This window comes from Solwaraspora sp. WMMD791 (genome assembly GCF_029581195.1).
Classification (GTDB): domain Bacteria; phylum Actinomycetota; class Actinomycetes; order Mycobacteriales; family Micromonosporaceae; genus Micromonospora_E.
On sequence record NZ_CP120737.1, the window covers coordinates 2537338 to 2652436 of the forward strand.

Here is a 115099-nt window from a genome sequence, read left to right on the forward strand (position 1 = left end):
GCGCAGTTCGTCGACGCTGCCCGGACGGTGGACCTGGCGCGCGGCGAAGGTGACGTTGCCCGCCCAGTTGGTGACCGCTGCGGCCATCGGCCCGACCCCCTCTCCCCGACCCCGCTCACCGTACCCTGGATGCGATCCGTCCTCGGGGCGGTCCGGTCGGTAGATCGGTGACCACGCCGGTCGAGCACGGAGGTGGCGTCATGCGCGTGGCGGTGTTCAGCACGAAACCGTACGACACGCGGTTTCTGACCGAGGCGAACGCGGCGGCCGGGCACGACCTGGTGTTTCTGGAGCCGAGGCTGTCCCCGGAGACCGCGCCGTTGGCCATCGGCGCCGACGCGGTCTGTGCCTTCGTCAACGACGACCTCAGCGCGCCGGTACTGGAGACGCTGGCGCACGGCGGGGTCCGGCTGATCGCGTTGCGCTCGGCCGGGTTCAACCACGTCGATCTGGCGACCGCGCGGCGGCTCGGGCTCACCGTCACCCGGGTGCCGGGCTATTCGCCGTACGCGGTCGCGGAGCACTGCGCCGGGCTGATCCTGGCGCTCAACAGGAAGATCCACCGGGCGTACAACCGGGTACGGGAGCACAACTTCGCCCTCAACGGACTGCTCGGCTTCGACCTGCACGGGCGGACCGTCGGCGTGGTCGGGACCGGCAAGATCGGCGTCCGGTTCATCCGGATCATGGCTGGTTTCGGCTGCCGGGTGATCGCCGCCGACCCGTACCCGTCGGACGAGGCGGTCGCGGCCGGAGCCAGCTACGTGCCGTTGTCGACCCTGCTCGCCGAATCGGACATCGTCACCCTGCACTGTCCACTCACACCCGAGACGCACCACCTGATCGACGAGGAACGGATCGCGCAGATGCGCGACGGCGTGATGCTGATCAACACCAGCCGGGGCGCGCTGGTGGACACCGCCGCCGTCATCCGGGGGCTGAAGAGCGGCAAGATCGGCTATCTGGGGCTGGACGTGTACGAGGAGGAAGCCGACCTGTTCTTCGAGGACCTGTCCGACCAGATGCTGCGCGACGACCTGTTCTCCCGGCTGGTGACCTTCCCGAACGTGCTGATCACCGGTCATCAGGCGTTCTTCACCGAGGAGGCGTTGCACAACATCGCCGCGACCACGATCGCCAGCATCACCGCGTTCGAGCGGGAGGGTTCCGCTGCCCGGATCGCCCCCGACGCGCTGGTGCGGTGAGCTGGTCCGACGCACCTTCCACCGCGCTGAATCCGCCGTACGGTTGCGCCACCACCCGGGTCGCTTGCTAACTTGCCCCGTTGTTCGTCCGACAAGCCCGGCAGCGCCTACCGGGCGGTGTCGGCAGTCGCGGGGGGCGTCGTGTCCGTAGAGGAAGAACTGCCGGACCGTCCGGTCGCCGGGCGCACCAGCGCCACCGGCAGAGCAGCCGGAGCCGGCGCAGGCGCAGCTGGCACCGGAGCAGCCAGCGGCGGCGCCGACCGGGCTACCGGGCGCGGCGGCCGGGGCCGGGACGGCCCGACCCGGCGGACGCCGACGGCTGCTGCTGTGCTCCGCCGGGACGCTGGTCGCCGTGGCGGCGGCCCTGCTGTGGTGGGTTCCCCGCCACGACCCGCCCACCGCCGCACCGCCGCCGGACCCACTGTCGGCGGTCGCGCCGCAGATCTCCGCTGCGGACGTCACCCCGCCCGACTCCACCGGATCGGCGGCACCGACGGCGAAGGCGACACCGGTGTCGCCGTCACCCGGTCCGACGGGGTCGACACCACCGGAGCGCTCGGCCACGCCCGCCGCCGTACCGCCGTCGTCCGTACCGCCGTCCGCGTCGACCGATCCCGTGCCCCGGGCCGGACGCCCTAATCCGGACGAGCGCAACCTGGCGCTGCGACGGCCCGTCTCGGCGTCCAGCGCGGAGGCACCACATTTCGGGCCCTCCGCCGCCGTCGACGGCGACCTCGGCAGCCGGTGGAGCAGCGCGTTCCGCGACCCGCAGTGGATTGAGGTGGACCTTGGAGCGCTGTGGCGGATCCGCAGTGTCACGCTGCACTGGGAGCACGCGTACGCCGTCGCGTACCGGGTGGAGACCTCGGCCGACGGCCGGCACTGGTCGACCGGGTACGCGACGCGTACCGGCACCGGCGGCACCGTCCATCTCGAACTTCCCGGGACCGACGCCCGCTACGTACGGATGTCCGGCACGAAACGCAACGGCCAGTACGGCTACTCGCTGCTGGAGATCGAGGTCCGCTGACCTCGACCCGGTCCACTGACGGCGTCGTCGCTCGGCCCCGTCCGCTACCGCCGTCGTCGCCGGTCAGCGGCGGAACACCCAGCCACGCAGCAGCAGGAAGCGCGCCACGGTAGCCGCGAGGTTCGCCGCCACCAGCACCGCCACCTCGACGGCACGGCCCGCGGCGGGCGCGGCGGCGTCGAGCACCGCCAGTGAGCCGCTGGTCAGCGCCAGCCCGAAGACGAACACCGCCAGGCCCTGCAGGTGGTGCCGGCCGACGCTGCCCCGGCCACTGACGCCGAAGGTGAACCGGCGGTTCGCAGCCGTGTTGCCGACCGCGGTGATCAGCAGGGCCAGCAGGTTCGCCGACTGTGCCGGCAGACCGGCCCGCAGCGCCGCGAAGATCACGACGTACGCCAGGGTGCTCGCCACCCCGACCCCGGCGAACCGGATCAGCTGGCCGGCGAGCCCGGCACCGGCCGGGCGGCCCAGTTCGCGGCGGACCTCGGCCAGCGGCAGGGACCCGGTGGCCAGATCCCGTCCCACCCGCGCCATCCCCTTGAGGTCGGCGATCGCGGTCGAGACGATGTCGACCCGGCTGTCCGGGTCGTCGATCCAGTCCACCGGGACCTCGTGGATGCGCAGACCGGCGCGTTCGGCCAGGACCAGCAGTTCGGTGTCGAAGAACCAGCCGGTGTCGCGGACCAACGGCAGCAACCGGTCGGCGACGTCCTTGCGGATCGCCTTGAACCCGCACTGCGCGTCGGAGAACCGGGCGGCCAGGGCTCCCCGCAGCAGCAGGTTGTAGCCCCGGGAGATGATCTCCCGCTTCGCTCCCCGGACCACCCGGGAGCTGCGGGACAGCCGGCTGCCGATGGCCAGGTCCGAGTGGCCGGAGATCAGCGGCGCGACCAACGGCAGCAGTGCGGCGAGGTCGGTGGACAGGTCGACGTCCATGTAGGCGAGGACCGGGGCGGGCGAGGCGGACCAGACGGCGGCGAGGGCCCGGCCCCGGCCCTTCTGCGGCAGGTGCGTCACGACGACCCGGGGCAGGTCGTCGGCGAGGGCGGCGGCGACCTGGGCGGTACGGTCGGTGCTCGCGTTGTCCGCGATGGTGATCCGGAAGGGGTACGGGAACGTCTCGACGAGGTGCTGGTGCAGCCGTCGCACGCAGGGCTCAAGGTCGCGTTCCTCGTTGTGGACCGGAATCGTGACGTCGAGCACGGGCGGCGGACCGGTACGGGATCCGGCCTCGTCGGAGCGTGGTCGCGGACCGGTCAGCGCGGTGCCGTCGGCGGGAAGCATCGTGGTGGACATGCCTCGACGGTGCGGCGGCGGGCTGGGCGGGCGTTCGGACCGGCCTGTGTCCCCGCTGTGCGGTTGGCGACGGTCAGGTGAACGCGTCCGGGCCGGGAACGGGTGACCAGCTGGACGACGCGACGCCGCCCCGGCGGTCGCGGCTGCTGCGCCGTGACCGCCGGGGCGGCGTCGCCGGTGTCGTTGAGTCGGTCGCCGGTGTCGCTCAGCCGGCGGTGAGGTCGTACACGGTCACGCCACCGATCTCGGTCGCGGTGAAGGTCTGCGTCACCCAGGTCGCGATCTGGTCGGCGGTGTCGCTGCCCGAGTCGCTGCGTGGCAGCGATCCGGCGATGAAGTAGTGGATCGCGCCGTCGGCGACGTACTGCTGGAACTCGGCCAAGGTCGGTGACGGGTCGCTGCCGTTGAAACCACCGAGCGCCATCACCGGCTCCTCGGTGGCCAACTGGTAGCCGGCGGCGTTGTTGGCGCCGACCGCCGCGGCGACCCAGGTGTACGCGTCGGCGTCGGTACGCAGCGCGACCACGAGCTCCTCGGGGGCGGTGGCGGCGTTCAGCAGTCCGCCCATGCCCCCGCCGGGTCCGGCCGTACCGCCGGTCGGGCCGCCCATGGTGCCGCCCATGGTGCCGTCCGGCTGGCCACCGGCGGGGCCACCGTCGCCGGCCCGGCCGACGCCGCCGGGTCCGCCCCCGCCGTCGGGTCCGCCCCCGCCGTCGCGGCCGCCGGCCCCACCCGGCCGACCCATCCCGCCCGGCCCGGCCATCCCACTGGTGACGGCCGGTCCCGCGCTGGGAATCGATCCGGTGTGGGCGGTCGCGGCGGTCTGTACCGCGTACCCGGTCGGTCCGGCCAGCACCGCGATCAGCGCCGCACCGGCCGCGACCAGCCCGAACCGACCCGCCGACCGACCCGCCAGCAGCAGCCCCACCACCGCGCCGGTGCCGAGCACCGCGACCGCGACACGCAGCCAGGGCTGCCAGTCGGCGCTGCGGCTCAGCAGCGTCCACGACCAGGCCGCGCTGACCGCCACCGTCGCGGCGAGCAGCGCGCGGGCCCACAGCCGGTGGCGCCGCTGCCACAGGGTGGTCGCGCCCATGCCGACCACCGCGCCGACCGCTGGCGCGAGGGCCACCGTGTAGTACGCGTGGTAGATGCCGGCCATCAGGCTGAACACCAGGCCGGTGGTGAGCAGCCATCCTCCCCAGAGGAGGAATCCGGCCCGTACCCGGTCGGTGCGCGGGGCCCGTGCACGCAGCGCGAACCCGGCGACCAGCAGGATCAGCGCCGCCGGCAGCAGCCAGGCGATCTGTCCGCCGTTGTCGGCATCGAACAGGCGGGTGAGGCCGGTCTGCCCCCAGCCGCCACCACCACCGACCGAACCGACCTGCTCCCCGGTGATCCGGCCGAGTCCGTTGTAGCCGAGGGTCAGCTCCAGGATGCTGTCGGACTGGGATCCGCCGATGTACGGGCGGTAGCGTGCCGGGACGAGTTCGACGATCGCGATCCACCAGCCGGCGGCACCGACGATGGCGACACCGCCGAGCAGCAGGTGCACGATTCGGCGACGGACCGGGGCCGGCGCGGCGATCAGGTACACCAACGCGAAGGCCGGTACGACCAGAAGCGCCTGCAGCATCTTGGTGAGGAAGGCGAACCCGATCGCGGTACCGGCCAGCAGCATCCACCGGGCGCTGGCGGTCTCCACCGCCCGGACGGTGGCGTACGCGGCGGCGACCAGCAGCAGCACGAGCAGCGCGTCCGGGTTGTTGAACCGGAACATCAGTACGGCGACCGGGGTGACGGCCAGCACGAGGCCGGCGATCAGGCCGGCGGCCGGGCCGTACCAGCGCCGGACGGTGGCGTGGAGCAGACCGACCGCAGCGACGCCGGCCAGCGCCTGCGGCAGCAGGACCGACCATGAGCTGAGCCCGAACACGCGTACCGACAACGCCATCAGCCACAGCGACGCCGGGGGCTTGTCGACGGTGATCGAGTTGGCGGCGTCGGAGGATCCGAAGAAGAACGCCAGCCAGCTCTGTGACCCGGCCTGGGCCGCCGCCGAGTAGTAGGCGTTGGCCCAGCCGGAGACGTCCAGCCCGGTCAGGTAGAGCGCGGCGGTGGCCAGGAGGAGACCGCCCAGTGCCGGCCGGGCCCAGCGCGGATCGCCGGGCGGACCGTGGATCAGGCGTCGCCACCGGGTGGCCGGCTGGTCGGCGTACGGCTGGTCGGCGTACGGCGCTCCCGGCCCGGCGCCCAGGTCCGGACCGGGTGGTCCGTCCTGGCTCGGCGGTCCTGCCGGTACGGGAGCAGACAGTGTCGAGGTCATAGGTGAAGGTTCGGCTGGCCAGCTCGCCAGGCCGTGTGCGGCGGCTGTGCACCGGCTGTGAACCTGCGGGCCGCTTGTGGCGGATTGCCACTTGGTTTCATCACATGTCGTCTGAATTGCGGCAATGTTACGAGAAGTCAGTGCACTCGCCCTTGACACTGTCGCCGGGCAGTCCCTATGGTCGGCTTAGTTGTACATGGTTGTCCATGAACAAGAGGGCCAGGGATGAAGATAGCAGTGGTCGGCAGCTACGGCGCCGGACTCACCATGCGGGTGCCCCGGTTGCCGGTCGCCGGGGAGACCCTCTCCGGCGGTGAGTTCAGTTCCGGACACGGCGGCAAGGGCTCCAACCAGGCGGTCGCCGCCGCCCGGCTCGGCGCACGGGTCAGCCTGCTGAGCGCGGTCGGACCCGACCAGTTCGGCACCGCCGCCCGACAGTTGTGGGCCGAGGAGGGTGTGGACGCCACGGGGGTGCGCACCGCCGACGCCGCCACGATGGTCGGCGTCATCCTGGTCGACGCCCACGGCGAGAACCGGATCGTCATCGCTCCCGGCGCCCTCGACCAGCTCACCCCGGCCGACGTCGACAGGTTCGCCGACCGGATCACCGACGCCGACATCGTCGTCGTGTCACTGGAGATCCCACTGCCGGTGGCGACCGCCGCGCTGCGCCTGGCGCACGCCAACGGCGTACGGACCCTGCTCAACCCGGCACCCGCCGTCGAACTGCCGGACGAGGCCTGGGGGTGGATCGACGTACTCACCCCGAACGCCAGCGAGGCCCAGGTGCTGACCGGCCACCAGCCGGACGCCGACCCGCACCCCGACGACCTCGTCGACCTCATCCGCACCCGGTACGCCGGGGCGCTGGTGCTCACCCTCGGCGCCGCCGGTGCCGTCGTCGACCACGACGGGCGGCGCGCCGTCGTCGACCCGGTCACCGTCCCCCGGGTCGTCGACACCACCGGTGCCGGCGACGCCTTCACCGGCGCGCTCGCCGTCGGCCTGGCCCGCGGCGACACCCTCACCGACGCGGCCCGGTACGCCGCCGCCGCTGGCGCCCACGCCGTCGGCATCGCCGAGGTCGTCCCCGCACTCGCCTACCCCGACGACGTCGTGGCCCTGCTCAGGAGACGAGAGTGATGACCCAAACGACCACCCCGGCGCCCCCGGTCGCCGTACCGGCCGCCCCACCCACCAGCCGGTCACCGCTACGCCGATTCCTGCACGCCCGCGAGGCGAGCACCTTCGGCGCGTTGATCGTCCTGTTCGCCCTCGGTGCGTTCCTGGCACCCGGGTTCCTCGGCACCAACAACTTCCTCACCGTCGGCCAGCAGATCGCCCAGATCGGCATCATGGCCGTCGGCGTCACCTTCGTCATCATCAACGCCGAGATCGACCTGTCGGTCGGCTCGATCTACGGGCTCGGCGCCATCGTCTGCGGACTACTGATGACATCGGACGTCGCCTGGCCGCTGGCCGCCCTGGGCGGGGTCGCGGCCGGGGCGCTCGCCGGCCTGCTCAACGGCCTGATGACCGTCGGGTTCGGCATCCCGTCGTTCATCGTCACCCTGGGCACCCTGAGCGTCTACCGTGGTGTCACGCTGCTGCTCAGCGGCGGCGCGCCGATCTCCCTGTCCGCCCGGGAACCGGGCGTCGCCGAGTTCAACCTGCTCGGCCAGGGCCGGTTGTTCGGGCTGCTGCCGATGCAGCTGGTCATCTTCGCGACCGTCGCCGTCGTCTTCGCCATCGTGCTGTCGCGCTCCCGCTACGGTTTCAACACCTACGCGGTCGGCGGCAGCGTCGAAGCCGCGCGGCTCTGCGGCATCCGTACCGGCCGGGTCAAGGTCGTCGCGTTCACCATCTCCGGCACCCTGGCCGCCCTCGCCGGCGTACTCGGACTGTCGTTCCTGTCGTACGTGCAGGGCGTCACCGGCACCGGGATGGAGCTGACCGCCATCTCTGCGGTGATCATCGGTGGCGCCGCGCTGTTCGGCGGATCCGGCACCATGCTCGGCACCGTCATCGGCGTCGCCTTCATCGGCGTCCTGCAGAACATCCTCAACCTGCGGGGCATCTCGTCGTTCTGGCAGACCGTGGCCACCGGCGCGGTCATCATCCTCGCCGTCGCCGCCGACACCGCGCTGCGCAAGCGATCCGGCCGACGCTGACCCCGGTCCTGCTTCCCACCCATCCACCCCGACACACCAGCAAGGAGCCTTCGACATGCGGTTCTCCCTCCGGCGACGCACCGCCGTCGCCGCCGTACTCGGCGCGAGCCTGCTCGCCGCCACCGCCTGCGGTGCGGTCACCCCGGCCTCCGACTCCGACTCCGCCTCCGGCGCCGGCGGCTTCCAACTCGCCGACTACATCCAGGAGGCGGTCGACAACGGCGACCAACTGAAGATCCGGCTCAGCTACCACGATCCCTCGCTGGCGTTCGCCGTACCGATCCGCGAGGGCATGCAGCGGGCCGCGGCCGAACTCGGCGTCGAGGCCGAGATGATCGGACCTGCCGGAGGCAGCGCCGCCGACCAGGTCGCCGAGCTGCAGACGCTGATCAACCAGCGGCAGATCCACGGCCTGGCCGTCTCCTCGGCCAGCAACGACGCGCTGATGCCGGTCATCGCCCAGGCCTACGACGCGGGCATCCCGATCATCTCGTTCAACACCAACAACCCCGACTCGCAGCAGATGGGCTTCGTCGGACAGGACCTGGTCGCCTCCGGCGCGGCGCTGGCCGAGGAGCTGCTCGGCGTCCTCGACGGCCAGACCGGCAAGGTCGTCGTCGTCTCCGTCGACGCCGGTGCCGGCTGGTCCAACGACCGCTTCTCCGGCTTCCAGTCGGCCCTGGAGGCATCCGGGTTGGACATCGTCGGACCGGTGAACACCGGCAACGAGCCGAGCGCGGCGTACAACACGATCGAGTCGACGATGGCGGCACAGAGCGACGCGATCGCGCTGGTCTCCCTCGACTGCTGCAGCTTCACCGCCGGTGCGACCTGGCTGCAGCAGTCCGGTAACGCCGGGAAGATCCACTCGGTCGGCTTCGACGTCCAGCCGCAGACCGTCGAGTACCTCAAGGCCGGCGTGGTCGACCTGACCATCAGCCAGGCCCCGGCCGAGCAGGGCTACCAGGCCGTCAAGCTGCTCACCGACTTCCTCACCGACGGCACCGCGATCAGCGACGTCGACACCGGTGTGCTGGTCGTCACCCCGGACAACGTCGACGACGTTCCGGTGGAGGGCTGAGTCGATGACCGGCCCGGCCACGATCAGCACCCCGACGGCCACCGCCGTCGCGGTGACCGGTCTGTCGAAGCACTTCGGACCAGTCCGTGCGCTGCACGACGTGACGATGGACGTCGCCGCCGGAAGCCTCACCGCCGTGATGGGCGAGAACGGTGCCGGCAAGTCGACGCTCATGAAGATCCTGGCCGGGCTGGACTCCCCCACCAGCGGGACCGTGCAGGTCGCTGGCGAGCAGGTCACCCGGTTCGACCCGGCCAACCTGCTCAGCCGGCACCGGGTGGCCCTGGTACCGCAGGAACTGGCCCTGGCCACCGACCGGACCGTCGCCGAGAACATCCTGCTCGGCGCGGAACCCGGCTCCCGGGTGTTCCCGCACCGGCGCCGCATGGACGACCGGGCCGCCGCGCTGCTCGACCGGCTCGGCGTACGGCTGGATCCCCGCCGGCGCGTCGGCGACCTCGACGCGGCCACCGGTCAGCTGGTGGTCATCGCCCGGTCGTTGGCCCGCGACGCCCGTCTGGTGATCCTCGACGAGCCGACGTCGATCCTGTCGCCGGCCGAGTCCGAGCGACTGTTCGGGGTCATCCGGCAGCTGCGCGACGACGGCGTCACCATGCTGTACGTCTCACACCGGATGCCCGAGGTGTTCGCCCTGTCGCAGCACATCCACGTGCTGCGCGACGGCCGGCACGTCGGGCACTGGCCGACCGCCGATGTGACCCCCGACCAGGTGGTGGCGGCGATGGTCGGCCGGGAGCTCGCCGGCGAACTCGACCGCGGCGGGCGACGCGCCGCCGCGGCCGGCACCACAGCCCGGCTGCGGATGCGCGGCGTCACCGGCACCGGGTTCACCGATGTCGACCTCGACGTCGCGCCCGGCGAGGTCGTCGGCATCGCCGGGCTGCCCGACAGCGGGCGGGTCGAGCTGCTGCGCGGCATCTTCGGCGCCGATCCGGTCAGCGGCGGAGACCTGCAGCTCGACGGCACGGCGTTCACCGCGCGCAGCCCTCGCGACGCGATCCGCGCCCGAGTGGCGTACCTGCCCGGCGAACGTCGCCACCAGGGCGTCCTGCCGACGATGAGCGTCGCCGACAACATCAACATCCTGACGCTCGGCCGCCGGCAACGGCTCGGCCTGCTGCCACGGCGTGCCCTGCGGCGCGACGCCGACACCCGGGTCCGCCAACTGCGGGTCAAGACCGCCGACTCCGGGCAGGGCATCATGCAGCTGTCCGGCGGCAACCAGCAGAAGGCGCTGCTCGCCCGCTGGCTGGCCATCGAACCCCGGCTGATGCTGCTCGACGAACCCACCCGGGGCGTCGACGTCGGCGCCAAGGCGGAGATCTACCGGCTGTTCCGCGACCTTGCCGCCGACGGGGTCGGCATCGTCGTCTCCTCGTCGGACCTGCCCGAACTGCTCACCGTCAGCGACCGGATCGCGGTGCTGGCCGCCGGCCGGCTCGTCGGGGTCCTCGACGCCGACGACGCCACCGAGGAGAAGGTCATGGCGCTGGCCACCGGCGCCCACACCATGCCGGAGGGCACCCACACCAAGAAGGAGAAGCCATGAAACGTCGAGGCATCCTCAACGCCGAACTGTCCGGGGCGCTCGCCACGCTCGGTCACACCGACCTGCTGCTGGTCGTCGACGCCGGGTTCCCGGTCCCCCGGACGGCGCACCGCGTCGACCTGGCCATCGCCGAGGACCTGCCCCGGCTGACCACGGTGCTCGACCTCATCGCCGACGAACTCGTCGTCGAAGGCGTGGTGTACGCCGAGGACGTCGCCGCCCACAACGCCCCGCTGGCGGACTGGCTGGCCCGGCGCTTTCCCGGCGTACCGACGACCACCCGGGCCCATGCCGACCTGCTCGGCGAGCTCGCCCAGCAGGCAAAGGTGATCGTACGGACCGGCGCGTTCAACCCGTGGGGCAACGTCGGCCTCGTCTGCGGGGTCGACGTACCCCGCTGGTTCGACGAGCCCGGCGTCGTCGTCCCCGACTACTACCGGGACCGGATGTAGCCGCCCCACCGCGCGCAGGCGTGCCGCACCGCCCGCCGTGCTCCGCCGTCAGTCGCACCGCCGCCAGTCGCACCAGATGAACCTTGGAGAGATCGTGATTCCTGCACCCCGCGCCGACATCGGGACGACCCCCGCAGCGTTGGCGCCCTACATCCAGCACACCCTGATCGAGGTCGGCACCACCCACGACCAGATCGTCGCCCACGCCGAGGAGACCGTCCGGTACGGCTTCAGCGCGGCGATGGTGGCCGGCTCGTGGGTCGCCGAAACCGCCGAGGTGCTGCGCGGCACCGGCGTCGAGGTCGCCTCGGCGTTGGACTTCCCCACCGTCGGCGTCACCACCAGCACCGGCAAGGCCGCCGAGGCGGAGAGCCTGGTCCGGGCCGGTGCCCAGCAGATCGACATCGGCGTGCAGATCGGCTGGCTGAAAAGCGGCCGGTACGACGCGTTCCGCGACGACATCGCCGGGGTGGTCCGCGCCGCCGGGGTGCCCATCAAGGTGATGCTGGAACTGCCGCTGCTCACCCCGCAGGAACGCGACATCGCGGTCGAACTCTCCATCGAGGCGGGCGCGGCCTACCTGAAGAACGCCAGTAGCGGAGCTGTCGAGGTCGCCAACCCTGACAGCGTCGCCTACCTGGTGGCCCGGGCCCCGCAGGGCGTACTGGTGAAGGCGTCCGGCGGGATCAAGTCCTACGCTCAGGCCGTGGCGCTGCTCGACGCCGGGGCGGTGCTGTTGGGCACCAGCGCCGGGGTGGCTATCGTCACTGACCAGACCACCGCCGCGACGACCAGTTACTGACCCGCCGATCCTGTGTCCTGTGCGGACTCCTGACCGGTGTCCGCACAGGACGGCACCATGACGATGAGGCGCCATGTCCGACCAGTTCAGCACCGCCGCACCGGCGGAGCGGCTCGACCGCGACGCCCCGGCACCGCTGCACGCCCAGGTGTCGGAGCAGATCCGTGCCCGGATCGTGTCCGGCGAGTGGCCGCCGCACTACCGGCTACGCAGCGAACCGGAGCTGGCCGTCGACCTCGGCATCTCCCGTGGCACCCTGCGCCGTGCCCTCGCCACGCTGATCCGTGACGGGCTGCTGGTGCAGGTACGGGGGCGCGGCACCTACGTCACCTCCACCGCGATCGAGCCGTCGATCGCGCAGAAACTCACCACCCTCTCCGAGGACTTCGCCCGGCAGGGGGTCACCGTCTCCACCCAGGTCCGCTCACATCAGGTGATGGCCGCCCCGTCGCCGGTCGCCGCGCTGCTCGACCTGCGCCCCGGGCAGTCGGTGCTACGGCTGGAACGGCTACGCGCCACCGCAGACGGGCCGGTCGCCTGGCTGGTCAACTACGTACGGCTCGACCTGGCACCCGGCATCGAAGACGCCGATCTCGCCGACCAGTCACTGTTCGGGCTCCTGGAGAACGAGTACCGGTTGAAGATCAGCACTGGCCGGCGTACCTTCACCGCGACCGCAGCGGCCGGCGAGGTCGCGGGGGCGCTCGGCGTACCCGACGGGTTTCCGCTGCTCTACCTGGAGCAGATCACCTACCTTGACGACGGACGGCCGATCGAGTACTCCGATGTCTGGATTCACAGCGAGCGGATGCGGGTCACCTCGCTGCTGTCCCGACGCTGACCCTCGGATTCTCGCGCCGACCGGTCGTCGGTTCCCCGAATCCGACCACCCACACCGGTTATCTGACCACCGTCGCGGAGACTCTCTTCCTGTCCGACGATGCTCCGCCCACCGCCCCTGGCAGCGCAGCCCGGACCGGATGGGACGCCGAGCGCACCGAGAGTCAGGAGTGACGCCATGGGATACCTCACCATGTCCGACGGCACCCAGCTCTACTACAAGGACTGGGGCTCCGGCCCGGCAGTCGTCTTCTCCCACGGGTGGCCGCTGAACGCCGACGCCTGGGACGGACAGCTGCTCTTCCTCGCCCAACAGGGGTTCCGGGTCATCGCCCACGACCGGCGCGGCCACGGCCGGTCCAGCCAGTCGCCGGACGGCAACGAGATGAACACGTACGCCGACGACCTGGCCACCCTCATCGAGGCACTCGGCATCACCGACGCGACCCTGGTGGGCCACTCCACCGGCGGCGGCGAGGTCGCACGCTACATCGGCCGCTACGGCACCGACCGGATCTCCAAGGCGGTGCTGATCTCCGCCGTACCGCCGATCATGGCGCAGACGCCGGACAACCCGGATGGGCTGCCACTGGCGGTGTTCGAGGAGATGCGGGCCGCGTTGGCCGCCGACCGTTCGCAGTTCTATCAGGACCTGGCGGTGAAGTTCTTCGGCGCAGACCGGTCCGGGGCGACGGTGTCCAAGGGCGTGCTGGACCAGTTCTGGGCCTGGAGCATGCAGGCCGGCCTGTGGAACGTGTACCAGTGCGTCGCGGCCTTCTCGGAAACGGACTTCCGTGACGATCTGGCCGCCTTCGACATTCCCACGCTGGTGATCCAGGGCGACGACGACCAGATCGTGCCGATCCGCAACGCGTCGATGAAGACCGCCCAGATGGTGCCGGGCGCGCAGGAGGCGTACTACCCGGGTGCCCCGCACGGCATCACCGCCACCCACCAGGAACAGGTCAACCAGGATCTGCTCACCTTCCTGAAGAGCTGATCCGCGGCGGCGCGCCGGGGACGAACGGTCGGCTCCGGCAGGTACGGGTGGTCCGTCGGCGACGGACCACCCGTACTTCCGTGAATCGCCGCGTCCGCAGGCGCGCCAGTCGCGCTCGCGGACGCGATCGATGCGGTACGCCCGACAGAGCGGGCACCGGATAGGATTTCTCCGCCGGGGCGGTAGCTCAGCCGGTCAGAGCAGGGGACTCATAATCCCTCGGTCGCGGGTTCGAGCCCCGCCCGCCCCACCACCAGGCAAAAGCGATACCACCGCTGCCGATAGTGTCGCAGGCGAGAGCACCGGCCCACTCGAGCAACAGGGGTCAGGCGGTGCGGAAGTCGGAGGCGACCGTCCCGCCGGCCGTCGAGCGCCGGGGCGGACGCCGCAGCCGGGGGGCACCGGCTAGACCGCGCTCCGCGCTGCCCGTTGCCGGGGTGAGGTCGTCGGGGTGATCACCTTGACGTCGTTCGCGGCGAGGGCGTCGCGCAGGTCGGCGGAGGGCGCGCTGTCGGTGATCAGGTAGTCCGCGCTGCTCAGCTCCGAAACCTGGGCGAACAGCCGGCGGCCGAACTTGGAGGAGTCGGCGAGGATCGCCACCCGCCCCGCTCGCGAAATCATCTCCTGCATCATCGCGGCTTCGGCGAGGTTGCTCGTCGTGAAGCCGGCGTCCGCGTCGACGGCACCGACCCCGATCAGCGCCAGGTCACAGCTGATGTCCAGTTCGGCGCCGCCGTTGGACCGGAAGCTGACCGGCCCGATGGTGGCGAGCGTGAGGGTGCGCACCGCGCCACCGAAGACATAGATGTCACGGATCGCGGTGGGTGGCAGTGCGCCGGGAACCAGCAGGTTGTTCGTCGCCACCGTGAGGTCGCGGTGCTGACCCAGGTTGCGGGCGACCGCCAGGGTGGTGGTGCCACCGTTGATCATGATGGTCGAGCTGTCCTGAACCAGAGCCGCGGCCAGGACCGCGATCTTCTCCTTCTCCTGCTCCTGCAGGGCGAGTCGCTGGTCGACGGCGCGATCGGTACGGGACACCGTGGAGAGACTGACGGCTCCACCGTAGGTACGTACGAGTACTCCGTCGGCGCTGAGCTGGTCGAGGTCGCGCCGGACGGTGTCGATCGAGACGCCGAAGCGTTCGGCCAGTTCAGCCACTGTCACCTGGCCGGTGTCGGCGACGTACGCGGCCAGCTGAGCCTTGCGCCCGGCGGGCAGGTGGCGCTGCCGCTCGTCCCTGTCGACGTTCATGCTTCCCCCTTGTCAATGCGGCAGTATGCCACAACCGCGCGTCGGTCGCGCACCTAGGCGCAACGAGCAGCACTGACCTGCAGCCTGCCGCAAGGCCAACCGCAGAACACCGCACATCGCCCCGACCAGCCGCAAGGAGCATCGCGGAGCTGACCTGCACCCCACCCAGACGCAGCGTTCTGCCGTGCTACGCGTTTTTCTGCCGTTCTACTCTTGTCCTTGCCCGTAACACGTTGCTAACGTGACGCCAACCTGGCAGGTGATCGAGAGCCTTGGATATAGAAGGAGTTCGCCATGTTGTTTCGGGCTACCCGACTGAGACGAGTGATTGGGACGGTCACGGCGGCGGCGACGGTCGCGTTCGTGGCGGCGTGCGGCACGGACGATGCTGCGGCTGACGGCACGGTGACGCTCGAGTTCGCCCAGTGGTGGGGCGCCGAACTGCCGGCCGGGGAATTCGACAAGATCATCAACGACTTCACCGCACAGAACCCGAACATCAAGATCGAACTGCTGAGTGCGCCGTACGCCTCGACCAAGCAGCAGTTGCTCACCGGCGCGGCCTCGAAGACCCTGCCCGACGTGGTCGGCCTCGACGGCGCCTGGGTCAACGACTTCGCCCGCCAGGGCGCGATCACCGACCTGTCCCAGCTGATGGCCGACGCCGACTACGACGACAGCCAGCTCGCCAGCCAGATCCAGATCGACGGTAAGACCTACATGATCCCGGTGGTCAACTTCGTCTACCCGCTCTTCGTCAACAAGGACCTGCTCGCCAAGGCCGGCGTCGCCAGCGTGCCGACCACCCGCACCGAGTTCCTCGAAGCAGCCGAGAAGATCAGCGCCAGCGGCGGCGACGTCAAGGGCTGGGCACTGCCGCTCGACACCGCCGTGCCGAACGGGGTCCAGAACGACGTGATGTCCTGGCTCTGGGCGTCCGGCGGCAGCATGCTCACCGACGACGGCAAGCCGAACCTGACCAGTCCGCAGGTGAAGAGCACGGTCGAGTTCGTCAAGAGCCTCAACGACGCCGACGCCATCGCCCCCGGTGCGCTCACCATGAAGGAGCAGGACAAGGTCGAGAAGTTCAGCAACGGCCAGATCGGGATGATGATCGACTCGCTCGCGCACATCAACCTGATCAGGGAGAACCAGCCGGACCTGGACTTCGAGGTGGTGGCGCTGCCCGCTGAGGACGGCTACACCGGCGAGCGGGGGATCCCCTACGCGTCCTGGGGAATCGGGATCTCCGAGTCCACCGAGCACAAGGCCGAGGCGTTCAAGTTCGTGTCGTACCTGATGAGCCAGGAGACCAACGCCTCGCTCAGCACGATCGCGAACGGCTTCCCGGGCAACAAGGATGCCGAACCCGACTTCAGCAACAGCGACCCGCTGTTCCGGGCCGCCTTCGACATCTACCAGCAGGGCTACCCGGCGAACGAGTTCGTCGGCCTGCCGAAGTCCGAGGACCTGATGCGCAGCTTCGCCGAGCAGCTGCAGCTTGTGTTGACCGACCAGTCGAGCGTCGACGACGCCCTGACCGCAGCACAGGAGAACTGGTCCTCGGTCATCGAGTAGCCGTCCGGGCGCCGCGCCGGCAGGACCGGCGCGGCGCCCCACCAAGGAGACAGCCCATGACTCTGACCGCACCGCGGACCTCGACGCGCGCCGCGCCGGCCACCGCCGGCAGGTCCCGATCCGGCCTGGCGCGGCGCCTGGTCCCGTACGGCTATCTGTCCCCCACGGTGGCGCTGATCGTGGTCCTGATGGTGGTCCCCATCGTCATGGTGGTCAGCTACTCGTTACAGGACAACGTGATCGTCCAGGAGAACTCGGTCTTCGTCGGGTTCGCCAACTACACCACGGTGCTCACCGACCCGAACTTCCTGGCCGCGCTGCGTAACACCGCGGTCTTCATCTCCGTCAGCACCATGGCCCACCTGGTTCTCGGCCTCGCCTTCGCGATGATGCTCAACACGCAGTTGCTCAGCGGGGTCACCAAGGCGATCTTCCGGATCATCTACATCCTGCCGTGGCTGTTCACCATCGCGGTGATCGCCGTGATCTGGCGGCTGCTGCTGGACCCGGCCGGCGTGGTCAACTACATGCTGCAGACCCTGGGGCTCGTCCAGCAGGGCCTGAACTGGTTCGGCGACCCGACCATCGCGCTGTGGGCGGTGACCTTCGTCAACATCTGGTCCGGCTACCCGTTCTTCATGATCAGTCTGCTCGCCGCGCTGCAGGGCATCCCCGCCGACCTCTACGAGGCCGCCGCCGTCGACGGCACGACCTGGTGGCAGCGGTTCGTCCACGTCACGCTGCCCCAGCTCCGGCCGGTGATCATCAGCATGGCGGTGCTCGATCTGATCTGGACCTCGCACCAGTTCGCGCTGATCTGGATGACCACCGGCGGCGGGCCGCTGAACTCCACCGAGATGCTCAGCACCTTCACCTACAAGCAGGCCTTCAGCGAGTACGAGTTCGCGACGGCCGCCGCAGCCGCCGTCATCGTCCTACTGCTCACAACCGTGCTGGCCTTCTTCTACGTACGCTCACAGAGGGAACGGTGAGGCGCATGGCCACCGTCAGGACCCGACGCCTCCTCGCGAAGGTCGGCGTCGTCACCGGGCTGGTCGTCGGCGGGCTCTTCGCCGGCCTGCCGGTCCTGTGGATGCTGTCCACCTCGTTCAAGCGCAACGGCGAGGTCTTCGCAAGCCCTCCGCGGCTTCTCACCGAGGGCTTCTCGCTCGACGCCTACCGCGCGATCCTGGGCAACGGCGCCCAACTGCGGTTCTTTCTCAACAGCTACGTCGTCGCCTTCGCGGTGACCATCCTGACGCTGCTGGTGGCCGTGCTCGCCGGGTACGCCTTCAGCCGCTTCCGGTTCCCGTTCCAGAAGACCATCAACGCCGTGATCATCAGCGTCCAGGCGGTGCCGCCGATCACGCTCGTCATCCCGTACTTCGGGCTCATCGTCGCGCTCGGCCTGTACGACACCTACGCCGGCCTGATCCTCACCCACATGGTGTTCACCCTGCCGTACGCGATCATCATGATCACCGCGTACCTGAACACGCTGCCGAAGGAACTGGACGAGTCCGTCAAGGTCGACGGGGGCAGCGGCTGGACCGCGCTGTGGCGAATCCTCGTGCCGGTCTCGGTGCCCGGCCTGATCGCGGTCGGCGTCTACACCTTCATGATCTCGTGGAACGAGTACCTGTTCGCACTCACGCTGACCCGCACCGACGACATGCGCACCGTCCCCATCGGCATCCAACTGCTCATGGGCCAGCACTCGTACGAGTGGAACCAGATGATGGCGATGAGCATCCTCGGGTCCATTCCCGTTCTCATCCTCTTCCTTGTCTTCCAGCGGCGGTTCATCGGTGGGCTCACCGCCGGCGCCGTGAAGACCTGACCCCCGGCAACCAACATCCACTAAGGAGAAAGTCGGACATGCTGACGACCGGCAAGGCGATTCTCGACGTCGCCAACGCGCACAGCTTCGCCGTGCCAGCCTTCAACATCAGCGACTGGGCGATGTTCAAGGGCATCGTGGAGATCAGTGAGGAGATGAACGCCCCGCTGATCGTGGGGATCCACCCGGACGAGGTCCGGCACATCGGCCGCGAGATGATCACCGGCATCGCCGAGCGGTCACACCACTCGAGCGTCCCGATCGCCATCCACTGGGACCATGGCGCCACCTACGAGCAGATTCTCCAGGCGATCCAGTACGGATTCACCTCCGTGATGATCGACGGGTCGCTGCTGCCGTTCGAGGAGAACATCGCGATCACCCGGAAGGTCACCGACTCCGCGCACGTTCTCGGGGTGTCCGTGGAGGGCGAGCTCGGCACGATCGGTGGGAACGACAGCTACGCCGAGGCAGGCGCCGCCGAGATCATCTACACGGATCCCGACGACGCTGTCACGTTCGTCGAGCAGACCGGGGTGGACAGCCTCGCCGTCGCGATCGGCACCTTCCACGGGCTCTACCCGGCCCATCTCAAGCCCGAACTGAAGCTCGACCTGCTCAAGGAGATCAAGAGTCGGGTGCAGATCCCACTGGTGCTGCACGGTGGATCCGGCAATCCGGACGACGAGATCCGCGAGGCGTCCCGGATAGGCATCAACAAAATCAACATCTCCACCGACATCAAGGTCGCCTACCACAGCAAGATGCGTGAGGTGCTGGGCAACGACCCCAAGACCCGCGAGCCCAACGCCATCCAGCCCGCCTGCATCGAAGCCATGAAGGTGGTCGCCGCCCAGAAGATCGAACTGTTCGGCGCGGCCGGTAGGGCCTCGCTCTACTGACATGACGGACGCGTCCCGTATCGTCCTCGGCCTCGGCGGTTGCGTCGACTACGAGGTGAAACTGACCGCCGAGGTCATGCAGCAGTTGGTCAGCACGTACGGCATCGCCGCCGCGGAGCTCGCGTCGCCGGCGACCGTCGCCAACGAGCGGGACCTGGTGGTGTCGATTCTCGGCTACGTAGCCCGTGGGGGTGGCGGCGAGCACTACGTCGCCGCCGCCCCGGCGTTGGAGAGCTTCGCCAGCCGTCTGCCGCGCCGGGTGGCGCTGGGCGGTACCTCCGTACGGGCCGGGATCCTGATGAGCCGGCTGGGCGTGCCGTCGACGCTGCACCTGGTCACCGTCAACGACACCGTACGCCGGCTGTTGCCGCCCGACAGCGACCACTTCGCCGCCGACGGCGAGGACACCCTCTATCCGCACCTGATCGTCCAGTACGACCAGGGGCTACGGATCCGCGCCGGCGACATCGACATCACCGCGCCGTTTCCGAACCGGCTGATCTACGTCAACGACCCCGCCAACGGCGCCATGGCGCTCAGCGATGAGCTCGGTGACCGGCTCAGCCGGGCCGACCTGTTCCTGATCTCAGGCTTCAACGCCATGCGCTCGGCGGCGCAACTCGACCTGCGGCTCACCGAACTGCGCGGGCACCTACGGCGGCGACCACCTGGTGCGGTGACCTACTTCGAGGACGCCGCCTACCACGAGCCCGCGTTCAGCCGCCGGGTCCTGGCCGCGCTGCGGGACACGATCGACGTGTACGGATTGAACGAAGACGAGTTGCAGTCGTACCTCGGACACCCCGTCGATCTGCTCTCGGCGACGGAGGTCGCCGACGCGCTCACGACGGTCCACGCGCTCGTGCCCGCACCGACGGTGGTCCTGCACACGAAGTACTGGGCCATCGCCCTCGGCCCGTGCGCGTCGAGGTACGCCGACGCCCTCGACACCGGCACCGTGATGGCCGCCGTCCGCTACCGCCACGGCGACGACTTCACCGACTCCGACATCGGCCGTCTGCGTCGGCGACCGCGCCGGCCCGAGTCCGTGGAGTTCGCCGCCGCACTGCGTGCCCGACTGGGCGAGACGGTGCACTGCGTACCCGCCTTCGCGCTCGACGTGGCGCACCCCACCACGGTCGGGCTGGGCGACACGTTCGTCGGCGGTTTCCTTGCCGCGCTCGCCTGGCAGCGGATCCGACCGGCCGGCGACGCGACTCCCTTCCTCGACCAGATTGTCGATCCATGACCCTTCAGGTGCTGCCGGCCAACCAGCCGGAGACGTTCTACCGGGGTGCTGGCCGGATCGCCGGTTTCCGCAACGTGCCCGCCATGCCCGACCGCCCGGAGGACTGGGTGGGCTCGGTGACCACCCGGTTCGGGCTGGGCCCGTCCGGCCTGTCCACGCTGTCCGACGGCCGGCTGCTCGCCGACGCGATCGCCGCCGACCCGCACTGGTGGCTCGGCCCGCAGCGCACCGACCCCGGCGTACTCGTGAAACTGCTCGACGCGGGCCAGCGTCTGCCGCTGCACGTCCACCCCGACCGCCGCTTCGCCACCACACACCTGGCGTCACCGTACGGCAAGACCGAGGCCTGGGTGATCGTGTCGGCCCGCCCCGACGCGTACGTCCACCTCGGCTTCGCCCGTGACGTGTCGGCCGATGAACTTGCCGGCTGGGTGACGGGCCAGCAGACCGGGCAGATGCTGGCCGCGACCAACCGGATTCCGGTGTCGGCCGGCGACGCGATCCTCTGCCCCGCCGGCCTTCCGCACGCGATCGGCGACGGCATCCTGCTGGTCGAGGTTCAGGAGCCGACCGATTTCTCGGTACTGCTCGAGTACGAGGAGTTCGGCCTGGCCGACGGTCATCTGGGCCTCGGCTACGACCTGGCACTGCGGTGCGTGGATCGGAGCAGGTGGACGCCGCAGCGTCTGGACCAGCTACGGGGCGGCCGACAACTGCTGCCCGAGGCTGCCGACGAGTTCTTCACCGCGCACCGGCTGTCCGGCGGCGACCGCCTGAGGCAGGGATTCAGCGTCCTGGTCGCGGTGGCCGGCGAGGGCAGCATCGCCGGCGAGTGGGACGACCTGCCGCTACGGCGGGGAGACACCCTGCTGGTTCCGTACGCCGCCGGACCGCTCCGGCTGGACGGTACGGTCGGGGTGATCCGCCTGGCACCGCCCGAGCGTTGACCGATCTGCCCGACCCCGCTACCCGCCGCGTTTCCAGCGCCGGTGACGGCACCTGCCAGTCCTGAGTGCACCAGGTGATGCGTCGCGTGGGTGGGTGATCCTGAGACAGCTGTCTCAGGATCACCCACCCACGTGACGGACCGGGCGTGGACAGGGTCAAATGTCTGGGCCACCAGCGCAACGGCACGACCGACGCCGCACCACGGGTGCCGCCAGCGTCGGCCGGACCCAGCGCGACCAAGGAGACGACATGCCGCTGATCGGACACGGCCCGGCGGTACCGATCGACAACCGCCTCCGGGTGCCACCGGACACCCGTTGGCGCGACGCCGGCTGGCTGGCCGCGGCAGCAGACGTCGAGCAGCACCGGATCGAGGGGCGCTGCCCGGCGTGCGACCTCGACGGCTGCGAGGTGCTCACCGCCGCCGAACTGATCGTGGCGACGGCCGCCGACCCGGCGATGCTTCCCCACCACTGAATCCGTCACATTCCGCAATCTCTTATTGACGATTCGCAGTCGATTTCGGTTTACCTTTTTCCCGGCCTCGACGAGCCTGCGACGGCCGTCTCACGATCAACGTCGTCCCTGGTCAACGGCCCACAAGCGCGGATAACGTCGGATTCACCTGAGGGCACCTCAGGATCTCCACCATCACCGGGGGCCACGTTTCGGCACCGCCGAAATGACAACGGCACAGGTTCCCTGACCGCTGCGGCCAATTCGCCGGCCCGCGGCCAATTCGCCGAGCTGTGACCAACGGTACGAACGACCCACCAATGAGGAGGACAGGTGTATCCGTCGTCGGCCACACCCCGCTCGATTCCACCACGAACAGCCCGGCGATCCGCCGGTGGCACAGTCCGGCCGGACCGCGCTCGGCGCCGGATCCGTGCCCTGCTCGTCACCGCCGCAGCCGGAGCCCTCGCGGTGGCCGGGCTCACCGCGATCCCGAACGCCAGCGCCGCGGACAATCCCTTCGAACGGGGTCCGGCCCCCAGCGCGGCCAGCATCGCCGCAGCCCGGGGTCCGTTCGCCACCTCCCAGGTCACCGTGTCGTCGCGCAGCGCCGACGGCTTCGGCGGCGGCACGATCTACTTCCCCACCAGCACCAGCAGCGGCACCTTCGGTGCCGTGGCGATCGCTCCCGGATTCACGGCCAGCCGTTCCAGCATGGCGTGGCTCGGACCGAGGCTCGCCTCGCAGGGGTTCGTCGTCTTCAACATCGACACGATCACCCGTTCCGACCAGCCCGCAAGTCGGGGGCGGCAGCTCCTGGCGGCACTGGACTTCCTGGTGGAGCGCAGCACCGTCCGCGACCGGGTGGACCCGGACAGGCTGGCTGTGATCGGCCACTCCATGGGCGGCGGTGGCGCGCTCGAGGCGGCTCAGGCCCGCCCGACGTTGCAAGCGGCGATCCCGATGACTCCGTGGAATCTCACCAAGAACTGGTCCGAACTCCAGGTGCCCACACTGATCATCGGGGCCGAGAACGACAGCATCGCATCAGTACGTACCCATTCGAAGCCGTTCTTCGACAGCTTTCCGTCGGACCTCGACAAGGCGTACCTCGAATTGAACAACGCGAGCCACTTCGCACCCAACATCTCCAACACCACCATCGCGTCGTTCAGCATCTCGTGGCTGAAGCGCTTCGTGGACGACGACCTGCGGTACGAGCAGTTCCTGTGCCCGTCACCACAGCCGAACCGACAGATCTCCGAGTACCGGGACAGCTGCCCGCACTCGGCCTGAACCTCGGCACCGGCCGGCGGTGGGAACCGCCGGCCGGCACCGGCTGCCGTCGGACTGTTCAGGTCACCGGGGTGAACAGTGCCCGCAGTGCCTGTTCCATCCGGTCGAGGTCGGCCGGTTGGCTGGTGAGCAGCTCGGCGTAGACCGCGGACTCCACGATGCCGATGTAGAGGTATGCCAGCGCCTGCGGGTCGGCGACGACCCGGTCGAGCTCGGGCCCGAGCACCTCCTCGAAGACCTCGACCTGGGCGTGGATGAAGCGCTGGTGGACGCCACCAGGTTCGGCGAAGAAGACCCGGGCCGCCGTCTCCGGCTCGGCGATGACGAAACGCCGCAACGGAGAAGAGTGCCGCACACCGCTGACGTAGTGCCGGGTCACCTCGACCACCCCGTCGACGCCCGATTGTCGTCGCGCGCGGCGGGAATCCGTCAGCCGCCGGCTGCCGAGCTGCCACAGCACCTCGCCGATCAACTGGTCCCGGCTGCCGGCAACCCGGTAGAGAGTCGCCCGGCTGACGGCCAGCGCACCGGCGAGCGCGTCCATGTCCACCGTGCCATGGTCGAGGAAGTACTCGATAGCGCCGCAGACGACCGCGGTTTCGCTGATCACCCGGCGAGGAGCGGGGATCGTCGGAGTGGCGGGCGCGCTCGTCCGGTCACCGCCAATGCCCGATCCGGCAGCCGCCGGCACCTGGAATGTCATCGACCCCATGACTGGTTCACGGTCGGCGACGGCCACCGGTTCATTGTAGTGCGCGTTCGTCACTCCCCGGTACGGTCAGGCATGCCGGGGCCGGCTGCGCAGGGCCGCTCCGGCGACCCGCCAGCCGCTGGCCAGAGCACCTTGGATCGAGGGGCTGTCCCGGTGGTCGCCGGCGACGAAGACACCCTCGTCGATCCGGGCGGGATCCCGTAGTCGGCCGCGCGGGGGCAGTGCCACCGGCAGAGCGTCCGGCACCGCGACGGTACGCAGGTGACGCCAGTCCCGGGTCGGGGTCCGGTACAGCCATTCCAGCTCCGCGCGGACCACCGACTCGGGCACCGGGTCCGGCCCGACGACCGAGGTGGCAACCAGGTGCTGCCCCGGCGGGGCGTACCCGCTCGCCGCCTGGCTGATCACCACGCTGTTGGCGACCACACCACGACGGTCACCGTCGAGCAGCAGAACGGGCTCATCCGACGGAGGCAGCGCCGTCGAATGGTAGTACGTGGTCAGTTGGCGCATCACGACCCGACGCATCGTCGGCAGCAGCCGCGCGGCGGCGGGCGGGTCGGCCGCGACGATGACACTGCCACAGCGCAGCTCGCCGTCGACGGTGCGCACCACACCCGGTGCGACGGCGGTGACGTGGACACCGAGCCGAATCCGGTCTGCGGGCAGCGGTGCGGCGACCGCCAGCGGCAGCGCCGCCATGCCGTCGGCGGGCACCGCGATCCGGCCGCGGGCGAACGAGCGGAGAATCATCGCCAGCACGTGGCTGGAGGTCTCCAGGGTCGGGTCCGCGAGCACCCCGGACAGGAACGGCAGCAGCACCTCGTCGACGATGCGTGGCGACAGACCCGCCCGACGCAGCTCGTCCAGGGCGCTGGTCTCCGGGCGGGCGAGCAGACGCGCTGGATCCATGACGGCGTAGCGGGCGAGCAGCAGACCGAGTTGGACCCGATCGGACAGGCTCCCGACGCCGGCGAACAGCGTCGCTGGCGCGGCGGTGGGCATCCGCAGCGGATGCGCCAGCCGGACGGTGCCCGCACCCCGGCGCACCCGCACGGCCGGGGTGAAGTACCGCAGGTCGAGCCGGTCCAGGTCGACCAGGTCGACCAAGCGGGGGTACGCGGTGTTCAGCACCTGAAAGCCACGGTCGAGCCGGAACCCGTCGACGACATCCGTGGCGACCCGGCCGCCGATCCGGTCGGACCGTTCGATGAGCAGATAGTCGGCACCGGCTGAGTGCAGCCGGCGGGCAGCGGCCAGACCGGCCAGCCCGGCACCGACGACGATGAACTCCCGATCGGTAGCCATGTGTGGGAGCTCCCCCGTTTGGACTCGAACCAAAAACCTGCCGGTTAACAGCCGGCTGCTCTGCCAATTGAGCTACGGGGGACTGCCAGATCGCGATGGCCCGGATCGCTCCGGCCGCCGGCGACGGGACAAGAGTACAGGACATCGCCGCCCGATGGGTGACCGGGTCGGGTCGAACTCGCCAGTGGGATCTCGCCCCGACGGCAGCACCCGCGCGGCCGGCAGAACCGGACAAATACTGGAGTTGTCTGCGCTGACGCGTAGACGGGTAGCAGGATGGGTAGACAGCACCGGACAGACGACACAGGCACGACCGGGTCGATTCATCGGGCGGCCGGCACGGACCTCGAGTCCGGCACCGGCCCCGGTGATCGCCCGGGTCAGGTACGGAGGGGAGCCGCCATGCGCGGAAAGCTTTGGTTCATCGGCGGGGTGGCCGTGGGTTTCGTCCTGGGCGCCCGCGCCGGCCGTGAGAAGTACGACGAACTGGTGCTCAACGCCCGCAAAGTGATGGACCATCCGACGGTGCAGGAGGCCGCCGGAGTGGCCCAGGCCCAGGCGAACCGCCTGTACGCCGAGGGCCGGGAACGACTCAGCCACACCCGGCTGGGCGAGAAGCTCAACGGCCACGACCACACCGCCGACCCGTCCGCCCACACCGACAGCCTCAGCAGCGCCGGGGTGACCAGCGGCACGGCGGCGAGCGGCAGCACGACCGGCGGCGGCACGACGCCCCGCCCCGGCGGCGCGAACAAGGCCGACGGCACCAGCAAGGCCACGGGTACGGGCGGCACCGGCAGCTGAGCCGGGCTGACCTCGGACAGGTCCGGGCCGGTCACCAAGTGGGTGACCGGCCCGGACCTGTCAGCGGCAGTCGTCGCCGCGGCGTCGCAGCCTCCGCTGGAGCGTCAGTCGCCGCTGGAGAACGCCGCGTCGAAGGCCGCCGACGGGGCGTCGAACGCGAGCCGCCGGACGAACTGCAACGCCTCCGGGGCACCGACCAGCCGGTCCATGCCGGCGTCCTCCCACTCGACCGAGATCGGGCCGTCGTACCCGATCGCGTTCAGCGCGCGGAAGCAGTCCTCCCACGGCACGTCGCCGTGCCCGGTCGAAACGAAGTCCCAGCCACGACGCAGGTCCGCCCAGGGCAGATGCGAGGCGAGCCGACCACGCCGGCCGTCGCCGGTGCGTACCTTGGCGTCCTTGCAGTCGACGTGGTAGATCCGGTCGGCGAACTCCAGGATGAAGTTGACCGGGTCCAGTTCCTGCCAGACGAAGTGCGACGGGTCCCAGTTGAGCCCGAACGCGGGCCGGTGGCCGATCGCGTCGAGGGTGCGGCGGGTCGTCCAGTAGTCGTAGGCGATCTCGCTCGGATGCACCTCGTGGGCGAACCGGACCCCGACCTCGTCGAACACGTCGAGGATCGGGTTCCACCGGTCGGCGAAGTCCTGGTAGCCGCGTTCGATCATCGACGGCGGCACCGGCGGGAACATGGCCAGGGTGTGCCAGATCGACGATCCGGTGAAGCCGATCACGGTCGAGACGCCGAGCTTCGCGGCGGCCCGGGCGGTGTCCTTGATCTCCTCGGCGGCCCGCTGCCGGACGCCTTCGGGCTCGCCGTCCCCCCAGATCCGGGCCGGCAGAATGCCCTGGTGGCGCTCGTCGATCGGGTGGTCGCAGACCGCCTGACCGACCAGGTGGTTGGAGATCGCGTACACCTTGAGGTTGTACTTGGCCAAGGTCTGCAGCTTGCGCTCGACGTAGTCGTCCTCGGCGAGGGCCCGGTCCACCTCGAAGTGGTCGCCCCAGCAGGCGATCTCCAGGCCGTCGTAGCCCCACTCCGAGGTCAGCCGGCACACTTCCTCGAACGGCAGGTCGGCCCACTGGCCGGTGAAGAGGGTGATGGGTCGCGCCATGGTCCTTCTCCCGTTGTCGTTACTGGGATTCCGACCCACGCCGCCGGTGCGGCGTCTGGTGGTGGACCGGTGCGAGGTGACGGCCCGGTGGAACTTTCCGGTGGTACGGCCGGGCCGAGGGTCGACCGGTGGGGCGGTCACGGACACGCCAGGGCACGCCGACCAGGTCGGCGGTGGACACACCGTGACCCGGGCGGGTTGCGCCTCCCGCCCGGCCACCGGCCCACGCAGGGCCAGCCAGCCTCACTCTAGGCCGGTGTCGGCGACAACGGTAGGGCCGACTCAGTACCCCCACTCGGCGAGCGGCTTCTCCAGCACCCGGTCGATCGCCGCCAACTGCTGCGGGCTCAACTCCCGCTGGTACGCCGCCCCCCGGTTGCCGTGGAACTCGTACCGCCGGAAGCCCCGGTCGAACGCGGGCGACCAGTCCAGGCCGAGGAAATCCAGCATCCGGGCCGTCTCCTCGCGGGGGGCGACCAGCAGATCCTCGTAGCGCACGTCGAGCCACTGCCCGACGGGGTGCGCGGCGCGGGCCTCGACGAAGGCCGCCATCAGCATCTTCCAGCCCAGCGCGGCGAGGACGGGGAAGGACCGGTCGGCCTCCTCCCATTCGGCGCGCAGGTCGGACGGCAGCGGGCCGAGGAACCAGTTGTCCGGCCCGCGCCAGCCGTCCCACCAGCCCATCTGCAGCCATGAGTTGGCCACCGCGCGGCCGTCGCGGACCACGTTGACCACCCGCAGATCCGGGTACGCGGCGTGCAGCCACCCGGTCCGGGGCCAGCCGGTCACGTGCTGCAGCAGTACCTGGCAGCCCTGCTGCCGTACCCGCCGGTCGAAGAAGGCCCGCAGCCGCTGCTCGACGTACGGGGTGAGATCGTCGGCCCGCAGGTCCCGGCACGGCCTGGAATAGCCGGCCATCACCTGCCGGTCGATCAGCTGGTACGCCTCGGACGGGGCGACCCGCAGCCGACCCCGTTCGAGCAGCCGGCGGCTGTGACTCAACGAGGTCATCCCGGCCGGCCGGGGCGCCGAGCGCCGGTAGAGCCGGCCGTTGCGCCGCCCGGCCAGGTTGAGCCGGGGCAGTTTGTCGTCCAGTCCGGAGACGAAGCCGACGGCGGGGTGCCGGGCCAGGATCTCCTGCACCAGGGTCGAGCCGCACCGTCCGGTGCCCACGACGACGGACAGCATGGTCAACCCTCCTTGGTCGGGGCCGCGACGGAGACCGGCTGCGACGGCACCACCGACGCGGACTCCGGCGGCGCGGGCGGCACCGGCGCGGGCGGCACCGGCCGGCGTACCGGGTAGCCGAAGCGGCGCAGCAGTGGCAGGGTCACCGCGGTCACCACCGCGTACGACCGGCCCGGCAGCGCGCGGAGCCATTCGGCGTCGTCGGTGATCGGCACCGCGCCGGTACGGTGTCGCGACGGGTTGCCGGCGACCGAGTGCGTCGGTGCCAGGGTGACCCTGCCGGCGGCGTCGACCGGCAGACCGGCCGGGTCGAGCCCCGCGAAGGTGGCGATCCGCCGCAGCTGCCCGGCCGGGTCGGCGACCACGTCCTCGTACCGGATCCGCAGGTAGCGGTCCGGGCCGTCGCCACCGAACAGTCGGACGGTGGCGGCGTTCCAGACCCGCCACAGCAGCGCCGCCTTCCACACCGGTGGCCGGCTCATCAGCTTCTGGTCGCCGGCACCGTCGAGGCCGCGTCGGCGTCGCCAGGAGAAGGCGGTGCCACGGGGATCCCGGACCAGGTGCAGCACCCGCAGGTCGATCCCGGGCAGGTCACGCAGCAGCGCCCCGTACGGCGGCAGTTTCGACGAGTCGACGATCACCACCGGGCCCTCGCCGGGCGGAGCGACCTGGCGGGCGATCGCCGGGTACAGCGCGGCGATCACGGCGTCGTCCGGGTGCGGCGGTACGGCACGGCGGCCGGCCGCGGCCCGGCGCAGCAGTGCCGGCAGGTCCCGCATCCGCAGCCGGGTCCGCAGCCGCGCGGCGATCCCGCCGGCGTCAGGCGCACCGCCGGCGTCAGGCGCACCGCCGGCGTCAGGCGCACCGCCGCCGTCAGGGGTGCCGAGGGCCCGGCGGACCGTCTGCCAGGTGGGGCAGCTGTCGAACGGTTCGCCGCAGCCGCACGGACGGTTGTCGAGGATGCCCCGCTGCCACAGGTAGCGCAGCTCGCCGGCGGCGAAACAGCCGTCCAGCTGGCCGAGGACGGTGGTGATCAGAGTGCTGCCGCTGCGTCCACTGCCGGCCAGGTAGAGCACCCGTACCGGGGTCGATTCACCAGCCGGGTCGGTCATCGCCGGCCTCCGGCGGGGGCGGTCGTCGCGGCGGTCCGGTAGGCCTCCCGCAGCCGGGACAGGTGCAACTGCGGGGTGAAGTCGCGGTCGATCTTCGCGCGGGCCTGCATCCCCATCGCGTACGCCCGGTCGGGGTCGGCGACCAGCTTGCCGACAGCCTCGCCGAGCGCCGCCGGGTCGTCGGCCGGGACCACCTCGCCGTCGGCGCCCGGGGTGATCAGCTCCGGCAGCCCGCCGAGGTCGGTGCCGACCACCGGTACGCCGCAGGCGAACGCCTCCAGCACCGCCATCGGCTGGTTCTCGTGCCAGCGCGACGGCACCACGGCCACCGCCGCCGACCTGATCAGCTCGTGCAGTCGGGCCTTGTCGAGCCGGCCGTGGAACCGCACCCGGCCGGGTGCCACCCGGTCGGCGAGAGCCCGTACCTCGGGAAGCGCCGGCCCGTCGCCGGCCACGTGCACCGGCACCTGGCGAGGCAGCCGGGTCACCGCTTCGACCAGCACGTCCACTCCCTTCTCCGGGGCGATCCGGCCGGCGAGGACCACTCCCCCGCCCGGCGAATCCTTCACCGCCACGGCACCGGTGTCCACGAAGTGGTTGATCACCTGCAGCCGGTCCGGGTAGACCCCGGCCCGCCGCATCACGTCGGCGAGGAACCGGCTGGGGCTGACGAACACCCCGACCGGGTCGTACGCCCGTAACTGTCGGTGCAACCAGGTCTCTACGGCGAGTAGCGTACTGGCGGATGCCGATCCGTCCTTGCACCTGCGCCGCGCGGCGTGTAGCGGACCGCCCGCAACGCATGCCTGGCAGACCTTGCCGTGGTCGAGCAGCTGGTAGCTGGGGCAGGCGAGCTTGTAGTCGTGCATGGTCAACACGCACGGCACCCCCGCGTCGCGGGCGGCGGCCAGCACCGACGGGGAAAGCTGGTGGTAGATGTTGTGCAGGTGGATCACATCCGGACCGAAGTCCTCGATCACCCGGGTCAGACCTCGGCGACTCGCCGGTGACCAGACCATCCGACCGGCGGCGACCAGCCGGGGCGCCAGGCCACGCGGGGCCGGCTCCAGTTCGACGTACGGCGGAAAATGCTCCGCGTAGCGCAACGGCCGGTCGTTGTCCGGGTGGGTCATCCCGAAGTACGCCACCTCGTCTCCGGCGGCGCGCTGCAGATCCGCGAGGTCCAGCAGGTAGCCCTCCGCACCACCACGCCGATAGAGAAACTTGTTCACATGGAGGACACGCATCTCATCCGGCCCGCTCGCTCGACACCGGGGTGCGTCCACCCGGTTATGGTGGCTCAGGACTCCCGCCCTGAGCTGCTGCCTCACGCTATGCATCGGCGTCGGGTTAGTCCAGTACCGAATCGCCAACTAGCTGATCGGATGATCTCGTGTGGCTGACCAGCCTTCGTTCTGGCGTTTCGCCCCGATCGGTGGGTAGCCTGGCCCCGGCCCGACCTCGCCCCAGCCTGGCCACGACGGCTGGTGACGTGCCCGAGGAGGACCGGTGAGCAACGACGACGAGCCCTCCACCCTCGCCTGGACCACGCGGCGGATCGCCCGGCACGCCCGGTGGATCCGCACCGAGGGCCTGCGCCGGCTCGTCGAGGAGGACCGGCTCAATCCGATCGACCGCGCCGGCACCGCCTGGACAAAACTGCGCTGGCGGCGACGCCACGGCGTACCGCCCGGGCAGGCCATGCCGGTGTACCTGGTCGGCCTGCAACGGTCCGGCACGAACATGCTGGTCCGGGGTCTGGAGAACGCCGGCGAGTTCGAGGTCCACAACGAGAACGACCGTCGGGTGTTCCACCGGTTCCAGCTGCGCGACGACGCGGTGCTCACCGCCGTCGTGCGCCGCAGCCGGCACGCGTACGTCCTGATCAAGCCGCTGTGCGACAGCCACCGGGTGGACGAACTGCTCGCTCTGCCCGGCACGGCACCGGGCCGGGCGATCTGGGCCTGGCGTGACGTCGACGACCGGGCCCGCTCCGAGGTCGCCAAGTTCGGCGACGCCAACCTGCGGGCCCTGGCCACCATCGCCGACGGCACCATCGGCCGGCGCTGGCAGGGCCAGCGCCTCGACGCCGACACCTACGAACTCATCCACGGCTTCGACTACCGCACGATGGACCGGTACACCGCCGCCGCGTTGTTCTGGTACGTCCGTAACAGCCTGTACTTCCGGCTCGGTCTGGACCGCCGTGACGACGTCCTGCTCAGCTCCTACGACGCGCTGATCGCCGACCCGGCCGGGCAGGTCCGCCGGCTCTGCGACTTCCTCGGGCTGGCGTACCGGCCGGAACTGTCCGCGCACATCGCCCCCCGGGCGCCGCGCCGCCAGCCGCTGCCGATCGACCCGGCGGTCCGTACGCTCTGCGACGACCTCACCGTCCGCCTCACCGGCAGCGCGCCGGTCCCCGCCACCCCGCCCCGCCAAGCCGACACCGACCGGTGTGCCCCGGTGCCCGTGGAAAGGACCGACAATGGCTGAGACCACCGCGCAGCCCACCACCACCGCCGAAGCGGTCCCGGCACCGACGGCCCCCATCTTCCTGGTCGGCTGCCAGCGCTCCGGCACCACGTTCCTGCGGCTGGTGCTCGACTCGCACTCGCGGATCTCCTGCGGACCGGAGACCCGGTTCCTGCCGGACCTGCGGCGCATCGTCGGGTCCGACTGGGAGCGGCTGGCCCGGTTCGGGTTCCCCCGCGAGGACTGGCTGCGCCGCATCGCCGACTTCTTCGGCGGCGTGCACGCCGACTACGCCCAGGGTCGGGGCAAGGCCCGGTGGGCCGACAAGACCCCGCTGTACGCGATCTCGCTGGACTTCGTCACCGAGGTCTTCCCCGACGCGCAGATCGTGCACGTCATCCGGGACGGCCGCGACGTGGTGGTCTCGCACCGCAAACGGTTCGGCTACTGGTCGGCGGTGAAGTGCGTGGTCAAATGGCCGCGCTACATCCGTACCGCCCGGGCGATGGCGGCCGGCCTGCCCGCCGAGCGGTACTACGAGCTGCGCTACGAGGACGCGGTACGCGAGCCGGAGAAGTCGATGCGGGCACTGTTCGAGTTCCTCGGCGAACCCTGGGAGAACGGCGTGCTCGACTACGTCGACAAGCCACACGACGTGGCCGGCAAGTACACCACCGAGGCCGACCGTCGGCGGGCGGCCGCCGGCACCGACTCGGCGATCTACGGCTCGCGGGTCGGCAGCTACCGTCGCGAACTGGACCCGTTCCTGCGGCTGCTCGTCGCCGTCTTCTCCGGCCGGATGCTGCGCGAACTGGGCTACCGGTGACTGTCGTGGCCCGGCGCAACGCTGCGGGCCGGCGCAACGCTGCGGGCCGGCGCGCCGTCGCGGCGGCGCTCGGCGTACTGCTGCTGCTCGCCGGCTGCACCAGCGGCGACTCCGACGTCGGCCCCACTCCACCGCCGCCGACCGGTGCACCGCTGCCGAGCCTGCCGCCGTACCCCGAGGACACCCACCCGTTCGGCGCCCACTGGGACTGGAACCGCTACGACGAGTTCCTGCCGTACCTGCGCAAACTGTCCGGCTCCGCGACGTACCACGAGATCAGCTGGTGCAGCATCGAGCGAACCCCCGGTCAGCCGGACTGGTCGGCGCTGGACCGTATCGCGCAGCGCAGCCGGGAGCTCGGCATCGCGCTCAACATCAAGATCCGGACCGAGATGTGCTGGGCCACCGGCGGCACGCCGGAGTTCCCGCGCGGCGAGGCGAACAAGACCGAGTCGACGATGCCGCTGGACATGGCTGCCTACCAGCGGTTCGTCGGTGAGGTGGTGCGCCGCTACGCGCCCTACGGCGTGCGGCAGTACGCCATCGAGAACGAGGTCAACGCCCAGCAGTACTGGCGCGGCACCCCCGAGGAGTACGTCACCCTGGTCACCGCGGCCGCCGAGGCGGTCCACGCCGCCGACCCGGACGCCGTGGTGGTCGACTCCGGCATCAGCAGCGTGGCGTACGGCTTCGGGGTGGTCGACCGGCTGGTCCGCGCCGGACGCGACGACGAGGCGGTCGCCGCGTACAACGCCTACTTCCAGCGCCGCATCGGCACCCGTGGCCGCAAGATCCCGCAGGTCGACACGATCGACACGCTGCGCACCGCGCTGGCCGACGAAACCAACGTCCGCAACGTCGCCTTCCTGGCCGCCACCGAGCAGCTGATCGACGACGGCGTCGTGCAGCTGCGCCAGGTGCACTACTACGAACACTTCGACGGCGTACCGGCGCTGCTGGACTACCTGGCGGCGGAGAACCCGGCAGACGTACCGATCGAGGCGTGGGAGGTCGGACAGTTCTGGCGCGACGGCGACGGCGACGACATCAGCCGGGCCGAGGAGGTCGTCAAGGTCTCCACGATGCTGCTGGCCGGCGGGATCCGGCAGGTGATGTGGCTGCCGCTGGGCTACAACCCGAACAACCGGGCCGGCAGCGAGGTCCGCTACGGGCTGCTGGAACCCGACGGTACGGAGCGGGAGGCCGGCCGGATGTTCGAGAGCCTGGCGGTGGCGGCACGCGGTGCCACCGTCTCCCCCGTCGACCGGGACGGGCTGACCGGGGTGGCCTTCCAGCGGGGTGAGGAGAGCACCCTGGTCGTCTGGTCCAGCAAGATCAACGACGCGGTACGGGTCTCGCCGGTGCCAAGTTTGCACGCCGGGCCGGCCGGCGCCGCGCCGACCAAGGCGGCGGCCGAGGTGACCATCTCGAACCGCCCGATGTTGCTGCGCGCCACCGGCACCCCCGACTCGATCCTCGCCGACGTCGACTGACCACCTGCCGCAGTTAGCCGCCGGCCGCACCTGCCGCAGCCGGCCACCGGCTGCACCAGGCACAGCGGGTCGCCGGCTGCACCAGGCACAGCGGATCACTGGTTGCGGCGTCGGTCCAGGATCGTCAGAACCTCGCGGCGGACCTGCTCCGGTTCGTACACCAGACGACGGTGCGCGAACCGCACCACCTGGATGCCGGCGGTCGCGAGCAGCGCGTCGCGCCGCAGATCTACCTCACGCTGGGCGGGGCTGCCGTGCGATGCCGCCCCGTCGAGCTCGAAGTCGACCCGTTCCCGTTCGGCGTACACGTCCAGGTAGATGGTGCGGCCCTCGACCCGGACCATCTGCTGGCGTCGGAACGCGGGCATGCCGGCGCCGGCGAAGACGTGATCGTGTCCCCAGATCTCCAACTGGCTGCGGCAGCCGGCGGCCAGCTTCGTCAGCAGTGTCCGCACCGCGGGCCGGTCGGTGAGTCGCGGCAGCTCGTCGAGGGCTGCGGTGATCCGGTCCGCGTTCGTCCACCTGTCGTTGACGGCCCGGATCAGCGGAGCCGGCCGGTCGGTGGCCGGCAGCAGCGGCCAGGACTCGACAAGACTCCGCTCCAGCCGTACCACCGGTTCTCCGCCCCGCACCACCACCTGCGGCGGACCGACGGTGAACCCCCGCCGGTGGTGCACCGTCAGGCCGGCCCGGCTGCGCATGCCGGCACCGAACGGCACCGTCAGGTGCAGTGCCTCGTCGGCGGGTTGCCGGCGCAGCCCCCAGAGCTCGAGTGCGGTGGTGTGGCTGAACGCGGCCCTACCGGCGGCGTAGGCCACTACCGCACGTCGTCGCGACTGCGGTCCAAGGTCGCTCAGTTGCGGAGCTCCGGAACGGTCGTCGTCGATCAGGTCGGCCGCGACGTAGACGGTTGGCAGCACGTGGCGGAGCCGGCCGGTGGCGACCGCGTTCTCCAGTGCCCAGCGGGGCAGCACCTGGGACACCTGGCTGCGGGTCACCACTCCCCCGGTACGGCGCAGGAGTGCGTCGAGCAATACGTCCATGGCCGTCGACGATGCCTCAGCAGCGGTCCGTGGCACGACCGGATGCGTGTTGGTTGTGGACAGACGCTCGGCTGTGGAGCGGGCGGCGTCGGCCTCGGTGATGTGCTACCGGTCCGTCATGATCAGTTGTCGTATTTACGGGCTCGCAACGGCGTGTCGGCCGTAGATACGACAACTGATCATGAGGCAGCGGTCGGCTGCTCCGGCGCGGGGCGGCGGTCGTAGGCCGCCAGGGTCGCCTTGTTCGTACTGGCGTCCTGGAAGATCAGCTCCCACGGGCCGGTGTTGACGTCCATCTCCTTGCCGAATCCGATCCACTTGCCGCTCAGCCGGCGCCCGGTCGGCTCGGCCAGGAGCTGAATCGCACCGTGGTAGCGGGCACCCCGGTAGTAGCCCTGTGGCGCGGTCTGCTCGACCCAGGTCCCGGTGACCACGTTGCCGTCGACGGTGAGGTCCATGGTGAGTGGCGCGTCGGAGGACCCGGGCAGACTGCGTACGGTGAGCCGGTCGCCGTGCTGCAGCAGCACCACGTAGTGCTGACCGGTGAACATGGCACCACGACCTGAGCTGTGGTACTCGTACCGGGACAGCCACACCCCGGAGTAGTTGCCGGTCGGCGCGGTACGCGCGGCCGGCCCGCCGCTAGGCACCGACGGAGTGACGGTCTCCGGAGTAGCCAGGTCACGGCTGCTCTGGCCGTCGTCCGCAGCGCGGGCGTGCGGTACGGCCACGGTGAAGCCGAGCGAGCCGATCGGCAGGCCGGTGACGGACTCCAATGCACGCGCGTACGCCGGTCGGGGTGACGTGATGGCCCCAGCCTCCCAACGTTGCACGAGGCGCTTGTTGGCATCGTTGGGCACTCCGGCGCGATCGCCGGCCTGGCGCAACGCCCGGGCGAAATCATCCTGGCTCATGAGTAGACCAATTCGCACGGCCCGCAGCGTCGCGTTCGGCGTGATCGTCATTGGACGATCCTAGCGCCTGTGACGCCGAAATGTCGCCCCACATGTCGCCGGAACGTCGTCCCGAACGCCGTCGCGCGAGGCGACACTTCGACGACATCATCGAGCTGTCCTCATGGCGGCCGGCAGAGCATCACCGGCGCGAAGCAAACAGGAGACGCGTTATGGCAGGTGGTCAGGTTCTGGTGGTAGGTCCACGGGAGCTACCGGCGAGCGGGACGGTCGAGGTGTGGGCCGACGCCGGCAGCGGCGGGGTCGGGCAGCGGTTCGCCGTACCGGTCACCGATCTACAGATAGCCGAAGTGGACAATGGAACCGGCAGGTACGCGGTCTACGCGCTCCGCTCCCGCCGCTGAAGCGACGTCACTCGAGTGGGCGGCTACCGGGTATGGACGAGGTCGCTACGGGCAGGACACCGCCTTCGTCGTGATGTCCGAGTAGACGGTGGACTTCCGGTCGACGTCCCACCTGACGCACACGGTCACCTCGCCGGCCTCGGAGAACCAGCCGCCGCCGGACGACACGTCCTCGGTGAAGGTCGCCTCCACCCGGCCATGGTCGCCGGACACGTCGACCAGGTAGACCCGGCCGGTGAGCCCGAGGTGCGTCCGTTCGCGGCCCTCGACGGCGGCGACGATCCGGTCGACGTGCCCGGCCGGTGGATCATCCGCCGGCAACAGGCTCACCTCCCGGCTGAGCCGCTGCGCCCGATCGGTGAACACCCGCTCCCCTGTCTGCTGCAGCGGATCCTTGCGGAGCTCCAGCACCACGCCCGTCAGACACAGGGTGCCGGAGACCGCCACCACCCCGCAGAGCACGAGCAGCAGGGAGGCAACGGCACCCAGCGGCTTACGGGGTCGCGTCGGCACCGACAACCTCCACTCTGGCCGGAGACACCCAGTGTCTCAGCCAGCGGCAAGCCCGGCCGACATCGGTGAACCCGCGACCGCACGCCGGTCAGCTCCGGGGCGACCAGGTGTGCGGCCAGCCGAGCAGGTCGGCGAGGTCGGCGTTGTGCGGGGCGAAGTAGTCGCCGAGCTGGGCGCGTAGCGCGTCGGTCAACTCCCCCGGGCCCCGGTCGGTCCGCCGGGTGTGCTGGGCGAACGCCGCCGGGGTGAACGGATCCAGGTCGAGGAAGCGCAGCACCCGGTCGTAGACCCCGGCCGGGTCGACGTACATGTCCTCGCTGCGCAGCACCAGCAACTGGTCGCCCGGCAGTACGGCGTACCAGCGCCGCAGCTGCTCGGCGTAGCGCCCCCGGGCCAGGTACGAATAGTTGCGCAGGGCGGCGTGCGCGGTCGGGCTGTCCGGTCCGTCGCGCAGCGCGTCGGCCAGCCGCCGATCCTCGGCGGCGACCGCGTCGGCGAACGACAACGGCTCGGCACCGTACGAGCGGGTGTGCAGGTAATGCGAGTAGGCCCGTTCGACCGGATCCCGCAGCAGGGCGATACACCGGGCCTGCGGCAGGCCGGCGGCGACCCGGGCCGGCACGCTCGGGTGGAACAGGTAGTACGGGCTGGCCTCGAAGCTGCGCACGCCGGTCGGGCGGACCGGGAAGTGCGCCCGGTACCAGCGTTCGCCACGTCCATGATGGATGCTGAAGTACTGCAACTCCTTGCCGGTGGCCGGGCGCACCTGCGGATGCGCGGCCAGGTAGTGGTGCAGCGAGGTGGTGCCGCAACGTTGCCCACCGATGATCAGGAACTCCGGCGGTGCGCCGAGCTGGCCGGGCACCACCGACCGCGCCCAGGCCCGCGCACCACGTACGGTGCGGCGCAGCCGGTCGGTCGTCGTCCGGTTGGCGGTCACCTCGGCACCTCCTGCAGGGTCGCGGCGGCCGTGGCGCGGCCACCGCCGGGTCCCGGGCCGCCGTTTGCGCCACCGCCGTTTGCGCCACCGCCGCCGCGCCGGCCGCCCCGGCGCAGGGTACGCAGGACCATGATGTCCTCCCGGCTCAGGCCCAGCGCGAGCACCACCCCGACGTAGGTCGTCACCACCACCGGCAGCCCGACCAGCAGCTGCTCCGGCCAGCCGGGCAGCAGCAGCCGGACGACCAGGCCGGCGGCGAACGCGGCCAGCCCGGCGGCGAACCCCTTGAGCATGCCGACGGTGACCGGCACCGCGTGGATCAGGGCCCGTACCTGCAGCACCCGGGCGATGTTGACCACCGCCAGCGAGATCGCCCACGAGATCGCCGCGCCGATGATCCCGTACGCCGGAATCAGCCAGAGGTTGAGCAGGATGTTCAGCAGCAGGGCGGCGATGTTGTCGTACATGTTGATCGCCACCCGGCCGGACATGTTGAGCACCGTGCCGCACGGTCCGGTGGCCGCGTTGACCAGCTGCCCGACCGCGAGGATCAGGGTGACCGCCGCCCCGGCGGCGAACCCGCCGCCGAAGACCGTCAGCAGGCTCTCCGGGAAGACCAGCAAGGCCACGAACGCCGGCAGCGACAGCCGTACCACCCAGCCGGTGGCGGCACCGTAGATTCGCCGTACCTCGTCGGCCCGCCCCTGGTGGTGCAGGTACGCCAGGTACGGCCCGAACGCGGCGTTGATCGGGGCGAGGACGAATATCGCGACGGTGACCAGCCGGGTGGCGACGTTGTAGACGCCGATCTCGTCGTTGGCGAAGAAGCCCAGCATCAGGGTGTCGACCCAGATCAGCCCGGTCGACGACAGCGACGACACCCAGCTGACCGTGGAGAAGCTGAACAGTTGCCGGGGCCGGTACACGACCGGACTCGGTGCGACCTTGCGCATCAGCCGGGCCAGCGCGCCGAGGGCCAGCAGCGCCGCCGACCAGCCGGCGATGACCAACGCCCAGTAACTGCCGGTGACGCCGACGCCGGCGATCAGGGCCAGCGCGGTCAGTACGAGCCGGGTACCCGGTTCGTAGATCTGCCCGATCAGGGTGAACGGACGCTGGGTGCGCCAGCCCCGGGTGGCGGCGAGCGCCGCTTCGCAGACGGTCAGCGCCGGCAAAGTCAGCGCCACCAGGCGCAGCCCGGTGACCAGGCCGGGGTCGTTGAGCGCGGCGGCCAACGCCGGTGCGGCCAGGGCCAGCGCGACCGCGATCGCGGTCGCCGAACCGGCGGAGATGGCCAGGCCGAGCCGGATGGTGCCGCGGATCGCCGCCGGGTCGTCGTCGGCCAGGTGTACGGCGACGAACCGGGTCAGCCCGGCCCGGAACCCGGACAGCGACAGCAGGCTGAGCAGGGCCAGCACCGCGTAACACTGGGCGTACTGGCCGACCTCGCTGATCCCGAGGAAACGGGCCAGCAGCAGCATGACCAGGAAGACCGCGCCCTGGTTGAGGACGGCCCCGACCAGGTTCAGTCCGCCGCCGCGGGCCATGCCCCGGATGTGCTGGTCACCGGACTCGGCGGCAGCGGTCGGCGGCGGGTCCGTCGGCGTTGGAGTTGGCGGCGTCACCCCGGCGGGCACGTCACCGCCCCGTCTGCGGTTCGAGCGCGCCACCTGACTCGTACACCCGGCCGCCGCCGCGCGAGAGCTGCCCCGCCGGCGTCGCCCGACCGACCCGGGCCACCGGGATCTCCCGGGTTTCGTCACCGCCGGTGGGGCGCGGCCCCGGCGGCGGCACCGGAGTGTCGGTGGCCGACGTCGGCGGGTCCCCGGCCCGGTTGCGGGCCAGCAGTTCCAGCATCGCGACCAGGACCACGGCGAGCAGCAGTCCGGCTCCGGCGACCGGCACGGTGGCGTTGATCAGACTGCTGGTCCGGGAGACCGCGCGAACCGCGCCGACGCTGGCGACCTCAGCCGGGTCGGCGGCCTGCACCTGCGCCCGCGCCGCCTGCAGACCCTGCCGGGCCGAGGAGAGCGCGCTGGTGGCGGCGTCGCGTTGGGCGAGCAGCGCCTGGTAATCAGGCAGTTTCGGGCCGATCGTGTCGAGCTGCTTCTGGCCGGCCTCGATGGCGGCGGTGGCGGCGTCGGCGCCCCGGCCGTTGCCGACCGCCTGCATCTGCAGCCGCTGCTGCCGCAGGCTGGCCATCTCGTTGAGGGTCGCCTGGTAGATCTTGTCCGGCTGGGTGACCTTGTTCTCCTTCTCCCAGGCGGTGATCGCGGCGGTCGCTTCGGCCACGTCGGTGCTGGCGGCGGTGACCTGTTCGGTGGCGATCGCGACCTGCGAGGAGAAGAGGAAGGCCAGCGCGCGTTCGGTGGTCGCGGCGAGCACCGGGGCGACCGACGCGCGGTCCGGCGAAGTGAAGGTGACCTCCATCTGGCTGCTCGCCCCGACCTGGCTGACCGCCAGCCCGGACCGTAACCGGTTGGCGGCCACTCCGGTGTCGGCGGCGACCTCGTCGACCACCCGGGGTGAGGTGGCGGCGGCGCTGAACGCGGCCGCGAACTGGTTGGCGGCCTGGTTACCGGTGTACTGCTGCGCGGCGGCACCGCCCACCAGGGCCGGGGCGGCCACGTAGGCGGTGGCGGTGTACTGCTGCGGGGCGATCAGCACCAGCGTCGCGGCCGCTCCGGCGGCCAGGACCGGCACACCGACCAGCAGCCACAGCCGCCGGCGCGCGATGCGCAGGTAGTCGACGATCTCCACGCTATGGGCTCCTACTACTCGTACCGGACTGGTGGGGCCGGGGCGGCCACCGGCGCAGTGGCGGCCCGGCCGTGGGCGATGGCGCTGGCGGCGGCGGCGAAGGCGACGAAGTACCAGAGTGTCACCACGTTGGAGATGACGTTGGAGCCGAGGCTGACCGCGATGAACGATACGGCGCAGCCGGCGAAGCCGACGGCGACGCCCTGTTCCAGGCTGCCCGGCGGGGCGCGACGCAGGGCGGTCCGGGCGGTGTGCAGCAGCAACAGCAGCATCGCCAGGTAGGCGAGCAGGCCGGCGAGGCCGGTTTCCACGTACGCCCGGAGCAGGTCGTTGTGCGGCTTCTTGGCCTGCGGTGTCTCGTGCTGGGTCATGTTCGGCCCGATGCCGGTGACCGGGTTGCGGTTGGCCAGCGGGATGATCTCCGCCCAGTAGCCCACCCGCCACTGCAGGGTGTTGCCGGTCGGTCCGCCGCCGGTCGGCCGGTCCTGGGCCAGCTGGGCGAACCGGTCACCCACCGACGGCAGCAGGCTGACCCCGGCGACCGCGACGACCAGCAGGGTCGCCAGCATCCGGCCGCTGCGGTGCAGCACCGCGACGACGATCAGGCCGAGCGCCGCGCCGAGGATCGCCGACCGGGTGTTGGTGAGCATCAGGAAGACCAGGGAGAGCCCGAGCAGTACGCCGAGCGCCAGCTGGGCCCGCCGCGCCAGGAACCGGTAGATCGCGAACCCGAAGATCACCAGGAACATCAGGTACCGACCGAAGGTGGTGGACTGGCTGAACGGCCCGCTGACCCGGATGAACTCACCTTTGACCTCGGACGGCACCTGCCCGAAGGCACTGGTCAGCACGGTGTAGAGCAGAGCCAGGGCCAGCGAGGCGTAGCAGGCGATCAGGATCCGCCGGATCGCCGCCCGGTCGGGCATCAACTGTTCGAGAACGACGAACATGACCACGACGGTCATGATCCGGAGGGCTTCCAGCAGGCTCGGCGTCGGCCGGTGCGCGCCGACCGCGCTGACCAGTGCGGTCGCCCCGACGAGCAGCATCGCCCAGCCCAGCGGGGAGCCGTGCAGCCGGCCCCGGCGGCGCAGCTGGGCGGCGAGCCAGAGTCCGGCGGCGAGCAGGAACAGCACCGCCACCATCGTCGACGGGTCGGTCAGCCGGGATGCCTGCTCCGTGTCGGCCCGCCCGGCGGTGGGGCCGCTGAGCTTGACCACGTCCAGCAGGGGCCGTACGGCGAGCATCAGGATCACGTACCCGGAGAACCGGGTCATGGCCAGCACCCCGACGGCGACGCCGGCGGTGAGCGCCAGCGGCAGGACCACCCCGCGCCGGTCCCCGGCGGCGAGCGCCAGACCGGCGGCGACCGCGACGGCGGCGGCGGCCACCGCGGCGAGCAGGCTGAGCAGCCGGCCGGCCGGCCGCGCGGGCCGGCCATCATTGGGTACGGCGGAGCCGCCGGACGCCATGGCGTCGTCCGGCGCCCGACCCGCTGGCCGGGGCTCGTGTCGTGTTGTGGTCACCGCACGCCGATCCGCTGTTCCGTCGCCTGGAAACGCCCCCGTCAGGGTCGCCTGAAATCTAGTCGGATCCCCGATGAGGGAGTATGGGCCGACACGCCGGGTGTGCGCATCAGCCGTCTGGTTCCGACCGAACCTTACGGCGGGGCCGGATCAGCGGTGTCCGACGCGGTTGCAGCAATTCGTGGTAGAGCGTCTCGAGTTCGGCGGCGGCGGCGTCCCAGGTGTACTCGCTGGTGACCCGGTCGCGCAGCGCCTGGGCTCCGGCCCGCTCGCCGGCCGGGTCGGCGACCAGTTGGCGCAGCGCCCGGACCAGGTCGTCGGGGTCGCCGTCGCGGAAGATCCGGTGACCGGGACCGTCGGCGGTGAGCACCTCGACGTGCGGGGTGATGTCGCTGGCGATCACCGGCAGGCCGTACGAGGCGGCTTCCAGCAGGGTCAACGGCAGCCCTTCCAGCCGGGACGGCTGGACGAACCCGGCGGCGTGCGAGTAGAGCTCGGCGAGCAGGTCACCGTAGGCGAACCCGGTGAACACGATCCGCGGGTCGTCGACCGCTTCGGCACGGACCCGGGCGACGAAGTCGTCGCTGAACGACGACCCGCCGACGATGGCCAGCCGGATGTCGGTGTCGACCTCGCGGAACGCCCGGACCAGCAGGTCCGCCGACTTCTCCGGAACGAGCCGGCCGACCATCAGCAGGTACCGCCCGGGGGTGAGGCCGAACCGGGCACCGATGTGCCGGGCCGGCACCTGCCGGGGGGCGCTGACCCCGTTGGGGATGTAGTTGGCCAGGCTGCCGAACCGGGTCTGGTAGTGGCTGGCCAGCCCCCGGGAGACGGCGACCCGGGCGTCGGGTACGTAGCCGGAGAGCCAGTGGGCGGTGCCGAGGACGGTCTGGGCGAGCCGGCTCCACTTGGCCCGCTGCTGGTCGAGACCGTGCACGGTGAGGACGACCTTGCTGCGGGCGAGGTATCGCGGCAGCGGGGCGACCAGGCCGGGGCCGAGTCCGTGGTAGTGCACGATGTCGGGCCGTTCGCGCATGGCGGCGAGGGTGGAGGTGGTGGAGTGCACGATGGCGTCGAGGTGTTTGCTGGCCACCGTCCGTACCTGACGCAGCCGTACGCCCCGGTAGCGGTCCATCGGCACCGAGCCGTAGCTGGGCCGGCAGTAGACCGTGACGTCGTGCCCTCGGCCGGCCAGCCGGCTGGCGAGTTCTTCGACGTGCCGCTCGATCCCGCCGTAGGTCGCAGGCATCCCCTTCTGGCCGATCATGGCGATGCGCAGGGGCCGGTACCCCGTGCCGGTCTCGGCACCTTCCTGGTCGACCGGGTGGGAGTTCCCAGTCACCTGATGGGGGATGGCCACGATGCCTCCTATGGGATCTGCTGGTCAGCGCTGCCGCTCAGCCACCGACTCAGCCAGGGCGGTCAATTCCGTACGCGTCTCGGGGGTCAACGACGCATCGACGAGAATGGTGACCGCTTCCTGGGTACGAATCCGGATCATCTGCTCGATCGCCTCGAGTGCTCCGGTGTCGACGATGATCGTGCGCAGTTCGTCGGCCCCGGCGGCGTCCAGCTCCGGGTTGCCGAACAGTTCTCGCAGCCGCACGGTCTGACCACGGTCCGCCATGTTGCGGGCCAGCGCCATCATCACCGTCGACTTGCCCTCTCGCAGATCGTCGAGCACCGACTTGCCGGTGACCGTGGGATCGCCGAACACCCCGAGTACGTCGTCGCGGAGCTGAAAGGCATCGCCCAGTGGATCACCGAAGGCAGCGTACGCGGCCAGCAGCTCAGGTCCAGCCCCAGCCAGGGCAGCACCGATCTGCAATGGTCGGGTAACCGTGTATCTGGCGGCTTTCATCCGGATTACCGTCAGCGCACTGGCCACCGAACCGTCGCCGACACCGGAGACCAGGTCCAGGTACTGACCGGCGATCACCTCGGTACGCATCCCGGCGAAGACCCCGTAGCCGCGCCGGATCTGCTCAGCGTCGAGGCCACACTCGTGGAACATCTGGTCCGCCCACGCGGCGCACAGGTCACCGCAGAGCAGCGCGGCACTGTGCCCGTACCGGCCGGAGTCGCCCCGCCAGGCCGACCGGGTGTGCAGGTCGGCGAAGACCCGGTGCACCGAGGGCTCGCCCCGACGGCGGTCACTGCCGTCCATGATGTCGTCGTGGATCAGCGCGAACGCGTGGAAGATCTCCAGCGCGGCGGCGGCCGCGACGATCTCCCGGCAGTCCGCGCCGCCGGCACCGCGCCATCCCCAGTAGCAGAACGTGGGCCGCAGTCGCTTACCGCCGACCAGGACGAACCGGCGCAGAATGTCGTACACCCCGCGCGGCGCCCCGTCCGGCCAGTGCGGGTCCTGCCGGTCCAGGAACGCCGTCAACTCCGCGTCGCACCGGGCCCGCAGCGAGCCGTCGACCACGGCCGGACCCGGGCCGGCACTGTCAGCGGCGGCCGGACCCGGGCCGGCACCGTCAGCGGCGGCACCGGGGCGGGCCGGCGCGACGGTCACCGGGCCACCTCCGTGGCCGGGGCACGCACCGCGTCGCCGAGGCCGGCCAACTCCAGCAGCAACGACTTGACCTCGGTGGCGGCGACACGGTCGCGGGCCGCCGCCGGTGACGAGCAGAGCAGCACCGGTCCGTCGGCGGGGTCGGCCGGCAGCCGGCCGTGCGAGCCACGGACCGCCCGCGCGCCGGCGTCCAGTCCGACCACGTTCATCGTGTACCGCAGGCCGACCTTCTTGCGGGCCAGGGCGATCGCCGCCCGGGCCTTCGCCGCGCCCGGATTGGCCGGGTCGAACAGCAGCTCCGCCGGGTCGTAGCCGGGTTTGCGGTGGATCTCCACCAACCGGGCGAAGTCCGGAGCGGCCGCGTCGTCGCGCCAGTAGTAGTAGGTGAACCAGGCCTGCGGCTCGGCGACCAGCACCAGTTCGCCGGAGCGCGGATGGTCCAGCCCGGCCGCCGCCTTGCCGTCGGCGTCGAGGACCTGCGCCACCCCGGGCAGGCCGGCGCAGAGCGCGGCCACCGCCGGCACGTCGGCCGGATCCCGGACGTACACGTGGGCGATCTGGTGGTCCGCGACGGCGAACGCCCGCGACGTCCACGGGTCGAGGTACTCCATGCCGGCCTGGGTGTAGACCCGCAGCAGACCTTCGGCACGCAGCAGCCGGTTGACGTGCACCGGCTGCGACACGTCGGTGATGCCGTACTCGGACAACGCCACCACGGTCGTACCGCGCGCCGCCGCCGCGTCCAGCAGCGGGGCGAGCACCGCGTCGAGCTCGGCCGCCGCCCGCTGCGCGTGCGGACCGTCGCCGCCGTAACGTTGCAGGTCGTAGTCGAGATGCGGCAGGTACGCCAGAGTCAGGTCCGGCGAATGGTCGACCATGATCTGCCGGGTCGCCTTCGCGATCCACTCCGACGACACCAGGCCGGCCCCGGCACCCCAGTAGGAGAACAGCGGAAAGGTGCCGAGCCGGCCGGTCAGCTCGTCGTGCAGCTCCGGCGGATCGGTGTAGCAGTCCGGATCCTTGCGGCCGTCGGCGTGGTAGACCGGCCGGGGCGTGACCGTCCAGTTGACGTCCGCACCCATCGCGTACCACCAGCAGATGTTCGCCACCGTGTAGTCGGGGCGGACCCGGCGGGCGGCGTGCCACAGTTTCTCCCCGCCGACCAGCGCGTTGTGCTGGCGCCAGAGGAACACCTCGCCGAGGTCGCGGAAGTACCAGCCGTTGCCGACGATACCGTGCCCGGCCGGCGTCTCACCGGTGAGGAACGTCGACTGCACCGAGCAGGTGACCGCCGGCAGGACGGTGCCGAGTTCGGCCTGGAAACCGGTGTCGGCCAGCGCCGCCAGCCGGGGCATGTGGCGCAGCAGCCGGGGGGTCAGCCCGACCACGTCGAGCACGAGCAGCGGGTTCATGCGGCCTCCGATCCGGCGGCGGTACGGGTGCGGGCGCTCAGGCCGAGCGCGACCAGTTCGTCGTGGGCCTGCGCGAGCTCGGCGGCGATCCCGGCGGCGAGCTGCGCCGGCCCGGTGGGGCGTTGCCCTTCCGGCAGCACCCCCCAGGTGTAGGTCTCCACGTCGAAGTGGTCGCAGTCGGTGCCGTCGACGATCGCGGCGAGACCGGCCCGCAGCTGCGGCATCGTCGAGGTCAACGGCGCGACCGGGGCGGCGTGCAGCGGTACGTGGTAGTGGACCCGCCACGGGCCGGGCAGCCCGGCGTCGAGCGCCGCGTCGAGGTCGTCGGTCGCCCCGGCGGTACCCGACCGGGTCTGGTGCAGGAACCGTGGTTCGACGTACCCGGCGATCGCGGACCGGTCACGGACCGGGTCGGTGACCTCCAACGCGGCCGACACCTGGACCTTGACCACCGGCAGCCCGGCGGCCCGCAGCCGGCCGATCGCGGCGACCGGCTCCTCCCAGGCGCAGGCCAGGTGGGCCAGGTCGACGCAGACACCGAGCCGGTCGGTGTCGACGCCGGCCAGCAGCTGCGCGGCCTGGGCGGTGGTCTCCACGGCGCAGCCCGGTTCGGGTTCGAAGCCGACCCGGACGGTCCGGCCGGTGTCCCGTTCGACGTCGGCCAGGCCGGCGGCCAGCCGGTCCAGCATCCGGGCGCAGGCGTCGGCCCGGTCGCTGTCCCACGGCTCGCGCCAGGCCAACGGCAGGGTGGAGATGGAGCCACGCTCGGCGTCGTCGGGCATCAGGTCGGCGAGGATCCGGGCCAGCGCCAGGGTGTAGTCGAGCCGACGCGGGTCGGCCCAGTCCGGGTGGTAGACGGCGTGTTTGACCACCGGTGCCTGGAACGCCTCGTACGGGAATCCGTTGAGGGTGACCACTTCCAGGCCACGATCGGTGAGCGCGGCCCGCAGCCGGCGACGGGCGGCCGGGTCGGCGGCCAGCGCGGCGGCGGCCGGCGCGGCCAGCCACAGCCCGAGGCCGAGCGGGTCGGCGGCCAGCTGCGCGCGGACCGGCACCGCGTACGTGTCGAGCTGGCCGAGCACCCCGTCGAGGTCCTCGGCCGGGTGCACGTTGGTGCAGTAGCTGAGGTGGACCGTACGGCGGTGCCGGTCGGACAGCCGCATCAGCCACCACCGCGCATGATCGAGCTGCCCTCGAAGGTCGGTGCGGGGGCCGCGACGTCGCTCAGGTCCAGCCGACCGGACTGTCCGTAGAACTCGACCGGGTTACGCCACAGCACCCGGTCGACGTCGTCGTCGCTGAAGCCGGCGGCCAGCATCGCCTCGCCGGTTCTCCGGGTCAGCAGCGGGTCGGACCGGCCCCAGTCGGCGGCCGAGTTGACCAGGATCCGCTCCGGGCCGTACTGCTTGAGGATCTCGACCATGCGCGGCGGGGACATCTTGGTCTCCGGATAGATCGAGAAGCCCATCCAGCAGCCGGACTCCTTGACCAGCCCGACCGTCACCTCGTTGAGGTGGTCGACGACCACTCGGCCGGGGTCGATGCCGGACTCGGCGACCACCGCCAGGGTCCGTTCGGTGCCCCGGGCCTTGTCCCGGTGCGGGGTGTGCACCAGGGCCGGCAGCTCGTGCGCGCGGGCCAGCGCCAACTGGGCGGCGAACGCCTCGTCCTCGGCCGGCGTCATCGAGTCGTAGCCGATCTCGCCGACCGCCACCACCCCGTCCTTGACCAGGTAGCGGGGCAGGACGTCGAGCACGCCGGTGCAGCGGGGGTCGTTGGCCTCCTTGGGGTTCAACGCCAGCGTGGCGAAGTGCCGGATGCCGAACTGACTGGCCCGGTACGGTTCCCAGCCCAGCAGGGAGTCGAAGTAGTCGACGAAGGAGCCGACGTTGGTGCGCGGCTGGCCGAGCCAGAACGCCGGTTCGACCAGGGCACGGACCCCGGCGTCGGCCATCGCCTGGTAGTCGTCGGTGGTCCGCGAGGTCATGTGGATGTGCGGGTCGAAGATGCGCACTCACCCCTCCTGTCGGGTCGTGGTGGACACGGGTCCGGTGGTGGTGACGTCCGCCGGGTCGGCGGCGGTCGGCGTCGCCGCGCGCAGCCGCCGCAGCAGGGCGAGCGCGTCGTCGGGCAGGGTCCGGCCGGCGGCCACCCGCTCGTCGTGCAGCCCGGTCAGCATGATCAGCAACTCGTCGTCGGCGCGGGTGTCGAGGTCGTGCACGGCGGCCAGCGGCACCCCGGTGAAGACGCACTTGAGCACCGCCTGCCGCCACGCCGGCTGGTCCAGGTGGCGGGCGTAGTCGCCGAGCGCGGCGGCCAGCAGCCGGGTGTCGTTGGTGCGGATCGCGTCGTGCAGCAGCGGCACCGCCCGGTCACCGATCGGCAGCAACGGCAGCGCGGTGAGCACCGCGCGGCGTTCGGCGGCGTCTCCGTACTGGTAGCAGTCGGTCACCGCGGCCGCCAGCGTCCCCGCGTCGGTGACGGTGGCCAGATCGGCGAGCAGCACCGCCCGGGCGGCGACGTCGGCGCTCCAGCCGGGCGCGTCGGCCAGGTCGGCACGCCCACAGCGACGACCGACTGCGGCGAACAGCGTCGGCAGGGCGGCCGGGTCGGCGACGATCCGGGTCCGCGCCTGCGCGAGCCAGTCCGGATCGGGTACGTCGTGCAGCGCGGCGACGAGTCGCGCCACGACGGCGGTGGGGTCGGCGGTCGCGGTGGGCTGGTTCACGACTTGCCTCCTTCGTCACGGGTGCCGGTGCCGGCTTCTCCGGCGGTGCCGCCTGCCGCGCGGGTGCCGGTGTCGGCAAGGGCGCGGCGCTGCGCGGCACGGAGAAATTCGATGGAGTGGGCGGCGACCGCCGGGGCGGCGTGTGAGTGCCGGGGCAGCTCGACGGCGACCAGGCCGCGGTAGCCGGCCGCGCCGAGGGCGGCCAGTACCGGCGGAAAGTCGATCTCCCCGGTGCCGAACTCGAGATGCTCGTGTACGCCCCGGCGCATGTCGTCGATCTGGACGTTGACCAGGTGTGCGGCCACCTCGGTGACGCACTGCGGCACCGGCAGCGGCTCCAGGCAGCGGCAGTGCCCGATGTCGAGGGTGATGCCGAACCGGTCCGGGTCGCCGAGTGCCGTACGCAGCCGCCGCCAGTCGGCGATGTCGGCCACCAGCATGCCGGGTTCGGGCTCGAATCCGAGGGTGACACCGGCGGTGTCGGCGGCGTCGACCACGGTGGCGCAGCCGTCGACCAGCCGTTGCCAGGCGGTGGCGTCGTCGACCTCGGCCGGGCGCACCCCGGACCAGAAGGAGACCGCCTCCGCGCCGAGGTCGGCGCCGATCGCCACGGCCCGGCGCAGAAAGTCGATCCGGTGCGCGGCCGCGTCGTGCAGCAGGGTCGGGGCGTGCTTGTGCCACGGGTCGAGCAGGTACCGCGCGCCGGTCTCGATCACCACCGCGAGGCCCAGGTCACGCAGCCGGTCGGCGACCCGGATCACCGTGGCGGGCAGGTCGGCGGCGTACGGGTCGAGGTGGTCGTGGTCGAGGGTGAGGGCAACTCCCTGGTAGCCGAGATCGGCGAGCAGGGCCAACGCGTCGGTGAGCCGGTGGTTGGCGAAACCGTTGGTGCCGTAACCGAAGCGCAGCCCGGCCAGCGTGTCGGCGCTCATGTCGGCGACACCAGGCGGGCCAGCCGCCGGCCCAACGGCGCGGCGGCGGCCACGGCGAGCCCGACCAGAGTCGCGGCGCCGGTGGCGGTCGCCGGCGACCGGGCGGTGAGCGCGCCCTGCAGCGCGGGCAGCCCGACGATGCCGGCGCCGACGGCGGCCTGCACCTGATGCGGTGCGGGATCGCGGGCCACCGCCACCTGCGCGGCACCGTAACGGGCCGCGTACCAGCCGGCGAGGCCGGCGGTGACCGCCGCCCGCCACCAGCGGCCGGCGCCGGCCGATGCGGACCCTGCCGACGTGGACCCTGGCGCTGCGGACCCTGGCGCTGCGGGTCGCCGGGCCGCCGGTGCGGCGGCGGCCACGGCGATCGCGGCGGTGCCGGCCAGGGTCGCCGCCGGCAACCGGGGGTCGGCCCCGCTGACCTCGCTGCGGGACAGCTCGGTGACGGTGTAGGTGTGCGCGGCGACCGCCAGCGCGGCGGGCAGCGCCGGCCGCAGTCGGCCGGACCCGGCGGCCCCCAGCAGCACGTCCAGGCCCCGGCAGGTCGCCATCACCGCCGGCCCGGCAGCGGTGTTCTTGGCCCACAGGTCGTACGCCCAGACGGCGGCGGTCAACGGCACCCCGACGGCGAGTGCCCGACGGCCGCCGACGGCGGCGGTCACCGCGAGGCTGGCGGTGGTGAGCCCGGCCGCGACGGCGAGCGCGGTGCCCGGGGCGACCCGGCCGGACGGGATCGGCCGGGTCGGCCGTTCGACCGCGTCGAGCTCCCGGTCGGCCCAGTCGTTGGCGGCCATGCCCGCCCAGTAGAGGCAGACCGACGCGCCGGCCAGGCCGGCGGTACGCGGGCCGAGTCCACCGGCGGCGGCCGCGCCGGCCACCACGTCGCCCGGTACGGACAGCGCCGCCGGCGCCCGGACCAGCTCGGCGAGGTCGCGCCACCGTACGGACATCAGCGTGCCCCGCCGGCGTCGGTCGCCCGGTCCTGCAGGCCGGCGACGAACTCGACGAGCACCCGCCACTGATCGCCCAGAGCGTGCGGGCCGTCGCCGATCGGATCCTTGAAGAAGAAGCCCAGCTCGGGCAGGGGTCCGCTGCGGCCGGCATGCTGCGCCGCAGCGGTCAGCCGGGCCAGGTCCAACACCAGTGGGGCCGCCAGCGCCGAGTCACAACCGTGCCAGGTGAACTCCATCCGCATGGCGGTGCCGAGGAAACCGGAGAAGGTGATCAGGTCCCAGGCGGTCTTGAAGTCGCCGATGTCGTCGACGTACTCGATGCGGGTGTGGCCCTGCGGCTGGTAGCCGAGGATTTCGGCGAGCACCCGCTGCTTGCTGGCCGACTTGGCCGCGTTGGCCGCCGGCTCAGCCAGGTTGGCGCCGTCGCCGCCGCCGAGCAGGTTGCTGCCGGACCAGCTGCGTACCTGCAGGTTGCGCAGCGCGAACATCGGCGCGAGCACCGCCTTGACCAGGGTCTCGCCGGTCTTGCCGTCGTGTCCGGCGTACGGTGCCGACCGTTGCCGGGCCAGTTCGTCGAGGGCGGGCAACCGGGCCCCGGTCGACGGGGTGAAGTCGACGTAGCCGCAGCCGGCCTGCAGGGCCGCGTACGCGGCGAGCGCGCTCGGCGGCAGCACCGGTTGCGACCCGGCCAGCGCCTCGACCAGTGCGGCGAGGCGCTGGTGTGCCGGGTGCGGTGGCGGTGCCGGTTCGGTGGTGGATACGTTGACGACGACGACTTGGTCGAGCTGGTGCCGGTCACGGAAGGCGGCCAGGTCGGCGGTGATGGCCGCCGCCGTCTCGGCCTGGGTGGCCAGCGCCGGCAGCGGTCGGATCTGTGGTTCGATCCCGGCCAGTTCGGCGTGCAGCGCGGTGACCAGCCGGCTCGGGACGACTCCGGCGCTGGCCAGCGCGTCGGCCTTCTTGACCAGTGGCGTCGCGGCGATGTCGTGGCCGCCGAAGACGAGGTCGGCGAAGCCCGGCAGGGCCGGGCCGCGCAGTGGCGGCAACTCGGTGACGCACCCGGTGGCGTCCGCCAGCCCGGCGCGCAGTGCCAACGCGCCGACGATGCTGGTGACCGCGACCGAGCCGCGGGCTCCGATCAGCCAGACTCCGGTTCGCATTCCTGCCTCCAAACCCCCGCCACCGGCGGTTCGTCCTGCGATGGGTCAGCTGACCCCGCCGATTCAGGTGAGGCCCCGTCCGTCCGGGCGCGCCAGGGTGGCACCACCGTCGACGGCACCGAAGTCGGCGTCAACGACGCCGTCGCCGGGCCCGGTCGACCGGACGGACGGGGCAGTGGCAGACAGGGACGTTCGGCGTTCGGCCCTGTCTCCCCCGCTTTCCGTGCGTGCGGGCCGGCAGGTACGTCGGTCCGCGGTCGTGCTGGTGGTCCCTGGCCGGGGGCGGCTGGTGCGCCCGCCCCCGGCAGTTACCGGGGTTGTCGCCCGTGCCGCCGGGATCCGTTCGGGTCCCGGCGGCGCGGGCCGGGGTCAGCTCGCCGGAACGAACTGCACCCAGTTGAGGTTGAACATGTTGAACGTCGGTCCACCTTCGACCGAACGGAACACCAGGTAGAGACGGTGTGTCCCGGCCGGGTGGTCGACTGCCACGTCGGTGCTGGCCCAGGCGTTGGTGCCGGTGGTGGCGTTCAGCGTGGTGCTGGCCACCAGCGGTCCGTCCGGTGCGTCGACGCGCAGTTCGACGACCGCCCGCGGGGTGCCCGCGGTCGCCGTCGAGCCGCCGGCGTGGCGCAGCGTCACCGTGTCGATCCCACCGAGGTTGATCGGGTCGAACGCGATGTGGCCGCCGTTGGTGATTCCGGATACCTGCTGGCCGCCACCGGTGTCGGAGGTGTTGGACACCGAGACGCCCTGCTTGACCGGGGCGAACTCGGCCTGCTGCTGGTACAGCTGGATGGTGGCCTGGCCGACCGCGGTCAGCGCCGGTTGGCCACCCGCGCCCAGGTCGGTGTAGCTGGCACTGATCCCGCCGAACAGGTAGCTGCCGGCGTGGTCGGCACCGTCGGCCGGGGTGGGCAGGTTACCGGTGCAGCCCGTGGTGGTGGTCTGCGGGTGACCGTGCTCGTCGTGGCCGAGGACGAAGGTGACCTCGAGCCGGCTGCAGTCGATGGTGCCGTCCTCGGGGTCGGTCACGGTGACGGTGTACGGCACCGTGTCGCCCCAGTTGAAGAAGGAACCGGACAGCGGAGTGTTCACCACGACCGTCGGCGCGGTGTTGCCGACCGTGATGGTCCGGCTCAACGTCGCCTGCTTGCCGTTGGTGTCGGTCACCGTCAGCTGGGCGTAGTACACGCCGTTGCTGGTGTAGGTGTACGACGCGTCCGGGTCGGTGGAGTCGGTCGTGCCGTCCCCGTTGAAGTCCCAGGCGTAGCTGATGCTGGCGCCGACCTCGGGGGTACGCGAGCCCTCGCTGGAGAACTGCACGGTCAGCGGGGCCTGGCCGGAGGTGGCCGACGCGGTGAGTTCGGCGACCGGGCCGCGGGTGCCCTTGACGTAGCGGATCTGGTAGAGCGACGCGTCCGGGTTGGCCCGGAAGAAGCCGTCACCGTAGTCCAGCACGTAGAGGGTGCCGTCCGGGCCGATCTCCATGTCCATCGGGTTGTCGAAGACGAACGTGCTGGGCAGGAAGCGCTCGACGCCGAAGAACTTGCCGCTGCCGTTGGTCCGCATGGTGAACATCCGGTCCCGGCTGAACTCGCCGAAGAAGACGGCGTCGTTGTAGTACTCCGGCAGCTTGTACTCGGAGTCGAGTGAGTCGTCGAACTTGTAGATCGGGCCGCCCATCGGGCCGACGCCGCCGGTGCCGATCGCGGGCCACTGGAAGTCGCAGGTGCCGGCCGGGTCGACCAGGTAGCTGTCCCGACAGGTGGTGGTCGCGTTGAAGGTGTACCAGAACTGTGGCTGCTCGACCGGCGGCAACAGGCTGCGGCCGGTGTTGCGGGGCGAGTCGTTGATCGGCGCCGCGCAGTTGAACGGCTCACCGGAGGTCTGGGTGGTGAAGTCGTAGTCGATGTACGGCAGGGTCGGCGAGTAGCAGTACGGCCAGCCGTAGTTGCCCGCCTTGTTGGTGGCGAACCATCGACCGGTGCCCTCCGGGCCCCGGGTGGCGCTCGGGTTACGCGAGTCCGGCGAGTAGTCACCGATGTAGACGAAGCCGCGTGAGTCAACGTCGAACCGGAACGGGTTGCGCAGACCCATCAGGAAGATCTCCGGGCGGGTCTTGTCGTCCAGGTCCTCCGACTCCGGGAACAGGTTGCCAGCGGGGATGCTGTAGCTGCCGTCCGCCTTGAGCTTGATCCGCAGCACCTTGCCACGCAGGTCGTTGGTGTTGGCCGAGGAGCGGGCGGCGTCGTACGCCGGCCCGCGGCTCGGTGACCGGTTGATCGGCGTGTAGCCGTCCGAGCCGCTGGCGTTGGTGTCGTCACCGGTGACGAGGTAGAGCAGGCCCTTTCCGTCGAACTTGACCTCGCCGGCGACGTGGCAGCAGGCGCCCCGGTCGGTGTCGACCTTGAGGATCTCCTGCTCGGTCGACAGGTCCAGGTGCGGCGTCGGTTCTTCGACGAACTTGACCCGCGACAGCAGGTTGTAGCCCTTGAATGCGTCCCAGACGCTCGGGTCGTCGCTGTTGGCCGGCGCGTCGCCCTCGTTGACCCCGGGGGTGGCCGGGTTGTCGACGGGGGTGTCCAGCGGCGGCGCGTAGTAGAGGTAGACCCACTTGTTCTCGGCGAAGTTCGGGTCCAGGGTGACCGACTGCAGGCCGTCCTCGTCGTGCTGGTAGACGGGGACGGTGGTGATCACCGGGCTGGCGCCGGAGGCGGGGTCGTAGAGGCGGATCTCGCCAGCGCGGGTGTTGTGCAGCACCCGGCCGTCGGGCAGCACCGCGAGGCTCATCGGCTCACCGGGCTGGTCGTTGAGGACGACCCGCTCGTAGTTGGACTCGACGGTGGCGCCGCAGTCGCCTTCGGCCGCGCCAGCGGCCCACTGGATGCCGCCGAGCAGGTGCTTGCGGACGGCACCGAGGGTGAAGGTGTCCGGCGACGAGCCGAGACCGGTGTACCAGGACCGGCCGCCCTGGTAGTCCTGACACCAGGAGACCGGGTGGTCGTAGCCCATGCTGCTGCCGCTGATCGTGTCGGTGTTCACGGTGGCGAGCACGTGCTGGATGCCCCGAACGTTCTCGGTGAAGTTCAGGTAGTTCTCGTCGATGGTCAGCTCGCGCGAGATGGTGCTGGTCGACGGGTGGTAACGGTCCGCTACGTCGATCACGCCGGCGCCGCTGGCGGTGGTGCCGGTCGAGGTGGTGCCGACCAGGCCGCGGTAGAACGCCCAGTCGGGTTCGGCGTCGACGGCGGCGTGTACGCCGATGTAGCCGTTACCGGCCTTGACGTAGTCCTCGAAGGCTTCCTGCTGGTGGTCGTCGAGCACGTCACCGGTGTTGTTCAGGAAGACCACGGCGCGGTAGTTCGCCAGGTTCTCCGGAGTGAACACGGTGCTGTTGCGCGACACGTCGATGGTGAAGCCGTTGTTGTTGCCGAGGGTGCGGATGGCGTTGACGCCCTTGGCGGTGGACGGGTGGGCGACCCCTTCGGTGTTGGTGAACACCAGCACCTGGTAGCCCTCGTCGTGGTCGTGGCCGTCGTGTGCGACCGCTGGCGCGGTGGCGATCATGGGCGCGGTGAGTGCCGCGCCCGCGGCGACGGCAAGCCATCGCCGGGTGGATCTGTTCATCTGTCGTTCCTCCGGGGGTTCGGGAGGCAAGGCCTCACCGGGGGGCACTAATTCCGTTGTGGACGGACAGTTACGGTTGGTGCCTCACCCCTGGCGCGGTGCCACGTCCGCCAGAGTCTGTTGCGTACGCCGTGCTGGCCGTCCGGCGTGACCGGGGAATCCCGATCCGGTCACGCCGGACGGACCGTCCTCGTACCCGCGGATCACCCGACGCGGGGCGCAACCGCGCCGGGTGACCCTCGCCCACGGGACGAGGAGCTTGGTGCTCAGGCCGCTTCGATCCCGCTCAGGAGGGGGCCGTGGAGAAAGCCGACTCCACGGCGACCCATTCGCCGAGACCGGCGGAGCGTTCCACCGCGTCCAGCACCTGCTGGACCTGCAGTGCGTCGGTGAACGACGGTGCCGGGTCGTCCCCGGCGGCCACCGCCTCGACGAAGTCGCGAGCCTGGTGGGTGAAGGAGTGCTCGTACCCGATGCCGTGGCCGGGCGGCCACCAGGCGGACAGGTACGGGTGCTCCGGTTCGGTCACGATGATCCGGTTGAAGCCCTGCTCGGCGGAGGGCCGCGTGGCGTCGTAGAACTCCAGCTCGTTCATCCGCTCGAAGTCGAACGCGACCGACCCGAGCGAGCCGTTGATCTCGATCCGCAGCCCGTTCTTACGTCCGGTGGCGAACCGCGTCGCCTCGTAGCTGGCGATCGCACCACCGTCGAGCCGGGCCATGAACAGCGCGGCGTCGTCGACGGTGACCGCGCCGGTGGCCGGTGCGGCACCGTCGGCGCCGCCGCCGGCCGCAGCGGTCAGCCCGCTGGAGCCGGCCGGCAGCGGCCGCTCGGTGACGAACGTCTCGGTCAGCCCGTTCAGCCGGGTGATCCGCTGACCGGTGACGAACTGGGTGGCGTCGATGATGTGCGCCCCGATGTCGCCCAGTGCCCCGGAACCCGCCTTGTCCTTGCGCAACCGCCAGACCAGCGGGAAGTCCGGGTCGACGATCCAGTCCTGCAGGTACACGGCGCGCACGTGGCGGATCGTGCCGATCCGGCCGGCGGCGACGAGTTGGCGCATCAGCGCCACCGCCGGAACCCGCCGGTAGTTGAACCCGCACATCGACCGGACACCGTCGGCCTGGGCCGCCCGGGCGGCCTCGGCCATCTGCTGCGCCTCCGCCACCGTGTTGGCCAGCGGCTTCTCACACAGCACGTGCTTGCCCGCGGCCAGGGCGGCGATCGCGATCTCGGCGTGGCTGTCCCCGGGCGTACAGATGTCGATGACGTCGATGTCGTCCCGGGCGACCAGCTCCCGCCAGTCGGTGGTGTGCGACTGCCAGCCGAGCCGGTCGGCGGCAGCGGCCACCTGGGACTCGTCGCGGCCGCACACCGCGGCCATCCGGACCCGCAGCGGCAGGTCGTAGACGCGGTTCACGGTTCGCCAGGCCTGTGAGTGCGCGGCACCCATGAACGCGTAGCCGACCATACCGACCCGCAGTTCGTTGTGTTGAGCGGACAAGGTAAGCCTCCCCGAAAAGGTCAGAACCCGAGCGGCAGGTACTCGCTCGCGTTCTCCTTGGTGATGGTCTCCGAGGCCAGGATGATCTCCTTGGGCACCTGCAGTTCGACCAGGTCGGACATGCCCTTGCCCTGCGCGATGAGCCGGGCCAGGGAGATCGCCGAGGAAGCCATCGACGGGCTGTAGGTGACGGTCGCCTTCAGCACGGTGTTGTCCGCCTGGATCGCCTCCATGGCGGCCCGCGAGCCGGCACCACCGACCATGATGAACTCCGACCGGTTCGCCTGGCTGATCGCGGCCAGCACGCCGATGCCCTGGTCGTCGTCGTGGTTCCAGATGGCGTCGATCTTCGGCAGCGCCTGCAGCAGGTTGGCCGCCTCACGCTGGCCGGAGTCGGCGGTGAACTCGGCCGCCCGCCGGTTGGCGATGGTGAACCCGTGCACCTCGAGGGCCTCCCGGAAACCGGTCGAGCGCTCCTGGGTCAGCTCCAGCGAGTCGATGCCGGCGATCTCCGCGATCACCGGGTTCGAGATCCCCTTTGCCTGCATCTGCGCGGCGATGTAGTTGCCGGCCGAGACACCCATGCCGTAGTTGTCGCCCTTGATCTGGGTGCGGTAGGCCAGCGCCTGGGTGAACGCCCGGTCCAGGTTGACCACCGGGATACCGGCCTCCATGGCCTGCAGACCACTCGCGGTGAGTTCGGCACCGTCGTGCGGCAGCATGACGATGACGTCGGGGCTCTGCGAGATGAGGGTGTCCAGCGCGGCCCGCTGCGCGGCGGCGTCGGCGCCGGCTTCGACCGTGAGGAACTCCACGTCGGAGTACGCCTCGGCCTGGGCCCGGGCGTTGTTGGTGATCGCCGCGAGCCAGCCGTGGTCGGCCGCTGGCGCGGAGAAGCCGATGGTGACCGTCTCACCGGGTTCGGAGTTGGGGTTGCCCTGGTTGGCGGCCTGGGTCTGGGTGTTGGTCGGCGCGGCCTCGTTGCTGGTGCACGCGGTCAGCAGCACGCCGGCGCCGACGGCGGCACCGCCGATGAGCAGCCGGCGACGTGACGCGTCGGCGGCGCCGCGGGCGCCGAACAGTGCCCGGCGGGACAGAGCGGTCATGACGACCTCCTGGATCGGAAGGTGGAGGGGTTATCGGGGTGTGCGGATCCCGGCGGCCGTCACAGGCGACGGTCACCGTGTTCGGTGGTGGATCGGAAGGTGGCGTTACCCGGGCAGGGTCAGGCCACTTTTCGGGTCAACAACTGACTGAGCGAGTTGAACCGGAACTGCTGGATGAGCACGGCCGCCACGATGATCCCGCCCTTGATCATGTTCTGGGATTCGGTGGAGAGGCCGTTGATGGCGAACAGGTTGGTGATGGTGGAGAAGACCAGCACCCCGAACAGGGCGCCGATGATGGTGCCGCGGCCACCGCTGAGCAGCGTGCCGCCGATGATCGCCGCGGCGATCGCGTCGAGCTCGTACAGGTTGGCCATCGCGGCCTGGGCCGAGTTGGCCTGAGCGGTCAGCATGATCGCCCCGATGCCGCAGCACAGCCCGGACAGCCCGTAGATCATCAGCGTGTGCAGGCGGACGTTGATCCCGGCGAGCCGCGCCGCCTCGGGGTTGCCGCCGACGGCGACCGTCCGGCGACCGAAGGTGGTGCGGTTGAGTAGCACCCAGCCGGCGGCGACCACTGCCGCGAGGATGATCACCAGCAGTGGGATGCCGAGAATCCGCTCGGTGGCCATGCCGTTGATCACCGTCGAGGTGGAGACCTGCGTCTGCTTGCCGGAGATGAGTGCGGCCAGACCTCGGGCGGCGACCATCATGGCCAGGGTGGCGATGAAGGCCACCAGCCGGCCGTACGAGATCAGGATCCCGTTGACCAGGCCGACGCAGAGTCCGACGGTCACGGCGGTGAATATCATCCCGCCGGGCCCGTAGCTCTGGGTGGCGACGGTGGTGGCCCACACGCCGGCCAACGCCATGATCGCCCCGACCGACAGATCGATACCGCCGGAGATGATCACGAACGTCATGCCGACGGTGACCACGCCGATCGCGGAGGCCTGCTGCAGGATGGTGAAGACGTTGTTGCGGACCCAGGTCGGGTCGCTGTAAAGATCGGGTCGTGTGACGGCACCGATGACGACCAGCACGACGAGGACTCCGACCAGCCAAAGGTTGCGTCGGGCGTACTCGCTGGCGTCCGAGCGCCACCAGCTCTGCCGGGGTGGCGCGTCCGTGCCGTGCGCCGGCGACGCTGCCGGCTTCTCCTTACCGGGTACGGTTGCCGTGGCCTCGTCCGCGGTCACAGTCCTACTCCTTCGCTCACCGGCTGGCCGCTGGCCAACTGGTCGGGTCGCCCGGTCACGCCGCGGCGCCTTCCATCAACGACCCCGCCATGACGAGGTCGAGCACGGTCTCTTCATCGATCTCGCCGGCCGGTGCCTCGCGGATGACGCGACCTTCCCGCATCACCAGCACCCGATCGGCCAGCCCGAGCACCTCCGGTACCTCACTGGAGACCAGCAGTACCCCGACACCACGCGCGGCCAGGTCGTGGATGACCTGGTACAGCTCGGCGCGGGCACCGACGTCGACGCCCCGGGTCGGCTCGTCGAGCAGCAGCAGCCGGGTGTCGCCGAGCAGCCACCGGCCGACCACCACTTTCTGCTGGTTGCCGCCGGAGAGTTGCCGCACCGGCCGGTGCACCCCCGGGGGCCGCAGTTCCAGCGACGCGGCGATCCGCTCGGCCTCGGCGACCTCCCGCCCGGAGTCGGTGAAACCGACCCGGGACAGCTGCGCGAACGTCGCCAGGGTCATGTTGCGGAAGATCGGTTCACCGAGCAGCAGCGCCTGACTCTTGCGCTCCTCCGGTGCCATGCCCATGCCGGCCCGTACGGCCGCGCCGACGCTGCCGGGCCGGACCGCCCGGCCGGCCATCCGGACGGTCCCGGCCTGTGCGGTACGCGCTCCGAAGATCGTTTCGAGCAGCTCGGACCGACCGGAACCGACCAGCCCCGCGATACCGACGATCTCACCGCGCCGGACGGTCAGCGACACGTCCTGGAACTCCCCCGCCCGGCTCAGGCCGGTGACCTCCAGCAGCTGCTCACCGTGTGAGTTGGGCTCGCGCTGCGGGAAGACGTACTCGATGGACCGGCCGGTCATCCGGCTGACCAGCTCACGGGTCGGGGTGCTCTGCGCCGGGAGGTTCTGCGCGGTGGTCCGGCCGTCCTTGAGGACGGTGACCCGATCGCCGATCTCGCGGATCTCCTCCAGCCGGTGCGAGATGTAGATGACCGCGATCCCCTGGGCGGTGAGTTCCCGGATGATCCGGAACAGGTTGTCGACCTCGTCGTGGGCCAGTACCGCGCTCGGCTCGTCCATGATGATCAACTTGGCCTCGTGCGACAGCGCCCGTGCCATGCTGACCACCTGTTTGCCGGCGGCCGGCAGCGACCGGACCATCCGCCGGGGCGGAATCTCGCCGTGCCCGAGCCGGTCGAGGATCTCCCGGGTACGCCGGACCATCTGACCACGGCGGACGAACCCGGCGGTCCGCGGCTCGTGGCCGAGGAAGACGTTCTCCGCCACCGACAGGTCGTCGACCAGGTCGAGTTCCTGGTAGATGGTGGCGATCCCGGCCCGCATCGCCGCCTGCGGGTTGGCGAAGCGGACCGGCTGGCCCTGCCACTCGACCCGACCGGAATCGGGGCGGTGCACCCCCGCCAGGACCTTGATCAGAGTGGACTTGCCGGCACCGTTCTGGCCGAGCAGGCAGTGCACCTCGCCGGCCCGGACCTCCAGTTGGACCCCGTCGAGGGCCCGTACGCCCGGGAAGGTCTTCACGACGTCGGTCAGCCGCAGGACCACCTCGCCGCCGGCCTGGACCGCCGGGGTGGCGACGGTGGCGTCCGAGGTGTCCGGTGCGGCGTCGGTCGGCTGCCCGTCGACGGGCTCGACGGCGCTCACGACGCCTGCTCGAAGGCGACGTTGCTGGCGAGTACGGCGGCACCGGTGACCCCGGCGCGCGCACCCAGCTCGGACAGGACCACCGGCAGGTTGCCGGTGGCCAGCGGCAGCGACCGCCGGTAGACGACGCTGCGGATCTCGGCGAGCAGGATGTGCCCGAGGTGGGCCAGCCCGCCGCCGATCACGATCATCGACGGGTTGGCGAAACTGACCAGGCCGGCGAGGACGCCGCCGAGGCGCCGTCCCCCGTCGCGGATCAGACGGATGCAGGTCACGTCGCCCTCCATTGCGCACTCCGCTACGTCGCGGGCGGTGAGTTCGGACCGCTGGGTGAGCCGTTCGGCCAGCGCCGGCGAGGTGCCGGCGCGGGCGGCGACCGCCGCCTCCTTGCCCAGCGCGGCGCCACTGAACAGCGCCTCCAGACAGCCGACGTTGCCGCAGGTGCACATCGGCCCCTGCGGGTCGACCTGGATGTGGCCGATGTCGCCGGCGCAGCCGTCGATGCCCCGGTAGACCTCGCCGGAGAGGTAGATGCCGCACCCGACGCCGGTGCCCAGCTTGACGAAGAGGAAGTCGTCGACCGAGTGGGCGACACCGCCGTGCCGCTCCCCGATCGCCATGATGTTGACGTCGTTGTCGACCACCGCCGGGCAGCCGTGCTCCCGGGTGAGCAGCTCGCGGACCGGGAAGCGGTCCCAACCCGGCATGATCGGTGGGGACACCGGGACGCCGTCGCGGTAGCTGACCGGCCCGGGCACCCCGATGCCGATCGCGTCGAGTCGATCGTGGACGCCTTCGACACGGGCCTTGGCCAGCAGCTCGTTGATCCGGTGCAGGATCACCTTCGGGCCCTGGCGAATGTCGGCCGCCTCGGTGTACGCCGCGACCGGTTCCAGCCGTCCGTTGGTGATCTCCACGTCGACCGAGCTGGCGCCCAGGTCGACGGCGGCGAAGCGCAGGTTCGGGTTGAGTTCCACCAGGGTCGAGCGGCGGCCGCCCCGCGAGGCAGCCATCCCGGCCTCGGTGACGAAGCCGGTGGCGACCAGCCGCTCCAGCTCGGACAGCAGACGCGGGCGGGGAATCTGCAGCTGGTCGGCGAGTTCGGCACGGGAGACCGGGCCGTTGTCCCGCAACAGGCGCAACAGCTGGAGGTGCAGGGGATCCGCCGTACGCAAGGGGTCCACCTCCGACAGTGGGTTAACGCCGATGCGACCTCGGCGTGTCGTGCTCGAAACACTAAGAGTCTTCTCACCCTCGTGTCCAGAGCTTTGATCTACCGATGCAGAACTTTTTCTGATCGTGACAGAAGTTCGTGGCAGCGGCACGAAAAAGTGGCCTGAGCTGGGACAACCCACCCAGAACCGGGCACGAAAAGAGCCCGGACAGCGGGTGGCAGCACCGTTGGTGCCGTCGTCTGCGGGCAGACCGGCACCGGGCACGGTGTGGCGTCCGGGACGGGACAGGGGGCGAATCCGCCCGCGTCCCACCACCACAGACGCGGAAGCGGGGGCCGAGCGGAAGCGGGGGCCGGCCGCCGCCGTCGGAAACGGCGGCGGCCGGATCGCGGCCGTACGGCGCCGTGATGCCGTACGGACCGACTGGCGGGCACCGGGGCGAGCGGCCCCGGCACCCGCCGGATCACTCTGCGGTCTGGCTGTAGACGGTCAGTTCCGCCATGTGCTGGTAGCTACGCTCCGCGAAGGCCAGCGACTGGCCCGGGTTCGCGGAACCGCCGGGAGCGGTGTCCTGCTCCCAGTTGGCGTGGTGGAAGTCGTAGTGCCCGATGGTCTGGAAGAACTGCTGGAAGTTGATGTCGCCGTCGCCCAGCGGCGTCATCTCGTACCCGTTGGCCAGGTCGACGTTCTTGTTGCCGTCCTTGGCGTGGAACAGCGGGAACCGCCGGGGGCGGCGGGCGACGGTCAGCAGCGGGTCGAAGACCCGGGTGCGCTGCTGCCCGGCCGAGTTGGTGAAGGTGTGGTGCTTGTGCCGGGCGACGTAGCCCCAGTAGATGTCCATCTCGAAGTAGACGTACTGGGCCTCGGTCTTGGCCATGAAGTACTCGAGCTTGCGGGTACCCGAGGAGCGGGTCGGCCGGCCCTGGTCGTCCAGCGGCCCGGAGTCGAGCAGGAAGTTGTACGCGGAGTCGTGGTTGTGCGTGTAGAGCCGCATCTTGCGTTCCTTGGCCTGCCGGCCAAGCTCGTTCCACACCTCGGCGGCCGCGTCCCAGTCTGCCTGGTACGGGCTGTTGGTCGGGTCGCTGCCGGTGCCGATGTTCTTCATGCCGAGCTCTTCGGCGATGTCCAACTGCTGCTGGAACGTGTCCGGCCGGATCTGGACGTGGCAGCCGTTGGCGACCAGGCCGTTGTCGTCCAGGATCTTGCGGATCTCGGTCGGCGTGATCTGCCGGCCGAGGATCGAGGTGTGCTGGTTGTAGCCGGCGAACTCGATCTCCTTGTAGCCCATCTCGGCCAGTCGGGCCAGGACCCGCTCGAAGCCGTACGGCACACCGCTGTCGTCCGGTGCGGCGCCGATCCGGTCGCGCACCGCGTACAGGATGATGCCGCGGTTCTGCTCCGGGATCAGCGGGTCGACGGACCAGCCACCGGCGGCCCGGGCCGGCCGGTTGGTCTGCAGTACGGGCAGGCCCGCCGCGCCGAGCACCGCCGCCGCGCCGGCCGAGGCGGCCAGGATCTTGCGACGGGTGAGTGCGGGGTTGGGGGCGGTGAGTTCACCGTTACGGCGTAGCACCTCGTCCATTCTTGTCCACCTTTCTGGGGCGGCTCACTGAGCCACCTGATGACGAGTAAGGAGGGTCGGGGTGTACGGAGCCGTACGCCGCCGAAACGTTCGACCCCGGGGCGGGATGGTTGGGGGTTGGTGGTGGGGGTCGATGCCGCTGACGCGACGCCGACCCCCACCACAGCTGCCTCCGCCACGCCCCTGGCGAAGCAGCCTGGGTCCGATGGACCCCTGGTCGCGACCTGGCGTTTACGGCGCTGTGTCGCTGGTGTTACGTCTGGGGCAGACAGTAACCCCAGAGGCCAGCGGAAAGAAAGACCCCGACGAACCAAACTTTCCGATGAACTGGCGATGTCTTTGTCCTCGACCAGCCAGAAGTATGCGCACCTCAGGGCAGTTGATCGACAGCTGTCAGCATAAGGGTGCGACCCTGTCCGACGGCTCCTATGCGCAGAGCAACCGGCCGACCCGGCGGCCGGCGATGGTCAGTCCGATAACGGTCACCACGACGAGGTAGCCGACATCGAGCAGTTGCACCCAGCCGACGGTGTCGACGGTGATCGCCCGGATCAGGTCGACCGACCGGTACAGCGGGGTCAGCTCGATCAGCCAGCGCAGCACCGCCGGATACGACTCGGCCGGCACGAACGTCCCCGAGAAGAGAAAGACCGCGAACTGGGCCGACCCCATCAGGTCGAAGTCCTGCCAGGACCGCATGTACGTGGACAACGCCATGCCCAGGCCACCGAAGGCGAACCCGACCAGGATCGCGGCGGGGAAGGCCAGCAGCGCCCGGGGCACCGTCGTCAGACCCATCGTGGTCATCACCACCAGGAAGGCCGCCGAATAGATGCTGCCCCGGGCCATCGCCCAGCCCAGCTCGCCGAACGCCAGCTCGGTCGGGCGCACCGGCGTGGCCAGGATGCCGTCGTAGAGCTTGACGTACTTCATCTTGCCGTAGAAGTTGAAGGTGGTCTCCGACAGCGCGCCGGACATCGCCGAGGCGGCGAGCATCGCCGGCGCGACGAACGCGGCGTACTCCACCACGAGACCGCTGCCCGGCACGGTGATGTCGCCGATCAGCCGGCCGACCCCGACGCCGATGGAGAACAGGTACAACACCGGCTCCAGCAGCCCGGAGACCATCACCACCCAGTACGCCGACTTCAGCGCCGCCGCGTTGCGCTCCATCACCGACGCGGCCCGACGGGCGGAGTCGCCGACGCCGAGCAACCGCGGCAGGACGAGGGTCACCACCGTTGCCTCCCGCTAATGGATCAGACGCTTACGGAACCGGCTGGTGGCCAGCCACCAGCCGACCGCCACCCAGAGCGCGAGGTACGCCAGGTGACCCGACACCGACCAGGCGGGCGCGACACCCAACGACGCCGCACGGCACAGGTCCACGCCGTGCCACAACGGCGACAGGTACGCCAGTGGGCGCACCACCGCCGGCAGCGACTCCACCGGGAAGAACACCCCGGCGAACAGGGTCATCGGGATGACGGCGAACCGGAACAGGATCGCCAGGTAGCTGTCGCTGGTGATGCTCGCCGCGAAGGCGACCACCGGCAGGGACACCCCGGCGGCCAGCAGCAGCGCGACCGGCAGCGTCGCGATCGCCCAGCCCGAGTGCAGCGCGCCGAAGGCCCCGGCGACGATCAGGAACGCCACGCTGCTGGCCAGTGCCCGCAGCAGCACGAAGGCGAGCAGGCCGCCGACCATGTCGCCGATCCGCAGCGGCGCGGCGATCTGCGAGAAGTAGATCTTGTGCCAGGTGAAGCCGCCGAGCACCGGCCAGGACGACTCGCCGATCGCCACCTGCAGCGCGGTGGAGGCGATCAGCCCCGGCACCATCCAGTCGAGGTAGCTGAACCCGTTGACGCCGCCGTCGACGTAGGCCCCGACGCCGACGCCGAAACTGAGCACCGTCAGCAGCGGCAGCAGGAACGACGAGAAGACCGACGACCGCCAGGTCCGGCGGTAGCCGGTCAGGTGGAACTCCAGCACGGTCATCGCCGGGCCGAGGCCACGGGGCGCCCGCGAGAGGGCCGTCGGCACGACGTCGCCGTGGTCGGCACCGCTCGACGACATCCCGCACTCCCCCCGGCCGGCGATCCGTCACGGTTCTATCAGCCGCGTACGACAAAGCCGTCTGACTGTACTGCGCGCCCCGCCGGTGGTTCACCCGATTTTGCGCCCGCGCGCCGGCCAGCCACGGACCCGGCGGTCAGTCGCGGACCAGCATCTGCGCCACCGGCCGGCGGGGAGTCGCCGCAGCCGGCGGACCGTAACCCACCCGTACGATCAGCTGCGCCACCTTGCCGCGTCGGCGGTCGGCCAGCAGCTCGCGGATGGCGGGGATCTCCAGCGGTTGGCTGATCGGGGTGGTCGCCAGATGGTGGACGGTGGCCAGCAGCAGGACCCGCTGCAACGCCTGGCCGGCGGCGACCCAGTGCCGGGGGGTGTCGCCGTCGGTGCTGAGCACCAGGATGGTGGGGAACGGCTCGAACCGTTCGGCGGGCCGGTTCCAACGCGGCGTGACCAGCCCGAAATCACGCATCGGCAGCGTCTCCAACGCGTCCCAGGGGCCGATCGCGGCACGCGGTACGCCTTCCCGGCGGCCCCGACGCGGCGCGGTCCACTGGGCGAGTTCGGCCAGGTAGGCCCCGTCCTCGCGGTGGCGCTGCTGCGCCGACCGGGCCAGGCTGACGATGGCGTTGCGGGCGACGGCGGAGGCGACCGCGAGCTCGGCGCCCTCGTGCCCGGCCGCCTGGCACAACGACTCGAGGACGTCCTTCGGCACAGCCGCCGAGGTGAACGGCCACCGGTTGGTGTGCCGCCGGCCGACCGCCTCGGCCAGCGCCACGACCCCGGCGGTCGGGACACCGGCGGTGCCGGGGGTCACCCGGGCGACCAGGTCCGGCTGTTGCGGATCGGGGAACAGGTCGGTGTGCGGCAGCCAGCCACGGTGCCGCAGGGCGATCCGCAGGTTGAACAGCGCGGCCCCGACGCTGATCAGCAGTTCCCGACCGCTGGGGTCGATCACCTCGAGTTGTCGGTGACGGTCGGCGAACAGGTCGACACCACCAGCGTGGTCGATGAGCCGGAATCGCCACGGCTGGCTGTTGTGCAGCGACGGGGCCGCGACGGCGGCGCCGACACAGGCCAGCAGGTCGTCGTCGGTCGGCGTCGCGCCGGTGGAGTCGTCCGGTACGCCGTTGGTGCTCATGTCCTCAGCCTCGCTGGAGGCGTGGCCCCGGCACCAGTGGCGTCATGCCTGCCGGGGCGGGTCCAACGGCCGGGTGGCGCGTAGGGCGGCGGGCCAGTCGGCGCGGCGCATCTCGTACTCGACCTCGCCGTGCTCGGTGCCGTCGATCGGATCGTCCCACTGCAGGTGCAGGCACCGGGCCAGGCGCATCCCGACGGCCTCCATCACCCGCCGGGACGCGATGTTGACCGCCATCGTCTGTGCGAACACCCGCTCGACGGTGGGTTGCGCGAAGGCCAGCCGGAGCAGTTCCCGGGCCCCTTCCGAGCCGTATCCGCGACCCCAGTACGCCCGACGCAGCCGGTAGCCGAGCTCGACCTCGACGACCGGCAGCGGCAGCGACCGGGTGCCGACCGCGGCGGTGCCGGTGCCGACCGGTTTCAACGCGAACCAGCCGACGAAGGCGCCGCTGGCCCGCTCGGTGGCGGCCCACTTACCGAAGTCGGGAAAGCGCAAATAGTCGCGGAGGATCGCCGGCAGGACCTCACGGCGGACGGTCTCCGCCGGGGTGGGTTTGCCTCCGGTGAGGTAGCGCATCACCGCCGGGTCGCTGTCCAGCTCGACGAGGAGCGGCAGATCCTCGGCGGTGAACCGGCGGAGCGCGAGTCGCTCGGTCTGCGTGATCATGCGAACGTGGAGTCTAGTCGACCAGGGTCCGGCCGGTCAGATGCAGGAACACGTCCTCCAGGCTGCTGCGGCGGATCAGGGCGCTGGTCGGGCTGAGGCCCCGGGCGTGCACCTGGCTCAGCGCGGCGTCGCCGTCGCCGGCGTACAGCAGGATCCGGTCCGGCAGCACCTCGACCCGCTCGGCGACGCCGTCCAGCTTGCCGGCGAAGTCGGCCTGGTCGGCGGTGGGGAACCTCAGCTCGACCACCTCGCGGGTGGAGTAGCGGGTGATCAGGTCGCGCGGGGAACCTTCGGCGACGATGCGGCCGCCGTCCATCACCACGAGCCGGTCGCAGAGTTGCTCGGCCTCGTCCATGTAGTGGGTGGTCAGCACCAGCGTCACGCCGCGTTGCTTGAGGCGGAACAGTCGCTCCCAGACCAGGTGCCGGGCCTGCGGGTCGAGCCCGGTCGTGGGCTCGTCGAGCAGGACGATGTCCGGCTCGTTGACCAGGGCTCTGGCGATGGTGAGCCGGCGCTTCATGCCGCCGGAGAGAGGTTCGACCTTGCTGTCGGCCCGTTCCCGCAGTTGGACGAAGTCGAGCAGGTCGTCGGCGCGCCGACGAGCGACGGCGCGCGGGATGCGGAAGTACCGGGCGTAGGTGACCAGGTTCTCCCGGACGGTCAGCTCCTGGTCGAGGTTGTCCAGCTGTGGACAGACGCCGAGCCGGGCCCGGATCGCCGGACCGTCGCGGCCCGGGTCCAGGCCGAGGATCCGCAACGTGCCTTCGGTGGGCGGCGAGACGCAGCCCACCATCCGCATGGTGGAGCTCTTGCCCGCACCGTTGGGTCCGAGGAACCCGAAGGCCTCGCCTGGTGCGACGTCGACGTCGATGCCGGCGACGGCGGTGAACCCGCCGAAACGCTTGACCAGTCCGCGCGCGTGGATGAGTGGTCCGCTACCCCGTTGCGTCACACCGAGACGCTACCGCGCCACCCCGACATCGACGCCAGCGAGTTTCACCGACCGTCGATCTTTTGTCGGATCGAGGACAAAGTACGCCAAGAAAGTCTTGAAGTTTGAGCACTGATGCACTAAGTTTGCGATCCTGACACGTTACTCCTGTCAGCGTGTGAGCGGATGTCCCACACGGTCCCTGCCCACGCCGGTTCGCTTCGCCCGCGTGACCACCGGCCCTCCACGTCGGACGACGCCGTGCGCCGGCTCCAGGTAAAGGACGATGACCAACGTGTTGGGAGTGTGGCCGGAGAACACCCACCAGGCGCAGATCCTGCGCCTGCTCCGGGACGGTCCACGGTCGCGCGCCGAGCTGGGCGACGCCGTCGGCCTGTCCCGGTCCAAGGTGGCCACCGAGCTCGACCGGCTGATCGAGCGGGGATTGGTGGAGACCGCCGGCCCGGCCGCCTCGCGCGGCGGTCGGCCCTCGTCGATCATCCGGATCGCCGCCGCCACCCGGTTCCTCAGTGTCGACATCGGGGTCAGCAGCCTCGACGTGGCGCTCACCGACGGCGAGCTGCAGGTGGTCGCGCGGCGGACCCAGCGGACCGAGCTGCGGCAGGGGCCGACCGCGGTGATCGCGCAGGCGTTGGAGCTGGTCACCAAGCTGGCCGCCGATTCCGGCACCACCCGGTTCACCGGTGCCGGAATCGGCATCCCTGGCCCGGTCAGCTTCCACGAAGGGGTGCCCGTGTCGCCCCCGTTCATGCCCGGCTGGCACCGGTTCCCGGTACGGGAGATGTTCAGCACCGAACTCGGCTGCCCGGTTCTGGTCGACAACGACGTGAACATCATGGCGCTCGGGGAGAAGCACTCCGGCATCGCGCGATCCTTCGACGACTTTCTGTTCGTCAAGATCGGAGTGGGAATCGGCGCCGGCATCGTCGTCGCCGGAGACGTGTACCGGGGCGCCAACGGCTGCGCCGGGGACATCGGCCACACCGCGGTCGACGAGAACGGCCCCCAGTGCCTGTGCGGCAACGTCGGTTGCCTGGAGGCGTACTTCGGTGGGGCGGCGCTCACCCGCGACGCGGTCGCCGCCGCCCGGGCCGGCCGCTCCGATCAGCTCGCCGAGCAGCTGGCCCGGATCGGCACCCTGACCGCCCTGGACGTCACCCAGGCCGCCGCCGCCGGCGACCCGGTCGCGATCGGGATGGTCCGCGACGGTGGCCGACGGGTCGGCCAGGTGCTGGCCCGGCTGGTGAGCTTCTTCAACCCCGGCATGGTGGTCATCGGCGGCGGGTTGGCCGGCATGGGGCACGCGCTGCTGGCCGAGATCCGCAGCGTGGTCTACCGCAGTTCACTGCCGCTGGCCACCGGCGACATGCCGATCGTGTTGTCCGAGCTGGGCGACCAGGCCGGGCTGATCGGGGCCACCCGGATGGCCAGCGACCACGTCTTCACCGCCAGCTGACCGGCCGGCAGCCGGTGCCGCGCCGCCCACCGCGACGGTCGACTACGGCTCCACCTCGACACTGGCCCGGGCCGCGGCGACCAGGTCGGCGGTCTCGGCGGTCAGGGCGTCGGGGTCGGTGCCGGGGTCGTACCGGACGGTCCAGGTCAACCCGTCGACACCAGGCACCCGCCGGGCCACCACCCGCAGCCCGCCGCCGTCGAGCCGCTGGTGCGCGGTGTAGCCGACCGAGCGGGTCACCCGGGCCCGGACCTGGTTCGGCACCTCCCCGGGGTCGGGCAGCTCGACGGTGACGGTCGGCTCGTCGGCGACGATCTCGTACCCGTCCCGCTCGCCGGTGACCTCGGCCGGGGTGACGGCCAGGGTCTGCCCCGACCAGGCAGCCTTGTGCACCTGGTGCCAACCGAGCCGACGGTCCCGACCCGGCAGCCACATTCCCAGGTTGGTGACCACCAGCGCCTCGTCGTCGGCGGTGGCCGCCCAGGCGACGATCCGCTCGTCGCGGGCCAGCGCCGGGCGCAGTGCGGCCGGCAGCCGCGCCGACCGGCGGAACATGCCCCAGCCCACTACAGTCCCCCCACCGCTCGTTCGCGCAGCGCCCGCGCCTGCTGCTCCAGGGAGAACAGTTCCCCGGCGAGGCTCAGGTACTCGTCCTTGTTCGCCACCGGGTTGATCCGCTGCACCTTCGACTTCAGCTCCCGGATCCGGGCGGTGACCGCGCCCCACTGCAGCCGGGCCAGGGTCACCGAGACGTAGTGCGGGTCCGGCTCCCGGTCGACGTGTGGCGGTTCGACGGCGAGTTCGCTGACCAGCGCCCGGGCGGCCAGGTCCGGGCAGGCGTCGCGGACCTGTTCGATCCAGACCGCGCCGGTCACTGCGACGGCCGCGCCCCCGGCCGTGGCCATCGCCGCGCGGACCCCGGCGTGGACGGGATGCTGGTACACCTCCGGGCCGAGGGTGTCGAACATCGGTCCGGCCAGCACCGGCACCTGCAGGCCGAGCTTCAGGGCCTCCCGCTCGACCAGCACCTGCGGGTCGTCGGGCTCGGTGGCCGGTCGGGGTGGTGCCGACGGTGCCGACGCCGACCGGCCGCCGGCGGTACGGGGCGGCGGTGCCGCGCCGGCGGCGAGCACGGCCCGCTGCACCGGCTCGATCTCCATGCCGAGATCGCCGGCGAGCTTGCGGACGTACTCCGGACGTTTGTCGCGGTCCTTCAGCTTGGCCACCAGCGGCGCCGCCCGGCGCATCGCCTCCACCCGGCCGTCGACGGTGTCCAGGTCGAATCGGCGCAGCACCTGGCGCAGTGCGAAGTCGACCAGCGGCTCCCGGCGGGCGACCAGGTCCCGTACGGCGAGGTCGCCCTTTGCCAGCCGCAGGTCGCACGGATCCATGTTGTCGGGGCTGACCGCGATGAAGGTGCGCCCGACGAACCGCTGGTCCTCCTCGAAGGCGCGCAACGCGGCCTTCTGCCCGGCGGCGTCCCCGTCGAAGGTGAAGATGATCTCCCCGGCGATGCCGTCGGTGTCCATCAGCAGTCGACGCAGCACACCGATGTGATCCGCGCCGAACGCGGTACCGCAGGTCGCCACCGCCGTCGGCACCCCGGCCAGGTGGCAGGCCATCACGTCGGTGTAGCCCTCGACGATGACCGCCCGACCCTGCCGGGCGATCTCCCGTTTGGCCTGGTCGATGCCGTAGAGGACGTGGGACTTCTTGTAGATCGGGGTTTCCGGGGTGTTGAGGTACTTGGGGCCGTCGTCGTCGTCGAACAACTTGCGGGCGCCGAAGCCGATGACGTCGCCGCCGAGGTCACGGATCGGCCAGAGCAGCCGGCGACGGAACCGGTCGATCAGCGACCCGGACCGGGCCTGGCGGGCCAGGCCGGCGGTGATCAGCTCCTGGGCGGTGTAACCCTGCTGGCGCAGGTGCCGGGTCAGCTCGTCCCAGGCGTCCGGCGCGAACCCACAGCCGTACCGTTGTGCTGCGGCCCGGTCGAAGCCGCGGCGGGCGAGGAACTCCCGGGCCGGTCGGGCCTCCGGGCCGGCCAACTGGCCGGCGTAGAACTCCGCGGCGGCGGCATGCGCCGCGATCAGCCGCTGCCGCTGGCCGGACTGCTGGCGGACCGGGGCGGGCCCGGCCTCGATGTAGCGCAGCTGGATGCCGGCGCGGGCCGCCAGGCGCTCCACCGATTCGACGAAGCTGAGGTGCTCGGCCTCCATCAGGAAGGTGATCGCGTCGCCGCCCTTGCCGCAGCCGTGGCAGAAGTAAACGTTGCGGGCCGGCGCGACGGTGAACGACGGGGTCTTCTCGTCGTGGAACGGGCAGAGCCCTTTGAGGTTGCCGCCGCCGGCCGACTTGAGCGTGACGCTTTCCGAGATGATGTCGGCGATCGACGTCCGCTCGCGTACGAGCGTGATGTCCTCGTCCCGGATCCGACCAGCCATGCCGCCGCGCCACCCCCTTCCCGGTACATCCTGCCCTGCCACGACGATCACGGGCCGTGCGGGTGCCCGAGAAGGCACGAGGCCCGCGCGCGGACCCGCCGTACGCCGACGAACCCCACCCTGACCAGGCAGGCTTCTGTCAATACGCATTTTCCACGCCTCGCCGCAGAACAGACCTTGTCCTTCCCTGTGACCACAGCAATACTGTCTGTGTCGTACCTAGTGAGCCGTTCGCTGGCTTGTTTCTCTTTCTTCACGGTTCACTGTGTCTTGTCTACATTGCCGGTTCCCAGCACGAAGGAGGAGGCACCCCCATGCCCCAGCTACTGCCCGAGACGAACGCGCTCGACCACCTGGACGTGATCGCCCTCGACGGCGCGCCCCGCCTGTGCGCCCTCTACCGCACCCGGGACGCCGATCTGGCCCCCGAGGAGGAGCTGCCGCACATCGCCGGGTGGGTGCTCGCCTGGCCGGACGGCTCCGCGTTGACCCTGCTGACCGAGGGCGAACAGCCGCGGATCATCTCCGGATCGCTGTCCAACGTCGAGAACTGGTGGTCGGCCCTGTTGGCCGCCGACCTCGTCGCGGTCCAGCCGCCGACTGGCAGCTGAGCCGACCGACCGGCCGGCCGGTCGAAAGGGCGGGGCCGCCGGTAGCTGAGCCGGCAGCCCGTCGACGGGCGCAGCGGCCCGGGTGCGCCGCAGCGCTACCCTCCTTGGCCGAGGAGGCGATCCGCATGGCCGACGAGCAGACCCGTCCACCGGAGACCGCGCTGACCATCGCCCTGGCCGAGTACACGCAGTTGCAGGAGGCCAGGCGAGCGGTGCACACGGAATCGAACGCCCGCTTCACGTTCTTCCTCGGCGTCGCCTCGGCCGCCACCGCGGTCTCCGCAGGTCTGGTCACCGCCGGCGGAGCGACGGTGACCACCGGGCGCGCCGCCGCCGTCGGTGCACTCGGCGGCCTCGTCCTGCTGCTCGGGCTGGCGGTCTTCGCCCGGCAGCTGGAGTTCAACGACCGGGCCCGGCGGTACGCGGTCGCCGCCACCGCGATCCGCACCTATCTCGTCAGGCAGGCTCCCGACCTGGCGCCGTACGTCATGATGCCCACCCTGGACGACTCGGGACCGTTCGCCGCGCAACCGTACCGCCGAGGCTGGCCACGTGACCTGGTCAGCCTGGCGGGCACAGTCGGGCTGATCAACAGCGCGCTGCTCGCGGCCACCGTCGGGCTGCTGGTCGCCCGGGCGGTCCCGGCGTGGGCCGCCACGACGCTCGGCTCGCTGGTCCTCGCCGGCTGCCTCGCCGCACACGTGGCGGTGTTTCGCCGCCGGTTGGCGCGCTCGGCCCGCGAGGTGGGCCAGGTCATCGACCGGCGGCCGGCACTGGCCGCCCGGCCCCCGCCTGTACCGGTAGCTCCAGCCGATCCGACGGCTCCGGTCGTACCGGCAGCCCCCGCGACTCCGGCCACCCCCGCGGCTCCGGCTGCTCCCACTGCACCGGCTGCTCCCACTGCACCGGTCAGCCCGGCCGGTCCGGTCAGGCCGCGGGATCAGACACCCGCCGGCCGGTGAGCCGCCGGTGCCAGGAGACCGCCGCCGGGTCGGTCAACGACGCCACCTGGTCGATGATCACCCGGGCCCGGGCCCGGTCGTCCGGCGCGGCGACCCACAGCGGCGCGAACACCGGGTCCAGCCCGGCCGGTGCCCGGTCGGTCAGCGCCTCGACGAGTTCGGCCAGGATCTCCCGCTGCCGGCGGTACCCTGCCTCGGCACCGGGCCGGCGCATCACGTACCGCAGCGCCAGTCCTTTGAGCAGGGCGCAGCGGGCCCGCACCACCCGGGGAACCACCAGGTCCGCCGCGTACCGCCGCACCGGCAGACGGCCGGCGTGCTGCCGGGTCGCCGACACCGCCGCCGCGACGAACGCTCCAGTGAGAATGCTGGTCATCCCCTTCAACGCCGCTTGCGCCGGATGGCTGCCGTCGTAGCCGGCGAGCGGACGCAGCGCCGGATGGGCCAGCAGTTCGGCGAGGATCCCGGCCAGGTCGTCGACGGATTCGGTGGAGTAGGCCGCGGCCACGTCGGCGGCGAGGGCATGCTGTTCGTCGCGGTCGGCGATCAGCGGGCCGAGGTCGATGTAGCCGCCGTGGATGCCGTCCTCCAGGTCGTGCACCGAGTAGGCGACGTCGTCGGCCCAGTCCATCACCTGGGCCTCCAGGCAGCGCCGCGTCGGGTCCGGGGCACCGGCGCGCAGCCAGCCGAAGACCGGCTCGTCGTCGGCGTACAGCCCGAACTTGCGCTGGCCGTCGCGACGTGGCCAGGGGTACTTGCAGGTCGCGTCGAGCGAGGCACGGGTGAGGTTCAGCCCGGCCGAGGAACCGTCCGGACCCAGCACCTTGGCCTCCAGGCGGGTCAGGACCCGCAACGTCTGCGCGTTGCCCTCGAATCCGCCGATGTCGACAGCCAGATCGTGCAGCGCCCACTCCCCGTTGTGCCCGAACGGCGGGTGGCCGAGGTCGTGCGCGAGGCCGGCGACGTCGACCACGTCGGGCTCGCAGCCGAGCCGCGCGCCCATCTCACGGGCGATCTGCGCGACCTCCAGGGAGTGGGTGAGCCGGGTCCGCGGGACGTCGTCGGCACCACCGGTTCCGGCGGGGTGCACCTGGGTCCGGGCGGCCAGCCGACGGAACCCCGCACTGTGCAGCACCCGGGCCCGGTCCCGTTCGTACGGGCTGCGCCCGTACCCGGTGTCCTTCACCGGCTCGGGCACCCAGCGGTCGGTGTCGTCGAGGTCACCGGATGCCGGACGGACGGGTGAGGGGGTCACCTTCCGGAGCTTATCGGCCCGGTACCGACTGGAACCGGCAGGTAAAGATTTCTGGATGATTACGTATTTGTGTCGCAATGTTGACGTCGGCCCCTCGGCACCTGCCGGGTCGGTTCACAATCGCAGAGTGGTCGACCAGGGGTGGACGGCCCGTACCAGCCGGCTCGTGCACATCACCGAGGTCCCGACGCCGATGCGGTACGCCGTCGAGGAGCACTGCGCCGGCCAGCTCATGGGCGAGCTGGCCGGCGCGAGTGCCTGCTGCCTGACCGCCACCACCGAGCCCGGCGGGTCGCCTGGTCGGCCGACCGGCGCGGTACGACACCGCCTCGACGTCCTGCTCGGTCGGCATCTGCTCACCGCCGGCGACGGCCCGCACCGGGGGTACGCCCGGTCGACGCGCCTCACCGCAGTGACGCTCGCCGCGCCGACGCCGTACGGGGTGCTGGTCACCGCCCGATGGCAGGCCCATGGCCGCGCCGAGTCGTGCTGGCTCGGCTTCGGCGACGGCCCGGACGGCCGGACGTTCCTGTTGCTGCTGCGCACGGCGGTGGAGCGGGCCAGCAGGCAGGCCCCGGCAGGGGCCGGCGGGCGAAGCGCGCCGCACCGGACGGGTCGGTTCAGCCGCGTCCGCTGAGTACGCAGAACTCGTTGCCCTCCGGATCGGTCAGCACGATCCAGGAGACGTCGCCCTGGTCGATGTCGACCCGTCGGGCGCCCATGTCCACCAGCCGCTCCACTTCGGCCGCCTGGTCGGCCGCGCGCAGGTCGATGTGCAGCCGGTTCTTCAGTTGCTTGCGCTCCGGCACCGGGACGAACACCACACCGGGCAACTGGTCCGGCGACTGTCGAATCTCCACCTCGTCCGCTGCCTCGTGCACGATCTGGTAGCCGAGTGCCTGCGCCCACCACCGGGCGAGCCGGGGCGGGTCGTCGGCATCGACCACCAGGTTCTCCCACTGACTGACCACCTCGGCCACCTCCTGCTCTCGGGCGTCGCGCCGCAGCTCACGCCGCCTACGGTACGGCGAGTGGCGCGGCCGCACGCGGTGACGGCACAAACACCAGGAGCGAGCTGAAGATCGTTCGCAATGGCCGATCAGGTATCAGTTGCTGTCCGATTGCCGATGGTTACGGGCCTGCGTAGTCACATCGCGTGCGGTAGCGTGCCAGGAGCACAACGTCACCGCCACCTCGACTGGACGATGGGACCACGAACGAGTGTCGATGTTCGACCGACCGAGGTGCGCCGGCATCCCGCTGACGAAGGTGGCGCGACCCTGCGCCCGCCGTCGCGAGGCACGCGATCGACGCCGACTGCCGTGCCGACCGCGGTCGCTGTCCGCCCGGCCCGCCGCGCATCCGCCGGCCCGGGCCCACTCCGGTCAGCGACCGGCCACCCGGACGATCGAGTGAAGGAGACGCCGGTGGATACCGATACCGCCATTCTCGCCGAGCTGCACGGACTGCGCCGCCGGTTGCCGCAGGTCACCGGCTCCGTACTGGCCGGCGCGGACGGCCTGCTGATCACCCGCGACCTCAACGCCGCCGACGCCGACAGCATCGCGGCGCTCGCCGCCGCGACCCTCGGGCTCGGCCGCCGGTTCGCCGACACCGCCGGGCACGGCGACCTGCAGGAAACCCTCATCCAGGGCAGCCACGGCCAGGTCGGGCTGTACGCCGTCGGCACCCGGGCGCTGCTCGCGGTGCTCACCGCCGCCCAGGTCGAACGGGAACTGCTGCACCGACACGCCCGCCAGGTCGCCGATCAGGTCGGCGAGCTGCTGCGGGCCCGTCCGGTGACCAACGTCCCGGACCCGGATCCCCACTTCCTGGACAACCGGGCCCCGTTGGCGGTACGCACCCCGATGGCGACCCTGCCGTACAACCCCGCGTTGCCGCGCCGCCGGTTCTGACTGCCCCGGCCGCCGCCGTCGGCGGCGGCGGATTCTATCGCCGCCGACGGCGGCGGCCGGGTGCTCTTCGCCGATCCGTGGGAGCACCCGGCCACCGTCGCCGGTCAGCGGCTGTCCGACCCGGTCGCCTCCACTGTCGCCCGGCCGGCCTCCAGCCGGGCGACCGGCACCCGGAACGGCGAACAGGAGACGTAGTCCAACCCGGCCGCGTGGAAGAAGTGCACCGAGTCGGGATCCCCGCCGTGCTCGCCGCACACCCCGATCTTCAGGCCGGGCCGGGCCGCCCGACCCTCCTCGACGGCGATCCGTACCAGCCGCCCCACCCCGTCGCGGTCGATCGACTCGAACGGGGAGATACCGAAGATGCCCAGCTCCAGATAGCGCCAGAAGAAGGCGCCCTCGACGTCGTCGCGGGAGAAGCCCCATCCCATCTGGGTCAGGTCGTTGGTGCCGAAGGAGAAGAACTGCGCGGCACCGGCGAGCTGCCCGGCGGTCAACGCCGCCCGGGGCACCTCGATCATCGTCCCGATGAGGATCTCGACCGACTGCTCCCCCAGTACCTCGGAGATGATCCGGTCGGCCTCCGCCCGTACCGTCTCCAGCTCCTGCACCGCGCCGACCAGCGGCACCATGATCTCCGGACGGGGATCGCGCCCGGCGGCGGCCAACTGCGCCGCGGCCTCGGTGATCGCCCGGACCTGCATCGCGAACAGGCCCGGGATGACCAGGCCGAGGCGTACTCCGCGCAGGCCGAGCATCGGGTTCTGCTCGTGCATCCGCCGGACCGCCGCCAGCAGCGCCTCGTCGCGGCCGGCGTCCTGACCCCGCGCGTGCGCCACCGCCACCGACACCGCGAGGTCCTCCAGCGACGGCAGGAACTCGTGCAGCGGCGGGTCGATCAGCCGGACGGTCACCGGCAGCCCGTCCATCTCCCGGAAGATCTCCACGAAGTCGGCCCGCTGCAGGGGCAGCAGCTCGGCCAGGGCCGCTGACCGGGTTGTCTCGTCCCGGGCCAGGATCAGCCGTTCCACCAGTTCGCGCCGGTCGCCGAGGAACATGTGTTCAGTGCGGCACAGCCCGATCCCCTCGGCGCCGAACCGCCGGGCCCGGGCCGCGTCGGCACCGGTGTCGGCGTTCGTGCGCACCGCCAGCCGCCGCCGGGTGTCGGCATGCGACAGGATCCGGTGTACGGCGAGCACCAGCGGATCGTCGGTGGTCGCCGGATCGACGGTTCCTTCGAAGTACTGCACCACTTCGGAGGGGCGTACCGGCACCGCACCGAGGTAGAGGCAGCCGCTGGTGCCGTCGATCGACACCAGGTCACCTTCGACCACGGTGTGGTCGCCGACGGTGAACCGTCGGGCGGTCTGATCCACGTCGAGGGTGTCGGCACCACACAGACAGGTCTTGCCCATCCCCCGGGCCACCACAGCGGCGTGGCTGGTCTTGCCGCCCCGGCTGGTCAGAATGCCCTGGGCGGCGATCATGCCCGGCAGGTCGTCCGGGTTGGTCTCCCGCCGCACCAGGATCACCTGCTCACCCTGCCCGGCCAGCTCGACCGCGCGGGCGGAGTCGAAGACGACGGTGCCGACGGCGGCCCCTGGGGAGGCGCCGACCCCGGTGGCGATCGGCTCCGGCGCGCCGGACAGGTCGAAGCAGGGGAACATCAGCTGTGCCAACTGCGCGCCACTGACCCGGTGCAGCGCTTCGTCCAGGTCGATGATCCCTTCGTCGACGAGCTGGCTGGCGATGACGAACGCGGCCGCCGCCGTCCGCTTGCCGACCCGGGTCTGCAGCATCCACAGGGTGCCGCGTTCGATGGTGAACTCGATGTCGCACAGGTCCCGGTAGTGGTTCTCCAGTCGGGCCATGATCGCGAGCAGCTCGTCGTACGACCTGGGATCGAGCCGGGCCAGCTCCTGCAGGGGCAGGGTGTTGCGGATGCCGGCGACCACGTCCTCGCCCTGGGCGTTGGCCAGGTAGTCGCCGTAGACGCCCTGGCTGCCGGTGGCCGGGTCCCGGGTGAAGGCCACGCCGGTGCCCGAGTCCGGGCCGAGGTTGCCGAAGACCATCGCCACCACGTTGACGGCGGTGCCCAGGTCGGCGGGGATCCGCTCCTGCCGCCGGTAGACGATCGCCCGCTCGGCATGCCAGGAGTCGAAGACCGCCTGGACCGCCAGGTCGAGCTGCTCGCGGGGGTCCTGTGGAAAGTCACGGCCGGTGTGCGCGAAGAAGATCTTCTGGTACTCGCGGACCAGCCCGCGCAGGTCCTGGGCGGTCAGACCGAGGTCGTCGTCGGTGCCGGCAGCCCGCTTCGCCGCCGCCAACGCCTGGTCGAACTCCTCCGCCGGCACCTGGCAGACCGTACGGCCGAACATCTGGATCAGCCGCCGGTAGGAGTCCCAGGCGAACCGCTCGTCGCCGGCCTGGGCGGCGAGCCCGGCCACGCACGCGTCGTTGAGCCCGACATTGAGCACCGTCTCCATCATCCCCGGCATGGAGAACTTCGCACCGGAACGCACCGACACCAGCAGCGGATCGGCCGGGTCACCGAGGCGCTTGCCACGGCGCTGCTCCAGCCGGTGCAGCGCGGCCGAGACCTGCCCCGGCAGGTCCGCCGGGACGACACCGCGATCGAGGTAGGCCCGGCACGCCTCGGTGGTGATGGTGAACCCGGGCGGGACCGGTAGGCCGAGTCGGGTCATCTCCGCCAGGTTCGCCCCCTTCCCGCCGAGGAGGTCCCGCTGTTGCCGGTCGCCCTCGGTGAAGTCGTAGACGTACCTGGGCTGTGCGGGGGCGCATGGGCGCACGCCACCCGTTTCCTCTGCTGCCGCCATCCTGGCCTCCATGAGCCGTTCGACACTGAACGATGGTTCACCAATGGCCATTGGTGGGCGAAGGTTAAGCGACCGGCTCGGTCGGCCGACAGTAGTCGGTGACCAGCCGCACAGCACCAGCCTGCGGCGCTGCTCACGGCCCCACCTGGGAACGTTTCCATGCGCAACAGTGCGCACGGCGTGGTGTCATGGGACACCAGTGGTGTGTGCCGGACCACCCGGTGCGCCGACCGGCTCAGCCCCCGGAGTCGGCCAGCTCGGCGCCGGCCGGCACGGTGTCGTCGTCGCGGCTGGCCAGCCAGCCCGCAGGCAGGAAGACCTTCCCCGGGGAGTTCGTCCGCCCCCGTGGTTGGCCGAGGGCATGGGTCGGGAACGGCTCCGCCGGGTCGAGCTCGCCGAGCAGGTCGTCCAGCTCCGCCAGGCTCGACACCATCGCCAGGGCGCGACGCAGCTCACCGCCGACCGGGAAACCCTTCAGATACCAGGCGACGTGCTTACGGAAATCGGTGCAGCCGTCCCGCTCGGCGACCGCGCTGTCGGTCCGCCCGGTGGCGAACCAGTCGACCAGCAGCTCGGCGTGCCGACGCATGGTGGCGGCCACCGTACCGAGGGTCGGCAGCACCCGGTCGCGCCGGCCGTCGAACGCGGCCGACAGGTCGGCGAACAACCATGGCCGGCCCAGGCAGCCGCGACCGACCACGACCCCGTCGACACCGGTGTGCGCCACCATCCGCAGGGCGTCGTCGGCCTCCCAGATGTCGCCGTTGCCCAGCACCGGCACCTGCAGCTCCTGCTTGAGCCGGCCGATCGCGTCCCAGTCGGCGGTACCCGAGTAGCGCTGGGCGGCGGTCCGCCCGTGCAGCGCCACCGCCGCCACCCCGGCCTCCTGGGCGGCCAGTCCGGCCTCGACGTACGTCAGGTGGTCGTCGTCGATGCCCTTACGCATCTTGACCGTCACCGGCACCCCGGCCGGGGCCGCCGCCCGCACCGCACCGGTGACGATCCGGCTGAACAGCCGGTGCCGCCAGGGCAGGGCGGCCCCGCCGCCACGGCGGGTCACCTTCGGCACCGGGCAGCCGAAGTTCAGGTCGATGTGGTCGGCCAGGTCACGCTCCACGACGATCCGTACGGCGGCCGCCGTCACCTGCGGGTCGACCCCGTACAGCTGGATGCTGCGGGGACGCTCCGAGGGCGCGAACGCGATCATGCGCAGGGTCTTGGGGTTGCGCTCCACCAGCGCCTGCGTAGTGATCATCTCGCAGACGTACAGCCCACCGCCCTGCTCGCGGCACAGCCGCCGGAACGCGACGTTGGTGATGCCGGCCATCGGCGCCAGCACCACCGGCGGCCACACCTGGTACGGGCCGAGCGGCAACGGCGCTCGGACGGGGGCGGCGGCCTGCGGCAGGGTGACGGACACGCCGTCCAGGATTCCACGCGGGCCGGGACAGCACGCCGGCACCCGGCCGGTCACCCTGCCCGCCGGTCGGTCGGCACCCGGCCGGCCGGTCACCCGGTCAGCCGGTGGGCAGCCGCTCCAGCAGGTAGCGCTCGACCTGGTCCAACGCGACCCGTTGCTGGGCCATGGTGTCCCGGTCGCGGACCGTCACCGCGTCGTCGGCGAGCGTGCCGAAATCGACCGTGACGCAGTACGGCGTACCGATCTCGTCCTGGCGGCGGTACCGGCGGCCGATCGCCTGCGAGTCGTCGAACTCCACCACCCAGCGCCGGCGCAGCGCGACACTCAGGTCGCGGGCCTTCGGCGACAGGTCGGCGTTGCGCGACAACGGCAGCACCGCCACCTTCACCGGGGCGAGCCGGGGATCGAAGCGCAACACGGTCCGCTTGTCGACGCCGCCCTTCGTGTTCGGCGCCTCGTCCTCGTCGTAGGCCGCCAGCAGAAACGCGAAGACGGCTGCGGTCAGGTTCGCCGCCGGTTCGATCGCGTACGGCACCCACCGCTCGCCACGGTCCTGATCGAAGTAGGACAGATCCGCCCCGGAGTGCTTGGCGTGGACGGTGAGGTCGTGATCGGCGCGGTTGGTGACGCCTTCCAGCGCGACGAACTCCGGTCCGGCACCGCCGAACCGGTACTCGATCTCCACCAGGCGCTTGGCGTACTGCGGCAGGGCACTGGTCGAGGGTTCGCGGCGGCGCAACCGGTCCGGCGCGAGGCCCAGATCGACGTACCAGTCCCAGCGCTGCTGGACCCAGTACTCGAGCCACTCGTCGTCGGCGCCCGGCTCGACGAAGTACTCCAGTTCCATCCGTTCCAGCTCGCGGCTGGCCAGCAGGAACTCTCCCGGCCCAGCGAAGTGGCGGAAGGAGCGCCCGGCCTGGGCGATGCCGAACGGCGGCTTCTTGCGCGCGGCGATCATCACGTTGGCGAAGTTGACGAAGGTCCCGGTAGCGGCCTCCGGCCGCAGATAGTACGGATGTTCGGCGGCGGCCCGACGCGCGTTCGACACGCCGAGCAGCCCGCTGACCTGCTCCGGATCGGTGAAGCTGCCCCGGCTGGCGCAGTTCGGGCAGGTGAGTTCGGTCAACGCCGCCGGCGGTCGGCCCACCTGGCGCGTGTACGCCCCGACCATGCCGTCCAGCGGCTGCGCCGAGTCACAGGACCGGCACCGGGCACTCGTGCGGGTGTAGGCGTCGAGCAGTCCGGACGCGGCGAACACCGCACGGGCCTGCAACACCGCCGAGTCGAGCCCGACGACGTCGTCGCGATGCTGGACCATGGTCCGCCACCACTGTCGGCGCAGATGCTCCTTGAGCTCGACGCCGAGTGGCCCGTAGTCCCAGGCGAACGGTTCACCGCCGTAGATCTCGCCGGACGGGAAGACGAAGCCCCGCCGGTGGGCGAGACTCACCACGGCGTCGAAACGGTCGGCTGGCATGCGCTGCTCCTACGCCGGCTGGCTGCCAGCGGGGACGTGCGGGTGGACGGTCACGGCAGATGTTCGGCAGGCTACTCCTCGATGCCGCAGACCTCTAGCTCACCGGTGCCGGTGTCCTGGTTCAACGACACCCGCAGGGTGTCCGCTCCGCCCTGGCGGTAGGTCACCTCCACCGGTACGACGATCCGGCTGGTGACCGAGACCTGGCCGACCTCGTACGCGGCGATCTCGGGCTCGGCGGCGAGCCGGTCGGTGAACTCGTCGAGGCTCTCCCGGCGTTGTGCCTCGGCACAGAGCATCCCGTAGGCGGCACCGAACTGCTGTTGGCTGACCGCGTCGAAGTAGTCGTCCACCGCGACCTGGGCCTGCTCGTTGATCGCCTCCCCGCCGGTGATGATCAGTCCGACCAGGGCGATCGTGCCACCGCCGCAGCAGATCAGGACGGCGAGCGCCGCCACGCTGAGGCCGATCCAGAGCCGGGCGCTGCGGCCCTCCACCGGCGGTGCGGCGAACGGCGGGGCCGCTCCCGGCCCGGCGGGCACCTGGTACGGCGTACCCGGAGCCGGCGGCGTCGGAGCCGGCGGGGCGTCGGCGGCCGCCGACGGGTCCGGCGCCGGCACCGGGACGGCGCTGGCGGTCGGATCGGCGCTGGCAGCCGAAGGCGGGGCCGGTGACACCGGCGGCTGGCGGTCCGGCGGCTCCCACGGTGAGGGTGCCGCCCACTGCGACGGAGCGGGTACGGCGGACGGAGGGAGGGGTTGCTCCGGTCCGGGATCGGTCATCAGAGTCCTTCCGTGGATACTTCGGCCCTCAGGCCGGGGAGGAAACGGAACTCCAGTGGAGCAGGACAGGAAAGCCGATCCGCCTCACGTGACATGGCTCCGGCGGCCCGCCGCCCGGCCGATCACCGACCGGACTCCATGGCCCGATCGCTGGCGTACGCCACGGGTTCCTCCCCCGGCGCCGCGTCGACCAGCACCTCGAAGGCGGACGGTTCGTCGAGCGATTCGGCCAGCAGCGGCGTGGCCTCGACCTTCACCGTGAAGGTGCCCAGGGCGCGCCGGTAGGCACCGACCGACTCCCATTCGGTCATCAGGCACCAGCTCTGCGGATCCTCCAGCGCGCAGGTCAGCGCGCCGCGCTGGTAGCCGGTGCAGGCCGCCAACGCCCGCAGCGCCACCCGCGCCCGATCGACGAAGCTCGTCACGTCGATCTGCGGCACGGTGAACCGGTTGACCACCAGCACGCGGGTCTCCTCACTGGCTCGAGTCTGTCGGGGACTGACTACAGTTTGTCGGATGCAGCCTACGCAGTCGTCGGGTCCGGCCCGGCTCGGGCGGATCAACCCGACCGGGGCGTTCCTGATCGCGCTCGGACTCGTCCTCGTGGGCCTGTTCGCACCTGGGGTGATCGGCGGGGCGGCGCTGCTGGTGCTGGCCGGCGGGCTGGCCTGGCTGCTGCGACTGACCTGGGCGGCGGTGCCGCCGGCCGGGCGCCTGCTGCGGCTGCTGACCTTGACGCTGCTGGTCGCGGTCGCCCTGGCCAAGATCTTCTAGCCGACCCTCCGCGGTCGCGCGCTCGCGCGGACCCGGCGGCGGGTCCGCTCCGCGTCGACACCACCGTTCGACGACGTCGATCAGGCCGCCGAGCAGGGACGACCCATGCAACCATGCGTTTTTGACAATCATTGTCACCCTCGCGGAGAGTTGCCTCATGCACAACCACCCCTTGCGCCGAACCCTCGCGCTGTCCGCTGGTGCGTTGCTCGCTCTGGGCGGCACGGTGGCCTGCGCGCAGGACGATGCCGATACATCCGCCACCACGACCGGTGACACCGTCGGCGTGGTCGCCGCTTTCTATCCGCTGCAGTTCCTGGCCGAGCGCATCGGCGGGGACGCCGTGACGGTCACCGGCCTGGCCCCGCCCGGTGCCGAACCGCACGACCTCGAGCTCAACCCACAGCAGGTCGGGCAGATCAGCGACGCCGACCTCGTCGTCTACCTGAGCGGTTTCCAACCGGCCGTCGACGCCGCCGTCGAGCAGGAGGCCGGCGACGCCGCGTTCGACGTGGTCACGGTCGAACCGCTGCTCGACGCCACGGACGACGGGCACAGCCACGAACACGGCGAGGACGAGCACGCCGAGGACGAGCCCGGTCACGACGACGAGCCGGCGGCGAGCGGCGAGCCGGTCGAGGACCACGCCGACGAGGACGCGGCCAAGGACCCGCACCTGTGGCTGGACCCGACCCGGTTCGCCACGGTCGGCGACGAGCTCGCCACCCGCCTGGGCAAGGCCGACCCGGACCGGGCGGAGGAATTCACCACTCGCGCCGCCGCTCTGCGCACCGAACTGGAGGCTCTCGACACCGAGTACGCCGAGGGGCTGGCCACCTGCGAACGTCGGGAGATCATCACCAGCCACGCCGCCTTCGGCTACCTGGCGGTGCGCTACGAGCTGGAGCAGATCGGCATCACCGGGCTGAGCCCCGAGGACGAGCCGGCACCGCAGCGCCTCGCCGAGGTGATCGAGGAGGCCCGGGAGCACCAGGCCACCACGATCTTCTTCGAGACCCTGGTGAGCCCGGCCGTCGCCGAGACCATCGCCAACGAGGTCGGTGCCGAGACCGCGGTGCTGGATCCGATCGAGGGGCTGCAGCCGGACGCCGACGGCGACTATTTTTCGGTGATGCGCGACAACCTCGATTCCCTCACCACCGCCCTGGGTTGTTCGTGAGCACACCTGTCGTCCAGGTGGAGCACGGGGTGGCCGGCTACGACGGCCGCCCCGTGCTCCGCGACATCGACCTCACTGTGACCAGCGGTGAGGTCGTCGCGTTGCTCGGCGCGAACGGCTCCGGCAAGTCCACCCTGATCCGCACCGCGCTCGGTCTGGTGCCGCTGCGCGGTGGCACCGTCCGGCTCTTCGACGTGCCGTTGGGGCGGTTCCGCCAGTGGCACCGGGTCGGTTACGTACCGCAACGCCTGGGGGCCGGCAGCGGCGTACCGGCCACCGTCGGGGAGGTCGTCGCCTCCGGCCGGCTCGCCCGTCGCGGCGTACTGCGCCCAGCCGGGGCCGCCGACCGGGCCGCCGTCGCGGCGGCGCTGGCCGCCGTCGGCCTCGCCGACCGGGTCCGCGACCCGGTCGCCGCCCTCTCCGGTGGCCAGCAGCAGCGGACGCTGATCGCCCGCGCGCTGGCCGGCGAGCCGGAGCTGCTGGTCCTCGACGAACCCACCGCCGGGGTCGACGCCGCCAGCCAGGAGGCGTTCGCCGCGGCGCTCGGCACGTTCGTCACCGATGGCGGCACGGTGCTGCTGGTCGCCCACGAGCTCGGGCCGTTGCAGCCGCTGATCGACCGCGCGGTGGTGCTGCACCACGGCGAGGTGGTCCACGACGGCGCGGTGCCACCACCGGCCGGGCATCACGCCGATCCCGGTCACGACCACGTCCACCCGCACGCGCCGGCCGAGCCGTCCGGGATATTGAACGCATGAGCATCTTCCAGTACGAATTCATGATCAGGGCCCTGATCGGCGCCCTGGTCATCGGGCTGGCCGCCCCGGCCCTGGGCATCTACCTGGTGCAGCGGCGGATGTCGCTGATCGGCGACGGGGTGGGCCACGTGGCCCTCACCGGGGTCGGCGTCGGTCTGCTGCTGGACCGCTCCCCCGTGCTCACCGCGGTCATCGTCGCCGCGATCGGCGCGATCGCCATCGAACTGTTGCGTGAACGCGGCCGCACCTCCGGCGACATGGCACTCGCGCTGCTGTTCTACGGCGGTATCGCCGGCGGAGTGATGCTGGTCGGGCTGGCCGGCGACCGCAGCAACGCGAACCTGATGGCGTACCTGTTCGGCTCGTTGAGCACCACCCGGCCGGAGGATCTGCGGGTGATCGTGGTGCTCGCCGCCGTCGTGCTCGCCGCGATGCTGCTGCTGCGCCCGGCGCTGTTCGCCATCTGCCACGACGAGGAGTACGCCAAGGTCTCCGGCCTGCCGGTGCGCACCCTCAACCTGCTGATCGCGGTGACCACCGCGGTGACCGTCACCATCGCCATGCGGGCGGTCGGCCTGCTGCTGGTCAGCGCGCTGATGGTGGTGCCGGTGGCGACCGCGCAGCAGCTCACCCGGGGTTTCCGCACCACCATGGCGGCGGCGATGGCGATCGGCCTGGTCTCGGCCGGCGGCGGTGTGTGGCTGGCTGGCACCGTCAACACCGCGCTCGGCGCGACGATCGTGATCCTGGCGATCGGCGCGTTCGCCGTCACCGCGGTCGGCGCCGGCCTCTGGCGGCTGCTGCGCCGACGTGGTGCCCGCCTGCGGGTGCCACAGCGGCCGGCCCGCGAGGTGGAGCCGCCGGAGGTCGTTCTGGAGTCCTGATCCGGTCCGCCCCACCCTGCTGATCCGGCCGTCCGACGTTCCTGACGGGCCCGGACCCGGCCGGTCACCGCCTGCCTGCCGGTCCGGCCCCGCTATTGGTTACCGTTGCGGGGTGACGATGGCCAACGGCTACGAGGGGTACGAGAGCGCGGGCGAACTGCTGCGCGCGTTGTCCGCTCCGATCCGGGTCGCCATCGTGACCGAGCTCGCACAGGGCGAACGCTGTGTCCACGAGCTCGTGGAGAAACTCGGCGCACCGCAACCGCTGGTGTCGCAGCATCTTCGCGTGCTGCGTGGGGCCGGCGTGGTGCACGGCTCCCGGCGGGGCCGGGAGATCGCGTACGCGCTGGTCGACGAACACGTCGCGCACATCGTCGCCGACGCGGTCAGCCATGCCCGGGAGGTACGGTGACCAGCCACCGGCAGGATTCGGCAGCAGGAAAATGCCCCGGAGGCCCCAGATGAAGACTGGAGACACCACCACCGAGCAGACGGCGGTCCGCAACACCCGGCAGCGCAGCGCGGTGAGCGCCATCCTCGACGAGCTGGCGGGGTTCCACAGCGCCCAGGAACTGCACGCCATGCTGCGGGAACGCGGCGACCGGGTCGGCCTGACCACGGTCTACCGGACGCTGCAGGGGCTCGCCGACTCGGGCGAGGTCGACGTGATGCGTCCGCCCGGCGGGGAACACCTGTACCGACGGTGCAGCCAGGGCCACCACCATCATCTCGTCTGCCGCTCCTGCGGCAGCGCCGTCGAGGTCGAGGGGCCGGCGGTCGAGGCATGGGCGGAGCGGGTCGCGGCCCAGCACGGGTACGTCGGGGTGAGCCACACGATGGAGATCTTCGGCACCTGCCCGCAGTGCGCCGGCCGGCAGACCGGCAAGAAGGCATGAACGATCGGCGAGCGGGCACGAAGGCGTAGCGAGCGACAGACAGGCGGGTACGGCACGCTGTGCGCATGCAGATCTACGCCGACCGTCTCCCCGCCGCCGCCCGGCAGTTCGCCACCGACCTGATCGTCGTCGCCTGGGTCTACCTGTGGGTCCGTACCGCGCTCTGGCTGCACGAGCAGGTCGGCCGACTCGCTGGACCCGGCCGTACCCTGCAGGACGCCGGTGCCGGGCTGGCCGACAACCTCGCCGACGTCGGCGGCCGGGTCGGTCGGGTACCGCTCGTCGGTGACGAGTTGACCAGCCCGTTCACCCAGGCCGCCGATGCCGCCAGGTCGGTCGCGCAGGCCGGGCGCGAGCAGCAGGACCTGGTCGCCGACCTGGCCGTGGCGCTCGCGGTCACCGTGCTGGTCTTCCCGGTGGGGCTGGTGCTGTTCGGTTGGCTGCCGCTGCGGGTGCGGTGGATCCGCCGGGCCAGCGCCGCCGTCGCCCTGCGTGACCTGTCAGCCGGGCAGGACCTGTTGGCGCTGCGGGCGCTGGCTGGTCGCCCGCTGCGCGCGATCACCGCGATCGACCCGGACGTGGCGGCCCGCTGGCGCGAGGGCGATCCTCAGGTCACCGCCGCCCTCGCCGCACTGGAGCTGCGATCTCTCGGGCTACGGGCACCGCGCTGACTTCTGGTCGTCGGCGGCATCGCCGCTGGCCGTCTCCTCGTCATCGTCGTCGCGCAGCCAGCCGCGGTGAACGAACGGCAGACCGGCCCAGAAGGTCAGGAACCAGAGCCCGGTGATGCCGCTGAGGACGAACCCGACCGTCCGGGGCAGAATGAAGTCGGTGACCAGCAGCACCGAGCTGACCATCGCCACCAGCATGAAGCCGAGGCCGCCGCTGGCCATCCGGTGGGCGAACCGGACCAGTTCGGGCTTGCGGCCCTGGCGGAACAGCACCCGGTGGAACGCCACCGGCGAAATGATCATCGCGGCGGCGGCGGCCGCCGCGAGTAGCGCTACCACGTAGACGTCGCGCTGGAAGGCGGTCGTGTCCGGGAAGCCGCTGCTGAACGGCAGGGTCAACAGGAACGCGAAGAGGATCTGGACGCCGGTCTGGGCGACCCGTAACTCCTGCAACAGGTCGGCGAAGTTACGTTGCCACCGTTCCCGCTCGGTCTCCCGGCTCATCTGCGTGCGCCCTCCCGCCACTTCCGTCACATTGAAACGGCGGCCGGGAAGATGCCCCGGATCGGCGGAGATGAAACCTCTACTCGTACTGCTGGGCCGGCGGCTCGATCTCCTGCCAGGATTCGACCCCCAGGTACGGGATGCTCGCCCCGTTCACCGGGTCGGTGCCGATCCGGTCGCTGTACCGGCCGACCACCGCGATCCAGGTGTCCACCGGCAGCCCGGTCGGGGCGCTGCCGTCCATCCCGACCTTGATCGGCCGGCCGTCGGCCGCGCAACAGGACAGCACGATGCGGGCCAGCATCGGCTCGCCGTCCGGCCCTTCGGCGACGAAACCGGTGAGCCGTACGGTACGACCGTCCAGTGACCGGCCCTCGTCGAAGATCGCCCGGGAGGCGTAGTCGAGGACGCTGATCTCCGCCGGGTCGCCGTCGGGCAGCGGTGGATAGTCCGAGGAGGCCTGGTCGGCACTGAGCGCGGTACCGGCCTGGGCGGCGGCGTACGAACCGAGCGCGGGCGGGGCGACCAGCAGCAGGCCGAGCACCGGCAGGATCAGCAGCCAGCCGACCCTGGGCTCGTGGTGGGCGTGGCCGTGGCCGTCGTCGTGGTGGGCGTGGCCGTGGCCGTCGTCGTGCCCGTCGTCGACCGGGGCGGGTGTGCTGCGCCGCCGCAGGTCGTGCCAGAGCGTCATGATGCCGGCGGCGATCAGCAGCAGGCCGGCGACGATCAGGAACGGCTGCAGCACCTCCTTGACGTAGCGCAGGTACATGTCGGTGACGCTGGCCTTGACGACCGCGCCGCCGAGCAGCAGCAGCACCACACCTTGGGCCTGTTTGTTCACAGCAGCACCGTCCCCACCGCGACCGCCACCACGATGGCGATCAGAAAGGTCGCCGGAGCGAACCGGTACGCGAACCGGCGCCCGAACGTACCGGCTTGCATCGAGATCAGCTTCAGGTCGACCATCGGGCCGACGACCAGGAACACCAGTCGCGAGGTGAGCGAGAACTGCGACAGCGACGCGGCGACGAACGCGTCGGCCTCGGAACAGATCGACAGCAGTACGGCGAGTACCGCCAGGGCCAGGATGGACAGCACCGGGTTGTCGGCGAGGGTCTGCAGCCAGCGCTCCGGCACCAGGACGTTGATGCTGGCGGCGGCCATCGCACCGATCACCAGGAAGCCGCCAGCGTGCATGATGTCGTGCCGGACAGCCGCCCAGAAGGCCCGCGCCCGGGACAGGTCGTCCAGGTCCGGCCGGTGCGGCAACCGGATCCAGTCGGTGCGGCCCAGCCGCAGCCACAGCCAGCCCATCACCATCGCGACGATCAGGCTGGCGACACCCCGGCCGAGCACCATCTCCGGGTTGTTGGGGAAGGCGACGGCCGTGGCGACCAGCACGATCGGGTTGATCGCCGGAGCGGCCAGCAGGAACGCCAGGGCCGCCGCCGGTGCCACGCCCCGGCGGATCAACGACCCGGCGATCGGCACCGAGCCGCATTCGCAGCCGGGCAGCACCACGCCGGCCGCGCTGGCCACCGGCACCGCCAGCGCCGGATGCTTCGGCAACGCCTTCGCCCAGAACGACCGGGGCACGAAGACCGCGATGACCGCGGAGAGCACCACGCCGAAGACGAGGAACGGCATGGCCTGGACCATCACCGAGACGAAGACGGTGGTCCAGGTCTGCAGCCGGGGGTCGGAGATCAGGCCAGCCAACGGCTCGCGGAAGATCACCAACCCGATCAGCAGGAAGGCGAGCACCTCGACCGAGCCGACCCGGTCGCCGAACAGTCGCCGTCGGGGCGGCCGTGGGGCACCGGGCGGCCCGCCGGAAGCGCCCGAGGCGGCCAGGTCGTCGGCGTCCGACGTACCCCAGTCGACCTCGTCACCGGGGCGCGCCCGACGCGTCGCGGTGCGATCGGCAGCGGTCACGGAAGGTCGGTCCCCTCGCTGGACGGGTCGATGCGGGCACCCCACGATAACGCGTCCGGGGGTGCCCGCCGCCACACCCGGACGTCGCCTCTGTTCGCGCCGGTCGCCCGGTGCTAGCGTCGACGGAACGACCTCATGTCCGACAGGGGAGCGCAGACAGCGCTGAGAGTGCGGGAAGCCCGCAGACCCTCGAACCTGATCTGGGTAATGCCAGCGCAGGGAGTTGGAGCGACGATGACGCTACGCAATGCCTCCGTCGACCGCCGTTGGCGGACGGTCGACATCGTGGTCGCCTCGGTGATCGCGGTCGCGTTCGGGGTGATCTTCTGGCTGTGGGGGCTGATCTGGATCGCCACCGAGGCCGCGTTCACCTTCTTCCCGCCCGCCCAGGCGGTGCTGTACGGGGTGTGGCTGGTGCCGGCCGTGCTCGGCGCGCTGGTGATCCGCAAACCGGGGGCCGCGCTGTTCTGCGAACTGGTCGCCGCGTTGGTGTCGGCGGCGCTGGGCAGCCAGTGGGGTGCCCTGGTGGTCGTGCAGGGCCTGGCCCAGGGCGTCGGCGCCGAGTTGGTGTTCCTCGCGGTGGCGTACCGCTCGTTCCGGCTGCCGGTGGTGCTGTCCGCCGGGGCGGCCGCCGGGCTCGGCGCGGCGATCTTCGATCAGGTCCGGTACTACGCGCCGTACGACCTGGTCACCTTCCGGATCCCGATCTTCATCGTGACCGTGGTCAGCGCGATCGTGCTGGCCGGTGCCGGCAGCGCCGCGCTGACCCGGGCGCTGGCCCGTACCGGGGTGCTCGACCGGTTCCCGGCCGGCCGCGACCGCACCGTGGTGTGAGCCGGGCCGAGCCGGGCCGTCGGGTGAGCCGGGCCGAGCGGTGAGCCGGCTGGAGCTGCGTGGCTTCGGCTGGCGCCACGCCGGCCGTCGGGCCTGGGCGGTGCGCGACGTCGACCTGCGGATCGGCGCCGGCGAGCGGGTCCTGCTGCTCGGGCCGTCCGGAGCGGGCAAGAGCACCCTGCTGGCGGCGATGGCCGGGCTGCTGCCGGCAGACTCGGGCGAACAGGCCGGCACGGTCAGCGTCGACGGGCTCGACCCGCGCAAGGCCCGCGACCGGGTCGGCATGGTCTTCCAGGATCCGCAGACGCAGCTGGTGATGGCGCGCAGCGGCGACGACGTGGCGTTCGGGCTGGAGAACCGGGGGGTGCCGGCCGGGGAGATCTGGCCACGGGTGGACGCCGCGCTGGCCCGGGTCGGTTTCCGGTACGGCCGGGACCGGCCGACCGCCGCGTTGTCCGGTGGCGAGCAGCAGCGACTCGCCCTGGCCGGGGCGCTCGCGCTGCGGCCGGACCTGCTGCTGCTCGACGAGCCGACCGCGAACCTGGACCCGGCCGGCGCCGACCTGGTCCGCGACGCGATCGCCGGCGCGCTGGCCGACGATCACGACACCACCCTGGTCGTCGTCGAGCACCGGGTGGCGCAGGCGCTGCCGCTGGTCGACCGGGTGGTGGTGCTGGACCCGGGTGGCGGGGTGCGGGCCGACGGTCCGCCGACGGAGGTCTTCGACCGGTACGGCGTAGCGCTGGCCGCCGACGGTGTGTGGGTGCCCGACCAGCCACTTCCGGTACGGCGACCCGGCCGACCCGCCGGTGCGCCACTGTTGCACGCCGACCGGGTCGGGTTGCCGCCCCGGCTCGCCGTACGCGCCGACGAGATGCCGGTGCACGCCGGTGAGGCGCTGGCCGTACTCGGGCCCAACGGCGCCGGCAAGACCACGCTGGCCCTGCTGCTCGGCGGGCTGGTCGCCCCGGGCGCCGGTACGGTGCGGGCGACCGCAGCGCTGACCGGTGGGCGGGTCGGGTCGGTGCCGCACCGCTGGCGGGCGCCGGAGCTGGTCCGCCGGATCGGTTCGGTGTTCCAGAACCCGGAGCACCAGTTCGTCACCACGACCGTCGCCGACGAGTTGGCGCTCGGCCCGCGCCGCTGCGGTCTGCCGGAGCCGGCGGTCGGCCGGGTCGTCGACGAGCTGCTCGCCCGGTTGCGGCTGGACCGGCTGGCGCGGGCGAATCCGTACACGTTGTCCGGTGGTGAGGCGCGGCGGCTGAGCGTGGCGACCGCCCTGGCCACCGCGCCGCAGTTGCTGGTGCTCGACGAGCCGACCTTCGGTCAGGACCGCCGGACCTGGATCGAACTGGTGGAGCTGCTGGCCGGGTTACGCGACGAGGGGCACGGCGTCGTCGCGGTCACCCATGACGCCGATTTCGTCGACGCGCTGGCCGACCGGCGGCTGGCCCTGTGACCGGCGCGGTGGACGTGGCGGCTGGCGCGGTGGCCGGTGCGGTACGGCCGGCGGTGCTGGCCCGGCGCAACCCGGTGGCGAAGCTCGTCGCGGCGTTGATCTTCTCGGTGGCGCTGCTGGCCACCCTGGATCCGCTCACCCCGGCGATCGCGCTCGCCGTCGAGGTCGCGGTGATTCCGCTGTTCGGGCTGCGCTACCGCACCGTGGCACGACGGATGCTTCCGGTGCTGGTCAGCGCGGCCGGCCTACTGGTTACCCTGCTGCTGTTCGCCGCCGAACGGTCCGGGACCGTACTGCTGGCCGCCGGGCCGCTGCTGCTGACCACCGGGGTCCTGATCACCGCGCTCGGCCTGGCGTTGCGGCTGCTCGCCGTCGCGCTGCCCGGAGTGCTGGTCTTCGCCACCACCGACCCGACCGATCTGGCCGACGCGCTGATCCAGAACGCCAAGGCACCGCCGCGGTTCGCCATCGGTGCGCTCGCCGCCTTCCGGATGGTGCCGATGCTCAGCGCGGAGTGGCAGCTGCTGACGATGGCCCGTCGGGCACGTGGGGTGGACCCGGGCCGCAACCCGCTGCGCCGGTTGCGGCTGTTCGCCGCCACCGGCTTCGGCCTGCTGGTGCTGGCGATCCGCCGGGGAACCCGGCTGGCCACCGCGATGGACGCGCGGGGTTTCGACTCCGAGGTCGTGCGCACGAGCGCCCGTCGGCAGCGGTTCGGCATGGCCGACGTCGTCCTCGTCGTCGGCGCGGCCGCCGTGGCCGCGTTGTCGTTGGCGACCGGGCTGGCGGTCGGGGCAGGCTGACCGGACCGCACGGCCGATGTCCGTGACGACCGGACCGCACGGCCGGGTCCGTTCGGTGGATCCGCAGGTCACTACCGGTCGAACCAATGCACACATGGCAACGCTTTCACGCCCCGTGTGCCGTCGGGACGGCAACGCGTCGCCTGCTGTTTCCCCACCTGCACGAGATTGACCGCGACCACGTTGATCTACGAGGCGGAGCAGGAATGGGACACCACCACCACCATCACAGCCACGATCACGCCGCGACCGGTGCTGACGTACCGGCCGCTCTCGACCTGTCGGTGCCGGACGCGGAGCTTTCCGGGCCCGAGGCGTCCCGGCGCAGCTTCCTGCGCAACGCCGGGCTGCTCGGCGCCGGTGCCGCCGCGACGGTGCTCGCCGGTGGGCACGCCGCGCACGCCGCCCCGGCCGCCGACGACGAGACCTCGGCCGGCGGCGCGTCGACCGGTGACGGCGAGTTCGTCTGGCTGGCGGGCGACCACCACATCCACACCCAGTACAGCTCCGACGCGATGTACCGGGTGGTCGACCAGGCCAAGCACGCCCGCGCGTACGGTCTGGACTGGATCGTCATCACCGACCACGGCAACGTCACCCACTCCCGGATCGGCGTGGAGAAGGTCAACCCGGACATCGTCGCCACCCGCCAGGAGATCAAGGACCTGCTGATCTACCAGGGCCTGGAGTGGAACATCCCGTCGGCCGAGCACGGCACGGTCTTCGTCCAGCCGGGGCCGAACGAGGTCGCCGTACTCAAGCAGTTCGAGACCGACTACGACGGCTCGGTGACCGGCACCAGCGGCCCGAGCCCGGAGAACGAGGCGCTCGCCATCGCCGGCATCAAGTTCCTCGGTGAGGAGGTCCGTAACCGCCGGATCGGTGGCGCGCTGTTCCTGGCCAACCACCCGTCGCGGCGCGGCGTCGACTCGCCGCACGAGATCCGCGCCTGGCGCGACGCCGACCCGACGGTGGCCGTCGGCATGGAGGGCGCGCCCGGACACCAGGCGTCCAGCCTGCCGGCACCGAACGGCCCGGGTCGCGGTCGCGGCTACTACGAGGGCAGCCCGTCGGCGGCGTCGTTCCCCGGTTACCCGCTGGAGAGCTACCGCACCTGGGGCGGGTTCGACTGGATGACCGCCACCGTGGGCGGGCTCTGGGACAGCCTGCTCGCCGAGGGCAAGCCATGGTGGATCAGCGCCAACTCCGACTCGCACATCAACTACCTGGGTACGTCGATGCGCGGGCCGAACAGCGACTTCAACGCCAACGGCAAGTACAACGACCCGGTGTACGGCCCGCTGATCACCACCGCCGGCGACTTCTGGCCCGGCCAGTACAGCCGCACCCACGTCGGCGCCAAGGCGTTCGGCTACCGGGCGGTGATGGACGCCATCCGGGCCGGCCGGGTCTGGGTCGACCACGGTGGCCTGATCCGGGGCCTGGACATGCGGGTCCGTCGGCAGGGCGACCAGCGTCCGGGCGCGGGAGCCACGCTGGGCGGCACCTTGAAGGTCAAGAGCGGTACGTCGGTCGTGGTGACCCTCGACATCGACCTGGCCACCACACCGAACTGGGCGCAGTTCGTGCCGCAGCTGGCCCGGGTGGACCTGATCGTCGGCGACGTCACCGGCCCGGTGACCGACGCGGACACCTTCACCGCGCCGACCGCCCGGGTGGCCGCCTCGTTCGAGGTGCAGCCCGGCCGTAAGCGGGTGTCGTTCAGCTACCCGCTGGGGCGGGTGGACCGGCCGATGTACATCCGGGTGCGGGGCACCGACGGCAACCGCAGCGCACCCGGCCTGCTGGGTGCCGCCGTCGACCCGGCCGGCCCGGCGATGGACGTGATGGGAGACGCCGACCCGTGGCTGGACCTGTGGTTCTACGGCAACCCGATCTGGGTCCTGCCGTCCTGACCGCCGCCGCCATGATCGTCACTGGAGTGAGTCTCGGGCACGCCGACGACCGCGCCGCCGAACACTGGCTGCACGACGTGGTGGGGCCGGCGGGCGTGCCCGGACTCGTCGCCTGCACTCATCTGGTCGGAACGCCGCGCCCGCACGTGGCGATCAGCCTGGCCGCCCCGGACGGACTACCGGACGGTCTGCCTGCTTCCGCCGCCGAGTTCGCCTCGGCGGCGGAGGTGGCGGCGACCGAGCACCGGGAGCGTCGTTCGGGTCGGGCGGTGCTCTACCCCGGGGTCGAGTCGCTGGTCGGTGAGCTGCGCGTCGCGGATCTGCTGGACCGTAGCGCCATCGAGCAGGTGACCCTGCTCGGCGGCGCTCAACCGGACGGCGACACCCGACTGGTGACCCGGGACTTTGTCCGACCGGTGTGGATCAACGGCGTGCTGACGTTGATCGCCGCGCCGGTCGGGGCCGGTCGGATCGCCCCGTTCGAGTTGCCCGATCCGACCCCCTGCTGCGCGGACAAGCACTGATCACACACCCGCCTATCCAGCCTCCGGTGCTGGTCACAGCCTGTGGCCAGCACCGGAGGCGCTCCCGCCTGAGGAGCCTGACCCCGACAACGAAGCCGACGGACCCGAGCCGTACACCCTGGTCCTGGCACCTGGCGCGCGAGACGCGCCGTGAGTCACGTCCTCCCAGCCAGCGCCGCCTTCGCCGCATGGCAATTCATCAGCGGACCGCTACGACGAGAACCGCACCGGGTAGGGGCTCGACGGCACGCACCACTCGAAGGTCTTTGGCGCGCCAGACGCGGTGAGTACCGCGTACCGTCGCCGCTCACCAGGGACCCCGCCCGCCCTCGAACCACTCGGCAGGGCCTGCGGTCAGCGCCGGCCGCTGATCAGGAACTGCAGTTGGAGCTCGTGGTCCGGTGCCACCCCGAACCGCCGGTCCAGTTCGAGGATCGACGTCAACGGGGTGACCGTGACCCCGGTCAGCCCGGCCTGTTCCAGCACCGCCACCATCTGGTCGATGGATTTCGCGGTGGCCAGCGGCAGCGCGGCGCGCACCTCGTCGTCGTAGTGGTCGGCGAAGTTCTCCGAGGCGTTGTCGAGCCCGTCGGGGAACCAGGTGCTGTCGACCACGGCGACGGTGCCGCCGGGCCGCAGCAGACGCACCCAGTTGGCCACGGCGATCTGCGGCTCACGCAGGGTCCACATCAGGTAGCGGCTGGTCACCGCGTCGAAGCTGGCAGCCGGGAAGTCCGGGGCGACGGCGTCGCCGTACGCGATGACCGGTCCGTCGGTCATCGCGGCCGCGTGCCGGCGGGCCTGCTCCAGCATCCCCTCGGACAGGTCGATGCCGGTGACCCGGTGGCCGAGCCCGGCCAGCACGATGGCCGCCTGCCCGGTGCCGGTGCCGACGTCGAGCACGTCCAGCGGGGCCGGCGGCAGTGCCGCCGCCCAGACCTGCGACCAGGCCTGCTGGTCGGCGGCGAACCGCTCCGGGCGCTGAACGTACGCGTCGTACCCCGGCGCACGGCCGGTCCAGTAGTCGTTGATCCGGTCCTGTATTGTCACGCGGCGATCCTCTCCTCGATGATCTGGTGGAGCGGGTGGAACAGCAGGTGGATGGCACCGTCGAGGTCGAGGCGTCGGATGCCGATGCCGTAGACCGGTTCGAGCACGGCCGGGTCGAGCACCTCGCCGGTGGTGCCGGCGGCCACCACCCCGCCCCGGCCGAGCAGCACCAGGTCGTCGCAGTAGCGGGCAGCCAGATTGAGGTCGTGCAGGACGACGATCGAACAGGTGCCGAGATCGCGGACCAGCTGCAGGATCTCGTGCTGGTAGCGAATGTCCAGATGGTTGGTCGGCTCGTCGAGCAGCAGGTGGGTGGCCTGCTGGGCCAGTGCCCGGGCGATCAGCACCCGCTGACGTTCACCGCCGGACAGGCCGGCGACCGGGCGGGCCGCCAGGTGCGCAGCACCGACCCGGGCCAGACACCGGGACGCGATCTCGTGGTCGGCCGCACTCGTGCGCTGGAACGTCGACAGGTGCGGCCCCCGGCCCAGCAGCACCAGCTCGGCGACGGTCAGGGCGATCTCGTTGGCACCGGCCTCCTGCACCACCACGGCCAGCCGCCGGGCGACCTCCCGGGCCGGCAGGACGGACAGGTCGTCGCCGTCGACCATGACCTGCCCGGCGTCACCGCCGCGCCCGCCACCGCCGCGCCCGCCACCGCTGCGCAGCGCGCCGTAGAGCAGCCGCAGCAGCGTGGTCTTGCCGCTGCCGTTCGGGCCGATCAGACCCAGCACCCGGCCCGGTCCGGCGGTCACGCTCACCCCGTCGATGACCGGGTGGGCTCCGTAGCGCCAGGAGACCCCGGTCGCGGTGATCACGACGCCGCCCCGAAGCGCTGCACGATGCGCTCCAACCCGTCGATCGCCAGCGGGCTCGGCGGCTCGGTGAAGTTGAACAGCTGGGTCGTCACCTCGCCGGTGCGTACCGCCGTCAGGTTCTCGGCACCGGGCAACCCGGTCAGGCCCTGCTCCACCGCCGCCGGGTCACCGTCCGAGTAGAGCAGGATCAGCACGTCGGGGTCGCGTCCGAGCAGTTCCTCCACGGTGACCTCGAAGACCCGCTCCGGTACGTCGTCGAAGACGTTGCGGAAGCCGGCCGCCTCCAGCTGCGGGTGCGCCATGCTGGCGGTGCCGTAGGCGTAGGTCACCCCGCCGCCGACGGTCGGATAGAGCACCGCTGCCGTCCGCCCGGACGCGTCGCCGGCCTGCTGCTCGACCTGGGCCATCCGCTCCTGCAACGCGGTGACCGCCTCCTGCGCCTGCGACTGGCGGTCGAACACCTTGCCGTACGTTCGCATCTGGGCGTAGATGTCGTCGAAGCTCGGCACGGCCGTGTTGTCGGGGCACATCGCCGGCTCCTCCAGCAGCGGGATGTCCACCGCCGACAAGGTGTCCCGGGAGAGGTTGTCGACCTCGCCGAGCACCAGGTCCGGCTGCTGGCTGATCACGACTTCCTTGGAGATCTGCAGGTGACCGCTGGTGTCGGTCCTGTCGGTCAGCAAAGGGATGGCGTCGAGCGCGGCGAGGGTCGACGTGTCGTAGTACTCCGCCGGGTACTGGCCGGCCCGGGCGGTCACCCGGTCGAGTACCCCGAGCGCGTGCAGGTACGGCACGGCAGCGCTCTTGAGCAGCACGACCCGCTCCGGCGCGGCGTCGAAGGTGACCTCGACGCCGCAGTTGGTGACGGTCACCGGGTAGCCGTCGCCGGCGGCCGTGGTGCCGGCACCGGCGCCGGCACCGCCGCAGCCGGCACCGAGCAGGGCGGTCGCGGACACTGCCGCGAGGGCGGCGGTACGAATCGGCGTCATCGTTGCTCCCCGGGCGATCGTGGTCAGGCGGCGGCGTGCAGCCGGCGGATGAGTACGAGCAGGAACGGCGCACCGAGCAGAGCGGTGATGATCCCGATCGGGATCTCCTGCGGGGCGAGCAGGACCCGGGCGAGGACGTCGGCCCAGACCAGCAGGATCGCGCCGAGCAGCGCGGCGACGGGGACGACACGCACGTGCGCCGCGCCGACGATCCGGCGGGCCAGGTGCGGCACGACGAGCCCGACGAAGCCGATGCTGCCGGCGGCGGAGACCAGCACGCCGACGCTGAGCGAGACGAGCACCAGCAGACGCAGCCGGAACCGGTCCGGCGACACCCCGAGGGTCTGCGCGGTCTCGTCGCCGATGGCCAGTACGTCGAGCCGCCGCCCGACGATCGTCAGGTACCCGGTCGTCCCGACCAGCACGATGGCGGCCACTGCCAGCAGCGCGTCCCACCGGGCCAGGCCCAACGAACCGAGCAGCCAGAACATCACCGACCGGGTGCCTTCGGCCGAGCCGGAGGCGAAGATCAGGAAGCTGGTGGTGGCGTAGAGCGCGTAGCCGACGGCGACACCGGACAGCAGCAGCCGCAGCGAGGTCACCCGACCGCCGCTGCGGGCGATCAGGAACACCAGCAACGACGCGGCGAGCGCGCCGAGGAAGGCGCTGCCGGACAGGGCGTACTGGCCGAAGCCGGCACCGACGCCGAACAGGATCGCCGCGGCGGCACCGCTGGAGGCGCCGGAGTTGATACCCAGCAGGTACGGGTCGGCCAGTACGTTGCGGACCATCGCCTGCAACGCCACGCCGCACACGGCCAAACCGGCACCGACGAGCATGCCGAGCAGCACCCGGGGCAGCCGTACCTGCCAGACGATCGACTGCTCCGGGAGACTCCAGGTCACCTCGGCGGGCAGCCCGACGAGCTGATGTCCGATGATCCTGGCGACGGTCGTCGGGGCGATCCCGATGGCGCCGGAGCCGACGGCGACCAGCGCGGTGGCCACCAGCCCGACAGTCAGGACGACCAGCCAGATCCCGGCGCGGCGCCGCTGGGCGGCGACGCCGAGCAGGTCCGCCCGGGTCGCCAGCAGGGTGGCTGCCACCGTCCGACCCCCAAACGCCTCAAAATTGCTGTTGCAAACTCCTGGCAAAAAGCTAGCAGCAAGATCAAGGGATCGGAAGGCGGGGAGTCACTGTTCACCTCGACGTCGGCCAGTGCCGGCACCCGTTCACCAGGGCTCCGCTCCGGCGGACTCCCCCGGCGGGCGGCGTACCCGCCGGGGGAGCGCATCTGCCTCCGGTCGGAGGAAGGCCAGGCCAGCGGTCAGCTGCGCCGGAACTGGTAGTTGCGCCCCTTTCCGGAGCGCTGACCCCGGCCGGCGAGCCGGTCCGGGCGGGCACCCTTGGCCTGCGGGCCAAAGCCCGGCGCGACGGCCCGGGCGGGGTGCCGAACCTCGACGGGCAGGGCGACCTCGGGCAGGGCGAGTCCATCCGGGGTGGCGTCGGGCACGGTGAACCCGGGCGTCGTCGTGTCTCGTTCTGGTCGTTGCGCCATGTGAGAGAACCTCCTGGCTGCGAACCGCCACGCGAACCCGCGGCGGTGACGGGTGAGATGCGGTAGGCGGGCGCCGCAGCCACCGACGAGGTCCACGACGGCGGGACCAGAAAGCCGGAGAACACCGTGACGCCCGCAGTGCCGACCGGCGGCGGGAACCCGCGCGGCACGGATCGACGGCGACCGTCGGGCGGTCGCGGCACTGCGAAAGTGGGCGTCAGAAGCGCATGACCGTCACGCTAACGGTTGCGTTCCCCCGGCGCACCCGGATTTCCCGACGGCAGGGCGGCTCAGCCCTGCGGCGCGATCAGCCCTGCGGCGCGATCAGCCCTGCGGCGCGATCAGCCCTGCGGCGCGATCAGCCCTGCGGCGCGACCGGGTTGGGCAGCGCCCCGCCGAACCGGCGGTCCCGCTGCGCGTACAGCTCGCAGGCGTACCACAGGTGCCGGCGGTCGAAGTCCGGCCAGAGCGTGTCCAGGAAGACCAGCTCGGCGTAGGCCGACTGCCAGAGCATGAAGTTCGACGTCCGCTGCTCCCCGGACGGCCGTAGGAACAGATCCACCTCCGGCACCTCGGGGTGGTAGAGGTAGCGGGCCAGCATCTTCTCGTTGACCCGGGCCGGGTCGACCTTGCCGGCCGCCACGTCCCGGGCGATCGCCGCCGCGGCGTCGGCGATCTCGGCCTGCCCGCCGTAGTTCACGCAGAACTGCAGCGTGAGTGTGCTGTTGTGGCGGGACATCTCCTCGGCGGTCTGCAGTTCGGAGATCACGCTCTTCCACAGCCGGCCGGCCCGCCCGGACCACACCACCCGTACCCCGAGGTCGACCAACTGGTCGCGGCGGCGGCGGATGACGTCCCGGTTGAAGCCCATCAGGAACCGGACCTCGTCGGGTGAACGCCGCCAGTTCTCCGTCGAGAAGGCGTACGCCGACAGGTACGGGATCCCCAGCTCGATCGCACCTTCGACAGTGTCGAACAGTGAATACTCGCCCTGCTCGTGCCCCTTGGTCCGGGGCAGACCGCGGTCCTTGGCCCACCGCCCGTTGCCGTCCATGACGATCGCCACGTGGTCGGGCAACGCCTGCTTCGGCAACGCCGGTGGCCGGGCACCGGACGGGTGCGGAGTCGGTGCCACCGGCGGGCGCAGGCCCCTGCCCTTGGTCATGATCAGTCTCCTGGGGAACGGTCGACCAGCGGCAGCGAGCGTAACCCGCGCTCCAGATGCCACTGCAGGTGCGCCGCCACCAGCCCGCTGCACTCCCGGCGGGCGGCTGGCTCCGAGGCATCGGCCACCTGCCAGTCGCCGGTGGCCAGGGCCGCCATCAGGTCGATGGTGGCCGGGGCCGGATGGGCCGCGCCGGGTGGTCGGCAGTCCGGGCAGACACACCCCCCGGCCGGTACGGAGAACGCCCGGTGCCGCCCCCGGTTGCCGCACACGGCACACTCGACCAGCGCCGGCGCCCAGCCGGCGAACGCCATCCCGCGCAGCAGGTACGCGTCGAGCACCAGGGTGCCGGCGTGGCTGCCGTCAGCGAGGGCCCGCAGCGCGCCGAGGGTCAGCTGGAACAGTTGCAGGGACGGTTCCCGCTCCACCGGGGTGAGCCGCTCGGCGGTCTCGGCGATCGCACTGGCCGCCGTGTAGCGCGGATAGTCGCCGAGGAACCGTTTGCCGTACAGGTGCAGTCCCTCGACCTGGCTGACCGTGTGCAGGGAACTGCCGCCGCCGTCCGGGTTGCCGGCGAGCTGCAGGTCGACGTGGCCGAACGGCTCCAGCCGGGCACCGAACCGTGAGGTGGTTCGGCGTACCCCCCGGGCCACCGCCCGCAGGCGGCCGTGCCGGCGGGTCAGCAGGGTGATGATCCGGTCGGATTCGCCCAGTTTCTGCACCCGCAGCACCACCGCGTCGTCGCGGTAGAGCTGGCGGCGGTATCCGGGCACCCGACGATTCTCCCGGACCGGCGACCCTGACCCGATCTCAGGGTCGAGATCCGGGGCCGGTCGGTGACCGTGCCGGATGCGCCCGGCCCGACGGCGACCGTACCGTCTGGCGCATGCTTCTCCCCCGTACCGTACGCCGCCGTACCACCGCCGCCGTGCTCGCGACGACGCTGATCGCCGCCGTGGCCGGCTGCGCCCCGATCGGCGAACGACGGCTGGACTTCCGCCACACGGAAACCGTCGAGATCACCGAGATCGCCATCGTCTCGCCCGGCTCCGGCGACGTGGTCGTGCGGACCCGCCCCGGGGACACCGTGGAGATCCGCCGGACGGTGCGGTACCAGCGCACCGAGCCGGGGGCGACGTACCGGATCGACGGCACCGTGCTGGAGCTCGACACCGGCTGCGGCTGGCGGTGCGGGGTGTCGTACGACATCGACGCCCCGCCGGGCGTGTCGGTGCGCGGCGAGAACGGCTCCGGCCAGGTGATGCTCTTCGACGTAACGTCGGTGTCGGTGTCGGTGGGCTCCGGTGCGGTCACGGTCGACGGGGCCACCGGTGACGTGACCGCGCAGAGCGGCTCCGGTGGCATCACGGTGAGCCGGGCCGCCGGGCCGGTCACGGTGACCACGGGTTCCGGCTCGATCGAGGGCCGCGACCTCGGCGGCGGCGGGGTGATGGCGACGGCCGGATCGGGCAGCGTGACCCTGTCGCTGACCGACCCGGGTCCGGTCCGGGCCGAGGCCGCCAGTGGGTCGGTGCACGTCACCGTCCCGCCCGGTAGTTACCAGGTGCGCACCGAGACCGGCTCCGGCACCGCCGACGTGGAGATCCCGGACACCGCCGACGGCGAGCATCTCATCGATGCCCGCACCGGCAGCGGAAGCATCACCATCGACCAACGGTGACGCCGCGGGCGGCTGCGGCATCGCCGTAGTCGCACGCCGTCGACCTGGTCAGAAGCCCAACTTGCGCAGCTGCCGGGGGTCGCGCTGCCAGTCCTTGGCCACCCGTACGTGCAGATCGAGGTAGACCCGGCTGTCGAGCAGCTGCTCGATCTCCCGCCGCGACCGGGTGCCGACGTCGCGCAGCCGGCTGCCACCGGCGCCGATCACGATGGCCTTCTGACTCGGTCGTTCGACGTAGATGTCGGCGAAGATCCGGATCAGCGACTCCTCGGGGATCATCTCCTCGACGATCACCGCGATCGAGTGCGGCAGCTCGTCGCGGACCCCTTCCAGAGCCGCTTCCCGGATGAGCTCCCCGATCAGCACCTGCTCGGGCTCGTCGGTGAGCATGTCGTCCGGGTACAGCCGGGGCGACGGCGGCAGATAGCGGGTCATCACGTCGACAAGCGTCTGCACCTGGTGTCCGGTGGCGGCGCTGACCGGCACCACCTCGGCGAAGTCGCCCAGCTCGCTGACGGCCAGCAGCTGCTCGGCGAGCCGACCCCGGTCGACCAGGTCGGTCTTGGTCACCACGGCCAGCACGGTCGCCTTGAGCTCGGCGATCTCGGCGGTGATGAACCGGTCGCCCCGACCGGGCACCTCGTCGGCGGGGATGCACAGGCCGATCACGTCGACCTCGCTCCAGGTCTGCCGGACCAGGTCGTTGAGCCGCTCGCCGAGCAACGTGCGTGGCCGGTGCAGGCCGGGTGTGTCGACCAGGACCAGCTGTGACTGCGGCTGGTGCAGCACGCCCCGGATCACGTGCCGGGTGGTCTGCGGCTTGTTGGACGTGATCGCGATCTTCTGGCCGATGATCGCGTTGGTCAGCGTCGACTTGCCGGCGTTGGGCCGGCCGACGAAGCAGGCGAAGCCGGCCCGGAACGCCGGCCGAACGTCTCCAGCAGCCGCTGGCGGATCAGCGGACGCCGACCGACGGGAGGTCACTGCAGCACCGTACCGAGCAGCGTCCCGTCCGGGGCGGCGACGTGCACGGGGGCGTCGGTGGCCAGGTCACGCACCACCGCATGCCCGGCGCCGTCCAATGTCGACGCCTCGGTGACCACGGCGGCGGCCTCCAAGCGGGTCGCGCCGGACGCCACCGCCGAGGCGACCGCCAACTGCAACGCGGTGAGGGTCAGCGACGGCAGCGCGACGTTCGCCCCGGCGTACGTCCGGCCGTCCTGGTCGCGTACCGCCGCGCCTTCGGCGGCGCCGATCCGGGCCCGCGCACTGCGGGCCAGAACGACGAGCTTGGCGTCCTCGTCGCTGATCGACGGCGCGGCCTGCGACCCGGTCGGGGCGCTCGGCGACTCAGGCATCGGCATGCTGCCTTTCCTCGGTACGGATCGATTCGTCGGTACGGTGGTCGTCGCGCCCGGCCGACGGCGAGCCGCCGGCTCGCCGGTCCGCCACCGGCTCGTCGTCGGCGGCGGCGACCCGGGTCACCAGGACCGTGTCGACCCGGTTGCGGCGGCCGGTGGTGCCTTCGGCGATCAGTTGGAGACCAGCGACGGTGATCTGCGCCCCGGGGATCGGCACCCGGCCGAGCACGTGGGCCATCAGCCCACCGACCGTCTCCACCTCGTCGTCGGTGACGTCGGCGTCGAACAGCTCACCGAGGTCCTCGACCGGCAGCCGGGCGGTCACCCGGACCCGGCCGTCGTCGAGCCGCTCGACCGGCGGCCGCTCGTCGTCGTACTCGTCGGTGATCTCACCGACGATCTCCTCCAGGATGTCCTCGATGGTCACCAGTCCGCCGGTGCCACCGTACTCGTCGACCACCACGACCATGTGGGTCCGCGCGGCCTGCATCTCGGAGAGCAGGTCGTCGACGGGTTTCGACTCGGGGACGAAGGTCGCCGGGCGCATCAGCTCGACCACCGGCAGCTCGTCGCCGTCGGAGCCGGCGGACTGGGCCCGGCGGACGACGTCCTTGAGGTAGATGATGCCGAGTACGTCGTCGACGTTGTCACCGATCACCGGGATCCGGGAGAAGCCGGAGCGCAGGAACAGCGCCAGCGCCTGTCGCAGGGTCTTGTGCCGTTCGATCCACACCATCTCGGTACGCGGCACCATCACCTCGCGGGCGATGGTGTCGCCGAGCGCGAAGACGGAGTGGATCATCTGCCGCTCGCCATGCTCGACGACGCCGCGCTGCTCAGCCAGGTCGACCAGCTCACGCAGCTCGATCTGGGTGGCGAACGGTCCCTCCCGGAAGCCCTTGCCCGGGGTCACCGCGTTGCCGATCAGGATCAGCAGCGACGCCAGCGGGTTCAGCGCCCGCCCCAGCCCGCGCACCAACGGTGCGGTCGCCCGAGCCACCGCGAACGCGTGCTGGCGGCCGATCGTGCGCGGGCCGACGCCGACGACGACGAAACTGACCACGGTCATCGCGCCCGCGGTCACCAGCGCGGCCGTCCAGCCGGCGCCGAAGGTGTCGACGGCGACGAGGGCGACCAGGGTGGTGGCGGTCAGCTCACAGAGCAGCCGCAGCAACAACAGCAGGTTGACGTGGCGGACGGCGTCGGCCGCGACCAGTTGCAGGGCGCGGGCGCTACGGCTACCGTCCCGGGCCATTTCGGCCGCCCGGGCCGGCGAGACGACGACCAGCGCCGCCTCGGTCATCGCGATGATCCCGGCCAGTACCACCAGGCCGGCAGCGAAGATCAGCAGTTGCAGGTCCGGCAGCCCCGCGGCGCCGGCCGTGGCGGCCAGCGGGGTGCCGGACATATGGCCTGGGTTCACTTGGCCCGGGCTTCCTTCCAGCTGTAGAGCAGGCGAGCCTGCAGGTCGAACATCTCGCGTTCCTCGTCCGGCTCGGCGTGGTCGTAGCCGAGCAGATGCAGGACGCCGTGCACGGTGAGCAGGTGCAGCTCGTCGGCGGCGGCGTGGCCGGCGGCGGCGGCCTGCTTGGCGGCCACCTCGGGGCAGAGCACGATGTCGCCGAGCAGGCCGGGTTCACCCGGGCTGGACTCGCCCGGCCCGTGGTCGACACTGCCCTCGTCCATCGGGAACGCCAACACGTCGGTCGGCCCGTCGCCACCCATCCAACGGTGGTTGAGCTCGGCCATGTAGTCGTGGTCGACGAGCAGCAACGACAGCTCCGCGAGCGGGTTGACGCCCATTTCGTCCAGCGCGTGGCGGGCCACGGCGAGCACCGCGTCGGTGTCGACCTCGACCCCGGACTCGTTGGCGATCTCGATGGACATGTCTCTCCCGAAGCTCTATCGGCGCCGGTTCGCCCGGCCGCCGTGGGCGGTCCGGCCCTGGACCGCGTGGACGCCCTGATTCTGCTGTGCCTCGCGGTCGGCGTCCCACCGGGCGTAGGCGTCCACGATGTCGCTGACCAGTCGGTGGCGCACCACGTCGGTGCTGGACAGCTGGGCGAAGTGCACGTCGTCGAGGCCGGTGAGGATCTCCCGTACCGTCCGCAGCCCGCTGGTCGTGCCGCCGGGCAGGTCGACCTGGGTGATGTCGCCGGTGACCACGATCCGGGAGCCGAAGCCGAGCCGGGTCAGGAACATCTTCATCTGCTCGGCGGTGGTGTTCTGCGCCTCGTCGAGGATGATGAAGGCGTCGTTGAGCGTGCGCCCCCGCATGTACGCCAGCGGCGCGACCTCGATGGTGCCGGCCGCCATCAGCTTCGGGATGGAGTCGGGGTCGAGCATGTCGTGCAGCGCGTCGTAGAGCGGACGCAGGTACGGGTCGATCTTCTCGTAGAGGGTGCCCGGCAGGAAGCCGAGCCGCTCCCCCGCCTCGACCGCCGGCCGGGTCAGGATGATCCGGTTGACCTGCTTGGCCTGCAGGGCCTGCACCGCCTTCGCCATCGCCAGGTAGGTCTTGCCGGTGCCGGCGGGGCCGATGCCGAAGACGATGGTGTGCGCGTCGATCGCGTCGACGTACCGTTTCTGGCCGAGCGTCTTGGGCCGGATGGTCCGGCCGCGACGGGACAGGATGTTGAGGGTGAGGACGTCCGCCGGGCGTTCGGTGCCGCCCTGGGCGAGCATGCCGACGGTACGGCGGACCGCGTCGGTGCTCAACGTCTCGCCCTTGGCGATGAGCTCGAGCAGTTCACTGAAGAGCCGCTCGGCCACGGCGTTGTCCGCCGGTACGCCGGTGATGGTGATTTCGTTGCCGCGCACGTGCACGTCGCTGGCGACGGACTGCTCGACCAACCGCAGGATCTCGTCGCCTGCACCGAGCAGGTTGACCATGATCTGCGGATCCGGGACGGTGATCCTGGTCTGCACCCGGGCCTGCCCGGGAGGTGGAGTGCCGGTCATGGGTCGGCCTGAGGGCCTTTCGCACCTGCTTCCATCTCAGCGCCCCGGCCCTGAGCGGCCGTGGCGAGCGGATTGTTCCCTATCGTATCCGCTCAACGTCGGACGCACCGTGTCCATTTCCACGCCGTCGTCGCCGGGTCGGTCACCGCGACACCATCGGGCCCAGCGGGGCGCCGCCGAGCACGTGGGCGTGCACGTGGAAGACCTCCTGGCCGGCGTACCGCCCGGTGTTGAAGATCAGCCGGAAGCCGTCCGCGAGCAGCCCTTCGGCCTCGGCCACGGCGGCGGCGGTGGCCAGCACCTCGGCCGCCACCGCCGGGTCGGCGGCCGCCAACGCGGCGACGTCCGGATGGTGCTGCTTCGGGATGACCAGCAGGTGACCGGGTGCCTGCGGGTGCAAATCCCGGAACGCGACGGTGTTGCGGCCGGCGTACACCAGCGGAGTCGGCAGGTCGCCCGAGGCGATCCGGCAAAAGACACAGTTGTCACTCACGTCACGGATGGTAGCGGCTTCACCAGCGGCCGAGCCGCGCGGAGAGGACGGCCAACGCCGCGACACCCGCCGTGGAGGTCCGCAGCACCTGCGGGCCCAGCCGGACCGCCTCGGCACCGCACGCGGCGAAGGCGGCCAACTCGGCGTCGTCCACCCCGCCCTCCGGGCCCACCACGAGCACGACGGTGCCGGTGGCCGGCAGGTCGACCCCGGTCAACGGGCGTTGCGCCGACTCGTGCAGCACGAACGCGGCGTCGGCACCCGCCAGCCGGTCGGCCACCGCGCCGGTGGACTCCGCCGGACGGTCGTCCGTGCCGCCGATGTCGGGCAGCCAGGGCCGGCGGGCCTGCTTCGCCGCTTCCCGGGCGGTGCTCACCCACCGCTGCCGGGACCGGGCCCCCCGCTCGTCGCGCCAGCGGGTCACCGACCGGGCCGCCGCCCACGGGACGATCTCGTCCACCCCGACCTCGGTCATCGCCTGCACCGCCAGCTCGCCACGGTCACCTTTGGCGACGCCCTGCACGACCACCAGCCGGGGGTCGGCGGGGGGTGTGTGGCGGGTGTCAAGCACCCGAAGGTCCAGGCTGTGCCGGCCGGCGACCGTCACTTCGGCGTACGCGGTGCCACCGCGCCCGTCGGCAAGCAGCAGCTGCTGCCCGGCCTGCAGCCGGGTGACGGTCGCGGCGTGCCGGCCCTCGACGCCGCCGAGGGTGTACGTCGGGCCGTCAGGCAGCCGGTCGACGAGAAACAGCGGTGCACTCACCTCGCGCCCGGCCCCGGCCGCCGGTCAGCCGTGGCCGTTGAAGGCGTCGCGCATCCGGGAGAAGAAGCCGCCCTGCTTGGTCAGCTCGGCGACCTCCTCGCCCCGCGCCTTGGCGAACTCGCGCAGGGTGCGCTCCTGTTCGGCGTCGAGCTTGGTCGGAGTCCGCACGTCGAGGTGGACGTACAGGTCACCGCGCCCGGTGCCGCGCAGGTGGGGCACCCCCCGACCACGCAGCCGCAGGGTCGCGCCGGGCTGGGTGCCGGGCTTGACGTCCACCGGCTCGTCGCTGTCCAGCGTCCGGATCGTCAGCCGGGTGCCCAGCGCGGCGGCGGTCATCGGTACGGTGACCCGGCAGTGCAGGTCGTCGCCCTTGCGGGAGTAGACGTCGTGCGGCCGCTCGTGGATCTCGACGTAGAGGTCACCGGCGGTGCCGCCGCCCGGACCGACCTCGCCCTGCTGGGCCAGGCGGATCCGCATGCCGTCCTCCACCCCGGCCGGGATCTTGACGGTGAGCGACCGCCGGGTACGGACCCGGCCGTCCCCGGCGCAGGTCGGGCAGGGATGCGGGATCACCGTGCCGTAGCCCTGGCAGGCCACGCAGGGCTTGGAGGAGACCACCTGGCCGAGGAAGGTGCGCTGGACGGACTGGACCTCGCCGCGCCCCCCGCAGGCCTCACAGGTCGCCAGATGGGTGCCGGCCGCCGTACCGGCCCCGGTGCAGGTGGTGCAGATCACCGCCGTGTCGACGGTGATCGGCGCCTCCACCCCGAAGGCGGTCTCGGTCAGGTCCAGCTCCAGGCGCAGGATGGCGTCGGCACCGGGCCGGGTGCGCGAACGCGGCCCCCGGGAACCGGCGGCGGCCCCGAAGAAGGCGTCCATGATGTCCTGGAAGCCGACGAACGGTCCGGCACCGCCCGGGCCGCCACCAGGGCCGCCGCCGGGCGCGAGCGGGTCACCGCCGAGGTCGACGATCTGCCGTTTCTGGTCGTCGGAGAGCACCTCGTACGCGGCGTTGATGTCCTTGAACTTGTCAGCCGCCGCCGGGTCCGGATTGACGTCCGGGTGGTACTGCCGGGCCAGCTTGCGGTAGGCCCGTTTGATGTCGTCAGCGGAGGCGTCCCGGCTCACGCCGAGAATCCCGTAATAGTCCTTGGCCACTGCGTTCGGTGTCCTCATGTGTCAGTCTCGCGTGTCCAGTTCGCCGGGTCGGTTGATCCTGCTCGCCGGTCAGTTCTGCGCCAGCAGATCGCCGACGTAGCGTGCCACGGCGCGGACCGTGGCGATCGTGCCGGGGTAGTCCATCCGGGTCGGGCCGAGTACGCCGAGGCCACCGACGATGGTGGCACCCGGGCCGTAGCCGGTGCTGACCACTGACGCGGCCCGCAGGTTGTCGATCTCGTTCTCGTCACCGATGCGTACCCGAAGCGTGCTCGGCTCGACCTCGCCGATCAGCTTGAGCAGCACGACCTCCTCCTCCAGTGCCTCCAGTATCGGGCGCAGGGAGCCCTGGAAGTCGAGCAGTCCCCCTCTGGTCAGGTTAGCCGTCCCGGCGAGCGCCAGCCGCTCCTCGTGCCGTTCGACCAGCGTCTCCAGCAGCACGGTCGACAGCGTCGTCATCGCCGGTCGCAGCGTCGGTGACGCCTCGTCGACGAGCGACTGGACCAGCGGCGGGGTGTCGGACAGCCGACACCCGCCGAGTTTCTCGTTGGCCAGCCGACGCAGGTCGGTCACGTCGTCGGCGTTGATCGGCGCCGGCAGCTCGACGAGGCGCTGCTCGACCCGGCCGGTGTCGACGATCAGGACGAGCATCAGCCGGGTCGTCGAGATCGGCACCAGCTCCAGGTGCCGCACGGCGGAGCGGGACAGGCTCGGGTACTGCACCACCGCCACCTGCCGGGTCAACTGGGCCAGCAACCGTACGGTCCGGTGCACGACGTCGTCGAGGTCGACCGCGCCGGCCAGGAACCGCTCGATCGCCCGCCGCTCGGCGGGGCTCAGCGGCTTCACCCGGGACAACCGGTCGACGAACAGGCGGTAACCGCGGTCGGTCGGCACCCGGCCCGCGCTGGTGTGCGGCTGGCGGATGTAACCCTCCTCCTCCAGCACGGCCATGTCGTTGCGGACGGTGGCCGGCGACACACCCAGCTGGTGTCGCTCGACGAGGGCCTTGCTGCCGACCGGCTCCTGGGTGGCGACGTAGTCCTCCACGATCGCCCGGAGCACGTCGAGTTTGCGATCGTCCAGACCCATCCTCCACCTCCTGGCGACACGTCGGCGGCGCACCGACCGGGTGTGGTCCGACCGGATACCGCACGGGGCGGACCGAATCACCTGTGGTGCTGGCACTCGCCGATTGTGAGTGCCAGCATACGTCCCCACGGCCGGGGTGGCGACGATCGGTTCGCCGGACCACAGCGAACGGGACAATGTTTCTGATACCCGACATTTCATCGTTGTGGGCGGTCCCGCCTACCCCGGGCGGGCAGTCAAGTCGAGCTGTCCGGTGGACAAATTCGTCGGCGGGGCTAGCTGGCATGACTTGATCCGTCCCCCTACCGTGGCGGGCATGACTGAACCACCTCGCCCACCAGGAGAGAGCGGCTTCGGCGGCACGCCGCCGGACCCGAACTCTCCGCCACCACCCCCCGCGTCCTACTCGATGCCGGGCGAGGCCTCCTCTCCCGGATACGTCCCGCCGCCCAGCGGCGAGAACCCGCCGGGTGGCTACCCACCTCCGGGCGGCTACCCACCGCCGGGGGGCTACCCGCCCGGCGGTCCGGCGTATGGAGGTCCACCCCCGGCTGGCTACGCCAACAACGACGAGAAGACCTGGGCACTGATCGCCCACTTCGGTGGCGCGCTCGGCGCGTTCATCAGCTTCGGTCCGCTCGGCTTCGTCGGCCCGCTGATCGCCTACCTGGCCAAGGGTCAGCAGTCCCCGGCCGTACGGGCGCACGCGCTCGCCGCGCTGAACTTCCAGATCCTCTGGTCGGGCATCGCCTTCGTGCTGCTGTTCATCAGCTGGTGCCTGCTGTTCATCCCGAGCATCGTGGTCTTCGCGATCCAGATCATCTTCGGCGTCATCGCCGGGGTGAAGGCCAACGAGGGTGCGCTGTACAAGTACCCGATGTCGGCCAGCTTCATCAAGTGACACCGGTTGCTCCCGGGCTCCTCGGAGTCCGGGAGCGAACCGGCCCGTTCGGGAGCGACCGACCGCCGGTGCCGGGCCCGGTGCCGACCGGCCGCCGGTCAGGGCAGCAGGTCCCGGACCACCGCATCGGCGAGCAGCCGCCCCTGCCGGGTCAGCACCGCACGCCCGGCGGCGTGCGCAGCCGGGTCGACCAGTCCGGCGGCGGCGGCCCGCCCGGCCGCGACACGACCGGCCGCTGACAGCCGGGCCAGCGGCAGCCCGTCGGCCAGCCGCAGCCGCAGCATCACCTCTTCCATGTGCCGCTCGGCGTCGGTGAGCAGCTCCCGACCCTGCCCCGGCGACTGCCCGTCGGCGAGCCGCCGCGCGTACGCCGTCGGATGCTTGACGTTCCACCAGCGGACCCCGCCGACGTGGCTGTGCGCTCCCGGGCCGAGCCCCCACCAGTCGCCGCCGGTCCAGTAGAGCAGGTTGTGCCGGCAGCGGGCGTCCACCGAGCTCGCCCAGTTGGAAACCTCGTACCAGGCGAAACCGGCCCCGCCGAGGGTCTCGTCGGCGGCGACGTAGCGGTCGGCGGCCACGTCGTCGTCGGGGTAGGGCAGCTCGCCGCGACGCATCCGGGCGGCGAGCCGGGTGCCGTCCTCCACGATGAGCGCGTACGCGCTGACATGGTCGGCGCCGGCGGCCAGCACGGCGGCCAGCGAGCCGGCGAAGTCCTCGGCGCGCTCCCCCGGCGTACCGTAGATCAGATCCAGATTGACCCGGTCGAACCCGGCCGCGCGGGCCTCCTGGGCGGCGGCCACCGCACGTCCCGGCGCGTGCGTGCGGTCCAGGACGGCGAGGACGGCCGGCGCCGTCGACTGCATCCCGAGGGAGATCCGGGTGTACCCGGCCCGGCGCAGCGCCCGCAGCGACGCCGGGGTGACCGACTCGGGGTTGGCCTCGGTGGTGACCTCGGCGTCGGGCGCCAGCCCCCAGGTGGCGTCGATCGCGTCGAGCAGCCGGGCCAGGTCGTCGGCGGGCAGCAGGCTGGGCGTGCCGCCGCCGACGAAGACCGTGTCGACCTGCCGGGGCGGCCGGTCGGCCAGGACCCGGCCGGCCAGGTCGAGTTCGGCCAGTACGGCGTCGAGGTAGGTGTCGGCCGGTACCCCGCCACCGAGTTCCGTCGGGGTGTAGGTGTTGAAGTCGCAGTAGCCGCACCGGACCGCGCAGAACGGGACGTGCACGTACACCCCGAACCCGTGGTCGCCGCCAGCGGCGAGGGCGGACGCCGGCAGCGCGCCGTCGGCGGGCACCGGCTCGCCGGCGGGGAGGGCTCCTGGCATACGGCTAGTCTGCCCGGCATGGATGAGCCCCGACCCACCAGGTCCGCGCAGCCGATGATCCGGACGTCCACCGCCGCCGGAATCGCCACCATCACCCTGGACAGCCCGGCCAACCGCAACGCGTTGTCCACCCCGTTGATGACCCAGTTCCTCGCCGCACTGGCGGCCGCCGTCGACGATCCACAGGTCCGTGTGGTGGTGCTCAGCCACGAGGGTCCGGTCTTCTGCTCCGGGGCCGACCTGGCCGAGACCCAACGGGCGTACGAGTCACGCCAGGTCCCGGTGGCGATGCTCGGCGACGTGCTGGCCGCCGTCTGGGAGTGCCCGAAGCCGGTGGTCGCCCGGGTCGGTGGCCCGGCCCGGGCCGGCGGGCTGGGTCTGCTGGCCGCCGCCGACATCGCCGTCTGCGACGCCGCCGCGACCTTCGCGTTCACCGAGGTACGCCTCGGGGTGGTGCCTGCGGTGATCTCCGCCAGCGTGCTGCGCCGGCTGGACCGCCGGGCGGCGGCGCAGCTGTACCTGACCGGGGAGGTCTTCGACGGGCGACGGGCGCAGCAGGTCGGGCTGGTCAGCGTGGCGGTCCCCGCCGAGGCGCTGGACGCCACGGTGGCCGCCGTCTGCGCCGACCTGGTGCGGGGCGCGCCGACGGCGCTCGCCGGGACCAAACAA

Annotated in this window: 110 protein-coding genes, 2 tRNA genes and 1 riboswitch (2 of these 113 running past the window's edge); of the genes, 44 read left to right on the top strand and 68 right to left on the bottom strand. The window is 71.5% G+C overall.

Translation table 11 applies throughout. The annotated features are described in order from the left end of the window. On the bottom strand, window positions 1-87 hold the start of the coding sequence (locus O7623_RS11130; RefSeq protein ID WP_282228538.1) for a D-arabinono-1,4-lactone oxidase. It extends 1170 nt beyond the left edge of the window; 87 of the gene's 1257 nt are visible here — the first part of the coding sequence; it begins with the start codon at window positions 85-87; its stop codon lies off the left edge, out of view. A gap of 113 nt (window positions 88-200) precedes the next feature. Here O7623_RS11130 and O7623_RS11135 point away from each other — a divergent pair, with 113 nt between their 5' ends. Together O7623_RS11135 and O7623_RS11140 are read left to right on the top strand one after the other, a co-directional pair. Continuing rightward, window positions 201-1205, top strand: coding sequence for a 2-hydroxyacid dehydrogenase (locus O7623_RS11135; RefSeq protein ID WP_282228539.1), 1005 nt, complete (start codon window positions 201-203; stop codon window positions 1203-1205). 352 nt (window positions 1206-1557) lie between these two features. Then, on the top strand, window positions 1558-2235 hold the full coding sequence (locus tag O7623_RS11140; RefSeq protein ID WP_282228540.1) for a discoidin domain-containing protein: 678 nt from the start codon (window positions 1558-1560) through the stop codon (window positions 2233-2235). A 63-nt stretch (window positions 2236-2298) separates the two neighbouring features. Here O7623_RS11140 and O7623_RS11145 read toward each other — a convergent pair whose 3' ends face one another. Together O7623_RS11145 and O7623_RS11150 are read right to left on the bottom strand one after the other, a co-directional pair. Further along, a complete protein-coding gene (locus O7623_RS11145) occupies window positions 2299-3531 on the bottom strand; it encodes a bifunctional glycosyltransferase family 2/GtrA family protein (RefSeq protein WP_282228541.1) in 1233 nt (410 codons plus the stop codon). A gap of 205 nt (window positions 3532-3736) precedes the next feature. Next, window positions 3737-5857, bottom strand: coding sequence for a glycosyltransferase family 39 protein (locus tag O7623_RS11150; RefSeq protein WP_282228542.1), 2121 nt, complete (start codon window positions 5855-5857; stop codon window positions 3737-3739). Between the two features lie 225 nt (window positions 5858-6082). On the opposite strand from O7623_RS11150, the gene O7623_RS11155 reads away from it, so the two are divergent. From O7623_RS11155 to O7623_RS11195, 9 genes are all read left to right on the top strand, one after another. After that, window positions 6083-7000 carry a ribokinase gene (locus tag O7623_RS11155; RefSeq protein WP_282228543.1) on the top strand — a complete coding sequence of 306 codons (918 nt, stop codon included), beginning with the start codon at window positions 6083-6085 and terminating at the stop codon, window positions 6998-7000. Then, complete coding sequence (locus O7623_RS11160) at window positions 7000-8028, top strand: ABC transporter permease (protein WP_282228544.1); 1029 nt, start codon at window positions 7000-7002, stop codon at window positions 8026-8028. The genes O7623_RS11155 and O7623_RS11160 overlap by 1 nt, the downstream gene beginning before the upstream one ends. A gap of 55 nt (window positions 8029-8083) precedes the next feature. Continuing rightward, complete coding sequence (locus O7623_RS11165; protein ID WP_282228545.1) at window positions 8084-9109, top strand: substrate-binding domain-containing protein; 1026 nt, start codon at window positions 8084-8086, stop codon at window positions 9107-9109. Window positions 9110-9113: 4 nt separating this feature from the next. Continuing rightward, the gene (locus tag O7623_RS11170; RefSeq protein WP_282228546.1) at window positions 9114-10679 is read left to right on the top strand and encodes a sugar ABC transporter ATP-binding protein; all 1566 of its coding nucleotides are present in this window, start codon (window positions 9114-9116) and stop codon (window positions 10677-10679) included. After that, entirely contained in the window at window positions 10676-11131 is a 456-nt protein-coding gene (rbsD, locus tag O7623_RS11175; protein ID WP_282228547.1) for a D-ribose pyranase, read from the top strand. The genes O7623_RS11170 and rbsD overlap by 4 nt, the downstream gene beginning before the upstream one ends. A gap of 94 nt (window positions 11132-11225) precedes the next feature. Next, on the top strand, window positions 11226-11933 hold the full coding sequence (gene deoC / locus O7623_RS11180) for a deoxyribose-phosphate aldolase (protein WP_282228548.1): 708 nt from the start codon (window positions 11226-11228) through the stop codon (window positions 11931-11933). A gap of 73 nt (window positions 11934-12006) precedes the next feature. After that, window positions 12007-12774: a GntR family transcriptional regulator gene (locus tag O7623_RS11185; RefSeq protein ID WP_282228549.1), complete on the top strand. Its 768-nt coding sequence runs from the start codon at window positions 12007-12009 to the stop codon at window positions 12772-12774. A 177-nt stretch (window positions 12775-12951) separates the two neighbouring features. After that, complete coding sequence (locus O7623_RS11190; RefSeq protein ID WP_282228550.1) at window positions 12952-13773, top strand: alpha/beta hydrolase; 822 nt, start codon at window positions 12952-12954, stop codon at window positions 13771-13773. A gap of 176 nt (window positions 13774-13949) precedes the next feature. Further along, window positions 13950-14026, top strand: a tRNA-Ile gene (locus O7623_RS11195). A 152-nt stretch (window positions 14027-14178) separates the two neighbouring features. Here O7623_RS11195 and O7623_RS11200 read toward each other — a convergent pair. Then, window positions 14179-15024 (bottom strand): DeoR/GlpR family DNA-binding transcription regulator, encoded by an 846-nt coding sequence (locus O7623_RS11200; protein WP_282228551.1) that lies wholly within the window; start codon window positions 15022-15024, stop codon window positions 14179-14181. A gap of 294 nt (window positions 15025-15318) precedes the next feature. Between O7623_RS11200 and O7623_RS11205 the strand changes: the two genes are divergently transcribed. The 8 genes from O7623_RS11205 (at window position 15319) to O7623_RS11240 (ending at window position 23293) form a co-directional block, all read left to right on the top strand. Further along, on the top strand, window positions 15319-16602 hold the full coding sequence (locus O7623_RS11205) for a sugar ABC transporter substrate-binding protein (RefSeq protein WP_282228552.1): 1284 nt from the start codon (window positions 15319-15321) through the stop codon (window positions 16600-16602). A gap of 56 nt (window positions 16603-16658) precedes the next feature. Further along, entirely contained in the window at window positions 16659-17594 is a 936-nt protein-coding gene (locus O7623_RS11210) for a sugar ABC transporter permease (protein WP_282228553.1), read from the top strand. A 5-nt stretch (window positions 17595-17599) separates the two neighbouring features. Next, window positions 17600-18442 carry a carbohydrate ABC transporter permease gene (locus O7623_RS11215; RefSeq protein ID WP_282228554.1) on the top strand — a complete coding sequence of 281 codons (843 nt, stop codon included), beginning with the start codon at window positions 17600-17602 and terminating at the stop codon, window positions 18440-18442. A 38-nt stretch (window positions 18443-18480) separates the two neighbouring features. Continuing rightward, window positions 18481-19344: a ketose-bisphosphate aldolase gene (locus O7623_RS11220; protein WP_282228555.1), complete on the top strand. Its 864-nt coding sequence runs from the start codon at window positions 18481-18483 to the stop codon at window positions 19342-19344. 1 nt (window position 19345) lies between these two features. Then, window positions 19346-20593 (top strand): ADP-dependent glucokinase/phosphofructokinase, encoded by a 1248-nt coding sequence (locus O7623_RS11225; RefSeq protein ID WP_282228556.1) that lies wholly within the window; start codon window positions 19346-19348, stop codon window positions 20591-20593. Continuing rightward, a complete protein-coding gene (locus tag O7623_RS11230; protein WP_282228557.1) occupies window positions 20590-21540 on the top strand; it encodes a class I mannose-6-phosphate isomerase in 951 nt (316 codons plus the stop codon). The genes O7623_RS11225 and O7623_RS11230 overlap by 4 nt, the downstream gene beginning before the upstream one ends. 250 nt (window positions 21541-21790) lie before the next feature. Beyond that, on the top strand, window positions 21791-22018 hold the full coding sequence (locus O7623_RS11235) for a hypothetical protein (protein WP_282228558.1): 228 nt from the start codon (window positions 21791-21793) through the stop codon (window positions 22016-22018). A 450-nt stretch (window positions 22019-22468) separates the two neighbouring features. Then, the gene (locus O7623_RS11240) at window positions 22469-23293 is read left to right on the top strand and encodes an alpha/beta hydrolase (protein WP_282228559.1); all 825 of its coding nucleotides are present in this window, start codon (window positions 22469-22471) and stop codon (window positions 23291-23293) included. 58 nt (window positions 23294-23351) lie between these two features. Here O7623_RS11240 and O7623_RS11245 read toward each other — a convergent pair whose 3' ends face one another. The 3 genes from O7623_RS11245 to O7623_RS11255 form a co-directional block, all read right to left on the bottom strand. Then, a complete protein-coding gene (locus O7623_RS11245; RefSeq protein WP_282228560.1) occupies window positions 23352-23903 on the bottom strand; it encodes a QsdR family transcriptional regulator in 552 nt (183 codons plus the stop codon). Window positions 23904-24071: 168 nt separating this feature from the next. Continuing rightward, complete coding sequence (locus O7623_RS11250; RefSeq protein WP_282228561.1) at window positions 24072-25313, bottom strand: NAD(P)/FAD-dependent oxidoreductase; 1242 nt, start codon at window positions 25311-25313, stop codon at window positions 24072-24074. Between the two features lie 9 nt (window positions 25314-25322). Beyond that, window positions 25323-25395 (bottom strand) — tRNA-Asn (locus tag O7623_RS11255). Between the two features lie 320 nt (window positions 25396-25715). On the opposite strand from O7623_RS11255, the gene O7623_RS11260 reads away from it, so the two are divergent. Then, window positions 25716-26117: a hypothetical protein gene (locus O7623_RS11260; protein WP_282228562.1), complete on the top strand. Its 402-nt coding sequence runs from the start codon at window positions 25716-25718 to the stop codon at window positions 26115-26117. Window positions 26118-26221: 104 nt separating this feature from the next. Here the strand turns inward: O7623_RS11260 and O7623_RS11265 are convergent, their stop codons facing one another. From O7623_RS11265 to O7623_RS11280, 4 genes are all read right to left on the bottom strand, one after another. Beyond that, the gene (locus tag O7623_RS11265) at window positions 26222-27229 is read right to left on the bottom strand and encodes a sugar phosphate isomerase/epimerase family protein (RefSeq protein ID WP_282228563.1); all 1008 of its coding nucleotides are present in this window, start codon (window positions 27227-27229) and stop codon (window positions 26222-26224) included. Between the two features lie 282 nt (window positions 27230-27511). Beyond that, on the bottom strand, window positions 27512-28417 hold the full coding sequence (locus O7623_RS11270; RefSeq protein WP_282228564.1) for a sulfotransferase: 906 nt from the start codon (window positions 28415-28417) through the stop codon (window positions 27512-27514). Window positions 28418-28419: 2 nt separating this feature from the next. Then, window positions 28420-29529 carry a sulfotransferase gene (locus O7623_RS11275; protein ID WP_282228565.1) on the bottom strand — a complete coding sequence of 370 codons (1110 nt, stop codon included), beginning with the start codon at window positions 29527-29529 and terminating at the stop codon, window positions 28420-28422. Continuing rightward, window positions 29526-30776, bottom strand: a complete 1251-nt coding sequence (locus O7623_RS11280; RefSeq protein WP_282228566.1) for a glycosyltransferase — start codon at window positions 30774-30776, stop codon at window positions 29526-29528. The genes O7623_RS11275 and O7623_RS11280 overlap by 4 nt, the downstream gene beginning before the upstream one ends. A 262-nt stretch (window positions 30777-31038) precedes the next feature. On the opposite strand from O7623_RS11280, the gene O7623_RS11285 reads away from it, so the two are divergent. Genes O7623_RS11285 through O7623_RS11295 form a run of 3 tightly spaced genes read left to right on the top strand, consistent with a single transcriptional unit; the run spans window position 31039 to window position 34323 of the window. Continuing rightward, window positions 31039-32025, top strand: a complete 987-nt coding sequence (locus O7623_RS11285; RefSeq protein ID WP_282228567.1) for a hypothetical protein — start codon at window positions 31039-31041, stop codon at window positions 32023-32025. Continuing rightward, window positions 32018-32830: a sulfotransferase gene (locus O7623_RS11290; RefSeq protein WP_282228568.1), complete on the top strand. Its 813-nt coding sequence runs from the start codon at window positions 32018-32020 to the stop codon at window positions 32828-32830. The genes O7623_RS11285 and O7623_RS11290 overlap by 8 nt, the downstream gene beginning before the upstream one ends. A 5-nt stretch (window positions 32831-32835) precedes the next feature. Then, on the top strand, window positions 32836-34323 hold the full coding sequence (locus O7623_RS11295) for a hypothetical protein (protein WP_282228569.1): 1488 nt from the start codon (window positions 32836-32838) through the stop codon (window positions 34321-34323). Between the two features lie 95 nt (window positions 34324-34418). Here the strand turns inward: O7623_RS11295 and O7623_RS11300 are convergent, their stop codons facing one another. Both O7623_RS11300 and O7623_RS11305 read right to left on the bottom strand, forming a co-directional pair. Continuing rightward, window positions 34419-35366: a DUF559 domain-containing protein gene (locus O7623_RS11300; RefSeq protein ID WP_282228570.1), complete on the bottom strand. Its 948-nt coding sequence runs from the start codon at window positions 35364-35366 to the stop codon at window positions 34419-34421. A 179-nt stretch (window positions 35367-35545) separates the two neighbouring features. Next, window positions 35546-36331: a helix-turn-helix transcriptional regulator gene (locus tag O7623_RS11305; RefSeq protein ID WP_282228571.1), complete on the bottom strand. Its 786-nt coding sequence runs from the start codon at window positions 36329-36331 to the stop codon at window positions 35546-35548. Between the two features lie 161 nt (window positions 36332-36492). On the opposite strand from O7623_RS11305, the gene O7623_RS11310 reads away from it, so the two are divergent. Further along, window positions 36493-36684: a hypothetical protein gene (locus tag O7623_RS11310; RefSeq protein ID WP_282228572.1), complete on the top strand. Its 192-nt coding sequence runs from the start codon at window positions 36493-36495 to the stop codon at window positions 36682-36684. A 45-nt stretch (window positions 36685-36729) separates the two neighbouring features. Here the strand turns inward: O7623_RS11310 and O7623_RS11315 are convergent, their stop codons facing one another. From O7623_RS11315 to O7623_RS11440, 26 genes are all read right to left on the bottom strand, one after another. After that, the gene (locus tag O7623_RS11315) at window positions 36730-37197 is read right to left on the bottom strand and encodes a hypothetical protein (protein ID WP_282228573.1); all 468 of its coding nucleotides are present in this window, start codon (window positions 37195-37197) and stop codon (window positions 36730-36732) included. 88 nt (window positions 37198-37285) lie between these two features. Beyond that, on the bottom strand, window positions 37286-38137 hold the full coding sequence (locus tag O7623_RS11320) for a sulfotransferase (protein ID WP_282228574.1): 852 nt from the start codon (window positions 38135-38137) through the stop codon (window positions 37286-37288). Continuing rightward, window positions 38134-39807 (bottom strand): oligosaccharide flippase family protein, encoded by a 1674-nt coding sequence (locus tag O7623_RS11325; RefSeq protein WP_282228575.1) that lies wholly within the window; start codon window positions 39805-39807, stop codon window positions 38134-38136. The genes O7623_RS11320 and O7623_RS11325 overlap by 4 nt, the downstream gene beginning before the upstream one ends. Beyond that, window positions 39776-40897 (bottom strand): Wzz/FepE/Etk N-terminal domain-containing protein, encoded by a 1122-nt coding sequence (locus O7623_RS11330; RefSeq protein ID WP_282228576.1) that lies wholly within the window; start codon window positions 40895-40897, stop codon window positions 39776-39778. The genes O7623_RS11325 and O7623_RS11330 overlap by 32 nt, the downstream gene beginning before the upstream one ends. Window positions 40898-40911: 14 nt before the next feature. Further along, a complete protein-coding gene (locus O7623_RS11335; protein WP_282228577.1) occupies window positions 40912-42423 on the bottom strand; it encodes an O-antigen ligase family protein in 1512 nt (503 codons plus the stop codon). Window positions 42424-42532: 109 nt separating this feature from the next. Then, window positions 42533-43786: a glycosyltransferase family 4 protein gene (locus O7623_RS11340; protein ID WP_282228578.1), complete on the bottom strand. Its 1254-nt coding sequence runs from the start codon at window positions 43784-43786 to the stop codon at window positions 42533-42535. 24 nt (window positions 43787-43810) lie between these two features. After that, the gene (locus tag O7623_RS11345) at window positions 43811-44947 is read right to left on the bottom strand and encodes a polyprenyl synthetase family protein (RefSeq protein ID WP_282228579.1); all 1137 of its coding nucleotides are present in this window, start codon (window positions 44945-44947) and stop codon (window positions 43811-43813) included. Continuing rightward, window positions 44944-46359, bottom strand: coding sequence for a nucleotide pyrophosphatase/phosphodiesterase family protein (locus tag O7623_RS11350; RefSeq protein WP_282228580.1), 1416 nt, complete (start codon window positions 46357-46359; stop codon window positions 44944-44946). The genes O7623_RS11345 and O7623_RS11350 overlap by 4 nt, the downstream gene beginning before the upstream one ends. Next, window positions 46356-47522 carry a metabolite traffic protein EboE gene (eboE, locus tag O7623_RS11355; protein WP_282228581.1) on the bottom strand — a complete coding sequence of 389 codons (1167 nt, stop codon included), beginning with the start codon at window positions 47520-47522 and terminating at the stop codon, window positions 46356-46358. The genes O7623_RS11350 and eboE overlap by 4 nt, the downstream gene beginning before the upstream one ends. Next, on the bottom strand, window positions 47522-48373 hold the full coding sequence (locus tag O7623_RS11360; RefSeq protein ID WP_282228582.1) for a TatD family hydrolase: 852 nt from the start codon (window positions 48371-48373) through the stop codon (window positions 47522-47524). The genes eboE and O7623_RS11360 overlap by 1 nt, the downstream gene beginning before the upstream one ends. After that, complete coding sequence (locus O7623_RS11365; RefSeq protein WP_282228583.1) at window positions 48374-49087, bottom strand: EboA domain-containing protein; 714 nt, start codon at window positions 49085-49087, stop codon at window positions 48374-48376. It abuts the gene before it with no gap. Continuing rightward, a complete protein-coding gene (locus O7623_RS11370) occupies window positions 49084-50019 on the bottom strand; it encodes a sugar phosphate isomerase/epimerase family protein (protein ID WP_282228584.1) in 936 nt (311 codons plus the stop codon). Before O7623_RS11370 ends, O7623_RS11365 begins: the two co-directional genes overlap by 4 nt. Beyond that, window positions 50016-50969 (bottom strand): SCO3242 family prenyltransferase, encoded by a 954-nt coding sequence (locus O7623_RS11375; protein ID WP_282228585.1) that lies wholly within the window; start codon window positions 50967-50969, stop codon window positions 50016-50018. The genes O7623_RS11370 and O7623_RS11375 overlap by 4 nt, the downstream gene beginning before the upstream one ends. Beyond that, window positions 50969-52132 carry an inositol-3-phosphate synthase gene (locus O7623_RS11380; RefSeq protein ID WP_282228586.1) on the bottom strand — a complete coding sequence of 388 codons (1164 nt, stop codon included), beginning with the start codon at window positions 52130-52132 and terminating at the stop codon, window positions 50969-50971. Before O7623_RS11380 ends, O7623_RS11375 begins: the two co-directional genes overlap by 1 nt. Before the next feature lie 369 nt (window positions 52133-52501). Then, window positions 52502-55759: a ThuA domain-containing protein gene (locus O7623_RS11385; RefSeq protein WP_282228587.1), complete on the bottom strand. Its 3258-nt coding sequence runs from the start codon at window positions 55757-55759 to the stop codon at window positions 52502-52504. A gap of 286 nt (window positions 55760-56045) precedes the next feature. Further along, entirely contained in the window at window positions 56046-57263 is a 1218-nt protein-coding gene (locus O7623_RS11390; protein WP_282228588.1) for a Gfo/Idh/MocA family oxidoreductase, read from the bottom strand. A gap of 20 nt (window positions 57264-57283) precedes the next feature. Further along, window positions 57284-58369 (bottom strand): substrate-binding domain-containing protein, encoded by a 1086-nt coding sequence (locus O7623_RS11395; protein WP_282228589.1) that lies wholly within the window; start codon window positions 58367-58369, stop codon window positions 57284-57286. A 119-nt stretch (window positions 58370-58488) separates the two neighbouring features. After that, window positions 58489-59568 carry an ABC transporter permease gene (locus O7623_RS11400; protein WP_282228590.1) on the bottom strand — a complete coding sequence of 360 codons (1080 nt, stop codon included), beginning with the start codon at window positions 59566-59568 and terminating at the stop codon, window positions 58489-58491. A 55-nt stretch (window positions 59569-59623) separates the two neighbouring features. Continuing rightward, a complete protein-coding gene (locus tag O7623_RS11405; protein WP_282229379.1) occupies window positions 59624-61132 on the bottom strand; it encodes a sugar ABC transporter ATP-binding protein in 1509 nt (502 codons plus the stop codon). 95 nt (window positions 61133-61227) lie between these two features. Continuing rightward, window positions 61228-62406 carry an ROK family transcriptional regulator gene (locus O7623_RS11410; protein WP_282228591.1) on the bottom strand — a complete coding sequence of 393 codons (1179 nt, stop codon included), beginning with the start codon at window positions 62404-62406 and terminating at the stop codon, window positions 61228-61230. Window positions 62407-62869: 463 nt separating this feature from the next. Beyond that, entirely contained in the window at window positions 62870-63988 is a 1119-nt protein-coding gene (locus tag O7623_RS11415; protein WP_282228592.1) for a sugar phosphate isomerase/epimerase, read from the bottom strand. Between the two features lie 426 nt (window positions 63989-64414). Beyond that, window positions 64415-65227, bottom strand: a complete 813-nt coding sequence (locus O7623_RS11420) for an ABC transporter permease (protein ID WP_282228593.1) — start codon at window positions 65225-65227, stop codon at window positions 64415-64417. A gap of 12 nt (window positions 65228-65239) precedes the next feature. Then, window positions 65240-65986, bottom strand: a complete 747-nt coding sequence (locus tag O7623_RS11425) for an ABC transporter permease (RefSeq protein WP_282229380.1) — start codon at window positions 65984-65986, stop codon at window positions 65240-65242. Between the two features lie 214 nt (window positions 65987-66200). Further along, window positions 66201-67202, bottom strand: a complete 1002-nt coding sequence (locus O7623_RS11430) for a nitroreductase family protein (RefSeq protein ID WP_282228594.1) — start codon at window positions 67200-67202, stop codon at window positions 66201-66203. 42 nt (window positions 67203-67244) lie between these two features. Further along, window positions 67245-67868 (bottom strand): GNAT family N-acetyltransferase, encoded by a 624-nt coding sequence (locus O7623_RS11435; protein WP_282228595.1) that lies wholly within the window; start codon window positions 67866-67868, stop codon window positions 67245-67247. Window positions 67869-67881: 13 nt separating this feature from the next. After that, complete coding sequence (locus tag O7623_RS11440) at window positions 67882-68820, bottom strand: ABC transporter ATP-binding protein (protein WP_282228596.1); 939 nt, start codon at window positions 68818-68820, stop codon at window positions 67882-67884. Window positions 68821-69085: 265 nt separating this feature from the next. On the opposite strand from O7623_RS11440, the gene O7623_RS11445 reads away from it, so the two are divergent. Beyond that, on the top strand, window positions 69086-70276 hold the full coding sequence (locus O7623_RS11445) for an ROK family transcriptional regulator (RefSeq protein ID WP_282228597.1): 1191 nt from the start codon (window positions 69086-69088) through the stop codon (window positions 70274-70276). 42 nt (window positions 70277-70318) lie between these two features. Here O7623_RS11445 and O7623_RS11450 read toward each other — a convergent pair whose 3' ends face one another. Continuing rightward, entirely contained in the window at window positions 70319-70831 is a 513-nt protein-coding gene (locus O7623_RS11450) for a hypothetical protein (protein WP_282228598.1), read from the bottom strand. A gap of 11 nt (window positions 70832-70842) precedes the next feature. Then, the gene (dnaG, locus tag O7623_RS11455) at window positions 70843-72720 is read right to left on the bottom strand and encodes a DNA primase (RefSeq protein WP_282228599.1); all 1878 of its coding nucleotides are present in this window, start codon (window positions 72718-72720) and stop codon (window positions 70843-70845) included. 314 nt (window positions 72721-73034) lie between these two features. Between dnaG and O7623_RS11460 the strand changes: the two genes are divergently transcribed. Both O7623_RS11460 and O7623_RS11465 read left to right on the top strand, forming a co-directional pair. Beyond that, window positions 73035-73331, top strand: coding sequence for a hypothetical protein (locus O7623_RS11460; protein WP_282228600.1), 297 nt, complete (start codon window positions 73035-73037; stop codon window positions 73329-73331). A gap of 125 nt (window positions 73332-73456) precedes the next feature. Beyond that, complete coding sequence (locus tag O7623_RS11465; RefSeq protein WP_282228601.1) at window positions 73457-74293, top strand: hypothetical protein; 837 nt, start codon at window positions 73457-73459, stop codon at window positions 74291-74293. On the opposite strand, the gene O7623_RS11470 is transcribed toward O7623_RS11465, so the two are convergent. After that, the gene (locus tag O7623_RS11470) at window positions 74259-75548 is read right to left on the bottom strand and encodes a deoxyguanosinetriphosphate triphosphohydrolase (RefSeq protein WP_282228602.1); all 1290 of its coding nucleotides are present in this window, start codon (window positions 75546-75548) and stop codon (window positions 74259-74261) included. The genes O7623_RS11465 and O7623_RS11470 overlap by 35 nt on opposite strands. A gap of 127 nt (window positions 75549-75675) precedes the next feature. On the opposite strand from O7623_RS11470, the gene O7623_RS11475 reads away from it, so the two are divergent. Further along, window positions 75676-76185, top strand: coding sequence for a hypothetical protein (locus O7623_RS11475; RefSeq protein ID WP_282228603.1), 510 nt, complete (start codon window positions 75676-75678; stop codon window positions 76183-76185). Here the strand turns inward: O7623_RS11475 and O7623_RS11480 are convergent. Further along, window positions 76169-76519, bottom strand: coding sequence for a VOC family protein (locus O7623_RS11480; RefSeq protein WP_282229381.1), 351 nt, complete (start codon window positions 76517-76519; stop codon window positions 76169-76171). The two genes, O7623_RS11475 and O7623_RS11480, sit on opposite strands and share 17 nt — an antisense overlap. 456 nt (window positions 76520-76975) lie before the next feature. Between O7623_RS11480 and O7623_RS11485 the strand changes: the two genes are divergently transcribed. Then, on the top strand, window positions 76976-77464 hold the full coding sequence (locus O7623_RS11485; protein ID WP_282228604.1) for a roadblock/LC7 domain-containing protein: 489 nt from the start codon (window positions 76976-76978) through the stop codon (window positions 77462-77464). A 104-nt stretch (window positions 77465-77568) separates the two neighbouring features. On the opposite strand, the gene ppdK is transcribed toward O7623_RS11485, so the two are convergent. From ppdK to O7623_RS11510, 5 genes are all read right to left on the bottom strand, one after another. Beyond that, window positions 77569-80301 (bottom strand): pyruvate, phosphate dikinase, encoded by a 2733-nt coding sequence (gene ppdK, locus O7623_RS11490; RefSeq protein ID WP_282228605.1) that lies wholly within the window; start codon window positions 80299-80301, stop codon window positions 77569-77571. Window positions 80302-80536: 235 nt separating this feature from the next. Next, window positions 80537-81709 (bottom strand): tRNA dihydrouridine synthase DusB, encoded by a 1173-nt coding sequence (gene dusB, locus O7623_RS11495; RefSeq protein ID WP_282229382.1) that lies wholly within the window; start codon window positions 81707-81709, stop codon window positions 80537-80539. A gap of 109 nt (window positions 81710-81818) precedes the next feature. Then, entirely contained in the window at window positions 81819-83198 is a 1380-nt protein-coding gene (locus O7623_RS11500) for a glycine--tRNA ligase (protein ID WP_282228606.1), read from the bottom strand. Window positions 83199-83269: 71 nt separating this feature from the next. Further along, window positions 83270-83980 (bottom strand): hypothetical protein, encoded by a 711-nt coding sequence (locus tag O7623_RS11505; RefSeq protein ID WP_282228607.1) that lies wholly within the window; start codon window positions 83978-83980, stop codon window positions 83270-83272. A 122-nt stretch (window positions 83981-84102) separates the two neighbouring features. Further along, window positions 84103-84444: an antibiotic biosynthesis monooxygenase gene (locus O7623_RS11510; protein WP_282228608.1), complete on the bottom strand. Its 342-nt coding sequence runs from the start codon at window positions 84442-84444 to the stop codon at window positions 84103-84105. A gap of 52 nt (window positions 84445-84496) precedes the next feature. Here O7623_RS11510 and O7623_RS11515 point away from each other — a divergent pair, with 52 nt between their 5' ends. From O7623_RS11515 to O7623_RS11545, 7 genes are all read left to right on the top strand, one after another. Continuing rightward, a complete protein-coding gene (locus O7623_RS11515) occupies window positions 84497-84754 on the top strand; it encodes a DUF6703 family protein (RefSeq protein WP_282228609.1) in 258 nt (85 codons plus the stop codon). Window positions 84755-84911: 157 nt separating this feature from the next. After that, window positions 84912-85934, top strand: a complete 1023-nt coding sequence (locus O7623_RS11520) for a metal ABC transporter substrate-binding protein (protein ID WP_282228610.1) — start codon at window positions 84912-84914, stop codon at window positions 85932-85934. Then, entirely contained in the window at window positions 85931-86692 is a 762-nt protein-coding gene (locus O7623_RS11525; RefSeq protein WP_282228611.1) for a metal ABC transporter ATP-binding protein, read from the top strand. Before O7623_RS11520 ends, O7623_RS11525 begins: the two co-directional genes overlap by 4 nt. After that, the gene (locus tag O7623_RS11530) at window positions 86689-87576 is read left to right on the top strand and encodes a metal ABC transporter permease (RefSeq protein ID WP_282228612.1); all 888 of its coding nucleotides are present in this window, start codon (window positions 86689-86691) and stop codon (window positions 87574-87576) included. Before O7623_RS11525 ends, O7623_RS11530 begins: the two co-directional genes overlap by 4 nt. A 112-nt stretch (window positions 87577-87688) precedes the next feature. Continuing rightward, entirely contained in the window at window positions 87689-87988 is a 300-nt protein-coding gene (locus O7623_RS11535; RefSeq protein WP_282228613.1) for a metalloregulator ArsR/SmtB family transcription factor, read from the top strand. A gap of 49 nt (window positions 87989-88037) precedes the next feature. After that, window positions 88038-88472, top strand: coding sequence for a transcriptional repressor (locus O7623_RS11540; protein WP_282228614.1), 435 nt, complete (start codon window positions 88038-88040; stop codon window positions 88470-88472). 65 nt (window positions 88473-88537) lie between these two features. Continuing rightward, window positions 88538-89143 (top strand): hypothetical protein, encoded by a 606-nt coding sequence (locus tag O7623_RS11545; RefSeq protein WP_282228615.1) that lies wholly within the window; start codon window positions 88538-88540, stop codon window positions 89141-89143. Here O7623_RS11545 and O7623_RS11550 read toward each other — a convergent pair. The 3 genes from O7623_RS11550 to O7623_RS11560 form a co-directional block, all read right to left on the bottom strand. Beyond that, a complete protein-coding gene (locus tag O7623_RS11550; protein ID WP_282228616.1) occupies window positions 89126-89647 on the bottom strand; it encodes a DUF6328 family protein in 522 nt (173 codons plus the stop codon). The genes O7623_RS11545 and O7623_RS11550 overlap by 18 nt on opposite strands. 79 nt (window positions 89648-89726) lie before the next feature. Beyond that, complete coding sequence (locus O7623_RS11555) at window positions 89727-90488, bottom strand: TIGR03943 family protein (protein WP_282228617.1); 762 nt, start codon at window positions 90486-90488, stop codon at window positions 89727-89729. Beyond that, window positions 90485-91441, bottom strand: a complete 957-nt coding sequence (locus O7623_RS11560) for a permease (protein WP_282229383.1) — start codon at window positions 91439-91441, stop codon at window positions 90485-90487. The genes O7623_RS11555 and O7623_RS11560 overlap by 4 nt, the downstream gene beginning before the upstream one ends. Window positions 91442-91716: 275 nt before the next feature. Then, window positions 91717-91821, top strand: a riboswitch (TPP riboswitch). Between O7623_RS11560 and O7623_RS11565 the strand changes: the two genes are divergently transcribed. The 5 genes from O7623_RS11565 (at window position 91817) to O7623_RS11585 (ending at window position 97118) form a co-directional block, all read left to right on the top strand. Next, complete coding sequence (locus tag O7623_RS11565) at window positions 91817-92416, top strand: ECF transporter S component (RefSeq protein ID WP_282228618.1); 600 nt, start codon at window positions 91817-91819, stop codon at window positions 92414-92416. It overlaps the preceding riboswitch by 5 nt. A gap of 40 nt (window positions 92417-92456) precedes the next feature. Next, window positions 92457-93875 carry an ABC transporter ATP-binding protein gene (locus O7623_RS11570; RefSeq protein ID WP_282228619.1) on the top strand — a complete coding sequence of 473 codons (1419 nt, stop codon included), beginning with the start codon at window positions 92457-92459 and terminating at the stop codon, window positions 93873-93875. Between the two features lie 29 nt (window positions 93876-93904). Then, window positions 93905-94678 carry an energy-coupling factor transporter transmembrane component T gene (locus O7623_RS11575; protein ID WP_282229384.1) on the top strand — a complete coding sequence of 258 codons (774 nt, stop codon included), beginning with the start codon at window positions 93905-93907 and terminating at the stop codon, window positions 94676-94678. Window positions 94679-94884: 206 nt separating this feature from the next. Beyond that, entirely contained in the window at window positions 94885-96594 is a 1710-nt protein-coding gene (locus tag O7623_RS11580) for a PHP domain-containing protein (RefSeq protein WP_282228620.1), read from the top strand. Between the two features lie 11 nt (window positions 96595-96605). Then, on the top strand, window positions 96606-97118 hold the full coding sequence (locus tag O7623_RS11585; RefSeq protein WP_282228621.1) for a hypothetical protein: 513 nt from the start codon (window positions 96606-96608) through the stop codon (window positions 97116-97118). Window positions 97119-97472: 354 nt separating this feature from the next. Here the strand turns inward: O7623_RS11585 and O7623_RS11590 are convergent, their stop codons facing one another. The 7 genes from O7623_RS11590 to recO form a co-directional block, all read right to left on the bottom strand. Further along, window positions 97473-98168, bottom strand: a complete 696-nt coding sequence (locus O7623_RS11590; protein WP_282228622.1) for a class I SAM-dependent methyltransferase — start codon at window positions 98166-98168, stop codon at window positions 97473-97475. After that, entirely contained in the window at window positions 98165-98986 is an 822-nt protein-coding gene (locus tag O7623_RS11595) for an ABC transporter ATP-binding protein (protein WP_282228623.1), read from the bottom strand. The genes O7623_RS11590 and O7623_RS11595 overlap by 4 nt, the downstream gene beginning before the upstream one ends. Further along, on the bottom strand, window positions 98983-99975 hold the full coding sequence (locus tag O7623_RS11600; RefSeq protein ID WP_282228624.1) for an ABC transporter substrate-binding protein: 993 nt from the start codon (window positions 99973-99975) through the stop codon (window positions 98983-98985). Before O7623_RS11600 ends, O7623_RS11595 begins: the two co-directional genes overlap by 4 nt. A gap of 23 nt (window positions 99976-99998) precedes the next feature. Next, complete coding sequence (locus O7623_RS11605) at window positions 99999-101081, bottom strand: iron ABC transporter permease (protein WP_282228625.1); 1083 nt, start codon at window positions 101079-101081, stop codon at window positions 99999-100001. Between the two features lie 221 nt (window positions 101082-101302). After that, complete coding sequence (locus O7623_RS11610) at window positions 101303-101533, bottom strand: hypothetical protein (RefSeq protein ID WP_282228626.1); 231 nt, start codon at window positions 101531-101533, stop codon at window positions 101303-101305. A 358-nt stretch (window positions 101534-101891) separates the two neighbouring features. Next, window positions 101892-102698, bottom strand: coding sequence for an isoprenyl transferase (locus O7623_RS11615; protein WP_282228627.1), 807 nt, complete (start codon window positions 102696-102698; stop codon window positions 101892-101894). A 2-nt stretch (window positions 102699-102700) separates the two neighbouring features. Continuing rightward, window positions 102701-103471, bottom strand: coding sequence for a DNA repair protein RecO (gene recO / locus O7623_RS11620; protein ID WP_282228628.1), 771 nt, complete (start codon window positions 103469-103471; stop codon window positions 102701-102703). 113 nt (window positions 103472-103584) lie between these two features. Here recO and O7623_RS11625 point away from each other — a divergent pair, with 113 nt between their 5' ends. After that, window positions 103585-104379 carry a DUF4097 family beta strand repeat-containing protein gene (locus O7623_RS11625; RefSeq protein ID WP_282228629.1) on the top strand — a complete coding sequence of 265 codons (795 nt, stop codon included), beginning with the start codon at window positions 103585-103587 and terminating at the stop codon, window positions 104377-104379. A 48-nt stretch (window positions 104380-104427) separates the two neighbouring features. On the opposite strand, the gene era is transcribed toward O7623_RS11625, so the two are convergent. From era to hrcA, 9 genes are all read right to left on the bottom strand, one after another. Next, window positions 104428-105363, bottom strand: coding sequence for a GTPase Era (gene era, locus O7623_RS11630; protein ID WP_282228630.1), 936 nt, complete (start codon window positions 105361-105363; stop codon window positions 104428-104430). Continuing rightward, entirely contained in the window at window positions 105360-105737 is a 378-nt protein-coding gene (locus tag O7623_RS11635) for a cytidine deaminase (RefSeq protein ID WP_282229385.1), read from the bottom strand. Before O7623_RS11635 ends, era begins: the two co-directional genes overlap by 4 nt. Continuing rightward, on the bottom strand, window positions 105730-107148 hold the full coding sequence (locus O7623_RS11640; protein WP_282229386.1) for a hemolysin family protein: 1419 nt from the start codon (window positions 107146-107148) through the stop codon (window positions 105730-105732). The genes O7623_RS11635 and O7623_RS11640 overlap by 8 nt, the downstream gene beginning before the upstream one ends. Window positions 107149-107159: 11 nt before the next feature. Beyond that, a complete protein-coding gene (ybeY, locus tag O7623_RS11645; protein ID WP_282228631.1) occupies window positions 107160-107627 on the bottom strand; it encodes an rRNA maturation RNase YbeY in 468 nt (155 codons plus the stop codon). Between the two features lie 15 nt (window positions 107628-107642). Continuing rightward, the gene (locus O7623_RS11650; protein WP_282228632.1) at window positions 107643-108701 is read right to left on the bottom strand and encodes a PhoH family protein; all 1059 of its coding nucleotides are present in this window, start codon (window positions 108699-108701) and stop codon (window positions 107643-107645) included. 142 nt (window positions 108702-108843) lie between these two features. After that, window positions 108844-109194 carry an HIT domain-containing protein gene (locus O7623_RS11655; protein WP_282228633.1) on the bottom strand — a complete coding sequence of 117 codons (351 nt, stop codon included), beginning with the start codon at window positions 109192-109194 and terminating at the stop codon, window positions 108844-108846. A gap of 19 nt (window positions 109195-109213) precedes the next feature. Next, entirely contained in the window at window positions 109214-109957 is a 744-nt protein-coding gene (locus tag O7623_RS11660; RefSeq protein ID WP_282228634.1) for a 16S rRNA (uracil(1498)-N(3))-methyltransferase, read from the bottom strand. Between the two features lie 24 nt (window positions 109958-109981). Further along, window positions 109982-111115 (bottom strand): molecular chaperone DnaJ, encoded by a 1134-nt coding sequence (gene dnaJ / locus O7623_RS11665; protein WP_282229387.1) that lies wholly within the window; start codon window positions 111113-111115, stop codon window positions 109982-109984. A gap of 69 nt (window positions 111116-111184) precedes the next feature. Beyond that, window positions 111185-112207: a heat-inducible transcriptional repressor HrcA gene (gene hrcA / locus O7623_RS11670; RefSeq protein ID WP_282228635.1), complete on the bottom strand. Its 1023-nt coding sequence runs from the start codon at window positions 112205-112207 to the stop codon at window positions 111185-111187. 316 nt (window positions 112208-112523) lie between these two features. Here hrcA and O7623_RS11675 point away from each other — a divergent pair, with 316 nt between their 5' ends. Next, window positions 112524-113108, top strand: coding sequence for a DUF4870 domain-containing protein (locus tag O7623_RS11675; protein WP_282228636.1), 585 nt, complete (start codon window positions 112524-112526; stop codon window positions 113106-113108). A gap of 98 nt (window positions 113109-113206) precedes the next feature. Here O7623_RS11675 and hemW read toward each other — a convergent pair whose 3' ends face one another. Next, on the bottom strand, window positions 113207-114430 hold the full coding sequence (gene hemW / locus O7623_RS11680; RefSeq protein WP_282228637.1) for a radical SAM family heme chaperone HemW: 1224 nt from the start codon (window positions 114428-114430) through the stop codon (window positions 113207-113209). Between the two features lie 18 nt (window positions 114431-114448). Here hemW and O7623_RS11685 point away from each other — a divergent pair, with 18 nt between their 5' ends. Then, window positions 114449-115099, top strand: the 5' portion of a protein-coding gene (locus O7623_RS11685) for an enoyl-CoA hydratase-related protein (protein WP_282228638.1). It continues 159 nt past the right edge of the window; 651 of the gene's 810 nt are visible here — the first part of the coding sequence; the start codon lies at window positions 114449-114451; the stop codon falls past the right edge of the window.

Bases quoted from the DNA above. Each gene is read 5' to 3' on its own strand.
- O7623_RS11135 (WP_282228539.1), top strand. From the start codon at position 201: ATGCGCGTGGCGGTGTTCAGCACGAAACCGTACGACACGCGGTTTCTG.
- O7623_RS11145 (WP_282228541.1), bottom strand. From the start codon at position 3,531: ATGTCCACCACGATGCTTCCCGCCGACGGCACCGCGCTGACCGGTCCG.
- O7623_RS11150 (WP_282228542.1), bottom strand. From the start codon at position 5,857: ATGACCTCGACACTGTCTGCTCCCGTACCGGCAGGACCGCCGAGCCAG.
- O7623_RS11155 (WP_282228543.1), top strand. From the start codon at position 6,083: ATGAAGATAGCAGTGGTCGGCAGCTACGGCGCCGGACTCACCATGCGG.
- O7623_RS11160 (WP_282228544.1), top strand. From the start codon at position 7,000: ATGACCCAAACGACCACCCCGGCGCCCCCGGTCGCCGTACCGGCCGCC.
- O7623_RS11165 (WP_282228545.1), top strand. From the start codon at position 8,084: ATGCGGTTCTCCCTCCGGCGACGCACCGCCGTCGCCGCCGTACTCGGC.
- O7623_RS11170 (WP_282228546.1), top strand. From the start codon at position 9,114: ATGACCGGCCCGGCCACGATCAGCACCCCGACGGCCACCGCCGTCGCG.
- rbsD (WP_282228547.1), top strand. From the start codon at position 10,676: ATGAAACGTCGAGGCATCCTCAACGCCGAACTGTCCGGGGCGCTCGCC.
- O7623_RS11185 (WP_282228549.1), top strand. From the start codon at position 12,007: ATGTCCGACCAGTTCAGCACCGCCGCACCGGCGGAGCGGCTCGACCGC.
- O7623_RS11190 (WP_282228550.1), top strand. From the start codon at position 12,952: ATGGGATACCTCACCATGTCCGACGGCACCCAGCTCTACTACAAGGAC.
- O7623_RS11200 (WP_282228551.1), bottom strand. From the start codon at position 15,024: ATGAACGTCGACAGGGACGAGCGGCAGCGCCACCTGCCCGCCGGGCGC.
- O7623_RS11205 (WP_282228552.1), top strand. From the start codon at position 15,319: ATGTTGTTTCGGGCTACCCGACTGAGACGAGTGATTGGGACGGTCACG.
- O7623_RS11210 (WP_282228553.1), top strand. From the start codon at position 16,659: ATGACTCTGACCGCACCGCGGACCTCGACGCGCGCCGCGCCGGCCACC.
- O7623_RS11215 (WP_282228554.1), top strand. From the start codon at position 17,600: ATGGCCACCGTCAGGACCCGACGCCTCCTCGCGAAGGTCGGCGTCGTC.
- O7623_RS11220 (WP_282228555.1), top strand. From the start codon at position 18,481: ATGCTGACGACCGGCAAGGCGATTCTCGACGTCGCCAACGCGCACAGC.
- O7623_RS11225 (WP_282228556.1), top strand. From the start codon at position 19,346: ATGACGGACGCGTCCCGTATCGTCCTCGGCCTCGGCGGTTGCGTCGAC.
- O7623_RS11230 (WP_282228557.1), top strand. From the start codon at position 20,590: ATGACCCTTCAGGTGCTGCCGGCCAACCAGCCGGAGACGTTCTACCGG.
- O7623_RS11235 (WP_282228558.1), top strand. From the start codon at position 21,791: ATGCCGCTGATCGGACACGGCCCGGCGGTACCGATCGACAACCGCCTC.
- O7623_RS11250 (WP_282228561.1), bottom strand. From the start codon at position 25,313: ATGGCTACCGATCGGGAGTTCATCGTCGTCGGTGCCGGGCTGGCCGGT.
- O7623_RS11260 (WP_282228562.1), top strand. From the start codon at position 25,716: ATGCGCGGAAAGCTTTGGTTCATCGGCGGGGTGGCCGTGGGTTTCGTC.
- O7623_RS11265 (WP_282228563.1), bottom strand. From the start codon at position 27,229: ATGGCGCGACCCATCACCCTCTTCACCGGCCAGTGGGCCGACCTGCCG.
- O7623_RS11270 (WP_282228564.1), bottom strand. From the start codon at position 28,417: ATGCTGTCCGTCGTCGTGGGCACCGGACGGTGCGGCTCGACCCTGGTG.
- O7623_RS11275 (WP_282228565.1), bottom strand. From the start codon at position 29,529: ATGACCGACCCGGCTGGTGAATCGACCCCGGTACGGGTGCTCTACCTG.
- O7623_RS11280 (WP_282228566.1), bottom strand. From the start codon at position 30,776: ATGCGTGTCCTCCATGTGAACAAGTTTCTCTATCGGCGTGGTGGTGCG.
- O7623_RS11290 (WP_282228568.1), top strand. From the start codon at position 32,018: ATGGCTGAGACCACCGCGCAGCCCACCACCACCGCCGAAGCGGTCCCG.
- O7623_RS11300 (WP_282228570.1), bottom strand. From the start codon at position 35,366: ATGGACGTATTGCTCGACGCACTCCTGCGCCGTACCGGGGGAGTGGTG.
- O7623_RS11305 (WP_282228571.1), bottom strand. From the start codon at position 36,331: ATGACGATCACGCCGAACGCGACGCTGCGGGCCGTGCGAATTGGTCTA.
- O7623_RS11310 (WP_282228572.1), top strand. From the start codon at position 36,493: ATGGCAGGTGGTCAGGTTCTGGTGGTAGGTCCACGGGAGCTACCGGCG.
- O7623_RS11350 (WP_282228580.1), bottom strand. From the start codon at position 46,359: ATGAACCCGCTGCTCGTGCTCGACGTGGTCGGGCTGACCCCCCGGCTG.
- eboE (WP_282228581.1), bottom strand. From the start codon at position 47,522: ATGCGGCTGTCCGACCGGCACCGCCGTACGGTCCACCTCAGCTACTGC.
- O7623_RS11370 (WP_282228584.1), bottom strand. From the start codon at position 50,019: ATGAGCGCCGACACGCTGGCCGGGCTGCGCTTCGGTTACGGCACCAAC.
- O7623_RS11375 (WP_282228585.1), bottom strand. From the start codon at position 50,969: ATGTCCGTACGGTGGCGCGACCTCGCCGAGCTGGTCCGGGCGCCGGCG.
- O7623_RS11380 (WP_282228586.1), bottom strand. From the start codon at position 52,132: ATGCGAACCGGAGTCTGGCTGATCGGAGCCCGCGGCTCGGTCGCGGTC.
- O7623_RS11385 (WP_282228587.1), bottom strand. From the start codon at position 55,759: ATGAACAGATCCACCCGGCGATGGCTTGCCGTCGCCGCGGGCGCGGCA.
- O7623_RS11395 (WP_282228589.1), bottom strand. From the start codon at position 58,369: ATGACCGCTCTGTCCCGCCGGGCACTGTTCGGCGCCCGCGGCGCCGCC.
- O7623_RS11415 (WP_282228592.1), bottom strand. From the start codon at position 63,988: ATGGACGAGGTGCTACGCCGTAACGGTGAACTCACCGCCCCCAACCCC.
- O7623_RS11425 (WP_282229380.1), bottom strand. From the start codon at position 65,986: ATGACCGTGCTGGAGTTCCACCTGACCGGCTACCGCCGGACCTGGCGG.
- O7623_RS11430 (WP_282228594.1), bottom strand. From the start codon at position 67,202: ATGAGCACCAACGGCGTACCGGACGACTCCACCGGCGCGACGCCGACC.
- O7623_RS11435 (WP_282228595.1), bottom strand. From the start codon at position 67,868: ATGATCACGCAGACCGAGCGACTCGCGCTCCGCCGGTTCACCGCCGAG.
- O7623_RS11445 (WP_282228597.1), top strand. From the start codon at position 69,086: ATGACCAACGTGTTGGGAGTGTGGCCGGAGAACACCCACCAGGCGCAG.
- O7623_RS11450 (WP_282228598.1), bottom strand. From the start codon at position 70,831: ATGTTCCGCCGGTCGGCGCGGCTGCCGGCCGCACTGCGCCCGGCGCTG.
- dnaG (WP_282228599.1), bottom strand. From the start codon at position 72,720: ATGGCTGGTCGGATCCGGGACGAGGACATCACGCTCGTACGCGAGCGG.
- O7623_RS11460 (WP_282228600.1), top strand. From the start codon at position 73,035: ATGCCCCAGCTACTGCCCGAGACGAACGCGCTCGACCACCTGGACGTG.
- O7623_RS11465 (WP_282228601.1), top strand. From the start codon at position 73,457: ATGGCCGACGAGCAGACCCGTCCACCGGAGACCGCGCTGACCATCGCC.
- ppdK (WP_282228605.1), bottom strand. From the start codon at position 80,301: ATGGCGGCAGCAGAGGAAACGGGTGGCGTGCGCCCATGCGCCCCCGCA.
- O7623_RS11500 (WP_282228606.1), bottom strand. From the start codon at position 83,198: ATGCCAGCCGACCGTTTCGACGCCGTGGTGAGTCTCGCCCACCGGCGG.
- O7623_RS11505 (WP_282228607.1), bottom strand. From the start codon at position 83,980: ATGACCGATCCCGGACCGGAGCAACCCCTCCCTCCGTCCGCCGTACCC.
- O7623_RS11515 (WP_282228609.1), top strand. From the start codon at position 84,497: ATGCAGCCTACGCAGTCGTCGGGTCCGGCCCGGCTCGGGCGGATCAAC.
- O7623_RS11520 (WP_282228610.1), top strand. From the start codon at position 84,912: ATGCACAACCACCCCTTGCGCCGAACCCTCGCGCTGTCCGCTGGTGCG.
- O7623_RS11530 (WP_282228612.1), top strand. From the start codon at position 86,689: ATGAGCATCTTCCAGTACGAATTCATGATCAGGGCCCTGATCGGCGCC.
- O7623_RS11540 (WP_282228614.1), top strand. From the start codon at position 88,038: ATGAAGACTGGAGACACCACCACCGAGCAGACGGCGGTCCGCAACACC.
- O7623_RS11545 (WP_282228615.1), top strand. From the start codon at position 88,538: ATGCAGATCTACGCCGACCGTCTCCCCGCCGCCGCCCGGCAGTTCGCC.
- O7623_RS11550 (WP_282228616.1), bottom strand. From the start codon at position 89,647: ATGAGCCGGGAGACCGAGCGGGAACGGTGGCAACGTAACTTCGCCGAC.
- O7623_RS11565 (WP_282228618.1), top strand. From the start codon at position 91,817: ATGACGCTACGCAATGCCTCCGTCGACCGCCGTTGGCGGACGGTCGAC.
- O7623_RS11580 (WP_282228620.1), top strand. From the start codon at position 94,885: ATGGGACACCACCACCACCATCACAGCCACGATCACGCCGCGACCGGT.
- O7623_RS11585 (WP_282228621.1), top strand. From the start codon at position 96,606: ATGATCGTCACTGGAGTGAGTCTCGGGCACGCCGACGACCGCGCCGCC.
- O7623_RS11600 (WP_282228624.1), bottom strand. From the start codon at position 99,975: ATGACGCCGATTCGTACCGCCGCCCTCGCGGCAGTGTCCGCGACCGCC.
- O7623_RS11610 (WP_282228626.1), bottom strand. From the start codon at position 101,533: ATGGCGCAACGACCAGAACGAGACACGACGACGCCCGGGTTCACCGTG.
- O7623_RS11615 (WP_282228627.1), bottom strand. From the start codon at position 102,698: ATGACCAAGGGCAGGGGCCTGCGCCCGCCGGTGGCACCGACTCCGCAC.
- O7623_RS11625 (WP_282228629.1), top strand. From the start codon at position 103,585: ATGCTTCTCCCCCGTACCGTACGCCGCCGTACCACCGCCGCCGTGCTC.
- O7623_RS11635 (WP_282229385.1), bottom strand. From the start codon at position 105,737: ATGCCTGAGTCGCCGAGCGCCCCGACCGGGTCGCAGGCCGCGCCGTCG.
- O7623_RS11640 (WP_282229386.1), bottom strand. From the start codon at position 107,148: ATGTCCGGCACCCCGCTGGCCGCCACGGCCGGCGCCGCGGGGCTGCCG.
- ybeY (WP_282228631.1), bottom strand. From the start codon at position 107,627: ATGTCCATCGAGATCGCCAACGAGTCCGGGGTCGAGGTCGACACCGAC.
- O7623_RS11650 (WP_282228632.1), bottom strand. From the start codon at position 108,701: ATGACCGGCACTCCACCTCCCGGGCAGGCCCGGGTGCAGACCAGGATC.
- hrcA (WP_282228635.1), bottom strand. From the start codon at position 112,207: ATGGGTCTGGACGATCGCAAACTCGACGTGCTCCGGGCGATCGTGGAG.
- O7623_RS11675 (WP_282228636.1), top strand. From the start codon at position 112,524: ATGACTGAACCACCTCGCCCACCAGGAGAGAGCGGCTTCGGCGGCACG.
- hemW (WP_282228637.1), bottom strand. From the start codon at position 114,430: ATGCCAGGAGCCCTCCCCGCCGGCGAGCCGGTGCCCGCCGACGGCGCG.